The sequence below is a fragment of the Colwellia sp. E150_009 genome (assembly GCF_053543955.1).
In genome coordinates this window covers 1-115,343 of sequence record NZ_JBHFOM010000009.1, presented here as the reverse complement: position 1 = coordinate 115,343, position 115,343 = coordinate 1, and the positions used below count along the sequence as shown (strand labels likewise).

At 36.1% G+C, this 115,343-nt stretch carries 90 protein-coding genes (1 of these 90 running past the window's edge); 62 read left to right on the top strand and 28 right to left on the bottom strand.

Annotated elements, in window-relative coordinates:
* The 11 genes from ptsP to sohB all read left to right on the top strand — a co-directional run.
* A protein-coding gene (ptsP, locus tag ACE1OF_RS06545) for a phosphoenolpyruvate--protein phosphotransferase (RefSeq protein WP_448893448.1) crosses the window boundary here: on the top strand, positions 1–499 show its 3' end. The gene continues 1,781 nt to the left of window position 1, outside the view; 499 of the gene's 2,280 nt are visible here — the last part of the coding sequence; its start codon lies off the left edge, out of view; its stop codon occupies positions 497–499.
* Entirely contained in the window at positions 499–1,290 is a 792-nt protein-coding gene (locus ACE1OF_RS06540) for a sulfite exporter TauE/SafE family protein (RefSeq protein ID WP_448893447.1), read from the top strand. Before ptsP ends, ACE1OF_RS06540 begins: the two co-directional genes overlap by 1 nt.
* Before the next feature lie 65 nt (positions 1,291–1,355).
* A complete protein-coding gene (gene lgt / locus ACE1OF_RS06535; RefSeq protein ID WP_448893446.1) occupies positions 1,356–2,213 on the top strand; it encodes a prolipoprotein diacylglyceryl transferase in 858 nt (285 codons plus the stop codon).
* On the top strand, positions 2,213–3,064 hold the full coding sequence (locus ACE1OF_RS06530; protein ID WP_448893445.1) for a thymidylate synthase: 852 nt from the start codon (positions 2,213–2,215) through the stop codon (positions 3,062–3,064). Before lgt ends, ACE1OF_RS06530 begins: the two co-directional genes overlap by 1 nt.
* A gap of 132 nt (positions 3,065–3,196) precedes the next feature.
* Positions 3,197–3,874: a hypothetical protein gene (locus tag ACE1OF_RS06525; protein ID WP_448893444.1), complete on the top strand. Its 678-nt coding sequence runs from the start codon at positions 3,197–3,199 to the stop codon at positions 3,872–3,874.
* A 260-nt stretch (positions 3,875–4,134) separates the two neighbouring features.
* Positions 4,135–4,680 (top strand): hypothetical protein, encoded by a 546-nt coding sequence (locus ACE1OF_RS06520; RefSeq protein WP_448893443.1) that lies wholly within the window; start codon positions 4,135–4,137, stop codon positions 4,678–4,680.
* A complete protein-coding gene (locus ACE1OF_RS06515; protein ID WP_448893442.1) occupies positions 4,680–6,440 on the top strand; it encodes an OmpA family protein in 1,761 nt (586 codons plus the stop codon). The genes ACE1OF_RS06520 and ACE1OF_RS06515 overlap by 1 nt, the downstream gene beginning before the upstream one ends.
* A gap of 146 nt (positions 6,441–6,586) precedes the next feature.
* Positions 6,587–7,081 carry a Rab family GTPase gene (locus ACE1OF_RS06510; protein ID WP_448893441.1) on the top strand — a complete coding sequence of 165 codons (495 nt, stop codon included), beginning with the start codon at positions 6,587–6,589 and terminating at the stop codon, positions 7,079–7,081.
* A 5-nt stretch (positions 7,082–7,086) separates the two neighbouring features.
* Positions 7,087–9,264: a putative bifunctional diguanylate cyclase/phosphodiesterase gene (locus tag ACE1OF_RS06505; protein ID WP_448893440.1), complete on the top strand. Its 2,178-nt coding sequence runs from the start codon at positions 7,087–7,089 to the stop codon at positions 9,262–9,264.
* Positions 9,265–9,405: 141 nt separating this feature from the next.
* Complete coding sequence (locus ACE1OF_RS06500) at positions 9,406–11,943, top strand: acylase (protein ID WP_448893439.1); 2,538 nt, start codon at positions 9,406–9,408, stop codon at positions 11,941–11,943.
* Positions 11,944–12,075: 132 nt separating this feature from the next.
* On the top strand, positions 12,076–13,140 hold the full coding sequence (gene sohB / locus ACE1OF_RS06495; protein ID WP_448893438.1) for a protease SohB: 1,065 nt from the start codon (positions 12,076–12,078) through the stop codon (positions 13,138–13,140).
* A 106-nt stretch (positions 13,141–13,246) separates the two neighbouring features.
* On the opposite strand, the gene ACE1OF_RS06490 is transcribed toward sohB, so the two are convergent.
* Positions 13,247–14,584, bottom strand: a complete 1,338-nt coding sequence (locus ACE1OF_RS06490) for a dicarboxylate/amino acid:cation symporter (RefSeq protein WP_448893437.1) — start codon at positions 14,582–14,584, stop codon at positions 13,247–13,249.
* Positions 14,585–14,816: 232 nt separating this feature from the next.
* On the opposite strand from ACE1OF_RS06490, the gene ACE1OF_RS06485 reads away from it, so the two are divergent.
* Positions 14,817–16,793, top strand: coding sequence for an Ig-like domain-containing protein (locus tag ACE1OF_RS06485; protein WP_448893436.1), 1,977 nt, complete (start codon positions 14,817–14,819; stop codon positions 16,791–16,793).
* Positions 16,794–17,046: 253 nt separating this feature from the next.
* On the opposite strand, the gene ACE1OF_RS06480 is transcribed toward ACE1OF_RS06485, so the two are convergent.
* The gene (locus ACE1OF_RS06480; RefSeq protein WP_448893435.1) at positions 17,047–18,156 is read right to left on the bottom strand and encodes an arginase family protein; all 1,110 of its coding nucleotides are present in this window, start codon (positions 18,154–18,156) and stop codon (positions 17,047–17,049) included.
* Between the two features lie 415 nt (positions 18,157–18,571).
* Here ACE1OF_RS06480 and topA point away from each other — a divergent pair, with 415 nt between their 5' ends.
* Positions 18,572–21,253 (top strand): type I DNA topoisomerase, encoded by a 2,682-nt coding sequence (gene topA / locus ACE1OF_RS06475; protein ID WP_448893434.1) that lies wholly within the window; start codon positions 18,572–18,574, stop codon positions 21,251–21,253.
* A gap of 74 nt (positions 21,254–21,327) precedes the next feature.
* Here the strand turns inward: topA and ACE1OF_RS06470 are convergent, their stop codons facing one another.
* Both ACE1OF_RS06470 and ACE1OF_RS06465 read right to left on the bottom strand, forming a co-directional pair.
* A complete protein-coding gene (locus ACE1OF_RS06470; protein WP_448893433.1) occupies positions 21,328–21,696 on the bottom strand; it encodes a ribosome recycling factor family protein in 369 nt (122 codons plus the stop codon).
* A 124-nt stretch (positions 21,697–21,820) separates the two neighbouring features.
* Positions 21,821–22,588 (bottom strand): hypothetical protein, encoded by a 768-nt coding sequence (locus ACE1OF_RS06465; protein ID WP_448893432.1) that lies wholly within the window; start codon positions 22,586–22,588, stop codon positions 21,821–21,823.
* A 275-nt stretch (positions 22,589–22,863) separates the two neighbouring features.
* On the opposite strand from ACE1OF_RS06465, the gene cysB reads away from it, so the two are divergent.
* Entirely contained in the window at positions 22,864–23,838 is a 975-nt protein-coding gene (gene cysB, locus ACE1OF_RS06460; protein ID WP_448893431.1) for an HTH-type transcriptional regulator CysB, read from the top strand.
* A gap of 209 nt (positions 23,839–24,047) precedes the next feature.
* Here the strand turns inward: cysB and ACE1OF_RS06455 are convergent, their stop codons facing one another.
* From ACE1OF_RS06455 to pabB, 3 genes are all read right to left on the bottom strand, one after another.
* The gene (locus tag ACE1OF_RS06455; RefSeq protein WP_448893430.1) at positions 24,048–25,424 is read right to left on the bottom strand and encodes an L-serine ammonia-lyase; all 1,377 of its coding nucleotides are present in this window, start codon (positions 25,422–25,424) and stop codon (positions 24,048–24,050) included.
* A gap of 157 nt (positions 25,425–25,581) precedes the next feature.
* Positions 25,582–26,202, bottom strand: coding sequence for a CoA pyrophosphatase (locus ACE1OF_RS06450; RefSeq protein ID WP_448893429.1), 621 nt, complete (start codon positions 26,200–26,202; stop codon positions 25,582–25,584).
* On the bottom strand, positions 26,195–27,628 hold the full coding sequence (pabB, locus tag ACE1OF_RS06445; RefSeq protein ID WP_448893458.1) for an aminodeoxychorismate synthase component I: 1,434 nt from the start codon (positions 27,626–27,628) through the stop codon (positions 26,195–26,197). Before pabB ends, ACE1OF_RS06450 begins: the two co-directional genes overlap by 8 nt.
* 264 nt (positions 27,629–27,892) lie before the next feature.
* Between pabB and ACE1OF_RS06440 the strand changes: the two genes are divergently transcribed.
* Positions 27,893–29,422 carry a fumarate hydratase gene (locus ACE1OF_RS06440; RefSeq protein ID WP_448893428.1) on the top strand — a complete coding sequence of 510 codons (1,530 nt, stop codon included), beginning with the start codon at positions 27,893–27,895 and terminating at the stop codon, positions 29,420–29,422.
* A gap of 68 nt (positions 29,423–29,490) precedes the next feature.
* Here the strand turns inward: ACE1OF_RS06440 and ACE1OF_RS06435 are convergent, their stop codons facing one another.
* Both ACE1OF_RS06435 and ACE1OF_RS06430 read right to left on the bottom strand, forming a co-directional pair.
* Positions 29,491–30,309, bottom strand: coding sequence for a hypothetical protein (locus ACE1OF_RS06435; protein ID WP_448893427.1), 819 nt, complete (start codon positions 30,307–30,309; stop codon positions 29,491–29,493).
* A gap of 9 nt (positions 30,310–30,318) precedes the next feature.
* Positions 30,319–31,383: a S66 peptidase family protein gene (locus ACE1OF_RS06430; protein ID WP_448893426.1), complete on the bottom strand. Its 1,065-nt coding sequence runs from the start codon at positions 31,381–31,383 to the stop codon at positions 30,319–30,321.
* 175 nt (positions 31,384–31,558) lie between these two features.
* On the opposite strand from ACE1OF_RS06430, the gene ACE1OF_RS06425 reads away from it, so the two are divergent.
* The 9 genes from ACE1OF_RS06425 to murQ all read left to right on the top strand — a co-directional run bounded on the left by ACE1OF_RS06425 (position 31,559) and on the right by murQ (position 43,828).
* Complete coding sequence (locus tag ACE1OF_RS06425) at positions 31,559–32,551, top strand: D-cysteine desulfhydrase (RefSeq protein WP_448893425.1); 993 nt, start codon at positions 31,559–31,561, stop codon at positions 32,549–32,551.
* A gap of 125 nt (positions 32,552–32,676) precedes the next feature.
* The gene (locus ACE1OF_RS06420; protein ID WP_448893424.1) at positions 32,677–34,047 is read left to right on the top strand and encodes a Na+/H+ antiporter NhaC family protein; all 1,371 of its coding nucleotides are present in this window, start codon (positions 32,677–32,679) and stop codon (positions 34,045–34,047) included.
* 77 nt (positions 34,048–34,124) lie between these two features.
* Positions 34,125–35,720 (top strand): serine hydrolase, encoded by a 1,596-nt coding sequence (locus ACE1OF_RS06415; RefSeq protein WP_448893423.1) that lies wholly within the window; start codon positions 34,125–34,127, stop codon positions 35,718–35,720.
* Positions 35,721–35,783: 63 nt separating this feature from the next.
* Positions 35,784–37,676, top strand: coding sequence for a glycoside hydrolase family 3 protein (locus ACE1OF_RS06410; RefSeq protein ID WP_448893422.1), 1,893 nt, complete (start codon positions 35,784–35,786; stop codon positions 37,674–37,676).
* A 56-nt stretch (positions 37,677–37,732) separates the two neighbouring features.
* Entirely contained in the window at positions 37,733–39,136 is a 1,404-nt protein-coding gene (locus tag ACE1OF_RS06405; RefSeq protein ID WP_448893421.1) for a C40 family peptidase, read from the top strand.
* 40 nt (positions 39,137–39,176) lie between these two features.
* The gene (locus tag ACE1OF_RS06400) at positions 39,177–40,268 is read left to right on the top strand and encodes a dipeptide epimerase (protein ID WP_448893420.1); all 1,092 of its coding nucleotides are present in this window, start codon (positions 39,177–39,179) and stop codon (positions 40,266–40,268) included.
* 130 nt (positions 40,269–40,398) lie between these two features.
* Positions 40,399–41,988 (top strand): sodium:solute symporter, encoded by a 1,590-nt coding sequence (locus ACE1OF_RS06395; RefSeq protein ID WP_448893419.1) that lies wholly within the window; start codon positions 40,399–40,401, stop codon positions 41,986–41,988.
* A gap of 3 nt (positions 41,989–41,991) precedes the next feature.
* Positions 41,992–42,894: a BadF/BadG/BcrA/BcrD ATPase family protein gene (locus tag ACE1OF_RS06390; RefSeq protein WP_448893418.1), complete on the top strand. Its 903-nt coding sequence runs from the start codon at positions 41,992–41,994 to the stop codon at positions 42,892–42,894.
* Complete coding sequence (gene murQ / locus ACE1OF_RS06385) at positions 42,884–43,828, top strand: N-acetylmuramic acid 6-phosphate etherase (protein WP_448893417.1); 945 nt, start codon at positions 42,884–42,886, stop codon at positions 43,826–43,828. The genes ACE1OF_RS06390 and murQ overlap by 11 nt, the downstream gene beginning before the upstream one ends.
* Positions 43,829–43,864: 36 nt before the next feature.
* Here murQ and ACE1OF_RS06380 read toward each other — a convergent pair whose 3' ends face one another.
* Positions 43,865–44,710, bottom strand: coding sequence for a MurR/RpiR family transcriptional regulator (locus tag ACE1OF_RS06380; RefSeq protein WP_448893416.1), 846 nt, complete (start codon positions 44,708–44,710; stop codon positions 43,865–43,867).
* Positions 44,711–44,962: 252 nt separating this feature from the next.
* Between ACE1OF_RS06380 and ACE1OF_RS06375 the strand changes: the two genes are divergently transcribed.
* Together ACE1OF_RS06375 and pbp4b are read left to right on the top strand one after the other, a co-directional pair.
* Positions 44,963–47,890, top strand: coding sequence for a carboxypeptidase regulatory-like domain-containing protein (locus ACE1OF_RS06375; protein WP_448893415.1), 2,928 nt, complete (start codon positions 44,963–44,965; stop codon positions 47,888–47,890).
* 176 nt (positions 47,891–48,066) lie between these two features.
* Positions 48,067–50,535 (top strand): penicillin binding protein PBP4B, encoded by a 2,469-nt coding sequence (gene pbp4b / locus ACE1OF_RS06370; protein WP_448893457.1) that lies wholly within the window; start codon positions 48,067–48,069, stop codon positions 50,533–50,535.
* A 428-nt stretch (positions 50,536–50,963) separates the two neighbouring features.
* On the opposite strand, the gene ACE1OF_RS06365 is transcribed toward pbp4b, so the two are convergent.
* The 6 genes from ACE1OF_RS06365 to ACE1OF_RS06340 form a co-directional block, all read right to left on the bottom strand.
* On the bottom strand, positions 50,964–51,887 hold the full coding sequence (locus tag ACE1OF_RS06365; RefSeq protein WP_448893414.1) for a ribose-phosphate diphosphokinase: 924 nt from the start codon (positions 51,885–51,887) through the stop codon (positions 50,964–50,966).
* 57 nt (positions 51,888–51,944) lie between these two features.
* Positions 51,945–53,474, bottom strand: coding sequence for a thymidine phosphorylase family protein (locus tag ACE1OF_RS06360; RefSeq protein ID WP_448893413.1), 1,530 nt, complete (start codon positions 53,472–53,474; stop codon positions 51,945–51,947).
* A gap of 293 nt (positions 53,475–53,767) precedes the next feature.
* Positions 53,768–54,601: a 2,3,4,5-tetrahydropyridine-2,6-dicarboxylate N-succinyltransferase gene (dapD, locus tag ACE1OF_RS06355; RefSeq protein ID WP_448893412.1), complete on the bottom strand. Its 834-nt coding sequence runs from the start codon at positions 54,599–54,601 to the stop codon at positions 53,768–53,770.
* A gap of 32 nt (positions 54,602–54,633) precedes the next feature.
* Entirely contained in the window at positions 54,634–57,270 is a 2,637-nt protein-coding gene (gene glnD, locus ACE1OF_RS06350; RefSeq protein WP_448893411.1) for a [protein-PII] uridylyltransferase, read from the bottom strand.
* A gap of 40 nt (positions 57,271–57,310) precedes the next feature.
* On the bottom strand, positions 57,311–58,099 hold the full coding sequence (map, locus tag ACE1OF_RS06345; protein ID WP_448893410.1) for a type I methionyl aminopeptidase: 789 nt from the start codon (positions 58,097–58,099) through the stop codon (positions 57,311–57,313).
* Positions 58,100–58,125: 26 nt separating this feature from the next.
* The gene (locus tag ACE1OF_RS06340; protein WP_448893409.1) at positions 58,126–58,764 is read right to left on the bottom strand and encodes a DsbA family protein; all 639 of its coding nucleotides are present in this window, start codon (positions 58,762–58,764) and stop codon (positions 58,126–58,128) included.
* A gap of 382 nt (positions 58,765–59,146) precedes the next feature.
* On the opposite strand from ACE1OF_RS06340, the gene rpsB reads away from it, so the two are divergent.
* The 19 genes from rpsB (at position 59,147) to tilS (ending at position 81,030) form a co-directional block, all read left to right on the top strand.
* Positions 59,147–59,875, top strand: a complete 729-nt coding sequence (rpsB, locus tag ACE1OF_RS06335) for a 30S ribosomal protein S2 (RefSeq protein WP_448893408.1) — start codon at positions 59,147–59,149, stop codon at positions 59,873–59,875.
* A 186-nt stretch (positions 59,876–60,061) separates the two neighbouring features.
* Positions 60,062–60,910, top strand: a complete 849-nt coding sequence (gene tsf, locus ACE1OF_RS06330) for a translation elongation factor Ts (protein WP_448893407.1) — start codon at positions 60,062–60,064, stop codon at positions 60,908–60,910.
* Positions 60,911–61,212: 302 nt separating this feature from the next.
* Positions 61,213–61,941 (top strand): UMP kinase, encoded by a 729-nt coding sequence (gene pyrH, locus ACE1OF_RS06325; protein WP_448893406.1) that lies wholly within the window; start codon positions 61,213–61,215, stop codon positions 61,939–61,941.
* A 99-nt stretch (positions 61,942–62,040) separates the two neighbouring features.
* On the top strand, positions 62,041–62,598 hold the full coding sequence (frr, locus tag ACE1OF_RS06320; RefSeq protein WP_448893405.1) for a ribosome recycling factor: 558 nt from the start codon (positions 62,041–62,043) through the stop codon (positions 62,596–62,598).
* 86 nt (positions 62,599–62,684) lie between these two features.
* Positions 62,685–63,443, top strand: coding sequence for a polyprenyl diphosphate synthase (gene uppS / locus ACE1OF_RS06315; protein ID WP_448893404.1), 759 nt, complete (start codon positions 62,685–62,687; stop codon positions 63,441–63,443).
* A 169-nt stretch (positions 63,444–63,612) separates the two neighbouring features.
* A complete protein-coding gene (locus tag ACE1OF_RS06310; protein WP_448893403.1) occupies positions 63,613–64,479 on the top strand; it encodes a phosphatidate cytidylyltransferase in 867 nt (288 codons plus the stop codon).
* Positions 64,480–64,517: 38 nt separating this feature from the next.
* Positions 64,518–65,714: a 1-deoxy-D-xylulose-5-phosphate reductoisomerase gene (gene ispC / locus ACE1OF_RS06305; RefSeq protein WP_448893456.1), complete on the top strand. Its 1,197-nt coding sequence runs from the start codon at positions 64,518–64,520 to the stop codon at positions 65,712–65,714.
* 33 nt (positions 65,715–65,747) lie between these two features.
* Complete coding sequence (rseP, locus tag ACE1OF_RS06300) at positions 65,748–67,109, top strand: sigma E protease regulator RseP (RefSeq protein WP_448893402.1); 1,362 nt, start codon at positions 65,748–65,750, stop codon at positions 67,107–67,109.
* Between the two features lie 78 nt (positions 67,110–67,187).
* A complete protein-coding gene (locus ACE1OF_RS06295; protein ID WP_448893401.1) occupies positions 67,188–67,391 on the top strand; it encodes a hypothetical protein in 204 nt (67 codons plus the stop codon).
* 43 nt (positions 67,392–67,434) lie between these two features.
* Positions 67,435–69,909, top strand: a complete 2,475-nt coding sequence (bamA, locus tag ACE1OF_RS06290; RefSeq protein WP_448893400.1) for an outer membrane protein assembly factor BamA — start codon at positions 67,435–67,437, stop codon at positions 69,907–69,909.
* A gap of 127 nt (positions 69,910–70,036) precedes the next feature.
* Positions 70,037–70,555: an OmpH family outer membrane protein gene (locus tag ACE1OF_RS06285; RefSeq protein ID WP_448893399.1), complete on the top strand. Its 519-nt coding sequence runs from the start codon at positions 70,037–70,039 to the stop codon at positions 70,553–70,555.
* 3 nt (positions 70,556–70,558) lie between these two features.
* Positions 70,559–71,620 (top strand): UDP-3-O-(3-hydroxymyristoyl)glucosamine N-acyltransferase, encoded by a 1,062-nt coding sequence (gene lpxD / locus ACE1OF_RS06280; RefSeq protein WP_448893398.1) that lies wholly within the window; start codon positions 70,559–70,561, stop codon positions 71,618–71,620.
* Positions 71,621–71,741: 121 nt separating this feature from the next.
* Positions 71,742–72,185: a 3-hydroxyacyl-ACP dehydratase FabZ gene (gene fabZ / locus ACE1OF_RS06275; RefSeq protein WP_448893455.1), complete on the top strand. Its 444-nt coding sequence runs from the start codon at positions 71,742–71,744 to the stop codon at positions 72,183–72,185.
* 21 nt (positions 72,186–72,206) lie between these two features.
* A complete protein-coding gene (lpxA, locus tag ACE1OF_RS06270) occupies positions 72,207–72,977 on the top strand; it encodes an acyl-ACP--UDP-N-acetylglucosamine O-acyltransferase (RefSeq protein ID WP_448893397.1) in 771 nt (256 codons plus the stop codon).
* Positions 72,978–73,085: 108 nt separating this feature from the next.
* The gene (gene lpxB / locus ACE1OF_RS06265) at positions 73,086–74,252 is read left to right on the top strand and encodes a lipid-A-disaccharide synthase (RefSeq protein ID WP_448893396.1); all 1,167 of its coding nucleotides are present in this window, start codon (positions 73,086–73,088) and stop codon (positions 74,250–74,252) included.
* Between the two features lie 42 nt (positions 74,253–74,294).
* The gene (rnhB, locus tag ACE1OF_RS06260; protein ID WP_448893395.1) at positions 74,295–74,939 is read left to right on the top strand and encodes a ribonuclease HII; all 645 of its coding nucleotides are present in this window, start codon (positions 74,295–74,297) and stop codon (positions 74,937–74,939) included.
* The gene (gene dnaE, locus ACE1OF_RS06255) at positions 74,932–78,492 is read left to right on the top strand and encodes a DNA polymerase III subunit alpha (RefSeq protein ID WP_448893394.1); all 3,561 of its coding nucleotides are present in this window, start codon (positions 74,932–74,934) and stop codon (positions 78,490–78,492) included. The genes rnhB and dnaE overlap by 8 nt, the downstream gene beginning before the upstream one ends.
* 130 nt (positions 78,493–78,622) lie before the next feature.
* On the top strand, positions 78,623–79,579 hold the full coding sequence (accA, locus tag ACE1OF_RS06250) for an acetyl-CoA carboxylase carboxyl transferase subunit alpha (RefSeq protein WP_448893393.1): 957 nt from the start codon (positions 78,623–78,625) through the stop codon (positions 79,577–79,579).
* 104 nt (positions 79,580–79,683) lie between these two features.
* Positions 79,684–81,030, top strand: a complete 1,347-nt coding sequence (gene tilS / locus ACE1OF_RS06245; protein WP_448893392.1) for a tRNA lysidine(34) synthetase TilS — start codon at positions 79,684–79,686, stop codon at positions 81,028–81,030.
* Between the two features lie 49 nt (positions 81,031–81,079).
* On the opposite strand, the gene sstT is transcribed toward tilS, so the two are convergent.
* Together sstT and ACE1OF_RS06235 are read right to left on the bottom strand one after the other, a co-directional pair.
* A complete protein-coding gene (sstT, locus tag ACE1OF_RS06240; RefSeq protein ID WP_448893391.1) occupies positions 81,080–82,312 on the bottom strand; it encodes a serine/threonine transporter SstT in 1,233 nt (410 codons plus the stop codon).
* Between the two features lie 80 nt (positions 82,313–82,392).
* Entirely contained in the window at positions 82,393–83,298 is a 906-nt protein-coding gene (locus tag ACE1OF_RS06235) for a sensor domain-containing diguanylate cyclase (RefSeq protein ID WP_448893390.1), read from the bottom strand.
* Between the two features lie 184 nt (positions 83,299–83,482).
* Here ACE1OF_RS06235 and ACE1OF_RS06230 point away from each other — a divergent pair, with 184 nt between their 5' ends.
* Positions 83,483–84,052, top strand: coding sequence for a PhnA domain-containing protein (locus ACE1OF_RS06230; protein ID WP_448893389.1), 570 nt, complete (start codon positions 83,483–83,485; stop codon positions 84,050–84,052).
* 95 nt (positions 84,053–84,147) lie between these two features.
* Here the strand turns inward: ACE1OF_RS06230 and murI are convergent, their stop codons facing one another.
* The 7 genes from murI to ACE1OF_RS06195 form a co-directional block, all read right to left on the bottom strand.
* Entirely contained in the window at positions 84,148–84,954 is an 807-nt protein-coding gene (gene murI / locus ACE1OF_RS06225; RefSeq protein ID WP_448893388.1) for a glutamate racemase, read from the bottom strand.
* Between the two features lie 81 nt (positions 84,955–85,035).
* Positions 85,036–85,494 (bottom strand): methyltransferase family protein, encoded by a 459-nt coding sequence (locus tag ACE1OF_RS06220; protein ID WP_448893387.1) that lies wholly within the window; start codon positions 85,492–85,494, stop codon positions 85,036–85,038.
* Positions 85,495–85,531: 37 nt separating this feature from the next.
* Positions 85,532–85,975, bottom strand: a complete 444-nt coding sequence (fur, locus tag ACE1OF_RS06215; protein ID WP_448893386.1) for a ferric iron uptake transcriptional regulator — start codon at positions 85,973–85,975, stop codon at positions 85,532–85,534.
* Between the two features lie 245 nt (positions 85,976–86,220).
* Complete coding sequence (gene fldA / locus ACE1OF_RS06210) at positions 86,221–86,745, bottom strand: flavodoxin FldA (RefSeq protein WP_448893385.1); 525 nt, start codon at positions 86,743–86,745, stop codon at positions 86,221–86,223.
* A gap of 36 nt (positions 86,746–86,781) precedes the next feature.
* Entirely contained in the window at positions 86,782–87,063 is a 282-nt protein-coding gene (ybfE, locus tag ACE1OF_RS06205; protein WP_448893384.1) for a LexA regulated protein, read from the bottom strand.
* Positions 87,063–87,284, bottom strand: a complete 222-nt coding sequence (locus tag ACE1OF_RS06200; RefSeq protein ID WP_448893383.1) for a DUF2788 domain-containing protein — start codon at positions 87,282–87,284, stop codon at positions 87,063–87,065. Before ACE1OF_RS06200 ends, ybfE begins: the two co-directional genes overlap by 1 nt.
* A 157-nt stretch (positions 87,285–87,441) precedes the next feature.
* Positions 87,442–88,254, bottom strand: a complete 813-nt coding sequence (locus tag ACE1OF_RS06195) for an alpha/beta fold hydrolase (protein WP_448893382.1) — start codon at positions 88,252–88,254, stop codon at positions 87,442–87,444.
* Positions 88,255–88,442: 188 nt separating this feature from the next.
* On the opposite strand from ACE1OF_RS06195, the gene ACE1OF_RS06190 reads away from it, so the two are divergent.
* Together ACE1OF_RS06190 and astE are read left to right on the top strand one after the other, a co-directional pair.
* The gene (locus ACE1OF_RS06190) at positions 88,443–89,042 is read left to right on the top strand and encodes a replication initiation regulator SeqA (RefSeq protein WP_448893381.1); all 600 of its coding nucleotides are present in this window, start codon (positions 88,443–88,445) and stop codon (positions 89,040–89,042) included.
* 83 nt (positions 89,043–89,125) lie between these two features.
* Positions 89,126–90,229, top strand: a complete 1,104-nt coding sequence (gene astE, locus ACE1OF_RS06185) for a succinylglutamate desuccinylase (protein WP_448893380.1) — start codon at positions 89,126–89,128, stop codon at positions 90,227–90,229.
* A gap of 156 nt (positions 90,230–90,385) precedes the next feature.
* On the opposite strand, the gene ACE1OF_RS06180 is transcribed toward astE, so the two are convergent.
* Complete coding sequence (locus ACE1OF_RS06180) at positions 90,386–91,729, bottom strand: DUF3422 family protein (protein ID WP_448893379.1); 1,344 nt, start codon at positions 91,727–91,729, stop codon at positions 90,386–90,388.
* Positions 91,730–91,973: 244 nt separating this feature from the next.
* Entirely contained in the window at positions 91,974–93,803 is a 1,830-nt protein-coding gene (locus ACE1OF_RS06175) for an SLC13 family permease (protein WP_448893378.1), read from the bottom strand.
* A gap of 305 nt (positions 93,804–94,108) precedes the next feature.
* Here ACE1OF_RS06175 and guaD point away from each other — a divergent pair, with 305 nt between their 5' ends.
* Both guaD and ACE1OF_RS06165 read left to right on the top strand, forming a co-directional pair.
* Entirely contained in the window at positions 94,109–95,395 is a 1,287-nt protein-coding gene (guaD, locus tag ACE1OF_RS06170; protein ID WP_448893377.1) for a guanine deaminase, read from the top strand.
* A gap of 165 nt (positions 95,396–95,560) precedes the next feature.
* Entirely contained in the window at positions 95,561–96,187 is a 627-nt protein-coding gene (locus ACE1OF_RS06165; protein WP_448893376.1) for a TetR family transcriptional regulator C-terminal domain-containing protein, read from the top strand.
* Positions 96,188–96,208: 21 nt separating this feature from the next.
* Here ACE1OF_RS06165 and ACE1OF_RS06160 read toward each other — a convergent pair whose 3' ends face one another.
* Positions 96,209–97,837, bottom strand: a complete 1,629-nt coding sequence (locus ACE1OF_RS06160) for a SulP family inorganic anion transporter (RefSeq protein WP_448893375.1) — start codon at positions 97,835–97,837, stop codon at positions 96,209–96,211.
* Between the two features lie 343 nt (positions 97,838–98,180).
* On the opposite strand from ACE1OF_RS06160, the gene ACE1OF_RS06155 reads away from it, so the two are divergent.
* From ACE1OF_RS06155 to ACE1OF_RS06100, 12 genes are all read left to right on the top strand, one after another.
* Positions 98,181–99,617, top strand: coding sequence for an NCS2 family permease (locus ACE1OF_RS06155; protein WP_448893374.1), 1,437 nt, complete (start codon positions 98,181–98,183; stop codon positions 99,615–99,617).
* A 130-nt stretch (positions 99,618–99,747) separates the two neighbouring features.
* On the top strand, positions 99,748–100,584 hold the full coding sequence (locus ACE1OF_RS06150; protein ID WP_448893373.1) for a hypothetical protein: 837 nt from the start codon (positions 99,748–99,750) through the stop codon (positions 100,582–100,584).
* A 135-nt stretch (positions 100,585–100,719) separates the two neighbouring features.
* Entirely contained in the window at positions 100,720–101,610 is an 891-nt protein-coding gene (locus ACE1OF_RS06145) for a prenyltransferase (protein WP_448893372.1), read from the top strand.
* Between the two features lie 198 nt (positions 101,611–101,808).
* The gene (tagH, locus tag ACE1OF_RS06140; RefSeq protein WP_448893371.1) at positions 101,809–103,383 is read left to right on the top strand and encodes a type VI secretion system-associated FHA domain protein TagH; all 1,575 of its coding nucleotides are present in this window, start codon (positions 101,809–101,811) and stop codon (positions 103,381–103,383) included.
* Between the two features lie 9 nt (positions 103,384–103,392).
* Positions 103,393–103,863, top strand: a complete 471-nt coding sequence (gene tssJ, locus ACE1OF_RS06135; protein ID WP_448893370.1) for a type VI secretion system lipoprotein TssJ — start codon at positions 103,393–103,395, stop codon at positions 103,861–103,863.
* Positions 103,864–103,941: 78 nt separating this feature from the next.
* Entirely contained in the window at positions 103,942–105,273 is a 1,332-nt protein-coding gene (tssK, locus tag ACE1OF_RS06130) for a type VI secretion system baseplate subunit TssK (protein WP_448893369.1), read from the top strand.
* Positions 105,274–105,275: 2 nt separating this feature from the next.
* Entirely contained in the window at positions 105,276–106,607 is a 1,332-nt protein-coding gene (gene icmH, locus ACE1OF_RS06125) for a type IVB secretion system protein IcmH/DotU (protein ID WP_448893368.1), read from the top strand.
* Positions 106,608–106,613: 6 nt separating this feature from the next.
* Entirely contained in the window at positions 106,614–110,045 is a 3,432-nt protein-coding gene (gene tssM, locus ACE1OF_RS06120) for a type VI secretion system membrane subunit TssM (RefSeq protein ID WP_448893367.1), read from the top strand.
* Positions 110,046–110,049: 4 nt separating this feature from the next.
* Complete coding sequence (tagF, locus tag ACE1OF_RS06115) at positions 110,050–110,742, top strand: type VI secretion system-associated protein TagF (RefSeq protein WP_448893366.1); 693 nt, start codon at positions 110,050–110,052, stop codon at positions 110,740–110,742.
* On the top strand, positions 110,735–111,808 hold the full coding sequence (locus ACE1OF_RS06110; RefSeq protein ID WP_448893365.1) for a PP2C family protein-serine/threonine phosphatase: 1,074 nt from the start codon (positions 110,735–110,737) through the stop codon (positions 111,806–111,808). The genes tagF and ACE1OF_RS06110 overlap by 8 nt, the downstream gene beginning before the upstream one ends.
* Positions 111,809–112,041: 233 nt before the next feature.
* Positions 112,042–112,593, top strand: coding sequence for a PEP-CTERM sorting domain-containing protein (locus ACE1OF_RS06105; protein WP_448893364.1), 552 nt, complete (start codon positions 112,042–112,044; stop codon positions 112,591–112,593).
* 369 nt (positions 112,594–112,962) lie between these two features.
* A partial coding sequence (locus ACE1OF_RS06100) for a retention module-containing protein (RefSeq protein WP_448893363.1) occupies positions 112,963–115,343 on the top strand: 2,381 nt, incomplete at its 3' end.

Below are 115,343 nucleotides of genomic sequence, written 5' to 3'. Positions count from 1 at the left end.
TAAAGGTAAGCTTCCTCGACCTAAAATAGGTATAATGTTGGAAGTGCCATCAGTAATTTTTCAGTTAGAAGAGTTAGCTCAACGCGTCGATTTTTTTTCAGTAGGTAGTAATGACTTAACCCAGTATTTATTAGCGGTTGATCGTAATAATGCACAAGTCGCTAGTTTACATGATGCTTATCACCCTGCGGTGCTTAGAGCGCTAAATACTATTGCAAAACAGTCAACCAAGTACTCTGTACCATTAAGTTTATGTGGTGAATTAGCTGGTGAACCAGCGGGTGCGTTATTATTATTAGCAATGGGTTTTGATAAACTCAGTATGAATGGGCATAATATAGCGCGAATAAAATGGGTTATTCGCCATGTAAACTATGAAAGGGCAAAAATTATTTTGTCTGATACTTTAAAACTTACCACGGCTAAGCAAGTGCACAGTTATTTAAACGAGCAACTTGAACAATTAGATTTGGGTGGTTTTATTCGTGCTGGAATGTAATGTTATTAATATTTATTAGTTGTATATTACTGGGAGCATTTACAGGGTTCTTGGCTGGATTGCTTGGTATTGGTGGCGGTTTGGTTGTTGTACCTGCTTTAGTGTATCTATTACCTCAAATGGGTATCAGTCATGATGTTATCATGCCCATGGCACTGGCAACCTCATTAGCTGCTATTGTAATGACGTCATCAAGTGCTGCTATTGCTCACCATAAGAATAAAAATATCCCTTGGGACATTACTAGACCACTCATGTTTATAGTCGCTTTTGGCGCCTTGGTTGGTGCTTTTATTGCGGATCAATTATCAGCGCAAGCATTAAAAAATTTGTTTGCGGGTGCCGTTATCGTGTTAGCGTCATATTTGCTAGCGTCTATTCGGGCCAATCGTGCTACTCAAATGCCTTCAAAAATTACTCTACAGTTTATTAGTTGGTTTACAGGTGTGATAGCGAGCTTAATGGGGATGGCTGGCGGAGCAATTTTAGTACCTGTATTAACTTATTTTGGTATGCCATTAAGGCACTGTATTGGTATTGCAACGGTATGTGGCGTAATGGTGGCATTGTTTGGATCATTAGGTTATATCCTTTCAGGGCTTGATAATGAGTTATTACCTGCATGGAGCTTAGGGTATGTATATTTACCCGCTTTATTGGGTATTGTATTAACATCCTCATTATTTGCACCCGTTGGTGTTAAATTTGCGGTAAACTTACCCGTACAAACCTTAAAAAAGTGTTTTGCCATTTTTCTTATTTTAGTGGCAATAAAAATGATATTTACATAATTTTCTCTTACGCAGATAGATACTAAATATTAAGATAACTACGTAAAACTTTAGATGGATAAAAAATGACAGAACAGTTTTTACAATTTCCAGTAATTGACCCTATTATTTTCAGCATAGGGCCTGTTGCGCTTCGCTGGTATGGCATGATGTACCTAGTGGGCTTTATCGGAGCAATGTTTATTGCCAATAAAGCAGCGGATAAAAGTCAGGGGGTTTGGACTCGTGAGCAAGTCAGTGATTTATTATTTTATGGGTTTCTGGGGGTAGTTTTAGGGGGGCGTATTGGTTACGTGCTGTTTTATCAGTGGGAATATTTTTTATCCGATCCACTCTACCTTTTCCAAATTTGGGAAGGCGGTATGTCATTTCATGGTGGTTTATTAGGTGTGACTACGGCCGTGTATCTTTTTGCTCGGAAAACCCAAAAATCATTTTTATCGGTAGGCGATTTTGTTGTACCTCTTGTACCTATTGGTTTAGGAATGGGACGTTTAGGTAACTTTATTAACGCGGAGTTATGGGGCAGACAAACAGATGTTCCGTGGGCAATGGTGTTTCCAACTGATTCACTGCAATTACCTCGACACCCTTCGCAATTATATGAGTTCTTTTTAGAAGGGGTTGTGCTATTTATTATTATGTATTTTGTTACTCGTAAACCAAGAAGTCTTGGCTTGGCCTCGGGAGTCTTTCTAATAGGTTATGGCGTATTTAGGTCAATCGTTGAGTTTTATCGAGAGCCTGATGCACATTTAGGGTTATATTTTTCCTTTATGTCGAAAGGGCAAATATTAAGTATCCCAATGATTTTAGCAGGTATGCTAATTATATATCTAGGTTGCTTAACTCAAGCAAAAACTGAGATTTCAAATAAAAAAACGACTAAAGATAAAACGATGAATAAAAAAGGAAAAGCATAATGCGCGCTTATTTAGATTTATGTCAACGCATTGTTGAACAAGGCTCTTGGGTTGAAAATAGCCGTACAGGTAAACGCTGCTTAACCGTGATTAACGCTGATTTAGAGTATAATGTTGCCGCGAATGAATTCCCCATGATCACCACACGCAAGAGTTTTTTTAAATCGGCGATAGCTGAGTTCATTGGCTATATTCGTGGATATGATAATGCAGCAGATTTTCGGAAACTTGGTACAAAAACATGGGATGCCAATGCCAATTTAAATGATGCTTGGCTCAATAATGCTTACCGTAAAGGTGAGGACGATATGGGGCGAGTGTATGGCGTACAAGGTAGAACTTGGGCGAAACCTGATGGTGGTAGCCTTGATCAATTGCAAAAAATAGTGGATAACTTAAGCCAAGGGGTAGATGACCGTGCGGAAATTTTGACCTTTTACAACCCCGGTGAGTTTCACATGGGGTGTTTAAGGCCTTGTATGCATACCCATAATTTTTCAATTTTGGATGGCACACTTTATTTAACTAGTTATCAGCGCTCTTGCGATGTACCACTGGGTTTGAATTTCAATCAAGTGCAGGTGTTTTTCTTTTTAGCTATTATGGCGCAAATCACGGGGCTTAAACCAGGTGTTGCCTATCATAAAATTGTGAATGCGCACATTTACGAAGACCAATTAGCACTGATGAAAGACGTACAACTAAAACGTGAACCGTTACCTTTACCTAAGTTAATTATAAATCCTGACATTAAATCACTTAAAGACCTTGAGACTTGGGTGACCATGGATGATTTTTCGGTTGAAGGCTACCAATGTCATGAGGCTATAAAATACCCGTTTGCTGTATAAATAATTGTTAATGGATCGTGATACGAAAACAACATTTTAATTCGTTTATTTAAATGTAATGATTTTTTTGGGACATGCTAGGATTGTGAAAATCAGCGTGTTTATATACCTAATCAAAGGCCTGAGATGAATATGACTTTTAAATTTAGAGTATTATTACTTTTAATCAGCTTATTACAAGGGTGCTCTTCAACAGGCAGTGATAACAAGATCGACACGAGCATTGATAATATTATTAACGTTAGTATTTTTTATCACCCATCGAGAAAAGCTGATGCTATCGCTTTACAAGATACACTGATCAGTAAAGGTTACTTAGCAAGTGTTAGAAAAAATAAGCCGTTATTAACTAACCATGCCAGTTATATGTATGTGGCTAAAGAAGATCATAAATCGGCAGTAATACTAAATGCTATTGTGCATGAAACGTTAAAACATCATTTAAATACAAATTTTTTTAAAGAACAAGGTCGTTCTGGCACAGCAAAAGTGATTTTAACCAATACCGCTTCTACTAGTACAGAAAATGAAGATCGCCCACATATTTATATACCCCAGTTATGGTCACATCATAAACAATTAGACATATCACCAGAACAATGCGCGACAAATGGAGTTGACATATTGAACACTCTTGGTTTTAGCTCTGTGGTTAAAAATGGTAATTATGTTTATGGTAATTTTAACTATAACCGAGCGACGATCAAATGCGTAAATGTTGCCGATCGTACGTTTGTTTATACTGCAGTAGCAGGAAAAAATGTGACTCAAGTTGAGCAATTACGTAATCAGATTGCATGGAAACTTTAAGCGCACAAAAATAGTGAATTTAGGGTTATTGTCTTTTTTCAATAAATTATTTTCTTAACGTATGATTTTATGGCGAAGTATTATGCGTAATAAAGTCATTTAAACCCCAACTTAACATAAGTTGTTTTTGAATAGTCTATAGTAGATTATGAATGAAACTGTTGATTTTAAGTACAAAAAACTACTCAAAAAAAAAGCATTTTCCAAATTTACTGTTACACTCAATATAAAGAGTTTTTTTATTGAGAATGGATGTAAGTATGTCAAATAAGAAAAATAATGATAAAACCCAACCAGATTCTACTGATTCCTCCCCTGAAATAGGAGAGCTAGATCAACTCCGACAAATAGTATTCGGAGATGCGCAACAGCAGTTGCTTACAAAAATAACCACATTACGTAATGATTTAGAGCAAACTTTAAATGCTCAAGATAAGAAATTTTCACAACATTTAGACAAAATGCAAGAAAGTTTTACGCAACAATTAGATGATTTGGATAAGCGATTACATTTTGTTGATAAAATGCATGATGATGTTGAAGTAACCATTCAAAAAGAACATGCTAGTTTGGTTTCAGAGCATGAAATGTTTGCTGCAGCTACACAACAAGATTTAAAAAATATTGAACAAACGCTTGATAAAGAAAGTGTATCGTTATCGAATACTTTTAATGAACAACTTGAGCAACTCAAAACCCACCTAGAAGAGGTTTCAAAAGAGCTAAGCTCATCTAAAACTGATCGTAAAACGCTTGCTAAACTGTTAGCGACAATGGCAACAAACCTGGAAGATGACCAGTTATAATGCAAAAGCCGACGTCAACTGGGCAAGTTGAATCTAAACAACAACTTGAACAAATAAGAGCGCTAATACTGGGTAAGAATAATCGAATTATTCTTGAGAGTATAAAAAAAGATGCGCGTAATATTGTGGGTAACGTACTTACTGAGGCGTTGCATGATAGACAAAAAAAAGATGGCTCAGTTAATAAAGTTTTGCTACCGCTAATCGAAGATTCAGTTGCGCATTCGGTGATGCATCATAGTGATAAATTAGTTAATTCTCTTTACCCATTAATGGGAAGTTTAGTGAGAAAATCAGTCACATCGTTTTTGGCTGACTTTATGGAAAAAACCAATCAGTTAATTGATAGTAGCTTTACCATTAAGGGGTTAAAGTGGCGGATTGAAGCTTGGCAAGCGGGTGTAAATTTTTCTCAATATGTTGCTTCACAAACTTTTTCTTATCGGGTAGAGCATGTTCTGCTTATTCACCGTGAAACAGGCTTGTTACTTAATTTTGTTGATTTAGGTAAAGCGAGTAAAGGTGACGCTGACTTAATATCTTCTATGCTAACAGCAATTAATGATTTTGTAGGCGATTCTTTTTTAGATAATGACAACGGTTTAAAAGAACAATTACAAACAGTAACGACTGATAATTTTAATTTACTCATAAAGCCTGGGCCTAGTGCCTTGATAGCAGCAGCCGTTATGGGCAATCCACCGCATGCTATCAGTGAACAATTGCAGGTTACTCTAGAAGAAATTCATCGGTTATATAATGATGAGCTAAATCAGTTTGACGGAGATAACCAAAGTTTTGCTAACTCTGAAGCGTTATTATTAGACTGTTTATTATCAGAACAAAAAAAAACAGAGTCTTCGACTGAAAAAAAACCATGGTTTGCGTGGATTTTAGTATCCATCATTACTGTCATTATTTGCCTTAAAACATTTCAATGGTGGGAAAATGAAAGGTTAACAGAGAGGTTAATGATGCTTGATAACCAACCTGGAATTATTGTTAACAAAATTTATGTGCATAATGACAAGCAAGTTGAGCTTGATATATTACGTGATCCAAATGCTATTGGGGTGAGTGAGTGGTTACAAAAACAGGATTTAACCATTGAATCGCTTGCATTGGTTGAACGCCAATATTACTCATTGTCACCTGAAATTTTACTTGTTCGCGCACAACAAATATTAGCTCAATACTCCCAAATACAAAGCAATTGGCAAAATGAAGTATTAAACTTGTCGGGCACTATAGACTTACTGCAACTTGAGAAATTGTTGAACGCACTTGCAACAGTTGGGTTTAGCGAAGGCAATAATCTCAATATTCAGGATATAAAATTGCCGTCATCAAATATAATGGCAACAGACCAAAAAGTTACGCAACAAATTTTTAATGAACTTGTTGCTAGAATATCAATTATACAGCTCGATTTCTCTGTTAAAAGTGACAAAATAACACCAACGATGACGGTTACCTTACAGCAGCTATATCAATATTTACAACAGCTAGAGCAACTGGCAGATGAACTTGAATTAAATATTGGCTTATTAGTGATTGGCTGTAGTGATAATTCGGGCAACAGAGTAAATAATGCGCAATTAAGCTTACAACGCGCTAAAAATTCAAGAAATGTGCTGAGAAAATTAGGCTTTAGTGAACAGAAAATGTTTATAACTGGGCTAGGGCAAATAGATATCGAAAAAGTTAATAATCAGGCAAGAAAAGTGATGTTCAATGTTTTATTTGCGAAAAAAGAATAATGCGAGTGATAAAACTTTTCACGTTAATTATTGAATATTATGATGTCTTTGAGCTATAAATAAGTATATCGTTAAAAAAATTCAAAGGAAAAGCCATACATAAAGTGGCATTTGAAAGAAGATATTCCATAGATTGGAGATGGCTTTTGTATCAACATAAAATTTGTCTGTTAGGTGCATCTAACGTAGGAAAAACAAGTTTAGTTAAACAATTTGTTGAAGGTATTTTTAGTGAAAAATATCTGACAACTATTGGTGTGAAAATTGACAAAAAGGTGATTGAAACCGAGAACAATAAAGTTCAATTGATGCTTTGGGATATTGAAGGAAATGATCGTTATAATGTTTTTCAAGAACGTTATTTACGTGGTGCTTCAGCTTTTATTATTGTGGTAGATCAAACGCGTATATCGTCATTGATGAAAGGTTTAAATATTCACTCCCTCGCCCGAAAAGTGTCTAGTTGTCCTGCAATTTTGGCAATAAATAAATGTGATCTTGAACCCAATTGGCATTGGGAGGATAAAGGATTGGAAGAATATAAAGATCTATTTGATTTACAATTTTGTACCAGCGCGAAAACAGGGGAGAATGTTGAAAATATGTTTTCCTCGTTGGCCTACTTATTGTTAAAGGACTAAATAAAATGACCTCACCGCTCAGCAATGATCCAAGTAAAGTACTCAGTAGTGTACTTAATGCGATGGAACAAGTTGTGCTTGAAGTGGTTGATGAGGAAGCGGGTACAGTTCGTGTTATTGAAGGAGATAGCCAATGGGTTCGAGATTTATTTCCTGACTCAAAAGGTAAAAATGCTTTTACTATAGACGAAAATATCCCTTTTCTGCTGGATTTTCTGATTGATGGCAGGCTTATTTGGCGTGGTAAGGAAAATACGAGAATACGCTCAGGTTTTTGGACTGAAATTGTTCGTAATAAGGCATTGCACTTAGAAGCTATAGCGATCAAACACGACTTACATAATTTATTAATAATTAGCAATCAAGCCGAGGAATTTACCTTTCGTCAAACTACATTGCAATCGGCGAGAGAGCTTTTACAGCATAATGACCGCTTAGTTGAACAGAATGAATATTTGCATGAGCGTTTGCTGGCAATCCTAAAAAAACCAACTCAGCAAAATGATATTCTTACTGCGTTAACTAAAGCAATAGAAAATGCTGGTTTTGCCGTATTGATTACCGACAATGACTTTGTCACTATTATTGCAAATTCTGCAGCAATTAATTTGTTTGAACAAGAGAGTCTTTCAGGAGATTTACCAGATAATATCGCTAGAAAAAATCAATCTAAGCCCATGAATGTTATTTTACATTTACTAAAAAATCAATTACCAGAATATGAACGAATAATTGCTACCAAATCAACTTGGGACGGTGAACTTTGCTGGATGTCTCCACCTGCAACATTAAAGTGGCTTAAAGTGGCTTTATATCCTGTTGTTGATGAATATAACCAAGTTAAAAATTGGATTGTTTTTGCTAATGACATTAGTAATTTGAAATATTTAGTACAACGTAATGAGCAACTTGCGTTGCAAGATATGCTAACGGAGTTACCGAACCGAATTGCCTTTTGGCAAACCCTTGAAAAACAAATTGCAACCAACACCCCCTTTTATTTACTTTATGTTGATATAAATGATTTTAGGCGTCATAACGAATTTTATGGTCATGATGAAGGCGATAAATTACTTATAGAACTGAGTGGCCGAATAAAACGCACTATTAAAGAATCTGACTTTATTGCAAGGGTAGGCGGTGATGAGTTTGCTATAATTTTAACCCATATTGATAACCAAGAATGGTGTGAAGACGTTGTTAAAAGAATTATTCATTGCACAAAAAAAAGCTTTGAAACAAGTAAGTCAGGCAGTTTTAATATCACTATAAGTATTGGCGCTGCAAACTTTCCCCGAGATGCGCAAACTGTAGAAGAGTTAATGAGGTTTGTTGATTTAAGTGCCTACAATGGCAAAAAAATGAAAGCAAATTCATTACAGTTTTACTCTCAGTCGATGAAGGACGCTTCACATCAATTAATAGAAATAGAAAATGAATTAAGGCAAGCCATCAAAAATAATGAATTTGAATTGTACTTGCAACCCATTATTGATTTAGAGCGAAATCTGATAGTAAAAGCTGAGGCGTTAATACGCTGGAATCACCCCAAAAAAGGAATTCTTTATCCTGACGTATTTATCCCTGTTGCTGAAAAAAGTGGTTTAATTATTACCATTGGAAAATGGGTAATTAATACTGCTTGTCACATAGCTGAAAAAATAAATAGTTTAGGCTATCAAGTTAAAATATCAATGAACCTTTCCCCCTCTCAGGTATTTGATGAAAATCTTTTTTCGCATTTACATGCTTGTGTTAAGCATTATAAAGTTGATCCAGGTTTACTCGAATTAGAAATAACAGAAGGTGTGTTAATTGATGATTATGCTATTACTGAAAAATTGCTTAATAAAGTAAGGGCTATTGGTATGAGTGTCGCAATAGATGATTTTGGCACAGGTTATAGTTCATTGTCTTACTTAAAGCAATTACCGTTAGATTTCTTGAAAATTGATCGTTCGTTTGTCAGAGATATAGTCAGTGATGATAATGACAAAGCAATTGTAAGAGCTGTTATCGCAATGGCACATAATTTAAACTTAGGTGTTATTGCAGAAGGTGTCGAAAACCAAGCACAATTAGATTTTCTTTCAGAAAATTTGTGTAATTCAGTACAAGGCTATTTTTTTAGTAAACCCATTCAATTTGATGCATTTGTAGCATTGCTCAAAAATCAAAAGTAAAGCATCACTAATTTTCATATTTAAATATATTAGTACAACAGGCAGACCTTAATCATTAAATCTAAGAGCATCTTTAATTTTGGTCTTTTTTATAAAATCTATCTAACGGAAAAAAACAAATAATAAAAGAAGGAAAGATAAATGAAGAATAAAAATAAATACATATTAACTATGGTGTTACTTATGGGATTAACCGCTTGCGGAAGTGACGACTCGAAGCAAGTTGACACCACACCTGACATTATTGCGCCCATGCCAAGTTTAGTTGCCTTTGATACTGACGGTACTCTTAATGCTAACATTAGACGTACTAGTTATGGTGTGCCTCATATTACAGGCGATAATTTACAAAGTGTTTCTTTTGGCTCAGGGTATGCCTATGCACAAGACAATCTTTGTATCTTAGCCGATCAGATTTTGAAAGTACGTAGTGAACGTGCTAAATATTTTGGTCCAGATAAAGTGTTAGGATCGGGTGATTCAGGTAATGTTATTTCTGATTTTGGGCACCATGCCCTCGGCGTTATGACGTCTGCAGCAAAACTATATCCAAGTTTGTCAGATAATACCCGAGCAGTTATTGAAGGTTATGTTGCGGGTTATAATAAATATTTGAAAGAGACTGGTATTGAAAATTTAGCGCCACTTTGTGTTAATCAACCTTGGGTAAAACCAATAACTCCAATAGAATTAACCGCGTATTTATTTGCTACATCACAATATGCTAGTGGCGCAAATGCGACTTTTATGCAGCTTGCTTTTTTGGCTAATCCTGGTGATGGCACTGAATATTTACCTTATGTAGGTGCAAGAACTAAAAGTGCATCTAATAATAAAGCTAAAAATATCCTTGCAAATATTGAATCTGTAGCTGCCACATTTAAACAGACAGATATAGATTTAGGAGACTTAGGTTCAAATGGGTGGGGAATAGGTAAGGATAAAACTGAAAATGGCAAAGGGATTGTTCTTGCCAATCCGCACTTTCCTCATACAGGACATTTAAGATTTTATCAATCACATATTACAATCCCAGGTGTAATGGATGTTATGGGAGGGGCTCTACAGGGCTTTCCTGTACAGAATATTGGTTTTAATCAACATTTAGGATGGACTCATACAGTTTCTAAATCACGTCGATTTGTGGTTTATCAATTAAGTTTAGAAGCTGAAAATAAACAGCACTATGTAGTTGATGGAGAAAATCATGATATTGAAAAGAAAACATATTTTATTGAGGTAAATGCAGGTAATGGACAATCTGTTATTTTATCAAAAGATTATTTTTACTCACACCATGGCTTAGTTATTGAAACTCCGCCAAGTAATGGTATGGAGTGGTCTACTAGTCATGCTTTTACGCTTCGTGATGCCGCGGCAGAAAATACAGATATGGTTGACCATTGGTTAGCGATGAATTTAGCCAGTAACCTTGATGAATTTCAACAAGCATTTAAAGATTTTGATGGTATTCCTTGGGTGAACACTATGTTTGCAGATGACCAAGGTAATGCTTTTTATATAGATAAATCTCGCGTTTTAAATCTAAATGATACCGCTTTAGGCTTAATGAGAACTGATCCTGTTTTAGTTGGAACACGTCAATCTGTTGGCTTTGATATCTTACCTAATGATACAGCACTATTTGAGCCTAACGGTTTAAATAGCTATGAACAAGCACCTAAATTATTAAATAATGACTATGTTCAAAATTCCAATGACTCTTATTGGTTTACTAATCCGTCGTCACCTTTGGATAGTTATTCTATTTTATATGGTGATGATTTTAGCGCATTGTCATTAAGAACCAGAATGGGTTTAAAAATGCTGTCTGACAGTGCTGGTGAAGATGAAAAATTTTCAGCAACAGAGGTTGAATCTGCTTTATTAAGTAACCGAGCCTATTTAGCTGAAGCCGTTCTTGATGATTTGGTAGCACAATGTCAAGCTCAAGGTAATACAGAAGTTACCTTAGATAATGGTTTAAATGTTGATATTTCTCAGGGATGCACAGTGCTTGCTAACTGGGATAGGCGCTTTAATAAAGTTAGTCAAGGGGCTCATTTATTCAGAGAATTTGCTTTTAAATTTAATAGTAAAAGTCAATTTGCTGTCAGTTTTGATCCCGATATGGCGGCGCTAACACCTAATACATTAGTGAGTGATGGTTCAGTATTAAGGACATTGGCAGCGGCAATTAAAAATGTTGAGGCATCAGGCTTTATGCTTGATGCTAGTATTGCTGATATTCAATTCACTGAAAAATCAACATTTGATGGCCATGCCAGTGGCATTAAATTTCCGTGGGCGGGAGGAAATCATCGAGAAGGTGGTTTTAATATATTTTCATCTGCAAAAACTGATGACACATTATTCCCTATACACCAATATCCCCCAGTACTTGATGTGGAAACTGCAATGCCTTTGTCATCAGGTTTAACAACCCAAGGGTATCATCTTAATTATGGTTCGAGTTGGATGTTCGTGGTTAATTTTACCGATAATGGCCCACTTGCACGCGGCTTGTTGAGTTATTCACAGTCATCTAATGTAAACTCAGAGCACATTGATGATCAAAATCGTTTATATTCAGAAACAACGGCTTTAAGGCCTTTGCTATTTAGTGAGGCAGACATTAGTGCAAATATTATTAGTGAGCTTGATATTAGTTCAAACTAGGCATTGTTGATCTTTCATATTTAAATAAAACAAGCCTTTAAATAACACTAAAGGCTTTTTTTTGTTTTTTTTATCCCCATATAGCATCGTATTAGAGAAGTTATAATAGCGTGAAGCGCTCAGGAGTGAAGCTTGGAATTTTTATACGAATATGGTTTGTTTTTAGCTAAAACAGTTACTTTTGTCATTGCGATTATTGCTATCGTAGCCGTAGCTACAGCGTCAGCTATTAAGCATAAACATAAAAAAGGTGAGTTAGATATTACAGATTTGTCAGAGCAGTTTGAAGAAGTAGAGCAAGAAATTGCTCATGCTTTGTTGAGCAAGGAAGAATTAAAACTCAAAGAGAAAAATGACAAAAAATTAGCAAAAGAACAAGCTAAAGCAGATAAGGCCTCAGCCAAGAAAAAAGAAAAATCAGGCATTGATGCTATAGCAGAAGGTAAATCGAAAGTTTTTGTTATTGATTTTAAAGGTAGTATTGACGCTAAGGAAGTTAGCTCTCTTCGAGAGGAAGTGTCGGCTATTTTATCTGTTGCTTCTAAAGATGATGAAGTCTTTGTTCGCTTAGAAAGTGGTGGAGGAATGGTGCACGGTTATGGTTTAGCTTCATCACAACTTGACCGAATCCGCCAGCATGACATCCCGCTAACAGTCTCAGTTGATAAAGTTGCGGCATCAGGTGGTTATATGATGGCTTGTGTGGCTAATAATATTATAGCAGCCCCTTTTGCTATTCTTGGTTCTATTGGCGTAATTGCGCAATTACCTAATTTTAATAAATTATTAAAGAAGAATAATATAGATTTTGAACAGTTTACCGCAGGTGAGTTCAAACGTACTGTTACCATGTTTGGTGAAAATACTGAGAAAGGTAAAGAAAAATTTATTGAAGAACTTGAAGAAACGCATATTTTATTTAAAAACTTTGTTAATGAACACAGACCCAGTTTAGATTTAGAAAAAGTAGCCACAGGCGAGCATTGGTTTGGTACAAAAGCACTAGAACTTGGACTTATTGATACAATACAAACCAGTGACGAGTATTTACAAAAGCGTAGTAAAAGTCATAAAGTTGTGGCTATTAAGTATGAAGTTAAAAAAGGCTTAGCAGAGAAGTTAGGAAAAGCAGCGTCTCTTTCTGTAGACAGTGTGTTGGGCAAATTAATGCAAAAGAATCGTATTTTTCCAAGTTAACAATAGTTATTTATTAGCGGTTTTATGCTGATTATTAGTAACAAAAAAACAAGCGTAGTTTAAATAAAGGCTGTAGGTAGAATACTTACAGCCTTTATTATTGTTGTTAATCTTTCAAATGATGAAAATCTATTTCTTCTATTTTATTGCCTGCATCAGCATTGATATACATATCGTTGTCAAATTGCCCTTCGGATTTTGCTACGATAATGCCAACCATACTATCGCCCGTTACATTAACTGCCGTGCGGGTCATATCAAGTAATCTGTCAACACCAATAATTAATGCTATTCCTTCAACGGGCAAGCCAACTTGTTCTAATACCATGGCTAGCATAATTAAACCAACACCTGGAACACCAGCGGTACCAATTGAAGCAAGGGTTGCTGTTAAAACGACAGTGACATAATCGGCTAAGGTTAAATCTTGACTAAATACTTGAGCAATAAAAACAGTGGCTACCCCTTGCATGATTGCTGTTCCATCCATATTGATGGTTGCACCTAGTGGTACTGTAAATGAGGCGATTGAATTTTTAACGCCCATTTTCCTTGTGGCTGTTTCTAATGTGACTGGAATAGTGGCGTTGGAGCTTGCTGTAGAAAAGGCAAAAATTGCCGCATCTCGCATTTTCTTTAAGAAAATAAGAGGGTTTAATCCTGTGAGTAATTTTAGTATTAATGGGTAGGTGATCAGTGCATGACCAATCAATACAAAGAATACAACAAAAAAGTAACTAATTAAATTACTGATGGTTTCTATTGAAACCGTGGTAAATAATGTTGCGAGTAATGCAAATACACCATATGGCGCAATATTCATCAAAATAGCAACCAAGCGCATAATAATTTCACTTAAATCTTCAAAAAGTGCAGCCACTCGTTCACCCGCTTTACCTGATAAAGCAATAGCTATACCAAATAAAAGAGCAAAAACAATTATTTGTAACATCTTTCCTTGCGCAAAAGCATCAAAAGGGTTGGTAGGAAACATTTGAATAATTACCTGTGCCAAAGAGGGGGCTTCTCTTGAACTGAAACTGGTGCTTGCCGTCATTCCTACGCCTTCACCCGGGCTAATGATAATAGCAACGAAAATTGCCATGCTGATAGCAATTGCCGTGGTAACTAAATAAAGGCCAATAGCTTTACCGCCTATACGGCCAAGCTTTGTTGTATCTTGAAGCGAGCATACACCGCAAACAAGCGATACAAATACCAAAGGTACAACAAGCATACGCAAGCTTGCCATAAATACTTGGCCCATAATTTCAAGTACGCCATTAACAAGGACGTTTTGCAGTGAAAATTCAAAGAAGAATAAATTTAGAACTACATCATTGCCATTAGGCATTAGCCACTGTAATAATGAACCGAGGAGTATTCCTGCTATCATGCCGATAACAATGCGAGTTGTTAAACTGTATTTTTGGGGAGTGGTCATAATATATAGATATGTTATTTATATTGTTAGACTTGATAGGTTAGCAACAATTTAAAAGATTAAAAACAATTTTACACATTTAACCCGAGGATAATTTTATTTTTTAGTTAACTTGCTGGATGTTTACGCTTTTTTTATTTTTTGAGGATTAAATTGTACTTTTTTGTTATTTATCAGTTAATATGTTTAAAGTTGGAAATTTAGTTTAATCATAAGAAATAGGGATACCTTTATGGAGTTACTTCGACGATTTAGTTTTACTCTGTTATTAATGACGTTAACCATATTAACAGCGTGTGGAGGCGGTGATGGAGGGCTCTCAACTGATAATGGGGGAACAGTACCCCCTCCCGATACAGGGCCTGTGGCTAGTAGTATTACTTTATTAGCTAGTTCGAAGCAACTTGCTTCAAGCGGTGCTGAAGTTATTCTTTTAACTGCCATCGCTAAAGATAGTAATAATAATTTACTTGAAGGTGTTTCTATTAATTTCAGTTCCTCCTCTGGTGATATAGGTTTTGCCGTTGATGAACTGGGGCAAAATATTACCTCAGATATCACAGGTTCTGACGGTAAAGTGATTAGAAATTTAGCAACAGAAACAGACAGCAATAACCGGGTAATAACAGTAGAAGTTACAAGCGGTAATGTCAGTGATAGTATTGATATATACGTTGTTGGTACTACAGTATCACTATCAGGCTCTTCAGTATTAGCAATTAATGATGTTAATAATTATACCATTAAGGTCTTAAATTCTGATGGTATTGGCCTTGCTGGTGCTTTAGTTGAACTGTCACTTTCGGGGGAAGCTACCCAGGTTGGTGGTGCCGTTGCTAATATTACGTTACCTACGGAAGAAGTGAGAACTGATGCTAACGGTCAAGTTAAATTAGATATTGTAGGAACTTCAGAAGGTACGAATAGTATTGTTGCAAGTGCTTTTGGTGCAACAACCGTAGTCCCTATCAGTGTGCAAGCAGATACTTTCTTGTTTACTGGCTTCAGTGACGGCACGAATACAGTTGATTTATCAAATGAAGAAATTCCTGATGTTTTATTATCTAAAACTGCAACAGCTACGCTAACTTGGTTACGTTCTGGGGAGCCTGTTCCTGATGGAACAGTGGTTAATTTTACTACCACGAGAGGGAGTTTAGGTAGTGCTTCAACAACAACGGTTGCTGGTAAAGCCACAGCCACAATCACATCAACCAATGCTGGTAAAGCCATTTTAACCTTCACTGGTACTACGACAGTTAATGACAAAACAATTGAATTAAATAATCAATTAGAATTTGAATTTATTGCTGATAGTGCGTACCGATTAATAGCGCAAGCATTCCCTGTTTCAATAGGGCCTAATGGCCAAACGTCCACAATTTCTGTCACTGTTAGAGATTCAGAAGGAAATTTAGTTAAAAATAAAACGATTGATTTTGATCTAGATGATGTCAGTAATGGGAGCATTTATCCTGCTTCTGCTGTCACTGACAGTAATGGTAGTGCGTCAACAGTTTACACGTCAAACAATACTTCTTCATTTGAAGGTATATCAGTTAAGGCAACGGTTAGAGGGGCGTCAACAGAAATATCTGACACAGTAAATATGACGGTTGCTGACCGTGAAGTGTTTATTGCTTTGGGTACGGGTAACAGTATTTTGCAATCAGATATAAACACATATAATAAACAATATTCTGTGTTTGTAACCGATATAGACTCAACACCTATTCCTAATGTTGATTTAACCGTATCGGCTATCCCTAAAGAATACTTCAAAGGAACTTGGGGAGTTGTGTTAAATGATGAAGGTAAATTTGACCATTATGCTCCGTTTTATTCAACAGTATGTGCAAATGAAGATATAAATAAAAATGGTATATTAGACGACCTTGATAATGAAGAAGACACCAATGGTAATGGTATATTAACACCTGGAAATATTGTAAATGCCCAAGGTACTGTTACTACTGATGAGCAAGGGAGAGCTTTGATTGATATCGAGTATGCCGAAGTTTTTGGTGGTTGGGCTAATGTAGAATTAATTGTTTCAACAAAAGTTAAAGGGACAGAAAGTTTTGCTAAAGTCTTATTTAGACTAGATATATTGTCTGAAGATGTAGTACAAGAAAATGTCGCCCCCGCTGCGTTCATTTGGCCAAATGGTCCTTTTGGTAGCTCAAATTCATGTGGGGATGCTGATTAGTTTGGGCTGCGCATATTGGTGAACATAAATGGCTCTTTTAAGAGCCATTTTTATTTATTCAATTTAATAATTTCCAAAAATCATACCAGTTTCATTAATTAGGTGATCTACTTTATGCGCAGGAAAAACAGCCAAATACAAGGCAGTTTTTTAATAACTAGTGTTCTAATTATTAAATAAATAACGCAGTAGTTGGTTGTTTTAACCAGTAGAAATGATCACATAGTTAGTGAGATTGGTATTAGTTGCCAAATTAGTGCTTATTCATTTCACCAATTAAAAAGGCAGAAATTTCACCAGCTACCTTTAATGTTTTTTCTTGGCTAATTACCCCTAAACCTGAACTGTCTGTAAAGGGGGCAATTTCCATCATATCTGCACCCGTTATGGGGTATTTTGTGGCAATAGCGCGAAGTATTTGCATTGCTTCTTCTGGCATTAAACCATTTGGTTCTGGAGTGCCCGTAGCTGATGCAAAGCTGTCATCAATCGCGTCAATATCAAAGCTAACATAAAGCTCATCAATATTTTGCTGTGCTAGTTGTTGTAGAATATTGTTGATGACCTTTTCTATTCCTTTATCCTTAATTTCATGTGCCCAATGTTGTTTAACACCAAAGGTACTTTCCCAATGTGATTTAGGTTTTCCACTTGAACGTATACCAATTTGAATTAAATGTTCTGGTGCAGGTAAATCATTTAATATATGAGTACACCAAGAGCCAAAACATAAATCAATACCTAGGCGCTCAGTTAGTAGATCTGTGTGGGCATCAAAGTGGATAATGCTAGTACGTTTACCTTGTTGTTGTTTTGCTTGTAAATACGCTTTGGTTAGTGGATAGCTAACACTGTGATCTCCACCTAGCCCAAAAATACCTTTGTCAGGAAATGCAGCATAAAAATCATGTAAAACATCTTCAGTAATACTGAGGGGACTAACACAATATTCACTTTGCGAATTTTGATATAAAGCTTTTCGGCAATTGGTTATTGTCGCATCATTTAAATATTTGTCTGACAATAAGTGCGGAATGATGCGAACATCTCCCAAATCATAGAAGTTTAGAGCAGGGTAATTTTCAAGTAATGTGCTGCGAATAAATAAGGGACCCCAATTAGCACCTCGAAGGATACCACCTCCACAATCTGATGCTACACCTAAAATAACGGCATTAGAGCTATCTGGAAGCTTGTCTAAAGCACTTTTCCATAAATTATCTATGCCACTGACTTGGCCAAAAATTGTTTGATGTAATTGCTCTTTACGCTCCTTCGCAGTATTGACGGTAAAAACTCCATTTCCTGGAGGGCATAAGCAGTGAATTAGTTTGTTTTTTAGTTGTGCGGTTAATTGCGACATTGTTGCCTCAGTATTAGATCTGAATAATTAAAAATACCTGCTTAATTGAGTTTTTTAGACGTTAGCCCTTATTTTTTTCAGCAAAGTCGATTATGATTGCGCTGAAATAGCGTTAATTATTTTTAATAAGCGTTGGTATTAGTACATGGGCATTATAGTCAAAAGCAGCAAAGAGTAATAGGTAGGCGTGCTTGCTTAAAAAATAAATGCTTGTTAATTTGCATAATTATAGATATATGTATAAATAGGTATGCAATCATGTTTTTAAAAAGATACCCTTAATTAGCCTTGTTTGAGTGATATTAAAGAGCATGCTCGCACTTTTTACCTCAAATAGTGAATGAATAATAAAACAGAAATTAATTTAGCTTCACCTGTAGATAAACGGTTGAAGTAAGTAGGATTACAAACTTTTATGGCAAAATCACTTGTTATTGTCGAATCGCCAGCCAAAGCGAAAACAATTAATAAATACTTAGGAAAAGACTTTATTGTAAAGTCGAGTGTTGGGCATGTACGTGACTTACCCCACAGCAGTACAGGGAAGAAAGTTGCCACTAAATCACCTGCAGAAGTACGTAAAATGGCACCTGAAGCGAAGGCTAAGTACAAGGCCAAACGTGACAAGCTAGCGTTAGTTAACCGAATGGGAATTGATCCTGAAAAAAACTGGGCGGCTAATTATCAAATTCTTCCAGGAAAAGAGAAAGTTGTCACAGAGTTACAAAAACTAGCTGAAAAAGCAGACATCGTTTATCTCGCAACCGATTTGGATCGCGAGGGAGAAGCGATTGCTTGGCATTTAAAAGAGCTCATTGGTGGTGATGACGATAAATTTCGCCGAGTTGTCTTCAATGAAATAACGGAAAGTTCGATAAAACAAGCCTTTGCTACGCCAGGTGAATTAAGTATGCCTGGTGTTAATGCACAACAAGCTCGTCGTTTTCTTGACCGTGTTGTGGGCTTTATGGTTAGCCCGTTACTGTGGAAAAAAGTTGCCCGAGGTTTGTCTGCGGGCCGAGTTCAATCAGTTGCGGTAAAGTTAGTTGTTGAGAAAGAACGTGAGATAAAAGCGTTTGACCCTCAAGAGTTTTGGGAAGTAGTTGCTGATACACATGCGAGTTCAGGTGAATCGTTAACGTTGGATGTAACACATGAAAATGGCAAAGCGTTTAAACCCACTAACAAAACTGATACTGACAAAGCATTAGCAGTATTAAAACCAGCAGAATATGTGGTGAGTAAACGTGAAGATAGACCTTCAAAAAGTACACCTTCAGCACCTTTTATTACGTCAACATTGCAACAAGCTGCCAGCACTAAATTAGGGTACGGCGTGAAACGTACCATGGGTTTAGCACAACGTTTATATGAAGCAGGTCATATAACGTATATGCGTACTGATTCAACCAATCTAAGTAAAGATGCGGTTGATATGTGCCGAAACTACATTAGTGAAAGTTTTGGTGAAAATTACCTGCCTGAAAAACCTAAAGTATACGGTTCAAAAGCTGGTGCACAAGAGGCGCATGAAGCCATTCGTCCGTCAAATGTAAAAGTTGAATCTGCTTTTATGGAAGGCATTGAGGCCGATGCTAAAAAACTTTACGATTTAATTTGGCGACAATTTGTTGCCTGTCAAATGACAGCAGCACGTTATACTGTAAGTACGTTAACAATCAGCGCTGCTGGTTTTGAGTTAAAAGCGAAAGGTAGGGTAATGCAATTTGATGGTTGGACTCGTGTTCATCCACAATTGACCAAGGGCGATGACAAACACTTACCTGATTTAACGGTAGGTGAGGTATTAGCGCTAGACAACTTAGAGGCTGCGCAGCATTTTACTAAGCCACCTGCACGTTATGGTGAAGCATCTTTAGTGAAAGAGTTAGAGAAACGCTCTATTGGTCGTCCTTCCACTTACGCTTCTATCATTTCAACTATTCAAGATAGGGGTTATGTTCGTTTAGATAAAAAGCGTTTCTATGCTGAAAAAATGGGTGAAATAATTACAGATAGCCTTTCAATTAGCTTTGAAAAGCTAATGAGTTATGATTTTACCGCGAATATGGAGCAGGAGCTTGATGCGATTGCTGTTGGCGAGCTTGATTGGAAAGCAGTGTTAGATAAATTTTATGATAACTTTAGTAAAAAGTTAGCACTTGCTAATCTTGAAGCTGAAGAAGGTGGAATGCCGAATAATAATCCTGTACTAACGGATATTGATTGTCCAACGTGTGGGCGTAAAATGGGTATTAGAACCGCTTCAACAGGAGTGTTCTTAGGTTGTTCGGGTTATGCTTTACCACCTAAAGAGCGTTGTACAACCACCATGAACTTAACGCCAGGCGAAGAAGCTATCAGTGTATTAGCAGAAGATCAAGAAACTGAAGCCTTACGCGCTATGCACCGTTGTAAAAAATGCAATACAGCCATGGATAGCTATCTTATTGATGAAACCCGTAAACTGCACGTGTGTGGTAATAATCCTATTTGTGATGGTATTGAAGTAGAAAAAGGGACTTTTAAAATTAAAGGGTATGATGGCCCTGTTTTAGAGTGTGATCGATGCCAAGCCGATATGGAATTGAAATCTGGTCGTTTTGGTAAATATTTTGATTGTACTAATGCGGAATGTAAAAACACCCGTAAGTTATTAGCTAATGGTGAAGCTGCGCCACCAAAGGAAGATCCTGTTCAATTACCTGAGCTTGCTTGTGAAAAATCTGAGGCACACTTTGTTTTGCGTGATGGGGCTGCTGGCATCTTCTTGGCTGCTAACACTTTTCCTCGTTCACGTGAAACTAGAGCACCAAAAGTTGAAGAATTAAAGCGTTTCAGAGACAGAATTTCGTCTAAGTTTTATTATTTAGCTGATGCTCCAGCGCAAGATAATAAGGGCAATCCTAGTATTGTTCGTTATAGTCGTAAAACAAAAGAACAGTATGTTATGACAGAGGTTGAAGGTAAAGCGACAGGCTGGACGGCAAAATATATTGATGGTAAGTGGGTTGAGGATATACCTAAACCTAAGAAAAAGGTCACTAAAAAGAAAGTGGCTGTAAAGAAAAAAACAGCCGAGAAAGAAGAAAGTTAGTGTTGAATGAGTGACAAGTTACGAAGACAATTTGTAACTTGTCACTGGTCAATATATGTCACTGATTATTAGCTTTAATCTAACCCCTCTAATTCATCAATTACTTGCCTTGCTTGGGCTATTGTACAATCAGTTCTTGCTATCAAGGCACTGATAGTTACTTTGTCAATTGTTGCTGCAGTTCTTAATAGTTCATCATGAGTTAAATGCTTATATTCATTTTTTAGTTGTTTAGCTAACCACAACCAGCTTGGTTCATTTGATGACTCTATGAAAGTGATAATAGCCTGTAACTGTTCAAAATTTGCTTTAAGTAACCAATGACGAGATCGGCCAATACGTTTTAACTCACAGCCTTGTAGTCTTATGTATGCCTTTAATGCATAAGCTTTCATTGTTCTTCGTAAAAAGGAATTCAGGGTAATAGAATTGACTTTTTCCACGCTATAATCTCAATTATTCATAAGAAAAAGCCAGCATTAGCTGGCTTAGTTATATAGACTGAATGACACGGTTATATTAATTGCATTTTTATGTACGAACCAGTCATGGCCTACCAGTAAAAATTTACCATTTCTTTTTAGGTTGAAATAAAATATCTAATTCATCTTCTTCATTTTTTGCTTTTCTCGCCGCATCTGAAGCATTAGTAATTTTTAATGCTTCAGTAATTTCTGCTAATAAAGAGGTAATTTCAGTCTGTTTAGCTACTGTGTACTCTGTTTTTTTCGCATGACTATCTAAAGTTTGTAATGCTTTTTCAAAGTATTGTCGAGCAGAGCCATACATCTCTTTACCTTGCGCTTGACAACCTCGTTTGATTAAACTTTCGATATTTATTTTTAATTGCATGGCATCTAAGCGCAGATCTTCTTGTGCAAAGATGGTTGGATCCAGTGCACCTTTTGATTGCTCTGATTTTAATATGGTACGTAGTTTTTTTATGCACTGTAATGTTGCTAATATCTGTTTTTCATTATCAGGTAATATGAAATTTGCTTCGTTGCTTTGGTTGGAAGCTGCATCTTCTGCCACTTCTAAGCGAGATTTAAGCTCATCTATTTTCTTCTTAAGGCCATTAACATCAGGCATTAACCTTTGTACTTCTTTAGCTGCATTTAAACACCTTCTATTTAAAATTTTAGCAAGATTTGGACTAGAAGGAATTTGAGCCAAGTTAAAAATAAGTTCTTCGCTTTCATCTATAATAGCTTTCTGTTTTGCCACTTTAACTCTTCTTTCTGCATCTTGTTTTTCTTTATGTTGTTGTATCGCACTAACCACGACAACAAAGATGATTAAGGTAATGAGTAAACCTATAATAATAGTGACCATGTTATAGCTCTTATATTTTAATAATGTGAATAACTATCCACCTTGATAGTAGCAGTCTACAAAAAATGTCATGCTTAGCAAAGCCTAACTTACAATTTATTATTTAATTTAGTTATTTAGCTCTTAGATTAGAGATTTGTAAGCTAAATTATTCCATATTAAATTTTAATTTATAAAAATTTAAATTTAATATGGAATAAATCCTTAATTAAGTATATTATTTTGGTCTAAAAAAAGATCCTACACTCGATGCTTGAGGCAGCTTAGGTATACATATGAAATTGCAACAATTGCGCTATATAGTAGAAGTACTAAACAATAACCTAAATGTTTCTGCTACAGCAGAGGTTCTTTTTACTTCTCAGCCAGGTATTTCTAAGCAAGTTAGAATGCTTGAAGATGAATTGGGAATTCAAATATTTGGTCGTAGTGGTAAACACCTGACCCATGTTACGCCTGCAGGGCAAGAAGTCATTAATATTGCTCAGCAAATTCTTTCAAAAGTTGAAGGAATAAAAGCGGTTGCGCGTGAACATACGCAGCCTGACGAAGGTAAGCTACGCATTGCGACAACTCATACCCAAGCCCGTTACGCTTTACCTGAAGTAATACAAGGTTTTATCAAAAAATACAGTAAAGTCTCTCTGCAAATGTCTCAAGGTACACCAGCACAAATTAGTGATGCTGCAGCGAAAGGTGAAGCAGATTTTGCCATTGCAACAGAATCTTTACATTTGTATAACGATTTGGTTATGTTGCCTTGTTATCACTGGAATAGAAGTGTTATTGTGCGAAAAGATCACCCTTTAGCACGAAAACAAAACCTAACTATTCAAGATATTGCTAAATATTCTCTTGTAACTTATGTTTTCGGTTTTACAGGGCGTTCTGAATTAGATGCTGCGTTTGAAAAAGCGGGAGCAGAGCCCAAAATTGCTTTTACAGCAACAGATGCTGATGTTATTAAAACTTATGTGCGTTTAGGTGTTGGTGTTGGTGTTATTGCCTCAATGGCAATTGATCCTACCATTGATAACGATTTGGTAAGTATTGATGCTAGCCATCTATTTAAAGCGAGTACAACAAAAATTGGCTTTAGACGAGGGAGTTTCTTACGAGGATATATGTTTGATTTTATTGAGCGTTTTGCCCCACATTTAAATAAACATGTAGTTACACAAGCCATGCTGTTAAAAAATAATGCGGAAGTTGATGAAATGTTTGCTGACGTGACGCTACCAATACGATAATAAGAAGTAAGATACCCCTTTTGTATAGGCGTGATTATCACATTACTCTGTTACTCACATTGGTATCAATTGCTACAAAGCTCAAACCTTTGGTAAATAAAATTTAAATTACTAAAATTACTAAGTTATATAGACAGAAATTGATTGCCCTATTTTACTTTAGTAGGGCAAGGTTAATTGTTTACTTCTTGCTGGTTAATTATACCTGTTTAACATTCAGTAATATTTACTGCTAAGCCGCCTCGCGAAGTTTCTTTATATTTAGTTTTCATATCATTACCTGTGTCCCACATAGTTTTAATAACTTTATCTAGCGAAACTTTGGAGGTACCTGTACCGCGCAGTGCTAATCTTGACGCATTAATTGCTTTTACTGAGCCCATGGCATTTCGTTCAATACAGGGAACTTGAACTAAGCCACCAACAGGGTCACAAGTTAAACCTAAATTATGTTCCATACCTATTTCAGCGGCATTTTCAACTTGAATTGGTGTACCACCCATTATTTCTGTTAAGGCAGCTGCTGCCATTGAACAGGCAACACCTACTTCTCCTTGACAGCCTACTTCAGCGCCAGAAATAGATGCGTTGGTTTTGTATAAAATGCCAATAGCTGCAGCGGTAAGTAAATAACGAATACAGTCGTCTTCAGACACGGGGTTTACAAATTTGTCGTAATAACAAAGCACCGCAGGAATAATACCCGCAGCACCATTGGTAGGCGCTGTTACTACTCGGCTTCCTGCGGCATTTTCTTCATTAACAGCCAAAGCAAATAAATTTACCCAGTCCATTGCGGTAAGCGGATCATTAGACTTTTCTACCATTAAAGAGCGGTATAATGCTGGCGCACGGCGATTAACTTTTAAACCACCAGGCAATATTCCTTCAGTAAGTATGCCCCGATCGACACTACCTCGCATTGCTTGCCAAATAGCAATTAACTTAGTACGTATGGTTGCCTCATCATTTAAGCACTTTTCATTGTGCATCATAATAGTACTGATACTTAAACCTTTTTCTTGTGCTATAGTCAGCAGCTGTGCGGCGTTTGTAAATTTATGCGGTCGGTCGATATTCTCATGTAGAGATAGTGCTTTATCCTTCTCTTTCTCAAAGTCACAATCTAGCACGATAAACCCACCACCTATAGAATAATAAGTTTGTTCTAACAGGATTTTTTCGCCTTGGTAGGCAAAAAGTGTTAATGCATTGGCGTGTGCTGGTAATCTTTTTCTATGATGATAAATAATGGCATTATTTTTTGGAAAATTTACCAAATGGCTACCATCGAGTTGTATTTTTTGACGTGTCACCACTCCAGCAAGAATAGTTTCAATGGTGTCTACAGGAATCGTTTCTGGGGTTTCGCCAGATAAGCCTAAAATAATGGCTTTACCTGTACCGTGGCCAATACCTGTTTGACCCAAAGAACCAAAAAGTTCACATTTAACGCGATTCGTTTTTATGAGTAAAGTTTGTTTTTTTAGTTCTTCAACAAAAAGTTTTGCTGCTTTCATTGGGCCAACAGTATGAGAGCTTGATGGGCCAATGCCTATAGAAAACATATCAAATACGCTAATCATGTTTAATTCCGAATAAAATTTTAATATTTTATGTTTTGTTTGGTGTTAATATGGTTAATGATAGCTGAAAGATATAATTTTTGACAATAAATATTCGATTTTGTTAGCATGAAGTTGTTAGTATAAAATTAAATATGTTGGTACTAGGCTAATAACGTTATTTTATTCGGTTAACTAAGTCTTTCATCATTGCAGCTGTTGCCCCCCAAATATTATAGTGCTTATAAGGGTAAAAGTGCACATTGTGATGGCGGCCATGACGATAAGAGTCGACTATAAGATGGTTTTCGTCTTGCAAAAAGTGTTGTAGTGGCACGTGAAATATTTCATCCACTTCATTTTTATCTTTAATGTAACTCTGAACGGAGTCAATCATGGCAATAATAGGTGTAACTTGATAGCCACTGATAATTTCATAACTTGGAAGTTGGCCAATAACAGTGACGTTTTCGGGATTCAGTCCTATTTCTTCTTGCGCTTCTCTTAATGCTGTGTGGGTAAGGTCTATATCTGTTTGTTCAACTTTGCCTCCAGGAAAGCTGATTTGTGAAGGGTGATGCTTTAAATGGCTGGCTCGTTTTGTTAATAACACCTGCAAACCATTTGTGGAAAATGTGTTTTGGTTATTGTCTTCTATATAATTATCTGCTGTGTTTAGGTTATCACATAAAGCGATTAGTACCGCTGCTGATCTAAGAGGCGCATGGTGTTGGTAATTATGACAGGAATCATATTGTTGTTTTAGGTGGAATCTAAATAAAAACTCGTCTTTATTCATGGTTTTTATTTTCCTTCTTATTCAGTTTAGCTAATACAGGTAAAATACGATTTACCTTATCAAAGGTTTCTTGAAACTCACTTGTTGCCGTTGAATCTGCAACTAAACCACCACCAGCCCAACAATATATTTGATTAACTTTTGAGGGAGAAATATTATGTTCATTTTTAATAGCAATCAAAGTTCGAATAGTGATACTGGTATCCATGGTGCCACAGCTTGAAATATAACCTATGCTGCCACAATATACACTGCGTCTATGAGGTTCAAGTTGTTCAATAATTTCCATGGCACGAATTTTGGGAGCGCCTGTGATAGAGCCGCCAGGAAAGGCACCACGCAGTAAATCATGAGCATTACAATGCTCTGCAAGTTCACCTTCCACGGTACTCACTAAATGATGAACCGCAGGAAAGCTTTCAATAGCAAACAATTTAGGCACTATTACCGTGTTCGGTTTACAAACTTTTGATAGATCATTACGCAACAAATCAACAATCATTAAATTTTCAGCACGGTCTTTAGTTGAGTTCAGTAATTTTTCTGCGTTGGTAATATCTTGTTTTTTGTTAATATTCCTTGGCATAGTGCCTTTAATGGGTTTACTTTGCACCTTGCTTTGTTGACATCGCAAAAAACGCTCTGGTGAAACACTTAAAATACTTGCGTTGTCTAATCGCATAAAAGCAGAAAAAGGTGCTTTGTTTGCAGCCCTTAGTGCACAGTATGCTTGAAATTCATCACCTTGATATTGAGCATTAAAGCGTTGGGCTAAATTGATTTGATAACAATCACCCGATGATAAATATTGCAGAACTTGTTCAAATTTCTCCGTATAAGTGGCTTTATCCATGTTGCTGTGCCAAGGGGAAGTTAAAGTAAAGTTTTGTGTATTATCGTTATTATTGTTTGGCGTTGTTATTAATGAATGTAAAAAATTTTCTAAACTCTCACGCTTATCTTCTGGACAAACCAAAAAATATTGTGCTGATTTATGCTCATAAATAACTGCTTGAGAATAGATACCCATCGCCATTTCAGGTAGTGTTATGTCCTGTTTTGCTTTTGTAGGTAATTTCTCAAAACGGCGGCCTAAATCATAGGATAAATAGCCTAATGCCCCTCCTACAAATGGTAAATTATGCAGAGGTGATTTTACTGGTGAGATAACTTGATTTTGAATTTTTTCTAGTAAAGTTAAAGGGTCATCTTCACTTATTGTCGTATTAGCGGCTGTTAAATTATTTTTATAATAAATATGGGTTTTATTGCCATAAGTACTTAATGTGACTTCAGGTTGCCACACTAAAATATCAAAACACGCATCAATATGTTCGCTTTCTCCAGAATCGAGCCAGACTGCCCAAGGTTGTTGTGCTAAGGGCGTAAATAAATCTAATGGGGTAACTGATGTTGCCAAGGTCAATTTTTCAACAGACAGGTTTAGCGGTTTATATGACAATAAAGTTTTGGAATGCAAGACGGTGGTTACTCAAGTTATTGATGAATCAGTGTATCTTAAAATTACTGGATAATTATCCAATAATTGTTCATATTCTACTATTAGCTACTAGCTGTAGTTTTAATAGAAAGGTATTATAATAGAAACAAATTATATACCCAAATGAATTGAAATTGCAGGTTTTAGTGTACTTGGGTATTCACACCGTTAAAGAGAGTTGAGAGCAAAATGTCCCATAAAATTATCAAACAACAAGACTTAATCGACAGTGTTGAAGATGCACTGCAGTATATTTCTTATTATCATCCACTTGATTTTATTCAAGCATTAGAAAAAGCCTATCACAGAGAACAAAATACAGCAGCAAAAGATGCCATTGCACAAATTCTTATTAACTCTCGTATGTCAGCTACAGGTAAACGTCCTATCTGCCAAGATACAGGCATTGTTACCTGTTTTGTAAAAGTAGGTATGGCCGTACAGTGGGATAAAACGGATATGACAGTTCAGCAAATGGTTGATGAAGGAACACGCCGTGCTTATATGAATCCTGATAATCCTTTACGTGCATCAATTGTTGCAGATCCTGCTGGCGCACGTAAAAATACAAAAGATAATACGCCGTCAGTAGTACACATTGACCTTGTTGAAGGTGATGAAATTGAAGTGATGATAGCGGCTAAAGGTGGCGGTAGCGAAAATAAAACTAAAATGGCGATGTTAAATCCATCAGACTCTATTGCTGATTGGGTAGTAGCAACTTTACCTTCAATGGGGGCTGGTTGGTGTCCGCCAGGAATGTTGGGCATAGGTATTGGTGGTACAGCAGAGAAAGCAGGTGTATTAGCTAAGGAAAGTTTAATGGAACCTGTTAATATTCAAGAATTAATGGACAGAGGACCTCAAAATGCTGAAGAAGAACTGCGCCTAGAGATTTTTGACCGTGTAAATAAATTAGGTATTGGTGCCCAAGGTTTGGGTGGTTTAACCACCGTTGTTGATGTAAAAATTAATACTGTGCCGACTCATGCTGCCTCTAAACCTGTAGTGATGATTCCCAATTGCGCTGCCACCCGACATGTACACTTTCATTTAGATGGTTCTGGTCCTGCAGATTTAACACCACCAAAATTAGAAGAATGGCCAGACATTACTTGGGAAGTTGGTGAAAATGTTCGTCGTGTCAATGTGAATGGGTTAACGAAAGCTGATATTGCACAATGGAAAACAGGTGAAACGGTATTGTTAAGTGGTACTATTTTAACGGGTCGTGATGCTGCCCATAAACGTATTCAGGATATGTTAGCAGCAGGGGAAAAACTACCTGTAGATTTCACTGATAAGTTTATTTATTACGTTGGCCCCGTTGATGCTGTTGGTGATGAAGCGGTTGGCCCTGCGGGTCCAACGACTGCGACAAGAATGGATAAGTTTTCAGATATGATGCTTGCTCAAACAGGGCTTTTAGGATCTATTGGTAAATCTGAGCGTGGTGCTGCCACATGTGAAAGTATTAAAAATCATAACTCGGTGTATTTAATGGCTGTTGGTGGTGCTGCTTATTTAGTATCAAAAGCGATTAAAAAAGCAAAAGTGGTTGCTTTTGAAGAGTTAGGAATGGAAGCTATTTATGAGTTTGAAGTTGAAGACATGCCTGTGACAGTGGCTGTTGATAGCTCAGGCGAATCAGCCCATGTGACAGGCCCTGCAATTTGGAAAGCTAAAATAGAAGAGTTAGATCAAAAATTAAAAGTGTAAAATTTATTCTAGCCCCCGCATTGAATGCTATGCGGGGGGATTTACTTGTTCATAAAGGGTTAATTGCTTTATTGGGTTTTGCCTTCTAATAATGAAAAAATGAAATCAACCATTTGAGTTTGTACTGTAAAATGATCTTCTCCAAAGCCATTATAGGTTCTTTCAGCTTCTATATTAATGTAACGGTAGCCTTTCATTTCTGCATAAACTGATAAAGAACCATCGTCTTCATCTGGCTCATAAGCGACTTCAGGATTTTGTAGCACAGCATTCCAACCGTATTGTTTGGTAATTTCAAAATCGTTTTTATTTGTTAGAAAATATAAATCATCTTCATCATAAGTGCCATTTGATACATCTATTAAGTATTTAGCACCACTGTTGAGTTTTGTTTGGTAGCGAATAATTGAAACATCGCCTGTACCTTTTTTATTATCACCTTCAAAACCATTAGTATTATTATGCATAGCTACTAAGGCTGTTAGTTGACTAGCATTTAAGGCGGTTAGTATAAATTGGCTTAATGATTCAGCTAGCTGTTCGGTTTTACTTACAAATAACGGTTGCTTGCTTATTGTTGGGTTTAATTTTTTTATCGTTGCTATTCTGCCATGTTCAGTAAAGATACGATTAGGATCGATTTTTACTTTTTTACCGTCAATGTTAAGGGTAACTAGGCGTTTTCCATTTTGTCTTAAAACAGCGAATATTCCACCTTTTTCAATTATCTTTTTAGCAACATATTGGTTAGCAACAAACTCATCTTCGTGTGGTGCAAAAAAAGCCCATTTATTATTTGTATCGTTATTGCCGACTATTTCTAAATAGATATTAGATTGCTGTGGAAAAACTAAAGCATGAGATAATACTAAAAGTAAATTATGCATAAACTGTCTCTACTTAACGGCTGTTTCAGTTAATGTTAACTTCTTATTGTTTGCATCGAGAGTTGACATAGCGCCAATAGGAATAGTTGAAATATCGTCAATGTGGCCAATCATTAACCCCTTTAACACAGGGATATTCAAATCACCCAATCGATCTTTTATCACTTCTTCAATACTTAGCGAGTTGCCAGTAGCCGAGCAATCAGTACATTTACCAAACACTATGCCAGAAAGTTTACTTAATCTGCCAGAAATTTTTAAATGCGTTAGCATACCATCGATTCGATAAGGCGCCTCTTCAACATCCTCTAAAAATAGAATTTTATTGGTATAATCAGGTTCAAAGGGAGTGCCTATTAATTTTACCATCAACGAAAGATTACCACCAATAAGCTGACCATGGGCGAGGCCTTTATTAATTAAAGTCACTCTATTGTCTTTTTCTGCTTGGCCTTCCTTTGCTTCGAAAATCGGAGGACTGCCAAGATCTACATTTGCTTGTGGTGTAAATAAAATTTTCTTAAAACTTTGTAGGGTATATTCAGTAAAGTTTTGTTTGGCGATAGGACCATGAAATGTAATTAAACCAGTGCGGGCATAAATGGCATTTAATAGTGCTGTAATATCACTATAACCTATAAGTACTTTAGGGTTTTTAGCGATAAGTTCGTAATCTAAATAGGGTAATATTCTCGGCGAGCCATAGCCACCTCGTAAACAAAAGATACCGTCAATGTCTTTGTTCTGGAACATATCGTTAATATCCCAAGCACGATCTTTGTCTTTTCCAGCCAAATAACCGTTTCGCTCAAAAATATACTTACCTTTTTTCACTTTAAAACCAAAAGATTTTAAGACATCTGCAGCAAAATGAATTTCTTCATCTTCCCAGGTGTTACTACTGGGTGTAATTAAACCAATAGTGTCTCCTGCTTTTAAACGCTTAGGTTTTATTTGAGGATCAGTCTTCAAACCAACTTTATTTACTGTAGCTGCGTTGGTAATGTTGGGAAGAAAGCTTGCTGCAATGGCAGAACTGATCATTGCTTTTATAAAGGTTCTTCTTGGCGTCATTTTTATTCCTATTTTCATTTTAGAATAGTAAATTAGGAGTATACAGTAAAATTTTTTTATTACAAAAAAAACCAATATTAAGAATTTTATAGTATTTTTAACTTATGTGTTCACAATAGTTAAATGCTATAATTTATCTTTTTAAACTTTAAGTTAAGGTTGAACATTAATGTCAATGTCGCGATTAAACGTTATCCCTCGTGTGAGCCTGTCTCATAGTCCTACTCCGCTTGAAGCGATGCCTAAATTATCAAAATTATTAAATCGTAATATTTTTGTTAAGCGTGATGATTGCACTGGTTTATCTGGTGGTGGTAATAAAACACGTAAATTAGAATATTTGGTTGCAGATGCGTTAGCTGCGAATGCAGATACCTTAGTCACTGTTGGGGGAATTCAATCAAATCATGCGCGACAAACGGCAGCTGCAGCAGCTAAATTTGGTTTAAAGTGTGAGTTGGTATTAGAGGATGTTAAGGGTACGCCAAAGTTTGATTACTACCATAATGGCAATATACTTTTAAATAATTTATTGGGTGCAACGGTGCATCGTTTATCTGAAGAAGAAAATTGCACTGATTACGCCGATGAACTAATGAATGAGCTACAAGCAAAAGGAAAAAATCCTTATTTTATTCCTATGGGGGGGTCCAATGAAATTGGCAGTTTAGGCTATATACAATGCGCACAAGAAATAATTAGCCAAATAAATGAGCAAAAAATAGCACTTGACCATATTGTACTCGCTACAGGTAGCGCTGGTACGCAAGCAGGGCTATTAGCGGGGTTAATTTTAGCAGGTGTTGATATTCCTGTCTTGGGTGTGTGTGTGAGTCGTCCAGAGAATGAGCAGGTTGACATAGTAACGGCTTTATTGAAAAAAACATTAACCTTGATTGGTTTAGATCCTAAGTTAGTAAAAAATCGAGTGTTTGCAAATGGCAATTATTATGGCGATGGATACGGTATACCTACAGATAAAATGATTGAGGCTGTTAGGCTTTGTGCACAAAATGAAGGGTTGATTCTAGATCCTGTGTATACGGGGAAAGGAATGTCAGGTTTAATTGACTTATGTAGAACAGATGTGTTTGACGAGAAAGATAATATTTTATTTATCCACACTGGTGGTAGCCAAGGGATATATGCTTATCAAGAAATATTTTAATTAATATTGTTTTTGTAGTGGAATATGGTTTTTAATAAAAAATTACATTTGTTAGTTATTTCTTGAATAATCTATTCTTATTTGTCAGTATGCTCTATTGATGACTTTTATGTAAAGGCTTAAATATGGAATGGTATTCATTGTTACCGCCGCTCGTTGCTGTTGCAATCGTATTGTGGAAAAAGGAAGTTATATTGGCATTATTGCTAGCTATTATGACTTCTGAAATATTACTTGTAGAAACTAGCGCAACAATGCTGTTTCATGGAGGTATTGGAACATTTGAACGTATCGTTTCTATTTTTGGCTCAGATGGAAATACACGAATTATTCTTTTTAGTTTAATTATTGGCGCGGTTTTGGCCTTTATGCGTCATTCTGGTGGCGTAACAGCAATGGTTGAATATGTTATTGCTAAAGGGATAGGTAAAAACAGGCGTCAAGCAGCCTTCATGGCAAATTTTACAGGCATGGCAATTTTTATTGAAAGTAACCTTTCTGTGTTAACCGCAGGGATAGTTTCCCGAGGGTTATTTGACCGTTATAAAATGAGCAGAGCCACACTCGCCTTTATTATTGACAGCAGTGCCGCACCTATTTGTATTTTAGTATTGCTTAATGGTTGGGGGGCTTTTGTTTTAGGCTTATTGAGTAATTATGATTTTCAGCAAAGTGCAGCAGAAGTGATGTGGGGAACCATTGCACTCAATTTTTATCCTATTATTGCGCTAATGATGGTTTGGTATACTGCATATACTGGAAATTTACATGGCCCACTGGCACGTTCAAAATCAATAGTTGAGCATGATGAAGAGCGTCATCATGAATTTAAACCGACAAAAGCAAGGTTTATGTTTTTGCCATTACTCACCATGGTTTTTGGCATGATCGCTTTTATGTTCTGGACTGGTGATGGCACTTTAGCTAATGGCAGTGGTTCAAAGTCAGTATTGTATGCCACCATTAGTGCCTGTTTGGTTGCTTATATCATGATGTTATCAACTAAAAAATTTACACACCATCAACTTGTTAAAATTGGCTTTGATGGAATGAGTGAATTATTGCCTTTAGTGACTATTGTTTTATTATCATTAACCTTGGGTGCCAGTTTAAAAGAATTAGGAACAGGTATTTATGTCTCACAAATCATTGGAGATTCTTTACCATTATTTATGATTGCGCCTATGTTATTTTTAGCTGGTGCCTTTATAGCTTTTTCTACAGGTACCTCATGGGGAACCTTTGCAATACTTATTCCTATTGGCGTTCCACTTATTCAAACACTAGGTCTACCACCTTCATTTATTATTGCAGCTATTTTAGGAGGTGGTGTTTTTGGTGATCATTGTTCACCTATTTCCGACACCACAGCTGTTTCAGCTATCGCCTCTGGTTGTGAATTATTGGAGCATGTTAAAACTCAATTACCTTATGCATTATTTGGTGGTGCGTTAACGCTTATTTTATATACCTTATATGGCATAGCTTTTTTATAAGAAGCGTAGTTCATTATCGCTAGGGCTAATTTATTTTTAATATAGCTTGGCTTTATTCATTAACACGAGACTTTTTAATGATGAAAAATTATTTAATTTCATTAACTTTCATTTGTACCTTGGTAGGGGTGCCATTGTGTGCTCAAGCAAATTCTGCCCATAATGATGTGTTTGATGCGGAAAAGGTAGATACGTTAGTTAATAATGTTTTGACCACTTTTAAAGTGCCTGGAGCAGCAATAGGCGTGATAAAAGATGGTGAGGTTTTATTAAGTAAAGGTTACGGGCTACAAGATATTAATCAGTCACTACCGATTGATCAAAATACAGTTTTTAAAATTGCATCGACAACAAAAGCTTTCACGGCGGCGGCGTTAGCTATATTGATAGATCAAAAAAAGATTACTTGGGAAACTAAAGTAGTTGACATTATTCCAAACTTTGCACTTTATGATGAATGGGTAAGTAAGGAGTTTACCATTGCTGATTTATTAACGCATCGCAGTGGTCTGGCTCGTTTTGCAGGTGATTTAATGTTATGGCCTGAGCCTGCAGGTTTTAGCCGTAATGAAATTATTAATAACTTGAAATATTTGAAGCCAGCTTCAGGTTTTCGCAGTAAATATGCTTATGATAATTTACTGTATATAGTTGCAGGAGAGATTGTTGCAAAAATATCAGGTGTCTCTTGGGAAATATTTGTAGAAGAAAATATTTTTTTACCCCTTCAAATGAAACGTTGTTTTGCAGGGCCAGTTCCAGCAAAACAGATGAAAAACATTGCTCAGCCGCATGGGTTAATCAATAACAAGCCCACCATTATTAAGCGTAACCAAACGTATCATAAAGAGAGCGTTATGGCGGCTGCAGGTGGCATAAAATGCAGTGTTAATGATTTACTTATTTGGGTTGAAACTCAGTTAAATAGAGGTGTATCTCCATCGGGTATTAGTATTTTCAATGAAGAACAAAGTGAAGTGATGTGGCAACCACACACTATTTTGCCCGTTAGTGAATATGACAAGCAATTTGATAATACTCATTTTAAATCTTACGGTTTGGGGTGGCATTTAGCTGATATGCATGGCTTTAAACGTGTTTCTCATACTGGCACATTATCAGGTAATTTATCTTACATTACTTTAATACCAGAGCTTGATTTAGGTGTGATTGTACTGATTAATCAAAACTCATATTACGCAAGAAATGCAATAATGAGCAGTATTGTTCAATCATTTATGGATATTGAGCAAAAAGATTGGTTGGCCATACAATTAAAACTCCAGCAAGAAAAACTTGCCAAAAAACATGCAACAGATTTTGATACTAGCCTTTCACTAAACGTAATACCTATTCGTAAACAGGTTGATTTACCTTTAAATGCTTATACTGGCCTTTATCAAGATCCTTGGTTTGGCCAAGTGAAAATTTCATTAAAAAATAAACAGCTTTACTTTCAATCATTGAAGTCAACAAGAATGAAGGGGCAAATGATTGAAAATCAAGATAATGAATTTATTGTTTGGTATGACGATAGAAGTCTAGAAGCAGATGCTTTTGCTCGATTTATTGTTGATGAGAACAACAACGTTATCTCATTAAAAATGGATAGATATTCTGATGATGTAGATGCCAGTTTTGATTATGTTGATTTAAATTTCACTCGTCTGTGAGAAAAGCCCATTGTCATTATTAATTAGCACCTATTTAAAGAATATATAGGGATAAGAGGAATTATGTTTGATCGTATAGGTCTGAAAACGACGTTTAGCTTAGTTGGAGTTATATTTATAACCGTTATTTTGTTTTTTAATTATCAAACTGAAAGGACGGAAATAGCACAAAAAATTGCTCAGAAAATTATGTTGGATATTCGGTATTATTGTCCTGAAATAACCGAGCATGTTGTTTTTACTGAAGACAACCAATGTGTGTCACCCGTAACGACACTTCCAAATGATCTATCCAAGTTGATTACAGATACATCGCTTGGTTCCATTATTTTATTTGCCGAAAACTTTACTGATATTGAGCAAGCTATTAACTTAACTCAAGATTTACAAAAAGCATCACGGTTATCAAAAAGTGGCAAGCCTTTATTCATTTCAATTGATCAAGAAGGTGGGCGGGTTGTTCGTTTACCAAGATCTATTGCGACTTCATTTACTGGTAATATGGCGATTGGTGCCACTTATCAAAATAACGGTGATTATTATGCAAGAAAAGTTGGAGAAGTTATTGGTGCTGAATTATTTGTCTTAGGCATTAACGTCAACCATTCTCCTGATGTCGACGTAAATATCAACCCTAACAATCCAGTTATTAATGTTCGTTCTTTTGGCGAAACACCTGAAATTGTTGCTGAATTAGGCCTTGCTATGCTTGAAGGGTTGCAGTCTAGAGGTGTTATTGGAACACTCAAACACTTCCCTGGTCATGGAGATACTAATACCGATAGTCACACTGGCTTACCCCGTGTTGAGCATATATATGACGTTGTTAAAGCGGTGGATTTATTACCATTTCAAAAAGCAATAGAACACGGTAATGCTCACATGATTATGACTGCCCATATTCAATATCCAGCGCTTGATAATAGCGTGGTGATTAATAAATTTGGTGACTCTATGGTAAAGCCCGCAACCCTGTCTAAAGAAATCTTAACGTCCTTGTTAAGAGATAAAATGGGCTTTGACGGTGTTGTTATTACGGATGCATTAGATATGGCAGGAATTTCCCAGTTTTTTTCTGAAGATGAAGCGGTTGTTCATACCTTTAATGCGGGGGCTGATATTGCCATGATGCCGATGAGTATTAGACAACCTTCGGATATACCTCGTTTTAAAGCATTTATTGACTTATTGGTAGACAAAGTATTATCGGGAGAATTATCTATTGATGAATTGAATAATTCAGTTGATAGAATTGTCACATTAAAGAAAAAGTTAATGGCTACTCCAAGCAGTAATGTGAACACACTCGTGACGAGAGCTAAAAAAATATTGGGTAGTAACAAACACAAAGATCTAGAACAAGCATTGGTTCAAGAGTCTGTAGTTGAGCTTAAGTCTAATGTCCAAATAGCAAAACATTTACCAAATATTAACAGAATTCACCTTGTCTTTCCTAAAAAAATACAGTCAGAGGCCATGGCATTGGCACTTAACAGTTATTCTTTAAGTATTGCAGGAAAACCTTGGGAAATTTCACTCTCCAATTTAGAAGATCTGGATGCTAATTTGATGCATCAAAGAATTGATAATAGTGAGCTGGTTATTGTGGCTAATGATAGTCAAAAAACAGCCGTCGAAACAGGACAAGCCAGCGATTTAATTAACGCTAAAATTATAAGTAATATGAAAAGTGCTGATCAAGCATTGAGTATTTTATCCTATGCTAAAGAAAAGGATCTAGCGACCATTTACATTTCACTTAACGCACCATATCAATTAGAAAAGTTTACTGATATTGCCGATTGGGTTTTAGCTTCTTTTGATGGAAATGCTTATCAAGAACCTGAAACACATAAATACACAGGGCCTGTTTTTAATGCTTTAGCACAAATAATAACAGGTCAAATTGCCACCATGGGGCATTTACCTATTACCGTAACACAATCGTTGCCATAAATGGGTTGTATAAAGTCAATAAAGAATGTTTGTGGGAATTCACTTGAGGGTTTTAAATGAAAATTAAGCGTTTTATTTTATTTGTATTTCTTATAAAGATAAATTTTTATGCTTGGGCGGCATCTGAATATTTTGAAAAAGGATCAGACGTGATCAATGTAAGCGAAGCACAATTAACAAGTGATTATTGGATTGATTTAAACCAAAAGCAGTTAAATGGTCAAAGTACTTTGATTGACTATGATAAAATCAATGAATTTAATCAACAAGTTATGAATAGTAGTGTTCATGTTATTGAACCGCTATTTATGAAGGAAATGTTAAATAAAGTCGAATTAATTACGTTAATTAATAAAATTAGCTCTGTACCTAAGGGCGCTCGATTTTATGATGATGGTCATAAATTAGGAGAAAAAGAGTTTAGCGGTTATAGAGATAATGTAAATATATCGGGCGTATTTGCTAATAATAAAGTGAAATGGGGATTAGTGGTTAAACGTTCTCCATTGCGAACATTTCCTACAAAAGACAGAGTTTACAATAAAGGAATGGATAAAGACCTTGATAGATTTCAAGAAACGGCCGTTTTTCCTGGTGAAGCTGTTGCTGTGTTGCATGAAAGTAAAGATAAACAATGGTACCTAGTACGTGCATACAATTACTTGGCTTGGGTTTCACAAAAAGACATTGCCGTTGGTAGCAAAGAAACAATTAATAACTTTATACAATCCAAACACTTTTTAGTAGTAACTGGCAGTAAAGTCTTTACTACTTTTGTGCCTAATAAGCCTGAGATCTCGCAAGTTCAGTTAGATATGGGAGTAAAGTTGCCGTTAATTAATAACGAAGAACATGTTGGGAATCTTTATGGGCAAAACCCCTATACCTCACACATAGTACAATTTCCTGTTCGAAATAAACAAGGAGAATTAGTTTTTTTACCTGCGATGATAGCAAAAAGTGAAGACACTAATATTGGATATTTAGCTTTTACAAAACAGAACATTATTAATCAAGCCTTTAAATTTTTAGGTGAGCGTTATGGCTGGGGTCATGATTATAATGCTCGAGACTGCACTGGTTTTGTTGGAGATATTTACAAAAGCTTCGGTTTATTAATGCCAAGAAACTCAGGTCAACAGGGTAGAGCGACTTATGGTAAAAACGTTCATTTTACGTCACAGTCGAATAAACAAGATAAATTAGCTGCGATAAGTCAATTAGAGGTTGGGGACTTACTCTATATTCCTGGTCATGTTGTGATGTATATAGGCACTTATAATAATCAACCCTATATTATTCATGATGTTAAAGGTTTGTCTTATTATCTAGAAAACAAACAATTTTATAAAGGAACATTAAATGGTGTCTCAGTTACCCCTTTACTGCCTTTACAGCTATCTAAGACGAAAAGTTATATTGATACTCTTTATAATATTAAAAAGATCAGACTCAATTAAAGCTTGTTGATAAATATAGAGAAACCATTAAGGCAGTAAAATGAAAATTACAAATATCCGTTTCGCCAAGTTAGTCGTACCGTTGCTAACCCCGTTTAAAACATCAATGAGGACAGTAGAAAATATTGAAGATTTAGTTGTTATTGTTGAGACTGATGCGGGTCAAATTGGTTATGGTTCAGCCCCCGCAACTCCTGTTATTACTGGTGATACGCATGGTTCAATTATAGCGGCAATAAATACGGTTATGCTGCCTAAGTTGCAGGGAATGGATATTGAAAACTTAAATGACATCATTAATGTGATTCAACGCTCGCTAGTAAATAATACCAGCGCGAAAGCAGCAGTAGAATTAGCAATATATGATTTGTGGGGAAAGCTTCATCAAGCTCCCCTCTATAAGTTACTGGGTGGAGGAAAAAACACCTTAAAAACCGATGTCACCATTAGTGTTGATAATATAGAAAAGATGATAAGTGACTCAATTAAAGCAATAGACGACGGCTTTGATATATTAAAAATTAAAATTGGCACGGATATCGAAGCAGATATTGACAGGGTAAAAGCTATTTATAATGCCATAGATAAAAATGTACAACTAAGATTAGATGTTAACCAAGGGTGGAGTGCTAAACAAACAGTTTATGCAGCCAATTATTTTGAACGTATTGGAATACAATTGGAGTTGATTGAACAGCCTGTGAGAGCAGATGATATTGCGGGTTTGAAATATATTTCTGATCGCGTACACACGCCTATTATGGCAGATGAAAGTGCGTTTTCACCTAAGCAAGTTATCGAACTGATCACAAGCCATTCAGTTGATATTATCAATATAAAACTAATGAAAACAGGTGGTATTTCAAATGCTATTAAAATTGCAGATATTGCTAAAATATATCAAGTGGAATGCATGATTGGTTGTATGCTTGAAGGAAGTATAGGTGTTTCTGCTGCGGCACATTTAGCGGTAGCAAAAGCTGATGTTATTACTAAAATTGATCTTGATGGCCCTGCATTGGGAATGTTTGATCCTATTTCTGGAGGTGTTTCCTTTAATAAATCAGTCATTACGTTAAATAATTCCCCCGGTTTGGGTATAGATTCAATCAATGGTTTGGTTGAATTATAAACAACGGTTGTATTCTCATTTAATTATATTTTGTTATATTTAATTATTAAAGTGTGGTAATGTTTGAATAAATTATTCCACTGATTATGTTAATTACCATATTATGGTGGTGTGAAATTTTGAGGATCATATGAACACACTCTATTCTGGGTTGGATTGGCTGGTTTTTGGTTTATACGGAATCTTATTATTAGCTTCTGGTTTCTACTTTAATCGCAAAAAATCTACTAATACTCAAGATTTTTTTCTTGGTGGAAACAAAATTCCAACGTGGATGGTCGCTATTTCTATTTTAGCAACATCACAATCTGCGGCCACTTTTTTAGGTGGGCCAGATCAAGGCTATCAAGGCGATTTATCTTATTTAGTGACTAATATTGGAGCGATCATAGCCGCGGTTTTAGTGACCATTTTTTTAGTGCCTAAATTTTATCAACAGAAAGTTTTTACTGTCTATGAACTGTTAGAAAAGCGAATGGGGAGTTCAGCAAAAAAGCAAGCAGGGATGATGTATTTGTTTGGAAGAGTTTTTGCTAGTGGGGCAAGGTTATACATGGCCGCTTTGGCTGTCGCTATGATTCTCTTTGGTAATATAGCAGCAGAAAATGTTATTATTGCTACGATTCTGTTAACTTTTGTTGGATTAATTTATACCGTATTCAGTGGTATAAAAACTGTTATATACAGCGATGTTATTCAGTGTGCAATTTATGTTAGTGCGGCTCTTTTTGTTATCTATTTTCTTTATACGGCAATACCCGCAAGCTTTACTCAAATTATCGATGCATTACAACATCCTGCTCCAAATCAGTCTTCAAAATTAGCACTTTTTAAGTTTGACTGGGATTTTTCTTCTGCAGGTGTGTTTAACTTTTGGTCAGCAATTACCGGTTTTATGTTGTTAAATTTTGCGGCATTTGGATTAGATCAAGACATGACACAACGTATTTTAACGTGTAAAAATGCCAAAGAAGCGAATAAAGCAATGCTGCTTTCGGTGCTATTGGTTATTCCTGTCATGTTGTTGTTCATTATTATTGGGCTATTGCTTTTTATCTTGTATCAACGCCCAGACATTATGCAGATGTTACCTACCAATGAACTTATTCAAGATTTTCAAGGTGAAAAAATTACTATTTTTATGTATTACGTACTTAATGAAATACCATCAGGCGTACGGGGTTTAGTTACTATTGGTATTATTGCTGCGGCCTTGTCTACGTTAAATTCAGGGTTAAATTCAATGTCATCAGTCGTGGTTAATGATTTATATCGTCCGTTTAAAGAAAAGAACAACATAGCGCTATCAGAGTCACATTATGTAAAAGCAGGGCAAGTTGGAATGATCGTTGTCGCTGTTGCATTATGTTTAATGGCAATATTATGCTTTTATTGGCAGCGGTATACGGATATGCCCCTATTAAAATTTGCATTAAGCGTTATGGTTTTTTCTTATAGTGGTTTATTAGGCGTGTATTTCACCGCATTATTTACCGAAAGAGGTAATCAACGCTCTGTTTTTTGGGCATTAACAATAGGTTTTTTGGTTACTTTGTTTTTTCAACCTTATGTTATGTCAGTTATTTTACCCGCACAGTGGATGTTTGATTTAGGTTTTACTTGGCAGTTATGTATTGGTGCTATTATCTCCTTTTGTGTTTGTATATTAGGCTCTAATAAAGTGAATGAAAAAAGCGTAGCTGCTTGTGAGAGTATATAACCTATGGATAATATTATTAATAACCGAAATTTTATCTTGGGTGTTGATGGAGGCGGAACTAAAACCATTGCTCGGCTTGAAAATTTAGACACAGCACAAAAATGGCAAGCGATAAGCGGACCAGCTTCACTCACTAATGATTATAATGCTGCACTAGATAACTGTAAAATGTTACTCAGTGAATTATGTGCCAAAGCTGATTGTAAGCCTAGTGAAGTGACCGTTGTTTTTGGATTAGCGGGAGCGAGTAATAAGGAAAAAGCGCATCAATTTGAAGTGTCTATTTCAATCGGATATAAAGCCGTAAAAGTATATACTGATGCAAAAACGTCTCTTTATGGTGCTAATTTGGGTAAGCCTATAGCAATTGTATCGTTAGGTACGGGATCTGTTGGCGCGGTATTAACCGCCGAAGGAAAGGAGTTTCAAATTGGAGGTTGGGGGTTTAATGTTGGAGATGAAGGGAGTGGAGCAAAATTGGGAGTATTGATTGTTAAATCTGTATTATCAGAGATAGAAGATTCGGGTAATGTACATAGCCTATTGGCTCGAATTATTGTTAAAAGGTTTGGAGGAGTGTTAGATAATGTTTTAACTTGGTCAACGTCAGCGACACCTTCTGACTTTGCAAGTTTAGCACCGTTAGTTTTTGAATATCAAGACAGGTGTCATTTAGCTAAAAACATTTTAATTGAGCATGTTAATCACGTAGAAAACTTAATTAAAAAAACGCGCTCTAACCTACAGTTACCAGTTATTTTGCTTGGGGGGCTCTCTGTACCAACAATTCCATTTTTAAGTCCAGAATTACGATCTATGCTGACTAATGCAAAAGGTAACTCTTTAGACGGTGCATGTTTTTTAGCTAAACAGTTAAAATATAAGGTATCAGTAAATGAAGACTAAATTAAATGTTCAACAATCCCAATTAATTAATGACTTACAGCAGATGTCGTCTGAAGGGCGTAATCCTGCAACGATGGATTTAGATTTATTAGACACAACAAGTTTATTAGTTGCACTTAATAAAGAAGATCAGAAAGTTGCTCAAGTCGTTCATAGTGCAATTCCAGATATTGCTTCAGCCGTAGAAAGCATCGTCTCTGCTTTTAGTCAGGGAGGAAGATTAATTTATGTGGGGGCAGGTACCAGCGGCCGTTTAGGGGTATTAGACGCCGTAGAATGCCCACCAACATTCAGTGTTTCAGATCAGCAAATTATTGCATTGATTGCTGGCGGAAAAAGCGCAATGTATAAGGCTGTTGAAGGCGCTGAAGATGATCCTTTGCTGGCAATATCCGAGCTGAAAGAATGTCATGCGTGTCAAAACGATGTTGTGGTAGGTATAGCTGCTAGTGGACGAACCCCTTACACTATTTCAGCCTTACAATATGCTAAAAAAGTTGGTGCTGTTGCTATTGGGGTTGCTTGTAATTCAGGTTCTGAATTACTAAAAGAAGCTGATATTGCCATTTGTGCTGAAGTAGGGCCGGAGGCACTTACTGGTTCAACACGACTGAAGTCAGGAACAGCTCAAAAGTTTATTCTCAATATGCTGACCACAGCAAGTATGATTAAATCAGGTAAAAGCTATGAAAATTTAATGGTAGACGTTTATGCAAGTAATGAAAAACTGAAAGCAAGAGCCGTTCACATTGTTATGCAGGCAAGCACTTGTGACATTGAAACGGCCACTGCAGCTTTAGCCAAGGCTGGTAATAATGCTAAACTTGCTATTTTACTTGTTTTAACTGGTTTACCCATAAATAAGGCTAAAGAGCTATTAGAAAATAATCATGGTTTTTTAAGAGCTGCAGTTAACGAATGTGCCCACATATAGTAAAAACACTTAGCTTTTTATTAAGCTAAGTTTTTATTATTGCTCACGAAACTCTTTGACCGCATTATTACTCTTTTCTAATAGTTTTCTTCCCTGACTAGAAGATTGTGTAATAGCAATAAATAATATATCAATCACAAACTCTTGCGAGGTTCTTGCTAGGATAGATGATAAGCGTATAGATTCTTGTTCTGCAACTGAATAGAGTTTCACATCAGCATTTTCTGATACAGGAGTAGAGCCATATTTGGTTAAAGATATTACAGAGCTTTTATTTGCTTTTGCTTGTTCAGTTACCGATTTTATTTCTCTTGTTTGCCCTGATTCACTAATAGCAAAGACTAAATCACCTTTTTTAAATGTTGACACATAAGCTAGTTGTGCATGACCATCAGGCTCTGCATAGGCAGAAAGTCCTAATTTTTGTAATTTATACGAAAAATCTTTACCAACTAATGCTGAACCACCAAGTCCGCAAATTAAAATACGCTTGGCTGAGGTGATTAACTTAACGGCTTCTTCAAACGATTTTAGTTCATTCAATATTTTTGTTTCAGAAAGTACAGCCATTTTGCTGCTGAGCAATATATCAGCAATCTGAGTTAAATTTGAACTTAAGGTAATTTCGCCGTGTAATTTGGGATCACTAGTGTCATTGTTTAGTGCGTCAACTACAGCCATTTTAAACGCTGGATAACCTTTGTAACCTAATTTTTGCGTGAATTTAACCACACTAGATTGGCTTATGCCAATGACATTAGCTAATTCTTGCGATGATAATTCTCTTATTGCGTTGGATGATTTCAAAACAAAGTTAGCGAGTTTAAGTTCACTAACAGAGAGTGTTTTTTGAATCGCTTTAATTTTAACAAGTGCTGACATTGTTACCTACAGTAATAAATTATTTTTGAGTTTATATCATTATTTAATTAATCATTGCTAGCAATAAATAGTAACAGCGCTATATTTTAGTTAGTAAATAATAAAAACAATCGTTAAAAATAATAATATATTTATATTAATTGATAAAGTTGTAATAAAATATTTACTTTAATGTGTATTGTGATAAGTTAATAGAATAAAAAACATACATCAAAAACATCTAAAATAATAATTAACTTGGAGAAGCTAAACATGAAATTAACGAAAATAGCACTTTTCATTGCAATAGGGCTAGGTGTATCTACATTTGCACAGTCTGCTAGCATAAAAGGGAAGGTAACCGCAGAAGGCTCAGGCCTTGCTATTGGTGGTATTACGGTAACAGCCTCAAGTGAAAACATGCCAAAGCCACGTACCGCGGTAACAAACACTGATGGTAGTTACAATCTCCCAGCATTAATTCCTGGCACATATGAACTCACATTTGCTTCTGCTGATGGCACAACACGCAGAATGAGTGTTGAAGTTTTCTTAGACCAATCAACAAAAGTAAATTTATTACTTGAACCTGTTGATAAGAAAATCGAAGTAATTACAGTCACTGGGTCATCCATTGTTCGTGAAGGTAATTCTTCATTAACTAACTCTATCGGTGCAGATGTTGTTGAAAGTGTACCAACAGGTACAAACTACCGTGATTTGATGAAACTTATTCCAGGTGTTCAATATTCTGAAAACTCAGTTTTAGGACCGTCTGCTGGTGGTTCTGGCCGAGATAATAAGTATGGCTTTGATGGCGTTGATGTATCGTTACCTATGTTTGGTACGTTAGCGTCTGAGCCCTCTACTCATGATGTTCAAAGTGTTACTGTTGACCGAGGTGGAGCGAAAGCAATAGGTTTCAATCGTTCAGGTGGTTTTTCAATTGATACCATTTCTAAATCAGGTACGAATGAATTTCATGGTAGTTTAGAGTACAAAATTCAGAATAAGAACCTTGTTTCAGAAAAAGATGATGCTAATGGCGAATCATACGAATTAGATCAAAGTTGGTTAATCGGTAGCTTAAGTGGTCCTATCATAACGGATCAATTGTTTTTCTATGGTTCATTTTATCAACCAGAAGAAAATGAAGGTAATAAGTCTAATGCTACTGGTCCGGTAAAAGATTACGACAGTAAGCGTAAAGAATATTTTGGTAAATTAACTTATGCACCCATAGATGATTTATTATTAAACTTTAGTTACCGTACCTCTGATAAAAAAAATACAGGTGAATCGATTGAACCATTTAATGCCGATAGTACGTCAGAAGGTTCAAAAGCAGATCAAGACATTTTAACGTTTGAAGGTTCATATATTATTAGTGATTATACTACGTTAAATTTTCAATACAGTGAATTTACACTTGAAACCTCTGGTGGCCCTGATAGATTATTACCTGATGTTACACCTGTTTCAGGCGCTGATCTCGATTTAAGTAACCTAGATAACCTAGGTCTCTTTTCTGTACCCAACCTTCAACTCGACAATGATGAATTTGATAGTGCGGGTGCACAAGCGTTAATTGATCAATATGGTTATATTGGTGATGCAGGTGTGAAAACTGGTGGTGGTGGTATTGGTGCCGCTTCAACTATTAACCAAAACAACTTTTATCGTGACAGCTTTGAAATATCTTTAGAACATGAGTTAGATTTAGGGTCAACATTTCATAATATTCATGTTGGTTTTAAATGGGCTGAAGGTACAGAGACACTTAGTCGATACTCAAATGGTTGGGGTAGTTTAGAATATATTGGCGGTGAAGAAACTGCGTCTGATGGAACCCCTATTTATTATCGAACAATCACTCAACAAATGAGTTTGCAAGATGCGTCAGGCGCGACAGTACCTGAAATTGAGTCTTCAAGCGAAAGTTATAATATAGAAATCAATGATTCAATTGAATATGAAAACTTTATTTTCGAAGTGGGTGTACTCGTAAGTAAAGATGTTCTTTATGGCCAAGGTCTTAGAACCAATTCATCTAATGTGTCAGGGTATGAATTAGCACCAGGTGAAAAATATAAAATGTACACGGTTGATTTTAAAGATATGATTCAACCGCGTTTAGGGGCAACTTGGAATTACCAAGAAGATGCGTCAGTGTTCATTAATTATGCTCGTTATAATCCAGAAGCAACGTCATTAGCTCGTGCTGCTTCTTGGGCAAGAAATACGCGTTCTGCATTAGATGTTGATTTTGACAAAGACGGTAACTATATTGAATCAGAACCAAGAGATGGTTCATCAGGTAAGTTTTTTCAAGATGATATGACACCTCGAAGTATTGATGAGTTTACTATTGGTGCAACTAAGTCAATGTCTAATAATCTGTATTTACGTGGTCATGTACGTCATCGTAAAGGCGACCATTTCTGGGAAGATACACCGAATACTTCACGTCTTGATGATTATGAAAGTCCATTTGGTGGTGTGCCAGCGCATATTGCTGAAAAAGGGCTTTATATTGAAAACTTAGACGCAATGCGTGATGAAGTGGGTGGTTCATCATATGTTATTGCTGAGTTAGATGATGCCTTTACTAAGTATTGGGAAGTAAGTTTAGAAGCTGAATATCAGGGGGATCGTACTTACCTTAATGTTTCTTATGTATGGAGTCATTACTACGGAAGTTATGATCAAGATAATACGGGTGAGGATAGTGATACTAATTTATTTATTGGTTCATCAAACCTTGGTGATGGTGAAGGTCGACAAGTTTGGGATGGAAAATACGGAACATTAAATGGCGATAAACCTCATGTATTTAAAGCATTTGGTTACTATACTACCGATTGGGAAGCCAATGTTGGCGCATACTTTATCTATCAATCAGGTGATGTTTGGGAGAAATGGGACGGCTCTGTATATGGTTATGCTAGTTCAACCATTCGTTATGCGGAACATGCAGGTAGCCGCCGTGAAAGCAGCCATTGGCAATTGGATTTAAACTACAACCAAAACTTCACTTTTTATGATGATTATGTTGTTGAGTTTAAAGCTGATTTATTTAATGTTTTTGATAATCAAACTGGTTATGATTATGACCCATATGCATCACATACAACCTTTGGTGAAGCTCGTGAATTGATTAGTCCTCGTCGATTACAGTTATCGGTTAAAGTGGAATTTTGATCAGTGAATAAATAGTTAAATTTCAGCGTATTATTTAGAGTTATTATTTAAATCCCCGTCACTAGATGGGGATTTTTATTACTTCTATTAATGGTTATTAATACGTCTATTTTATAAGTTAATGAAAAGGTATAACGATGGGAAGGTTTGTTTTATTTGATGTTAAAAATAAAAAAATGTTTTTAACATGCCAACTCTTTATTTGCGGCTTGTTGCTATCCAGTTGTAGTTCATTGCCAATAAAGTCTATACCCTCCAACAATTTTAATGAACGAATCAAGTTTTTGGTAATGCATCACACAGCTATTGATTATGAAAAATCGGTTCATGCTCTGGTGGATAAAGGTGGCTTAAGTGCACATTACCTTATTCCAGAAACCAATGATGAAAGTTATAATGAAAATGAATTAAATATTTATCAATTAGTACCTGAATCTCAGCGTGCATGGCATGCTGGAAAAAGTTACTGGCAAGGCCGAACAGAATTGAACGACCAGTCTATTGGTATTGAAGTGGTTAATGTACCTGAATGTCGAAAATTAGATGATGCTATAGGAGAATATGTTAACGATAAGCAAGAAAATGGTGATAATAAATTGTGTATTTTTCCTGACTTTGATCCCAAGCAGGTTGAATTAATTATTAAGTTGTCACAAGATATTCTTAAACGTAATCCCGATATCTCGCCAACGCAAGTTATCGGACACTCTGATATAACCCCAACCCGAAAAAATGATCCAGGCCCAAGATTTCCGTGGCAACAATTATATCAAGCTGGTATTGGTGCTTGGTATGATACAGATACTGTTGATAAATACTGGCAAATGTTCGATAAAACAAAGCCTAACATTGGGCTTATTCAACACGCGCTAAGAAATTATGGCTATGGTGTTATTGAAACGGGCAAGTTAGATAGCCAAACACTTGATACGCTTTCTGCATTTCAAATGCATTTTATTCCTTGGAAAGTAACGGGAAACCCTGATACGAAATCTATTGCTATTTTGTTTGCTTTATTAGACAAGTACTTTCCAAATAAATTAGCAGCTTTATTGAACCGTTTTAATCATGAAATAACCAAAGAGCCTGTTGTATCTTTTATTAAAAAACGCGGACAAATAGACCAAAAATTCCCTGAAATAGAAAGAAGCACGCGTGAGTTGGTTAATGACCGAGCTATTTTTAAAAGCTATAAGGGAGGCGGCGAAATAATTATTGATAATAATGATGCTGCATCTGCTGATATTTATATCAATGGACAAAAGCTTAATATTGAACAGCAAATGGTTGCTGGTCAGCGTTATCAATATAGCTTGAAACGAAGAACCAGAAATGGTGTTAATACCCTAAAGGTTGAGAATATTTTGCCTGAAGGGGCATCACTACATATTACCATTCCATACCCTGAGCTTAAATTAACCAAAACAACTGGAGTTAGCGCTACATCTGGCCGTAGTCGACAAGATAAGCGTTTCATTAACGTTGACAAGCAAATTGAGTCAGATATTGAACAGGGCTTTCCTGGTGCGGTATTGTTGGTTATAAAAGACGGCGAAGTAATTAAAAACACTGCGTATGGTTACGCCAAAAAATATGCGGATGGCGGTGAACTATTAGCTTCGCCTGTGCCGATGACCACAGATAAAATTTTTGATATTGCCTCAAATACCAAAATGTTTGCGACCAATTTTGCTTTAATGAAGTTGGTCAGTGAAGGTAGATTAGATATCAATAAACCGTTAGCATTTTATTTACCTGATTATAAAGGTTCAGGCCGAGAAACACGATTAGTTAAAGACTTACTTACTCATAATGCAGGGTATGCTCCGCAAGTACGTTTTTTTGACAAAGCTAATAAACTTGGAGAGACTTTTTATTCTCAAAATAGTGAACATACTAAGCAATTAATTCTAACCAAAGTGCCATTTTCTATCGGCAGGGCAACTAAGCACATATATAGTGATACTGACTTTATGCTGTTAGGTATGTTAGTGGAGCGTATTACGGGTAAAATGCTAGATCAATATTGTGAGTATGATATTTATCAAACGCTTGGTTTAAAAAACACCCTGTTTACCCCGTTAAATAAAGGTAAAAGCAAACAGCAAATAGTGGCAACTGAAATTCACGGTACAACAAGGGGCGGAAGAGTTGATTTCGATAATGTTCGTCGTTATGTTTTACAAGGCGAGGTACATGACGAAAAAGCATTTCATTCATTTTCTGGCGTGGCTGGACATGCTGGGCTATTTTCAACAACCACTGATCTTGCGGTGTTAATGCAGACACTCTTGAACAGAGGAGGCTATGGAAGCACTCAGGTTTTTGAGCAAAATGTATTAGATCAATTCATAAAGCCAGCAGATACCGATGGTAGTTATGGTTTAGGCTGGCGTCGAAATAATAATGGTGCATTAAAATGGCATTTTGGGCCTTATGCAAGCCCTCTAGCATACGGGCACACAGGATGGACGGGAACAGTAACTGTTATTGATCCTGAGCACGATTTAGCTATTGTACTGTTAACGAATGCTCGGCATAGTATGATTGAAGGGGATGAAATCGATTACAACTTTAAAGGAAAAACCTTTGAAACAGGTAAATATGGCAGCATTATATCATTGGTTTATGAGGCTGTTTTATAGCTAAACTACTTCAAGAGACAGGATTCAGACGTCCTAAAATGAGAGTTTTTTTGGGCTTGGCGTTATACCAATTTGATTAAATTTCTTCCCAACTCAGCGCTTCATTAGCGAGCTTAGAACAAGGAAAATTGATTAAACATAGTTACTCTATATTTCTTCAATTTTGCGATGTTATCAGTTTGCTAATGAGCTCCCAAAGGGCGAGTTTAAAAGGCTTATATGCGGCGTTATTGATTTTGACAAGGGAATGACCATTCTCTTCAATCAATGCCTTGCCTCTAAGCCTTTTAATTCTCGCTGAGTGGGAAAGAACTTAATCAACTTGGTATTGTTAAACTATAATAAATAACCGCGTGTAAAGTGGGCATAAAGCATGATTTTAATTTATACCCACTTTACTGCTAATTTATCTTTACTCGTTAAGGGGGTTAACTTCCCTTTTGGGACGCATTCTCTTTTAGGTGAGCTGCAACAGTATCAATAATGCTAAAGGCGTTGGTAGCATGAGGAATACTATCAGAGCTCCATATATTCTTAACGCCTAAATCATTTAATTGCTTTATCGCACTATCAACAAAAAATGCATGTGTCACTATAATTGAAATACTCTTTGGTTTTTGTTGCTGAAGCTGTATTACTGCCTGTATCAGCGTTTTTCCTGTACTGGCTATATCATCAACAATAATAATGTCCTGCCCAGTTAGGTTAAGTGCTGGGTTTTCATCACACTCGTTTTCTTTTTCTGAAAAACTAACGGCTACATGTGTATCGCTATAACGTTGTTTCGTAGCTATGGTATATTGCCATTGATGTGGGGTAGCAATGGCTTTAACCCATTGTTGAGACTCTCCGTCAGGGCCAATAATGACAGGATGAGTGAACTTTTGCTTTAAAAAATCTGTTATTGCCTGTGTTGCATGTAAGGATATGGCTTCTTTATTTGGTATAGCCTCAGCTAAATTGTTGATACGATGTAAATGTGGATCTATGGTGATAACCCGATCAAAATATTCACTAAGTAATTTACCAATAATTTTTTGACTAATGGCTTCCCCTGCGTGGAAGGCCATGTCTTGTCGCATATAGCATAAATACGGAGTGACTAAGGTAATATGCTCAACGCCTTGGTTTTTTGCAGCAGCGGCAGTTATTATCAATTCAATTAGTTTTTCGTTAGGTTGGTATAGACTACGACAAATTATTATTTTACGTGGTAGCTCTGTGGGTAAGGTGACCTTTGTTTCACCGTCTGGAAATTGATGTAGATGAACTTGTTTCATAGGAAGAGTTAAAGAAAGCGCAAGTTTTTTTGCTTGCGGTAAATAGTCGTCAAAACCAAGTAGTAATGTCATTCTAGTTTCCGTGTTTTGTTATACGCTAAATCAATTAAGCCGTGTGAATTTAGTCAGTTAGATAAAATATTGTTCTGTTTTAGTCGAAGGTTTTGCTTTTATCGTATATACGTTTCCTTCGTCAGCAAGTTTTTTAGCAAACTCAAGCTCACTTTTAAAACAAGCATAGATAGTAAACAATGTATCACCTTTATTAACTTTTTCTCCTACCTTTTTAGATAAATCAATACCTGCTAATTTATCTATAGGGGCACCAGCTAAGCTGGCTATATTGGCAATTTTAAAATTATCTATCGTGTGTATATAGCCACTGTTTTGCGCTAATACGGTGTACTGTAATGGCGCTTGTTGATCATGATCATCTTGCTTACCTTGTGCCATAATAATAGCCTGCATTTTATCAAAAGCACGGCCAGACTCTAAAATATCGCGGGCAATAGCATAACCTTGCCCGCCTCTAACATCTGGATCAAACTCTAGTATACGTGCCGCTAAGCGTAATGATTTTTCGCGTAAATCAGCAGGAGCCTCTTTTTGGTTACTTAATACGCGTAGTACATCTCTAGCTTCTAATGCTGGACCTATACCATTGCCTATTGGCTGTGAACCATCAGTAAATACAACTTCAATATGCAAAGCAAATAAATCGCCAATATATTCAAATAGTTTTCTTAATTGTAATGCTTCTTGATTATCATGAATTTTAGCTGAGGCGCCAACAGGAATATCAATTAACAAGTGTGTTGAACCTGCAGCTATTTTTTTTGATAATATCGAAGCAACTAATTGGCCCGTAGAGTCCATTGATAAAGGACGTTCAACTGAAATTAATATATCGTCAACAGGTGCTAATTTTGCTGTGCCACCCCAAGCAAGCATCCCGCGGTGAGACTGTACAATCTTTTTCATTTTTTCTAGCGACAATTCAACTTTTGCTAACACCTCCATCGTGTCTGCAGTGCCCGCGGGGGAAGTAATTGCCCGACTAGAGGTTTTAGGCATTAACATACCATGTGCCGCTATAATAGGCATTACAATCATGGTGGTGCGGTTACCAGGAATACCACCAATGCAATGTTTATCAACTACAATAGACTCCCCCCAATTTAGGGTTTTCCCAGAGTTAACCATGGCTTTTGTTAAAAAGAATATTTCTTCTCGCTCTAAGCCATTATGACTACACGCAACTAAAAATGCTGCAATTTCCATTTTTGAATAACGGTTTTCTAAAATATCTTGGCAGATTAGGTGATACTCTTTTTCAGTGAGATTTTCACCTGCAATTTTTTTATGAACAGATTTTAGTGAAATAGGGGGTTTGGCTGGAGCAATGCAAACTTTAATGCCTTGTGGTTTGTTTAATTGTTTGAATGCTTGAGTACTTAACCCCAGTTCATCAATATCAACAATACTATTATCATCAACAATATTTAATACAGCCAATACAGGGTTGTCATATCCCTTAATGTAAATTTCTATTTTCATTAAGGCTTGAAAACCTTCTGTTCGATAAAGAGGACAATTTCGGTGTAAATACACCACATTTTCTTTAAACGTATCAATGGCAACAGACTTTAATTTAAGCATAGGTTTTCAACCTCAATTAATGGTTCATTAGGTTATTTTGGGAAAATACTTTACGCGTGTGCAAAGGCACGTTTTTCATAGTGTATACTAAAAATTTATCACAAAGTTAATGTAGATCATATGCTTGGATGAATCTAAATTTTTTAATAAAAAAGCCAATAGTGCAGGGTGCTATTGGCTTGTTAGTTAGGTTTGTCGTTATACGTATTTAATGTGATAAGTAGGTCGTAGGGGAATTACTTATCACTTTGTTTGTTGACATTGTTTGCATGAATCGTTTACTTAAAACTTTATTATTCAGCTAAACGAAGTAACTCATTAATACCTGTTTTAGCACGTGTTTTCGCGTCAACTTTTTTAACTATAATCGCTGCATATAAACTGTACTTACCGCATTTTGATGGCAAGTTACCTGGAACAACGACAGACCCAGCAGGTACACGGCCATAATGTATTTCACCTGTTTCACGGTCATAAATACGTGTACTTTGACCAATGTATACGCCCATTGAAATGACTGCGCCTTCTTCAATGACAACACCTTCTACTATTTCTGAGCGCGCGCCAATAAAGCAATTATCTTCTATGATCGTAGGGCCAGCTTGCAATGGCTCCAATACACCACCAATACCAACGCCACCTGATAAATGTACATTTTTGCCTATTTGAGCACACGAACCAACGGTCGCCCAACCATCAATCATGCATCCTTCATCAACGAATGCTCCTATATTTACAAAGCTAGGCATAACCACAACATTTTTACCTATAAAGCTACCCGTACGCACTGAGGCGCCAGGAACAACACGCACACCGTCAGCTTCAAACATTTCTTGAGTATAATCGCTGTATTTCATGGGGACTTTATCAAAAAAGGTACTTTCTGCACCATCAATCACTTGGTTGTCCCAAATGCGAAATGATAATAAGACAGCTTTTTTAAGCCATTGATGTACATGCCATTGACCAGCTATTTTTTCAGCAACGCGCGCTGAACCGTTGTTTAGTGCAGCTAATGATGCTAATACTGCTGTTTTTACTTCATCAGAAACGGTGGCAGGGCTAATGTTAGCTCTGTCTTCAAAAGCTTGTTCAATTGTACTTTCTAAGGCTGTTAAATCAGTCATTTATAAATTCCTATTACTTATTTCAATTTGTTTTAATCTATTTCTTGGGTTAATTTATCAGCTAATTGCTGTTTTTGTTGTTCGGTTAAAGCTGTGTTTTCATTGGTTGAAATAGTGAAAACATCATCGGCTTTCTCACCAAAGGTGGTGATTTTAGCTGAATGAATACTAATTTTGAGTTGTTGAAATACCTGAGCTATATTGCCGAGTAAACCTGGCCTGTCTAACGCTATGATTTCAATCATCGTTTTGGTTTTAGAGCTGATTTTAATGAAACTGGCTCTTAGTGGAAATTTAAATTGTTTTACTTCTCTACGAGCTGGTTGGAGTGGAATATCACACAGATTGTTTTGTTTAAGTTTTGTGCTTAAAGCACTAGCAATTTCACTTGTTTGATAACTCTCTTTAAGCGCTTTGCCACGAGAGTCTAGAATAATAAAAGTGTTAACGGTATAACCTGTTTTTGTGGTGATTATTTTCGCATCGTGAATAGATAGTTTTTTACTACCTAATAATTCAACAATAGTTGCAAAAGTGTTGATTTTTTCTTTTGCAAAAACAAAAACCTCTGTGCCGCCTCTGTATGGTTTAGGGCTTATTATTACCAGTGGCTCTTCTCTATTGTGCCCCACTATACGTTGGCAATGTCTGGCAATTTGCTCGGGAGAGTAGCGTAAAAAATAATCTGCTCTAAATTCTTTCCATAAGGAGTTTAAGGCGCTTTCATTAACGTGAGTCTCAACTAAAATATCTCTTGCTTGTTGTTGATTTTCACGAATTTTAGAGCGAGTTTCTACTGGTTTTGATAATCCACGGCGTAGTGCTCTTAAGGTGTTAAAGTATAAATCATGTAATAAGTTTGCTTTCCAGCTATTCCATAAACTTTCGTTAGTGGCGCGCATGTCGGCAACGGTTAAACAGTATAAGTAATCTAAATGGGCTTCATCGCGTACAATACCGCTAAAAGTACGAATAACATTCTCATCATTTATGTCGCGTCGTTGTGCGGTTACTGACATCAGCAAATGTTTTTCTACTAGCCAAGACACCATTTTGCTGTCGTGATTGCTCATTTTATGTGATTGACAAAAAAACAAGGCGTCTACAGCGCCGAGTTTTGCATGGTCTCCACCTCGACCTTTACCAATGTCATGAAAGATGCCTGCTAGATATAAAACCTCAGGTTTACGGATTTTTTGGACAATTTTGCTACATAAAGGGAATTTGTGGTTGTGTTCTTTTTGACTGAATTGATAAAGATTTTTTACTACGCGGTAACTATGCTCATCCACTGAATAGGCATGAAATAAATCAAATTGCATTTGACCAACAATATTACGCCATAGAGGTAAATAGGAACCGATGATTCCGTGGCGATGCATTAAGTTAAATGCTAAACCTAATCCACGAGGATGCTTAATAATGGTCATAAATATTTGCCGACATTGCTCGTAGTCTATTAACCCTGATATTAATCGTCGTCTTGCGTTTCTCATTAACCTGAGAGTATGTGAATGAATCCCTTTTATTTCTGGTTCTTGTGCAATAATCAAAAACATTTCAAGCATTTTTACAGGTCGCATAAAAATTCTATCGTTGGTCGTGTTAATTAGCGTATCGACTAACTCAAAGTCTTGATTGATTGTTTTGCTATTTGCTTGCTCTGGATCTTGAATTATTTCTTGTTTAAAGCGTTGTAATAAAATAGTATTTAACTCACCTACACGGGCAATAATACGGAAAAAACGCTTCATCATACGTTCGACGGGAGCTTTGCCTTCATCCCCAAACCCCATCATTTTGGCAACGTCAGTTTGATAGTCAAATAACAAACGGTTTTCGCTTCGTTTAGCGACAAGGTGCAAGGCAAAACGCATACGCCATAAATAGTCTTGTGCTTCAATAAGCTCAGCTAATTCATTTGGGTAGAGATAATTATGCTCTACAAGCTCTTCTAGTGAGTCAGCGAGAAAATGGCGTTTTGCAACCCAAGCAATAGTTTGAATATCACGCAACCCACCAGGGCTGGCCTTTAGATTAGGCTCTAATGTATAAGCCGCTCCATGATATTGTAAATGTCTTTTTTTCTGTTCTTTTCGTTTAGCGATAAAGAACTTTTCTGAAGTCCAAAATACATCCTCATTTACCAAAGGGAGCAATTGTTGCGTTAATATTTCATTACCTGTTATTTGTCTTAGTTCCATTAGATTGGTGGCAACGGTTACATCATTAATTGCCTGTTTAATACATTCTTTAATTGAACGTACACTGTGGCCAATATCAAGCTTGATATCCCAAAGTTGCGTGATAAAGCTAGAAATTTTTTCTTCTAATTCTAAATTAATATCAGTTTGGGTTAGTATTAAAATATCTATATCTGAAAAAGGGTGAAGCTCGCCACGCCCATAACCACCAACCGCAACTAAGCCAATTTGAAACTCATCTAGGTGATGTTGGCACCATAATTTTGTTAAGATAGCATCAACAAAGACGGCACGAGCAATTAATAGTTCTTTCACATCATAATCAGCAAAGGCTCCTGTAAGCCATTCATGAAAGCCTGAGGTTAATTGGCAAATATCTTTGCTGGATAAAATGTCAGTGGTAATCGCTAAGCTATCAATAAATGCTTCTGGGATTATGTCACTTTGTATAGGGTGATTATTCACGTATGTACCTATGTCGTTGCTTTGATGAATTTAGGTCGGCTTAATTGTGAAGAATTCGACTTATGGTTTCTTCTTTACGCAAGGTTAAAATTTCACAGCCTGTTTTTGTAACAACTAAGGTATGTTCCCACTGCGCTGATTTTTTACCATCACTAGTGTATACGGTCCAGTTATCTTCTTTGTCTAAAATAGTACCCGCTTTACCTAAGTTGATCATAGGTTCTATGGTAAAACACATGCCTTCTACCATTTTAGTTTTATCGTGGTTTTTATAATGAACAATTTGAGGTTCTTCATGAAATTCAACACCAATGCCGTGACCACAATAGTCTTTAACGATGGAATATCGGCCTTTACTTTTGATGAACTTTTGAATGGCTGAGCCAATTTCTCCAAATGCTGCGCCAGGTTTTACTTTTTTTAATCCAACGTACAATGATTCTTGTGCCAAACGACACAGGCGATTATCTTCAGCTGAAATATCACCAATAAGAAACATTTTACTAGTATCGCCGTGGTAGCCGTCTTTAATTACGGTAATATCTATGTTAATTATGTCACCATCTTTTAACACCGTGTCGTCAGGAATACCATGGCAAACAACATGGTTAACTGAGGTGCAAATAGATTTTGGAAAATGATGATAATTTAAGGGGGCAGAAATTGCCTCTTGCACATTTTCTGTGTAATCAGCACATAAGGTGTTTAACTCGTCTGTGGTGACTCCTGCTTTTACGTAAGGAGCAATCATTTCTAAAACATCACAAGCTAGTTGTCCTGCTATGCGCATTTTGGCTATTTCGTCTGGGCTTTTAATTTGTATGGACATACTGTTCTCTTACTAGTTTTTAGTATTTAAGTGTATTTATTCAATTCTAACTGAACTGCTTCAACAATCGCCTTGGGCTGTGATAAATAGAAGTTGTGATTCAAAAGTATTAATTGATCATCAATGGCTAACAGCAGTGCAGGTATTGCTTCTGTATTCATTAGCTCTTGCAAAGCATAAATTTCTTCTAATTGTATCAATGCATCTTTGCTGAGTTTATCACTTTTAAATACTTTTGCTGGTGGCGATAACTTTAACTCAGATATAATTGCCGCTAACTCTGTTTGATGCGCTAGTGGTTTTCCTTGTTCAAAATGAACTTTTTGTAGAGCATTGAGTAATGGTAATGCTAAATGTGGCGTTTTATGCTGTGCCCAAGTCATTAAATTAGCGGCTAAAATAGAGTTTTTATTTTGCTCAAGTAATTTCTTGTATGTATTTGAAAAATGGATGTTTGCTTGTTTTTCAACCGAGTTTATTTCATTTAACTTAATACTGCTTGCTTCGTCGTGTTTACCATCGAAAAAAGCAGTATGCCATAAATTGAGTGTTATATCAGGAAAGGCATTGTGTATTTCATTTATAAGTTTTGTCGCTACATAACTCCAAGGGCAGTGACTATCGTATAAAAAAAACAGTTGTACGGGTACTTTTTGTGTCGTCATTTCTTACCTAAAATTGTTTGTTTGAGCATGTTAGCTAGCTCAATAGTATGTGATTTTACCGTGATAAGTTGAATTATCCCAGTGAAATTTTTTCTGGTTAAAATTGTCGTTTTATGGTATAAAATGCCGCGCTGAAATCTTAGTGGTTGTTAAACTATTCAACAACGCTTGTTTTAGCGTCAATTAAACAGATCAATGCTTGCTTAGCTGCAACATGATTATATTATAAACTCACATACATCTATCAAAGGTATACTGGGGTGCTCCGCTGATAATTCATCTTGATGCTTTATATTAAGTAGCTCAAGATTACAGCATAAAGAGTCGTGTATATTGGGTGTATGAACGCTTAACCCCGTCAACCGTAAGGAAAGAAAATATAATGTCAAACGTTTCAATGCGCGATATGCTTAAAGCTGGTGTTCATTTTGGTCATAAAACTCGTTACTGGAATCCAAAAATGAAACCGTTCATTTTTGGTGCTCGTGATAAAGTTCATATCATCAACCTTGAACAAACTGTGCCTATGTTTAATGAAGCACTTGCTTTTATTAACAATGTTTCTTCTAAAAAAGGTAAAGTTTTATTTGTTGGTACTAAACGTGCCGCAAGCGATGCTATTAAAGAAGCAGCCATTAAATCTGATCAGTTTTTTGTTAATCACCGCTGGTTAGGTGGTATGTTGACTAACTGGAAAACAGTACGTCAATCAATCAAACGTTTAAAAGATCTTGAGTCACAAAGCACAGACGGTACTTTTGAAGCACTAACTAAAAAAGAAGCGTTAATGCGTACTCGTGAAATGGAAAAGCTTGATAAAAGCTTAGGTGGTATTAAGAACATGGGTGGTTTACCTGATGCAATTTTTATCATTGATGCAGATCACGAACATATTGCGATTAAAGAAGCAAACAACCTTGGTATCCCAGTAATTTCTGTTGTTGATACTAACTCAAACCCAGATAACATTGATTATATTGTTCCTGGTAATGATGACGCGATCCGTGCAGTAACTTTATACTGTGACGCTGTTGCTAACGCAGTAGTTGCTGGTCGTGAAAAAAACATCGTAGTACAAGCTGAAAAAGACGGTTTTGTTGAAACTGAATAATTACTTTTAGTAAAAATTGTAATTAAGAAAAACATTTCGTTTATCATAAAAGCATTGAAAAATAATTTTCTGTATTCTTTGCTTTTATGACACCTAATTTACTATTTATGCCCATAATTATGCTGTTGACTATATGCAATGTTTCAACAGGTGAGTGGGGATAACTGAAAACAGAGGAATTAACTCATGGCAATTACTGCTGCAATGGTTAAAGAACTTCGTGAACGCACAGCTGCGGGCATGATGGATTGTAAAAAAGCGTTACAAGAAGCTGACGGCGATATGGAACTTGCGATTGAAAATATGCGCAAGAGCGGTCAAGCAAAAGCGGCTAAAAAAGCGGGTAATATTGCTGCTGAAGGTACTATTTTAATTAAAGATGAAAACGGTGTTGCCGCTTTAGTTGAAGTAAACTGTCAAACTGATTTTGTTGCAAAAGATGCTAATTTCTTAGCGTTTGCTAACGAAGTGTTAGATGCTGCGGTTGCGTCAAAATCTACAATTGAAGAACTTCAAGCACAATTTGAAGAAAAACGTATCGCGTTAGTCACTAAAATTGGTGAAAACATCAATGTACGTCGTGTTGAGTATGTTGAAGGAGCTGCGTTAGCTTCTTACCGTCATGGCGCAACTATTGGTGTTGTAGTTGCTGGTGAAGGTGATGCTGAATCACTTAAGCATATTGCAATGCACGTAGCAGCAAGTAAGCCTGAATATCTTTCTCCAGAAGATGTGCCTGCTGAAGTGGTTGAAAAAGAAAAAGCGATTCAAATTGATATCGCCATGAATGAAGGCAAACCACAAGAAATTGCAGAGAAAATGGTAACTGGTCGTATGCGTAAGTTTACGGGTGAAGTTTCATTAACAGGCCAAGCTTTCATCATGGAACCTAAGAAAACTGTAGGTGAAGTATTGAAAGAGAAAGGCATTACTGTTTCTTCTTTTGTTCGCTTAGAAGTTGGTGAAGGTATTGAGAAAAAAGATGAAGATTTTGCTGCTGAAGTAGAAGCACAAATAGCTGCTGCTAAAGCCTAATTTTTTATTTGACCAAATAATATTGTTGCATTTACATATTGACTTAGTTAAATATTGTTATATGGGCTCAAGATAAAAAGGCGCTAGCACTTTGTTATTGGCTTAACTCATTAGAAGTACTCTAAAACGTCTACCTTGGTAGGCGTTTTTTTATGCGTTTTTTTTAGGTTGTATTGAAAATTGGCATAAAAAATGAGGCTTTTTTCAGTTAAGGCTTTCTTGAATAAGCTAAACGTATTAAAATGTTCGCGGTCTTTTTGACCCTAGCCTTTTTTCAGCGAGCCAAATAGGAATTTTCTCACATGACTACTAATTCAAAACCATCTTATCGTCGTATTCTTCTTAAACTTAGTGGTGAAGCGCTGATGGGGGAAGAAGGCTTTGGTATTGACCCAAAAATTCTTGACCGTATGGCACAAGAAATTAAAGAATTAGTTGAAATGGATATTCAAGTTGGATTAGTTATCGGTGGCGGTAATTTATTTCGCGGTGCAGGCCTAGCACAAGCAGGCATGAACCGTGTTGTTGGTGACCAAATGGGTATGTTAGCCACGGTAATGAATGGTTTAGCAATGCGCGATGCATTGCATCGCGCTTTTGTTAACACACGTTTAATGTCTGCTATCGATTTAGCGGGTGTTTGTGAGCGTTATAATTGGGCCAATGCAATTAGTTTATTAAAATCTGGCCGTGTTGTTATCTTTTCTGCGGGAACAGGCAATCCATTTTTTACTACTGACTCTGCTGCATGTTTACGTGGCATTGAAATTGAAGCTGATGTGGTATTAAAAGCAACAAAAGTTGATGGTATTTATTCTGAGGATCCAGTGAAAAACCCAGCAGCCGAACTATACAGTAAGTTAACGTTTGATGAAGTATTAGAGAAAGAACTAAAAGTTATGGACCTAGCTGCTTTTACTTTAGCGCGTGACCATAATATGCCTATACGAGTATTTAATATGAATAAACCAGGCGCACTGAAAGCTGTTATTATGGGACAAGAAGAAGGTACCGTTATCAGAAAGTTGTAAACCGACTTTCTTTAAATACACCGCATACATGCTATCGTTTGCGGAATTGTATAATATTTTGAATTTAACATTATTGAAATAATTGTAGGAAGAAATACTGTGATAGACGAAATTATTGAAGATGCGCAAGAACGCATGGCAAAAAGCATAGAATCTCTCAAGAGCAGCTTAAATAAGATTAGAACAGGACGTGCGCACGCTTCACTATTAGATAATATTAGTGTTGAGTACTATGGTATGGAAACACCGTTAAACCAAGTTGGTAATATTTCAGTGCCTGATGCACGTAACCTTTCAATTACCGTATTTGATAAAGGCATGATTTCAGCCGTAGAAAAAGCGATTATGAAATCAGACCTTGGTTTGAACCCACAATCGAACGGTACCCTTATTCGTATTCCTTTACCACCATTAACAGAAGAGCGCCGTAAAGATTTAGTTAAAGTTGTTCGTGGTGAAGCAGAAGGCGGAAAAGTTGCCATTCGTAATATTCGTCGCGATGCGAATTCAGACTTTAAAAGCTTACTAAAAGATAAAGAAATTAGTGAAGATGAACATCACCAAGCAGAAGATAGCATTCAAAAAGTAACCGATTCTTTTGTTAAACAAGTTGATGACGTATTAGCTAAAAAAGAAGCAGAATTAATGGAAATTTAATTTATTTCTTTGAACAGGCGCCAGTGTATTGTTGATACGAACTGGCGTTTTTGTATATTTAGTAAAATTTCACGAAAGGATAGTTAGTGGCTAATCAAATAGCATCACTAGATAACGAGCAAAAGATTCCTGCACATATTGCTATTATTATGGATGGCAATGGGCGTTGGGCTCAAGCTCAGGGAAAAAGGCGCGTTACCGGACATAAAGCAGGTGTTGAATCTGTACGTGCGGTTGTTAAAGGAGCGCGTAAGGCTGGAGTGAAAGCATTAACATTATTTGCTTTTAGCAGTGAAAATTGGCAAAGACCTGAAAAAGAAGTTAGTGTATTGATGGATTTATTTATGTATGTGCTAATGAGGGAAGTGAAGCGTTTACATAAGCATAATATTTGCTTTCAAGTGATTGGTGATATAAGTCGATTTTCTGATAAATTACAAAATAGTATTAAAAAATCAGAACAATTAACTGCAGGTAACAACGGATTGATTTTATCAATAGCAGCAAATTATGGTGGTCGCTGGGATATTACAAATGCAGCAAAAATATTGGCAAGACGAGTAAAAAATAATGAGATTTTGTTAGACGATATTGATGAAGAATTATTGCATTCGCATACCTGTTTAGCCGAATTACCCGCATTAGATTTGTTAATTCGTACTGGTGGCGATTACCGTATTAGTAACTTTTTATTATGGCAAGCAGCTTATGCAGAATTTTATTTTACAGAAACTCTTTGGCCAGACTTTAACGAAGAAGAGTTTGAAAAGGCATTGAACGTTTTTGATCAACGAGAACGTCGTTATGGTCAAACAGGCGAACAAATTAAACAGCTTCAAGTTTAAATATTAGAATATAGAATGGACTTTAGTCCGATGGAAGGAGAATCCCCTCTAGGTAAAGGATGTAAAAATACTTCTAAGAATAATACATGAGTATGTAAAAATAAGTATCTAAGTCAGTCAAACTATAAAAATTAAGACTTGAATATTACTAAAATAAAAAGGATATACCTTGCTTAAATTACGAATTATTACAGCATTGATTTTAGCACCTGCTGCAATTTCTGCAATTTTCTATTTACCCCTACTTTATTTTGCGGCCTTGTTGGCCGTGATCATTGGTATTGGCGCATGGGAGTGGGGACCGTTAATGGGGTTTGGTACAAAAACTCGTAGAATAGGTTTTGCGGCAACAACTATTATACTAATTGGTGGTATATGGTTTGTCATGTCTCCTGCTCATTTATGGATTACTTCAACGCAGCTACATGAATATGCGCTGGCCTTGTTATGGTTAGCGGTTGCTTGGTGGGTGTTTTCTGCTTTCTTAATGCTTTCTTACCCAAATGCCAGTAATTTTTGGTCAAAACATCGTTCCATTCGAGGAGTATTTGGCTGGCTAACGCTTGTGCCAACATGGCTTGCTTTTATGGTAATTCGCACAAACGACTATCAAGCTGATACTTACCATGGCGCGCAATTACTTATGTTTTTATTTTTAATGGTATGGAGTGCAGATATTGGGGCATATTTTGTGGGGAAAGCCTTCGGCAAAAATAAGTTGATGCCTAATGTAAGTCCAGGAAAAACCTTTGAAGGTTTTCTCGGTGGCGTTGTTTTTGCTTGTGTCTTGGTGGCAATAGCTGCCTACCAACTAGCTTGGAATAATGATCAAATTATGACAATACTATTAGTGACAGTATTAATTACTACTGTTTCTGTTTTAGGTGATCTCAATGAAAGTATGTTTAAGCGTCAAGCGGGAGTGAAAGACAGTGGCTCTATTTTACCAGGTCACGGTGGTATTTTAGATAGAATTGACAGCTTAACCGCTACTGCGCCTATTTTTGCGCTTTGCTACGTATTTTTTGGTTGGTAAATTAAGTGATAAAAACAAGCATATCCAACCCTACAAGAGTGCGCAATCTATGTATATTAGGCTCTACAGGTTCTATAGGAAAAAGTACATTAGAGGTCGTTCGTTTACACCCTGAAAAATTTAATATTGTCAGTTTGTCTGCTAATAGCAGTATAGATAAAGTTGTTGAGCAGTGTATTGAATTTACCCCGCAAATTGTCGTGATGGGAACCGTTCATTATGCTGAATTATTGACCTCACGTTTAATCGAGGAAAACTTAGGCGAAATTCAGGTGAAGCATGGTAGTGAAGCCCTGATAGATATTGCTCATGATTCTGCGTCAGATACTGTTATGGCAGCGATTGTTGGCGCAGCAGGGCTTATGCCAACACTCGCGGCGGTTAAAGCAGGTAAACGTGTTTTATTAGCAAATAAAGAAGCTTTGGTGACCTCTGGAGCTATATTTATTGATGCAGTCAAACAATCGGGAGCAGAGTTGCTTCCTATTGATAGTGAACATAATGCAATATTTCAAAGTTTACCATGGCAAGAACAAGCACGTGTTGGGCATTGTGAATTAAGTCAAAACGGTATTAGTAAAATACTCTTAACAGGGTCGGGTGGCCCTTTCCGCACTTGGCAATTGAGTGAGCTGGAAAGCGTTACACCAACGCAAGCATGTGCTCACCCAAATTGGGATATGGGCAGAAAAATATCTGTTGATTCAGCCACTATGATGAATAAAGGGTTAGAGTTAATTGAAGCAAAATGGTTATTTAATGTAGATGTTGAAGATATTCAAGTAGTATTACACCCACAAAGTACTATTCATTCTATGGTGCAATATTTAGATGGTTCAGTTATTGCTCAAATGGGTAATCCTGATATGCGCACACCTATTGCACATGCATTGGCTTATCCAGAACGGATTGATTCAGGTGTTGCATCACTTGATTTCTTTAATACTGCAGCTTTTGAATTTCAAGCAGTAGATTTTAGAAAATATCCTAACTTGAAATTGGCGATAGAAGCTTGTAAAAAAGGGCAGGCAGCCTGTACTGCATTGAATGCCGCAAACGAAATAGCTGTTGAAGCTTTTTTAGATGAAAAAATTAAATTTAATGATATTTACAAAATAAATGAAACTTCTGTGAAAAAATTTGTCTCAGAACAGGTAAGTAATATTAATGAGGTTATTTCCTTAGATGCGCGTGCTAGAGAATTTGCTCAACAATTATTGGTAAAATTTAAATGATTTCAATGAGCACCTATAGGGAACGAAAGAAGAATGTTTGAGTTTATTTGGAATGCCATCTCGTTTGTTGTAGCGCTGGGTATATTAGTCACAGTCCATGAATATGGACATTTTTGGGTAGCGCGCAAAAATGGTGTAAAGGTTGAACGTTTTTCTGTTGGGTTTGGTAAAGCTATATGGCGTAAAACTGCGACTGATGGCACTGAATATGTTATTGCCATGATCCCCTTGGGTGGTTATGTTAAAATGCTTGACGAGCGTGTTGATACCGTTAGCGAACAAGATAAAGATAAAACATTCAACTCAAAGTCAGTTTATCAACGTATAGCTATTATTGCAGCAGGCCCTTTTGCGAATTTTGCGTTTGCAATTTTTGCCTTTTATTTAATGTTTTTAATTGGTGTACCAAGTATTAAACCAATTGTTGCTGATATTGTTCCAGGCTCGATTGCGGCTGTTGCTCAAGTTCCTGATGATGTAGAAATTGTTGAGGTGGCAGGTAAAGAAACTCGCAATTGGCAAGATGTTAACTTAGCTTTAGTTGGTGAGATAGGTGCAGACTCAATCATAATAAAAGCCAAAGGTATTGATAGCCAATATGCCAAGAGTTATACCTTAACAACAGAAGATTGGCAATTTTCACCAGAAAAGCAGTCATCGTTGGCAAGCTTAGGTATTACGCCTTATCAACCAAAGGTATATAATGAACTTGCGCGTGTTGGTAAAGATAGCCCCGCAGCTGCAGGTGGTTTACAGGTAGGAGATAAACTTATCTCACTAAATAATGCCTCTTTAGCTGAAGGCTGGCTTGATTTTTCAACCAAAATAAAAGATTTTCCGAACACTAAAGTTGATATAACTCTTGAGCGCGCTGGGAATATAAAAACGATTGCCGTAACGCCTAAAGGTGTTGAGAAAAATGGTAAACTTATTGGTTATTTAGGTGTTTCTCCTAAGTCAGATGGTTGGCCTGAAGAGTATAAAATTGAAATTAGCTATGGTTTCTTTCCTGCCATAGGAGAAAGTGTTCATAGAACATGGAATTTAGTTGTATTGAGCTTTGATATGATCGGTAAATTAATTACGGGTGATGTCTCAGTAAAAAATTTGAGTGGACCAATAGCGATAGCGCAAGGAGCGGGTGATAGTGCAGGGTATGGTTTTGTTTATTTTTTAGGCTTTTTGGCATTAATTAGCATTAATTTAGGAATAATTAACCTTTTACCGTTACCAGTACTTGATGGCGGACACTTACTCTATTATCTTATAGAGCTTTTGACAGGAAAGCCTGTACCTGAAAATATTCAAGAGGCTGGGTTTAAGTTTGGGGCTTTGGCATTATTAGCATTAATGAGCATTGCCTTGTTTAATGATTTTAGTAGAGTGCTGGGTTAAATAGGTTTAAAGGTAGGAATAATTAACCTTTTACGCTTTGCCCAATTGAACCAGTACTTGATGGTGGACACTACTCTCTTGTCTTTATATAGGCTTATAGAGCTTTGGACAGGAAAGCCTGTACCAGAAAATATTCAAGAGGCTGGGTTTAAGTTTGGGGCTTTGGCATTATTAGCATTAATGAGCATTGCCTTGTTTAATGATTTTAGCCGAGTGCTGAGTCAAAGCATATTGAAATTAAATAAGAACCAATTAATCGTAGGCTTTAGGTTTTCAATCTAGCTCCTAAGTGTAGAAATTAAAAGAAGTAATAAAGTAAGCATTTATGATAATTAAAAAATTAGCCTTTGCCGTATTTTTAGGCGCTTTAGGTACAACAACACAAGCAGCCGAAGAATTTCAGGTTGAAGATATCGAAGTCAAAGGCTTACAACGTGTTGCTTTAGGTGCCGCATTAACGCATATTCCTTTTAATGTAGGGGATAATTTAAATAAATTTAGAATTTCTCAATCAATTAAGTCTCTGTATAAATCAGGTCATTTTAATGATATTCGTGTTTATCGTGATGGTAACCGTATTATTTACCGTGTTAGAGAACGTGAGACTATCAGTGAAATTACTTTTGATGGTAATAGTGATTTAAAAGACGAACAACTAACTGAAAGTTTAGATGGTAGTAATATTCGCGTAGGTGAAACATTAGACCGAACTGTTATTTCAGGCATTGAAATGGGTCTAGAAGACTTCTATCACAGTGTAGGAAAATACAACGCTGATGTAACCACCACGGTAACTCATTTACCTCGTAATAGAGTGAATTTAGAATTCAAATTTTCTGAAGGCGATGCCGCTGCACTTAAACAAATTAATTTGATTGGTAACGAAGTTTTTACCGATGCCCAAGTACTTGAGAATATAGAACTTACGTTTGATTCGCCATGGTGGAATTTTATGGCGCAAGATAGGTATCAAAAACAGACGTTACAAGGTGATATGGAAACCATCAGTAGCTATTATCTTGATCGAGGTTATCTTCGTTTCAAAGTTGATTCAACTCAAGTATCAATGACGCCAGACAAGCAATCAGTATATATTGCATTAAATGTTACCGAGGGCGAAACTTATACCATTAGTGGCGTTGATTTTATTGGTGATATGGCAGGTTTTGAGCAAACAATTAAAGCGATAAACCCATTGCAAGCAGATAAGCTTTATAATGGTGCTGAAGTCACTTATACCGAAGAAGTTATTAGTAAGTTTCTCGGTCGCTTTGGTTATGCTTATCCTAAAGTAACTACTATCCCAGAAATTAATGATGAAGATCACACGGTTAAATTATCTATTTCAATAGATCCTGGTAAACGTATTTATGTAAATAAAGTTAATTTCAGCGGTAATCATGTTACTGCTGACAAAGTATTACGCCGTGAATTAAGACAAATGGAAGGGGCTTGGTTATCTAACAGTATGGTTGAGCACTCTAAAGCGCGTTTATCTCGATTACCTTACATGGAAACGGTTGATTTTGAAACAAATCAAATTGCAGGTGAAGAAGATTTAGTGAATGTAGACTTTACCGTAAAAGAACAAGCTTCAGGCTCTTTCACTGCGGGTATTGGTTATGGTGATTCAACTAAATTAAGTTTAAATGCGGGTATACAGCAAAATAACTTTTTAGGTACAGGTAATCGTTTAGGTTTTAATATTAATACCAATACTTATTCAAAAAGTGCCACTTTTTCTTTTACCGACCCCTATTTTACTGTTGATGCTGTATCACTAGGTGGGCAAATATTCTATCAAGCGTTTGATGCAGGGCAAGCTAACCTAGAACAATACAATAATAAAACCTATGGTGTTGGTCTTAACTGGGGATTCCCAATTAACGAGTATGTTCGACTTGGTTTTGGTGTTGGCTTTAAAAGTAATAGCATTACGTCATTAGAAACCTATGAACAGATCCAAACCTTTTATGATTTACATGCAGAACCTGATAAGCCTGATTCTTTAAAAACGCTTAATAATTATGATGTTAATGCTACTATTTCTCGCTCAACATTAAATCGAGGAACTTTTCCATCAGCAGGTTCATCACAACAGTTGTCATTAAAAATGACGACTCCTAACATATCTGATGTTCAATATTTTAAAGTTAACTTTGATAGTAAATTTTATTTTCCACTCACACGCGATCAACGTTGGACCGTGTTAACACGTTTGCAGTTAGGTTACGGTAATGGTTATGGCGAAGTTAATGGTAATGATCAATTGTTACCATTTTGGGAAAACTTTAGAGCAGGTGGTTCAGATACCCTACGTGGCTTTGAAAATAATACTGTTGGCCCGCGAGCAATATATCGTTTTCCAACCACCATTGGGGGAACGCCTGATGTAACGGGGGGAGTTGCTTGTTGTTTAGGTCCAGATCATGATTCTATTCAAGTTTCAACACGAAGTGTAGGGGGAAATGCGGTTGCAGTCGGTGGCATTGAGTTAATTGTTCCTACACCATTTTTAGATGAAGGATATTCTAACAGTGTTCGTACCAGCTTTTTTGTAGATGTTGGTAATGTTTGGGATACTGAATTTGATATTAAAGATTATCAAGATTTAACAGAGATCGATATTGACCGAATTGGTGATTATTCAGCAATAGGGCGTTACCGAGCATCAGGCGGGTTATCAATTCAATGGTTATCCCCAATGGGGCCAATGATATTTAACTTTGCTAAAACAATAAAAAAAGAAACGGATGATGATACATCGTTCTTTAGCTTTAATATTGGTAAAACATTTTAAATGTTTACATAGTTTTACGACCTAGTAAACTCTATCAAGTAAATAATGGTTCTTAGTTGTTAATTATATTAACCTAAGTGCAATAAAGATATTTCAATTCAATATAAAATGAGAAGAGGAAAAAACATTGAACAAGTTTATTAAATCTATGGTTATTAGCGCAACGGCATCAACCATGTTATTAGCAAGTAGTGCAATGGCTTTTGAACAAAAAATAGCTGTTGTTAACGTACAAGAAGCCATGAGTCAAATTCCTCAAGCAGCTGTATTAATGCAAACTTTAGAGGCAGAATTTAAAGATGAAAAAGGCGTAATAGAGCAGCTTCAAAAAGACTTAACTTTTGAAGATGAAAATTTAAAGCGCAATGGTTCTTTAATGAGCGAAAAGGAAAAAACTGATCTGCAAAATAAAATGGCTGATTTGTATCAACAATATCAAGTTAAAGTTAAAGAATTTCAACAAAAAGTTTCTCTTCGTAAGAATGAAGAAACCAATAAATTGTTAGCTTTAGTTACTCAAGCCGTTGATAATATTTCAGCTAAAGATAAGTATGATCTCGTACTTTCAAAACAAGCAGTTGTTTTTTCAAAACCAGCAATAGATATTACCGTTAAAGTGGTTGAGCAAGTAAGCAAGTTAAAATAATTTATGACTTACACACTTGCTGACATCGCAGAATATATACAGGCCGAGTTAATTATAAAGCGCGAGGCTATGTGTTCTGCCGATTGTACTATTAACGGTTTAGCAACGCTGGTAAATGCTAAGCAGGGCAATGTTGCTTTTCTAGCAAATAAAAAATATATTTCACAACTTGGTAACACTCAAGCAAGTGCGGTGATTATTTCTCCTGACATGCTAGCACAATGTCCTGTGAATGCATTAGTTATGGATAACCCTTATATGGGTTATGCCATATTGGCTAACTTACTTGATACAACACCAACAATTGCAGAGGGTATTCATGCAAGTGCTGTAATAGCTGATGAAGTAACGCTAGGCAAAAATGTTAGCATTGGTGCTAATGCGGTTATTGAGTCAGGTGTTAAGCTGAAAGATAATGTTAGCATTGGAGCAGGTTGTTTTATTGGAAAGAACACTTCAATTGGTAAAGGCACACGCCTTTGGGCAAATACCAGTATCTATCATAATGTCATTGTTGGTGATGATTGCTTAATTCAAGCTAATACAGTTATTGGCTCAGATGGCTTTGGTTATGCTCCCGTAAATGCGCAATATAAATGGCATAAAATTCCCCAATTGGGACGTGTAGTTATTGGTAATCGTGTGGAAATTGGGGCAAGTACTACAATTGATAGAGGGGCGCTTGAAGACACTATAATCAAAGATGGTGTCATACTCGATAACCAAATTCAAATAGCGCACAATGTCATTATTGGTGAAAATACAGCGATGGCAGCTTGTAGTGTTATTGCTGGCAGCACAGTGATTGGAAAAAATTGTACCATTGCAGGGCTTGTTGGTATCAACGGACATATACATATTGCCGATAATTGTACCTTTACGGGTATGGCTATGGTGACAAAGGATGTTAATGCTTCAGGTGTTTATTCTTCAGGTATGCCCGCGGTACTCAACAAAGAATGGAACAAAACTAATGCTCGGGTAAAACGATTAGATAGTTTAACCCAGCGCGTAAAAATGTTAGAAAAACAACTGCAAAACAGCCCGGAAAGCATACAGAAATAAAGATAACTCAATTATAATAATAGCCGCAAAGGCCAGACTAAATAACGTAAACATATGTGCTAACTAACTAGCACAAGCCACAGAAAGGAACAATCAATTGGACACTCTTGATTTAAATAGAATAGCAAAACCCATATCATTAAATGAAATAAAAGAGTTGATTCCACATCGGTATCCTATGTTACTTGTCGATAAAGTTATTGACCACGAACCTTATAAAAGCTTGCATGCAATCAAGAATGTAACGATTAACGAGCCTATTTTTACAGGACATTTTCCTGATGCGGCAATTTTTCCAGGTGTGTTAATTTTAGAAGCATTAGCACAAGCAACTGGAATACTTGGATTTAAAAGTAGTGAAGGTCGTGAAGGAAATGAAATGTACCTTTTTGCCTCAATCGATAAAGCGCGTTTTAAACAACCTGTTATACCAGGTGATACTATGCATCTTCATGTGGAATTTATTAAAGAACGACGTGGAATGTGGAAGTTTTATGGTGAAGCAAAAGTAGATGGTAAAGTTGTTTGTTCAGCAGATCTAATGTGTGCTAAAAGAAAACTTTAAACTATAGGTCAAGAAATATCTATGATTCATCCTCAAGCGATTATTGAACCTGGTGCCATTATTGGAGAAAATGTTACTATTGGTCCTTGGACCCATATAGCTAAAAATGTTGTTATTGGTGATAATTGCCATATTAGCTCTCATGTTGTCATTAATGGCCCAACAATTATTGGAAAAGGAAACCGAATTTTTCAATTTGCCAGCATAGGAGAAGATTGCCAAGATTTGAAATATGCGGGAGAACCAACAGAACTCATTATTGGCGATAATAATATTTTCCGTGAGTGTTGTACTATTCACCGTGGTACATTGCAAGATAACAGTTTAACACAAATTGGTAACAATAATTTATTTATGGCATACACTCATGTGGCACACGACTGCATGGTAGGTAGCCACTGTATTATGGCTAACAATGCCTCTATAGCTGGCCACGTTCATGTTGGTGATCATGTTATTATTGGCGGTATGTCGGGCGTACACCAATTTTGTCACATTGGTGCGCACAGCTTTATAGCGGCAAATGCATTGGTATTAAAAGATGTGCCTGCATACGTTATGGCGTCAGGGCACCCAGCCAAACCTTTTGGTTTAAATAGTGAAGGATTAAAACGCCGCGGTTTTGATAGTAATATTATTTTATCAATTAAGCGTGCATATAAAGAAATTTACCGTAAAAAGCAATCGGTTGAAGAGGCATTGAATGCTATCTCTGCACAAGGGAACTCTTCCCCAGAATTGGATCTTTTTACGTATTCAATTGAAAAATCTACACGTGGTATTATTAGGTAAGCTCGTTTTATAGAGTAAAATCGTTAGGTTTTATCACTTGTAAACTTACGTTAAGTAGCGCAGGTATAAAAATACACAGATAAAAAGATAAATCTAGGGACTAAATTGGTGTCATCAATATTAACGGTTAATACTACTTCACCTATATTTGCTATTGTTGTGGGTGAACATTCTGGTGATACGCTCGGTGCTGGTTTAATGCAAGCATTACAACACCAATATCCGCAAGCTAAGTTTGTGGGTATTGGGGGAGCTAAAATGCAGAAACTGGGTTTTGATAGCCTATTTGCCATGGAAGAATTAGCCGTTATGGGCATTGTTGAAGTCCTTGGTCGACTCAGACGGTTATTACAAGTAAGAAAGCAACTCGTTGAATATTTCACTCACAATAAGCCCGATGTTTTTATTGGTATCGATGCGCCAGATTTTAATATTGGTTTAGAGCTTCGCTTAAAAAAACACGATATAAAAACAGTTCATTACGTTAGCCCTTCAGTTTGGGCATGGCGCGAAAAACGTATTTTTAAAATAGCAAAAGCAACGGATATGGTGCTGTCGTTATTGCCTTTTGAAAAGAAATTTTATGATAAACATAATGTCCCTTGTACTTTTGTAGGTCATCCGTTAGCAGATGATATCCCCATGGTAAATGATAAAATACAAGCCAGAGCCGAACTTGATTTACCCATTGAAAATAAAATTCTAGCCTTAATGCCTGGCAGCCGAGGGGGCGAATTATCTCGTTTACTTGAACCTTTTTTTCAAAGTGCTACACAATTACAAAAAGAAGATGAAAACCTACTTTTAGTTGCACCAATGGTTAGCGAAAAACGTGCTGAGCAGTTTAAAACATTAAAAAATAAGTTTGCACCTGATTTGAAAGTACTCGTTATTATCGATAAAACACAAACCGTGATGGCAGCAAGTGATTGTTTATTAATGGCATCAGGGACGGTTACGTTGGAAGCAGCCTTAATTAAAAGACCTATGGTGATATGTTATAAGTTTACAACGCTGACTTATTTATTAGCTAAATGGTTAGTAAAGCTACAATGGTTTTCATTGCCTAATTTATTGGCTAATAAAACCTTGGTACCTGAGTTATTGCAAGATGACGTATGCCCCGAAAAAATAATTCCTTTAGTGAGGGCGCGTCTATACCAAGATCAAACTCAATTAAATGAGAGTTTTAATTTAATACATCAACAATTAAAGTGTAATGCTAGTAAGCAAGCAGCTAAAGCTGTGATTGATTTACTTGATACGCCTAATTAAATCCTTTCACCCCAATGCAGCTTAAACTAAATTAGAATAGATATGGCTAAAACTACACCTAAAAAGAATGTTTTTCCCACATTTGAGTACCCTATTGCTTATTGTATTGCGGGAGTTGATGAAGTGGGGAGGGGACCGCTCGTTGGTGATGTAGTGACTGCTGCGGTTATTTTGGATCCAGACAACCCCATTGACGGTTTAAGAGATTCTAAAAAACTGTCTGAAAAAAAACGTATTTTATTGAGTGAAGAAATCAAAGAGAAATCCATTGCGTGGTCAATTGGAAGAGCAAGTCCAGAAGAGATTGACACATTAAATATTTTGCATGCAACCATGCTCGCTATGCAACGCGCAGTGCAAGGTTTATCAGTTACCCCTGATTATGTGCTAGTTGATGGTAACCGAACTCCAACCTTTACTAGCGTACAAGGACGTATTGACAGTCAAGCAGTGATTAAAGGGGATGATCGCGTTGATGAAATAAGTGCCGCATCAATAATAGCAAAGGTTGCCCGGGATAATGAAATGATAGCACTTGATAAATTATACCCAGAATATGGCTTTGCTAAACACAAAGGTTATCCAACAAAACTGCATTTGGAAAAAATTATTGAGTATGGCGTGTTAGATTGCTACCGGCAGAGTTTTAAACCTGTTGCTCGTGTATTAGGGCACTTTCATGAGTGAAGAAATGAGTGAGCAAGTGGCTGAAGAAGCCGTATTTATTGAGCCGAAGTTTATTCACTTGCGTATTCACAGTGATTATTCAATGTGTGATGGCTTAAATAAAGTAAAACCTATTGTTGCCAAAGCTGCCGCCTTAAAGATGCCTGCGCTTGCCTTAACAGACCAGACTAACCTATGTGGTCTCGTTAAATATTATCATGCTGCTCATGGTGCAGGTATTAAACCTATCATTGGTTGTGATTTTTGGATGCGAAGTGAAGAGCTTGGCGATGAGTTTTCACGTATTGTGGTACTCGCCACAGATAATGTGGGTTATAAAAATCTTACTGAATTAATTTCAAAAGCCTATATGCGTGGACATTTGCAAAACAAAGCCGTGATTGACAAACAATGGTTAGTTGAATTCAAGCAAGGTTTGTTGCTTTTGTCGGGCGGTAGGGAAGGCGATATAGGTAAAGCGTTAATAAAAGGCAATATCGCATTAGTTGAACAAATGGTTGCTTTTTATCAGCTGCATTTTAAGAATTTTTTCTATCTTGAGTTGATTCGAACAGGTCGTGCTGATGAGGAAAATTATTTACATTTAGCCATAGATTTAGCAACACAATTTGAACTACCCATTGTCGCAACCAATGAGGTTATGTTTCTTTCACCAGATGATTTTGATGCCCATGAAATTCGCGTTGCTATTCATGATGGTTATACTTTAGATGATAAACGTCGCCCAAAACGTTACAGCGAACAGCAATATTTACGTAGCGAAGAGGAAATGTGTGAATTATTCAGTGACATTCCAGAAGCGCTAGCGAACAGTGTTGAAATCGCAAAACGTTGTAATGTTACGGTGACTTTAGGTGAGTATGTTCTGCCTGATTTTCCAACTGATGGTTTGGAAATTAATGATTACTTTATTAAAGTGTCTGAAAAAGGATTAGAAAAACGACTTGATCAACTTTTTGATCGTCAAGCTGATAATTTTTCCGAAATAAGAGCGCCTTACGACGAACGTTTAAAAATAGAATTGGCAGTTGTTAATAACATGGGCTTTCCAGGTTACTTTCTGATTGTTATGGAGTTTATTCAGTGGAGTAAAGATAACAATATTCCTGTTGGTCCTGGTCGTGGTTCAGGAGCAGGCTCTTTAATTGCTTATGCCCTAGATATTACGGATCTCGACCCATTAGAATTTGATTTGCTTTTTGAGCGTTTTTTAAATCCAGAACGTGTCTCCATGCCTGATTTTGATATTGATTTTTGTATGGACAGGCGTGATGAAGTTATTGACCATGTAGCTGAACTCTATGGTCGTGATGCCGTTTCACAAATTATTACCTTTGGAACCATGGCAGCAAAAGCTGTTATTCGAGATGTTGGCCGAGTATTAGGGCACCCTTATGGCTTTGTAGATAGAATTTCAAAACTTATTCCAACAACACCAGGAATGACCTTAGCAAAAGCATTTGAAGAAGAACCCAAGTTGCCTGAAATATACGCACAAGATAGTGATGTAAAAGATCTTATAGATATGTGTCGTATACTAGAAGGAACCACTAGAAATGCTGGTAAACATGCTGGTGGGGTGGTTATATCTCCTACTACCATTACTGACTTTGCACCACTTTATTGTGACGATGAAGGTAAAAACCCTGTTACACAGTTTGACAAAAATGATGTAGAAGATGCGGGATTAGTTAAATTTGATTTTCTAGGGCTAAGAACACTGACTATTTTGCAGTGGGCCATAGAAATGGCGGATGAAAAGCTGCTAAAAGCGGGTAAGGAGCCTATTGATATCTCTACTATCCCACTTGATGATCAGGCTAGTTTTGATGTGCTATTAGCCTCGAAAACAACGGCTGTATTTCAGTTAGAATCAAGTGGTATGAAGTCGCTGATTGATAAACTGAAACCAGATTGCTTTGAAGATATTATCGCATTAGTTGCTTTATTTCGCCCTGGGCCTTTACAGTCAGGGATGGTTGATAACTTTATAGAGCGAAAGCATGGTCGAGAAGCGATCAGTTATCCTGATGCAACTTGGCAGCATGAAGATCTTAAACCTGTACTTGAGCCAACGTACGGTATTATTCTTTATCAAGAACAGGTAATGCAAATTGCGCAAGTGCTAGCTGGCTATTCATTGGGTGGCGCAGATATGCTACGCAGGGCTATGGGTAAGAAAAAGCCAGAAGAAATGGCCAAGCAACGCGCAGGCTTTGAACAAGGCGCTAAAGATCGTGGCGTTGATGGCGAATTGGCAATTAAGATTTTTGACTTGGTAGAAAAATTTGCTGGTTATGGTTTTAATAAATCTCATTCAGCAGCGTATGCACTCGTTTCTTATCAAACGTTGTGGATGAAAACACATTTTCCTGCACCTTTTATGGCTGCTGTTATGTCTGCTGATATGGATAACACTGAGAAAATTGTTACCCTTGTAGATGAATGTAGCAATATGGGCATTGATTTATTACCACCTGACGTAAATGCTGGACAGTATAAGTTTACCGTTAACGATAATAACCAAATTGTGTATGGTATTGGTGCAGTAAAAGGGGTTGGTGAAGGGCCTATAGAAGCCATTATTGCTGCGCGACAAGCAGGAGGCCCCTTTGTTGATTTATTTGACTTTTGCGCACGTTTAGATTTAAAGAAAACAAATAAACGTGTATTAGAAAAGTTGGTTAAATCAGGCGCGATGGATGCTCTTGGTCCCACGTATAAATTAACTAGTGACGGTAAAAATTTACCTAATAGAGCTGTATTGTTTGCCACGTTACCCGAAGCGATAAAAGCGGCAGAACAACACGCGAAAGCCGAATCATTAGGGCAAAATGACCTGTTTGGTTTGATTAATGATGAACAAACTGATTCACGTCAAAGCTTTAAAGATGTAAAAAAATGGCCTGAAGAAGTTTGGCTTGATGGTGAGAAGGAAACCTTAGGTTTATATCTTACAGGGCACCCTATTAATCGTTATTTAACCGAAATTAAAAAATACTCTACTAGCCGTTTAGTGGGTATGCAGCCAACAGGGCGTGATAAACAAGCGGTTGCCGTTGGTTTAGTTATTGGTGTACGAGTTATGGTAAATAAACGAGGGCGTCGTTGGGCATTAGTGACCTTGGATGATAAAAGTGCTCGCATGGATGTACGTTTGTTTCCTGATGATTACGATAGGTTTTCAGAACTGCTTGAAACCGATGCCATATTGGTGTGTAGCGGACAGGTCAGCTTTGATGATTACTCGGGAGGGAATACAATGACCGCCCGAGATATCATGACCATTACAGACGCGAGAGAAAATTACGTTACCTCATTAGATCTTCAAGTAAATAAAGGTATAATTGACAATAATTTTGTTGAGCAGTTTACGCAAGTTTTAACGCCTTATAAAGAAGGGACTTGTCCGGTTAGAGTTTTTTATCAACGAGAAGAAGCTCGCGGCATGTTAGAACTTGGAGTACAATGGCGTGTATCGCCAACTGATATGTTATTGTATGATTTAAAAGAATTATTAGGTGATGAAAGTGTCACTTTACAATTTAAATAACGCGGTTATTAATAAACATATACAATATTTTAACTATATCAACAATAATAAGAATTAAAAATTAAGCATTATCGATTATAATATTGGTAATAAGAGAATATTAATACCATTTTTAGGTGCAAAGCAGCATATGTCATTAAATTTTTTAGATTTCGAACAACCTATTGCCGAGCTTGATGCAAAAATTGAAGAGCTTCAACTTGTAAATACAGGTCAAGAGTTAGATCTTGATTTGGAAGAGCAAATTACACAGTTGCGCGAAAAAAATAAAGAGCAAACCAAGAAGATTTTTGCCAATTTAGACCCATGGCAAACGGCACGCGTTGCTCGACACCCACAACGTCCTTATACATTAGATTATTTACCACGCATTTTTACTGAGTTTGACGAATTAGCTGGTGATAGAGCCTATGCTGATGATAACGCTATTGTTGGTGGTACTGCTCGTTTAGATGGCAGAGCTGTGATGGTTATTGGTCATCAAAAGGGACGTTCTACAAATGAAAAAGTAAAACGTAACTTTGGTATGCCTCGCCCTGAGGGTTATCGAAAAGCATTGCGTTTAATGAGAATGGCAGAGCGTTTTAATATGCCAATTATCACCTTTATTGACACTCCAGGCGCATACCCAGGTATTGGTGCAGAAGAGCGTGGTCAAAGTGAAGCTATCGCGACTAATTTAAAAGTGATGGCACGTTTAACTGTACCAGTTATTTGTACCGTTATTGGTGAAGGTGGTTCAGGTGGGGCACTGGCTATTGGGGTTGGTGATCGCGTGAACATGTTGCAATATTCAACTTATTCGGTAATTTCACCAGAAGGTTGTGCTTCAATTTTGTGGAAAACGGCAGAAAAAGCTCCAACAGCTGCAGAAGCAATGGGAATTACAGCAAAGCGCATTAAAGAATTAGAATTAATTGACAGCATTGTTGAAGAGCCATTAGGTGGTGCACATCGTGATGTTGATCAAATGGCTGCTATGTTAAAACAAGCACTTAAAAGCGATTTGGCTGAGTTAGATTTATTAGAAAAAGAGCAATTGATTGAAAAGCGTTATGACAAACTAATGGGTTTTGGCTATTGTTAACTAATTGTAGTGATGAGTGACACAGTTAATTTAGTTTTGAAATACGTTGATCTCTAAAAGTATTACTTAACTCATCATTAGTCAATTTACGTGTAATTAATGCTATGCACCTTATCGAATCGACACTATTCAACTCTGTCAGTCAATACCCTGATATGCCACTGGTTATTGCATACAGTGGTGGTGTTGATTCGCAAGTGTTACTACACGCATTGGCAATATTGAATAAAAAAAAACGAGTTTTAAATCCTATTGTTGTATGCCACGTTAACCATGGTATAAGTCAAAATTCTGCTGCTTGGCAGGCTTTTGCTGAGCAAGCCTGTTCAAAGCTCAAATTAAGCTTGAAGATATGTCAAGTTAATGTTCAAGCCCAACCGCAACAATCATTAGAAGCACTGGCTCGTGATGCTAGGTATCAAGCATTACAGGCTATTAATACTGGGCCTTCATTAATAATTACAGGGCATCATAGCGACGACCAAGCTGAAACTTTTTTATTGGCACTCAAACGCGGATCAGGCTTAAAAGGCTTATCCGCAATGAGTAGTCAAACTAGGCAAGGAAAAGACGTATTACTTCGTCCCCTTCTAAATATTACACGTGCACAGATTCTTGAATATGCTCAACAGTTACAATTAAGCTGGGTTGAAGATGAGTCAAACATCGATACCTGTTTTGATCGAAACTTTTTGCGTAATGACATTATTCCGTTATTAATTAACCGTTGGCCTAGTATTGTTAATACCATTAATCGAAGCAGTGATCATTGTCGAGAAGGTCAGTTGTTACTTGATGAATTGGCTGCTGACGATCTAAACCATTGTCAATATGATAGCAAGAGCTTGTCTGTTGAACCTTTAAAGCAATTGTCTCAAAGTCGCTTTAATAACCTAATTCGCTATTTTTTAGCACAGCATCAGTGTTTAATGCCAAATACAGAACAATTAGCCCAGTCGCACCTGCAGCTTAACGCAGCCAATGATAAAACTCCCACGGTGAAAGTAGGTGAGCACTATTTACGACGGTATAAAGGTGTTTTATATTTAACTACGCAATTTGAAGATGTTAGTAACTGGTTGGTAGAGCTTGATTTATCGGATAATGAAAGCTTTATAGAATTACCTGATCATTTAGGCAAATTGCATTTTGTAAAAGCAGTATTTGATAACGTTCAAAAAGCGACACAGCGTATTGTATTACCAACTAAAGCGCAAAAGGTGACTTTGCGCTTTTCTCATAATAATCCAAGTTGTTTACCTGACTACCGAAATCATTCACGTAGTTTAAAAAAGGTACTTCAAGAACTTAATATTCCTACATGGCAACGTAAACGCATTCCTTTTTTATATTACGATGATGAATTTGTTGCTGCCATTGGTTTTTTTGTTTGCCAATCATATGTAGTTAAAGAAAGTCAGCCCAGTTTACATATTAGCTGGGATTCTTAAGTGACGCGTATTAAGTTACAAGAAGTAAAAATAGCGCGAAGTTTAATAACTATTTTTGTGATGTGATGTGATGTGAGGCTGCAGCAGAAAATACCACATCGGTAGAGCTGTTCAGTGCCGTTTCTGCCGAGTCTTGAATAACACCAATAATAAACCCTATAGCCACCACTTGCATTGCTATGTCATTTTCAATACCAAATAAGCTACAGGCTAAGGGTATTAATAATAATGAACCACCAGCAACTCCTGACGCCCCACAGGCAGATATTGAAGCAACAACTGATAATAGTATCGCTGTACCAAAATCTACTTCAATGTTTAAGCTATTGGCTGCTGCTAATGATAATACTGTTATCGTTATGGCTGCTCCAGCCATATTGATTGTTGCACCTAATGGAATTGAGATTGAATAAGTGTCTTCGTGTAAATGTAATTTTTTACACAGCGCCATATTTACAGGGATATTGGCTGCAGAGCTACGGGTGAAAAATGCGGTTATCCCTGACTCACGTAAACAGATAAAAATTAACGGGTAGGGGTTTTTCTTCATGATCAGAGATACAATTAAAGGATTGACTACAAGTGCAATAATTAACATAGCACTTAACAGTACAAAGACAAGATGGCTATATTCAGCAAGTGCAACAAAACCAGTTGTTGCTATTGTATTAGCAACTAATCCAAAAATTCCAATAGGCGCGAAGCGTATAACAAGTCGAACAATGCTTGAAATTGCCTCACTGAAATCATGAACGGTTTTTTTTGTTTGTTCATTTGCGTGTTTAAGTGAAAAACCTAAACCAAGTCCCCAAGCTAATAAGGCAATAAAGTTTCCATTTGCAATAGCAGTAATAGGGTTTTCTACTACTTTAAAAGCTAAAGTTGAAAGTACTTCGCTTAACCCTTGCGGTGGGTTGGCATTAGCACTGGCTATATCTAATGTTAATGATGTAGGGAATATAAAACTTAAAACAACGGCTACAAAAGCGGCACATAGTGTGCCCAATAAATATAACCCAATTATTGGTTTTAATTCGGCATCACTGTTTGTTTTTTGATTAGCAATACTTGAAGCGACTAACACTAACACTAACACTGGTGCTACTGCTTTAAGAGCGCTAACAAATAAATCACCTAAAATTGAAAATGATTTGGCTACCTCGGGGGTAATTACTGCAAAAATAGTTGCTAATATAATGGCAATAATAATTTGCGATACTAAGCCTATGGACTTAAGTCGATTAATAAGCGAGCTGTTAAATATTGATGTATCAGAGGTCATATTAAGCCTTCATATTATATTATAGGCAGCGTTTTTATCATTGACGTGAATGTTTGTCTAGTGATGAATGGCAACAAAGACTATTCTTGTGTATTAATTTTAACATTGTTTCGACCAGTATTTTTTGCTTGATATAATGCTTTATCTGCATCAGAGATAGCGTCTTTAATGGTTTTACTAATGTTAAATGAAGCTATGCCAAATGAGCATGTAAGTGTAATAAACCTATCATCATCGATCTGGATATGCTTTTGTTGGATTAAATTTCGTAATTTTTCCGCTATTGTATAAGTTGCTTTACAATTAATATTAGCAAAATAAATAATAAATTCTTCGCCGCCATAACGCGCAACAAAATCGCAATTGCGTATATTGGATGATAATAAATCAGAAAATGTTTTCAATACTTCATCGCCAATGCTATGGCCATATTGATCATTAATTAATTTGAAATTGTCCAGATCAAGCATCGCAATACTACTTTGCTTTTTTTCACGTTTAATACGGTTATATTCTTGCTTTAAAAACATGTCGAGAGCATGCCGGTTAGGTAATTCTGTTAAATGATCCGTATCTCTAAAGGCGGCAAGGTTGGTATATAAAAAGCTTTTAATTTCATCTAAAAATAACTTTTCAAGTTGTTTGAACTCTAAATAGGTTGTTTTGTTGGGCCTTCCAAGATCCCTAAACTCCTCAACTAAATTACAAGTAGCATAGTGTAAATTTTTATGCTTCTTTCCTAAATTAATAAAATCAATATTGGTTAAAATAGCGGGGTTGATAACGTTGTAGTACCACAGACCAAACTTACAAAGTCGATGAGGTTTTTTATTGCAGCAGAATTTAGGTAACTTGTCTGGCTGACACACCATTGCAAAATTGAAATCACTGAGCCATTGTAAATGATTATCAAAGGCCATTTTTAGAGCTTGGGTAAGCTCATCAAAATCTTTTTGGCAAAGTGTCATTTGTAATGCAGTTTTCACAATTCAATCCAAAGTACAATTCGTTATTTATTCTATAATAACAATGATTAGCGTAAATAATAAGACCAATAAGTGAAATATTACTATTTAATTTTTTGGTAAAATATTCTCATATTTACTCAGATTTAAGGTATAATTGCGCCACTGAATTTGTACTCAAATAAGATTAATTTTAGGAATCAATATGCCTAGTAAACAAGCGCTAATACAGCGTAGTAATAACAGCTGTGAACTTTGTACTTCAACTGAGCATTTAGTTGTTTATCCCGTACCACCAACAAGTGATTTAAGCGCTCAACAATGTGTTTATATTTGCCAAACTTGCCAAAGCCAAATTGATGGTGAAAATGAATTAGATATGAATCATTGGCGGTGTCTTAACGATAGTATGTGGAATCAAGAGCCTGCGGTACAGGTAATGTCTTACCGTATGTTACATAAACTTTCATCAGAAAGTTGGGCACAAGACGCGCTTGATATGATTTATATGGAAGATGATGTAAAAACGTGGGCAGAGCAGGGGATTGCAGCTGAGCACAAAGAAGGTCCAACACGTGATAGTAACGGTGCAGAGTTGCAAGATGGTGATGATGTTACTTTGATCAAGGATTTAAAAGTTAAAGGAGCTAATTTTACTGCTAAGCAAGGCACTTTAGTTCGAGGTATTACCTTAACTGATAATCCTGAGCATATTGAAGGTAAAGTCAATGGCACACGTATAGTGCTTGTTGCTGCTTATTTGAAAAAGGCTTAGTGATTTAGCCAAAGAACATTAACATCAATTTATATTATGAGTATGGAATGAAACTAATGGTATAGCTGAATAAGCTTGGTATAAATTGATGTTCTTTAAGTTGGTGTTATTTGTTGAATAGATGACACCTTTACATCTTTCTCCCATAATTCATTTATAGATTCAGAGGCTTGTGCCGAATTTCCGCTAACCCAGAACTCAACAATGCCCTTTGTGTTTTCTGTATTTTCTAAATTATTGCTCTGTAGCTTATTCTTTACTTCTTTTGCGACAGGAACTGCTGTGTCAATAATATTAACGTTAAGACCTACAATATTTTCAATCGTAGTTTTCAGAAATGAAAAATGAGTACAGCCGAGCACTATTTGGTCACAATTTTGCGATAATAGTGGTTGGATATATTGTTCAGCCGTTGTGCGAGCTTGCTCACTATTGTGATTCAGGCTCTCTACTAAAGTGACAAATTTAGGGCAAGCTTTAGTTTTTATGCTCACTTTTTCACTATATTTATCACGAAGGTTTTGAAAAGACCTACTTGCTATTGTTTGTTTAGTGGCTAATACGCCAATAATGCCCGTTTTGCTTTGTAAAGCCGCAGGCTTTATCGCTGGTTCAACTCCTATAATAGGAATGGAGGTTTCAGCCCGTAAATTACTTATTGAATTAACGGTAGCCGTATTGCAAGCAACAACAACAAGCTTGCAATTCTGACTAATAAGAAATTTTACAATTTCTTTTGAGCGTTTTTTGATTATTTTTGTGGATTTATTTCCATATGGAGAAAACCCAATATCCGCAAAATAAACTAAATTTTCTTCAGGAAGCAGTTCATTGATTGCCTCGGCAATAGAAAGTCCTCCTACGCCAGAATCAAATATGCCTATTGATTTATGTCTTTCCATCTTAGGGGGGATGTTGCTAACTTGTATGGTTTAAGTTTATATTCTAAAAAATGTTTAGTTTTTTAAAGTACACATTTTAATTTATAACCAACGCCTTACTTTTTGACAGTATGCTTGATAATCATTTGTAAAAAGTTTATCAAGCATTTTTTCTTCTGGAATGATTTGGAAACGTGTTATATACCAAATAAAAAAAGGCATGATCAAAAAACAGCTATAGTTTTGTAAATAAAGGCCAAATGCGAATAACGCTATTGCTAATGCTATATACATAGGGTTTCGAGAATAAGCAAAAATACCACTATCAACTACTGTTCTGGTTTTTTCTGGCGTATGTGGATGAAAGGTTGTTTGGTGCTTATGAAAATCATAAAGCGCTAAGCTTCCAATGAAACTTGCAATAATAATTAACACCGTAATAACTAAAAATATTTTAGAAAACTCAAAGCTATATTGGGGAAAGTTAATGGCTAGAGTATACATCAAACCAGAAGAGATAATTAGTTGAACGGGTGGAATAATCTTCAGCTCTAAGTTCATATTACTCCACTCGTATTTTTACTCTATCTTAATTTACTTACAGATTAGCTTTTCTAAAGTCTTCACAAGCAACTTTGTCTTCACATTCCCCATATAAATATAAACTGTGGTTTGTTAATGTGATTTTGTGAGACTGAGCAATATCATTTTGTCTTTGCTCTATCACATCGTCTTCAAATTCAACTACCTTGCCACATTTTAAGCAAACCAAGTGGTCATGGTGTTTTTTATGTGACAATTCAAATACAGATTTACCGCCTTCAAAATGATGGCGGCTAACAATACCTGCATCATCAAATTGGTTAAGTACACGGTATACTGTCGCTAAGCCAATTTCCTCATGCTGCTCAAGTAAAATTTTATAAACATCTTCTGCGCTAATATGTTGATTATTTGGATCTTGCAAGATGGTTAAAATCTTAATACGTGGCAGGGTTATTTTTAGTCCGGCTCTTTTTAGTTCTTCATTTTGATCTGCCATGTAATTACTTTCTCTCAAAGGTTGATACTAAATTGATTTAATTATACTCCATTTAGAAAGAATAAAAATCAATCAATTGAGTATTAGGATAAAAATAAAAGTATAGGGGGTAATTAAGTTTGGTGAAAGGGTTAGTTTGACTAATTGCTAATTTTTTTGCCTTAAAACGACAAAAACTCAATAAATGAGCTTTTGTTGTAGTTAAATAACCTTGATAAATATAAGGTTTAAGCTGTACATATACACTATGCGAGATCAGCTAGATACATTTCATCACTAAGTTGATTAACCCATTTGGTTACTCGTTCTTCAGTTAACTCAGATTGTCTGTCTTCATCAATACATAGGCCGATAAAAGTATTTTCATCAATCAATGCTTTAGATGCTTCAAATTCATAACCGTCGGTCGGCCAATTACCAACAACAATTGCTCCTTTGCTTTCAACTATATCACGTAATGGTTCCATTGCATCACAGAAGTATTCTGCATAGTCTTCTTGATCACCTAAACCAAAAATAGCAACGAGTTTGTCAGTAAAGTCGATTTCTTCAAGTTCAGGTAAAAAATCATCCCAATCACATTGATTTTCACCGTAATACCATGTTGGAATACCTAAAATTAGTAAATCAAATTCAGCTATTTCTTCTTTTGTACTTTTAGCGATGTCTTTAACATCAATCATTTTTTTGCCCAGTTTTTTCTGGATCATTTTACTTACAGCTTCAGTATTACCAGTATCACTACCAAAAAATAAACCTACGATTGCCATGGGAATTTACCTTATTACTTCAAATTAGTATTAAAATTAATTGTTTTCTTTTGCTAAAGAGTCAATCAATAGTTTTTCTATCAATTCACTGCGACTAATATTTTTAGTCTTAGCTAACTTTTCTAACTGCTCAAATATGCTGTGATGAATTTTAAATTCAACGCGTTTTAAACCATTGTTTTTGTCTCGTTTAACCTGGTTCCGCTTATTTATTCGTATTTGAACATTGCGAGGGTGCGGACTTGTTTTTGGTCTTCCAGGGCGTTTTTCATCACTAAATAAATCAATAGTGGTTAAGTCTGATATTTCTTTTGCCACTAACCAACCCCTTGACTTTCCCAAATGAATTGAATAATACCTTTAGCAATAAAGCCTGCACACCCTAAAAATAACACAAAATATACGACTATTCTGCCTGTTTTAGGAACATCATTTTTGTTCATTACATCATGGATGGATAAGCCAATAAAACCAAAAATAAAAAGGAAAAATAAATTCAATCCAATGGTTTCTATCAACTCTAAATGTTCAGCTAGCATATTCGTTAGTGCGTCAGTCTAAAAATTGGCAGCACTATAGCATAGTGTCAATAAAATCTCATTTCTTTTCGTGGCTTTAGTGGGGCTTTAACTCCCCGATTTTAGTTTATTTAACGACTATAATTGTTGATCTCTATCAAAAGGCCTTATATAAAAATTAGCTTGATAAGAAGTCGATGAGGATTTTATTAAATGACGTTGTTTTTTCAGCATGTAGCCAATGACCTGCCCCTTGAATTATTTTCGCTTTAGCTTCAGGAAAAAGTGCTTTTATGGCGTTTTGATGTTCAGGTAAAATATAATCAGAATCACCACCTTTAATAAATAGAGTATCACCTTTAAATGATCTAATTGGTTGTTGAGGAGTGTTTTCAATACCTTGCATTATTTGTTGATAACCTTGGGCAATATAATCTAGGTTACATTTAAAGTGAAATTCTCCTTGCTCATTTTGTGTAAGGTTACGTAATAAAAACTGCCTAACACCTACATTTTCTACATAGGGGGTTAATTGGATACTCGCATCTTTTCGTGTTTTTATTTTGGTTAAATCAATTGCTTGTAAGCCTTCAATAATTGTTAAATGGTGAGCAGAGTATTTAACCGGGGCAATATCAGCAACAGCTAGCTTATTTACTCTTTCTGGATTAGAAAGTGCAATTTGCATTGCAATTTTTCCGCCCATTGAATGTCCTAAAACATGACAAGACTCAATGGCTAAATCGTTCATTAAAGTGATGACATCTTGTGCTAGCACAGCATAACTCATGCCTTCTTGATGAAATGAATTTCCATGATTCCTAACATCTACACTTGTAACGCAATAATACTGGCTCAAGGTTTTTGCCACCATATTTAAGTTTTCTAAACTACCAAATAAGCCATGAATGAGGATAAGGTGCTCTCCTTGCCCACGTTGTCGGTAGTTAAGTTGCTGTGAGTTTAATTGAGGTGATTTGTTATGTGTCATTTAGTCGTGTGTATCATTTAATTATTAAGTAATTTAAAACTATTTTATCATGAAATATAAAGTTGTTTGGTGTTAATACTTGTCAAGTGTTTGCTTATTGAACATTTATTCTCATTGAACCCTGTACCCTTAATTAATTTAATTGGTATAATCTTGCGGCAATTAAAAATTATAGAAGTTAGTGATAAATGAAAAATATTGAAATAGATGATGAATTATATCTTCATATTGTAGCCAATACACAGTCTATTGGTGAAAATGCTTCAAGTATTTTACGCCGTTTGCTTAAACTTGATAACGAAAGTAACAGAACCGTTTTATTAAATAACAGTTCAGAAGAAGCATTGACACAAACACCATTATCAGATGACCATGATGGTGAAGAAGTGGCTCAAGGTGAATTAACAGAGACGAGTGATGACGAACATGGCTCAGGAAGTGTTTTCGACTTTATAAATAAAGAAGAACTTGCGATGCAACGAGGTGCCGTAGGACGATTTTTACTTATTCTTGCCGCGTTATATCGAGCACACCCTAATAAATTTAGTGTTGTATCAAACATAGGGCCAAAAGTGAGCGCTAGAAAAACTAAGCGTTTATATTTTGCTTTAAGTGAAGCGTTATTATCAGCAAGTGGTAGCAGTACCAAACCCAAACAGATTCCACAAAGTCCTTATTGGGTGATTACTAACTCAAACACAACACGAAAAAAAATGATGCTAACGGAAGCCGCGACTTTGCTAGGTTATGATGAAAGTGATGTAATTAAAATACGTGAATTGCTTTAGCATTAAGGGCGTTGATACTGCAAGGTGTTAAAACGACTTATATAAAATAAATTACAAATAAATCAATAAACATAAAGGTTATAATGCCCTATCCACAAGAAAACTTATCCGCAACACAATTAAAAGCGCAATTATTGGCTAATGGCGATTTTTTACATTTAACTCGTAGTCATCAATTTTCGATGCCTGCATTTAGTTTTGAAGTGGTTTGTGCTAACGGTTCGGCTAAAACAAAAGTATCAGTGCTTGATACAGGGATTATTTGTTTTGAGCCACTTAATCATGAATCAAATAAAGATATTGTGTTGTCTAGTGCTGTACACGGTAATGAAACTGCACCGATTGAAATTTGTAGTGAATTGATAAAAAAACTTGTGCTAGGACAGTTACATTTAGCACACAGAACTTTGTTTTTATTTGGTAACCCCGTATCGATAAATATTGGTAAACGTTTTGTGGAAGAAAATCTAAATCGTTTATTTTCAAATGGTCACTCTATAGATCAAGGCCAGGGCGCAGGGCTAATTAATAAAGAGCGTCATCGTGCTTTGTTATTAGAAAATACAGTTCGTGATTTTTTTTACGCTACACCGTCAAAACAGAGCAAAAGCGAACGATTCCACTATGACTTACATACAGCAATTCGTGGCTCGAAAAATGATAAGTTTGCAGTGTACCCCTTTAGGCACAATAAACCTTGGGTTAAGGAGCAGCTACAATTTATGCTAGCATGTGGTGTGAAGACTATTTTGTTTTCTAACTCTCCAACAACTACCTTTAGTTATTATTCTTCCAATGAATTTGGTGCTCATGCATTTACTGTTGAGCTAGGGAAAGTGCAACCCTTTGGTGAGAATGACATGGCCAACTTCTCTGATGTTCAAGCAAGTTTAACTGCATTGGTTTCAGGTCAGTCATTAGGGTTAAAGGATTATAATAAAGACGATTTTAGTTTTTTTGAAATTGACCAAATTATAGATAGAAAAAATGAGGATTTTAGATTTTATTTTGCTGACAATGTTGAAAATTTCACCGATTTTCCTATTGGCACAGTGATAGCGACAGATGGCGAACATGAGATTAAAATCTTAAAGCAAGGGGAGGCTATTATTTTCCCCAATGCTAATGTCGCCATTGGTCAGCGTGCTTTGTTGACTGTGATACCTGTGGAAGTTAATCCGATATAATTCACGGTATAAAGAACTTTTATTTAGAGTTACTATTGTTTGTATTGATACTCATTACCTTTAATTAGTACTCATAAGTGCTAGTTAAAGTATTTTTTGGCTACATTACAATTGTCGCTAGACAAGCATTTATGAAGTTAACTTTGGGAACATAGATTAACTGTCTACATTCTTCATTAACCTGTGATGAATAATTCGGGTGCTTACAAAGACTAAACCGATAACAACAGGTACCGCAAAACCACTGACTAGTTCATGATTATACTCAATGCCTAAAGAAGGTAAGGATGAAAGCATTGTTTCAAAAAGTTGCATGCCATAGTAACTAATAGCAGCAACGGATAGACCTTCTACGGTTTGTTGTAAACGCATTTGTATAAAAGCTCGACGATTCATTGATTTAAGCAATTTCTGATTTTGTTCTTGTAATAGCATTTCAACTCTTGTGCGTAATAAATCACTGGCTCGATTGACACGCCGAGAAATATCTTCTAAATGATTAGCCGCTGTTTGGCAGGTTTTAACCGCTGGAGTTATCCGCCGCATTAAAAATTCTTGTAAGGTCATATGGCCATTAATTTCATCTTCTTTTAGTTCTTCCATACGCTGTAATACCACATCATAATAGGCGTTGGTCGCGGAAAAACGGTAATTGCTTTGACTACGATAATCTTCAATTTTTGCTGCAATTGCAGAAACTTGTGTTAATAACTCGCGATCATCACTGTCTTTACCTAATGCAATGCAAGTAGTTACCTGTTGTAATTGTAAGTCTAGTTGGTTCAACTCAGTATTAATTGCTTGAGCCAAAGGCAATCCTAAAGTAGCCATTAATCGATAAGTATCAAGTTGTAATAACTGTTGCACTAATCGTCCAAGTTGTTCTGGTGATAATGCTTGCTCGAATACTAAAAATCGGCCAAAACCATCATCATGGAGTTTGTATGAAGTCCAAACTTTGGCTAGCCCATTATAAGGCGCGCTGGCCGTAAGACGCATATTGTCAAAATATTGGTCAATCGTAGTTTCTGATGTCATGTTTTTGGGTTCAATAACCAAGTGTAATGCGGCAATAACATTACCTGGCATATGCTCAAGCCAGTCACTAGGAACATAATCAATAGCATTCTTTATAAATGGTAGGTTAGTTAAAGGGGCTTCATGAATGATGGTATAGGTTGAGTACTCCATATGTCGTTCCCAACGCAAGCTGAACAAGCCAAAGTTTTGGTAAAAACAGGGCATAGTTTTAGCGGGTAAGCTGACTTGAAAGCGGTTGCATAATAGCGATATGAAATCATGCTCTTTTTGTTTCAATTTACCTTCATGTTGAATAGCAATATGTGTTATTTGTGCTGGGTTGCTGATAGACCTAAAGGGACGATTATGCAGCTCGTTGTATAGTTTTTCACGTAATGGATGAATTGTCATGTTACTTAAGGCAGTTACGACTGGGGTGGAGGTGTTTACGATGTTTTCAGAAGCATTGCTTGTTAACATTTTTTATTCACTTAATTACTTTTTAAAGGAGTTATCATAAAATATTTATTTTTAACATGCCTATTTAGACTGTGAATAAACAGTATCGAATAAACAGTATTCCTCAATGTTGTCTCTAAAATGTCTGCCTGTAAACAAAACTTTAGTATGAAATACCAATCAGTTGTGATTATATTATTTGTATTCTATTTACTCATCATGGGTGACATTTTAGGAATTAGTTTTGCTTTAGAATTATGTACAACTATAGGTATAACCAATTTAAAAGAAATGAAAGTGTTATCCACATGAGTAGAATTAGTGGAATACCAACACGCACAAAATCAGAAAATTGATAACCTCCAGCATTCATTACTAATAAATTTGTTTTGTAGGCCATTGGCGTTGCATAACTTAAATTAGCCCCAAACAAAACAGCTAAAATAAAAGGTTCTGCTGGAAGGTTAAGTTGGTCAGCAACTGAAATAGCAATAGGTGTGCCAATAACTGCGGCAGCATTATTGGAAACAATATTGGTTAGAATGGCTAACAGCAACATCAATGCCGATAATACGCCGCCAGGTGGTAGACCAAAAGATAAAGCGACAAAAACATGAGCGATATATTCTGCACCTCCTGTTACCATCATCGCCGACCCCAAGGCGAGGGATGCGGCGACAATTAAAATAACTTGGGTACTTAGCGCTGAGGAAGCCTCTTCCCAATCTAAGCATTTAGTGACTAATAAAACAAGTACACCGCATATTGAGCTAATTTCAATTGGTAAAATCCCTAAGGCTGATGATATCACTACAGCCAATAATGTTATTAAAGCTAAGGGGGCTTTACTTGTTTGTGGTAAGGGTTCTGCACCATCAATAATTAACAGGCCTTGTTTAGATTTTAATAGATCTATTTGTTCCGTTTCACCTTGTACAAGTAACACATCGCCAATTTTCAAGCGAGTATTGCCTATACTGCTTCGACCTATCTCCATGGCTTTACCTGCTCGGTGCAATGCAACAACAGAAATAGCATATTTACTGATAAAGTTAGCTTGCTGTAAGGTTCTTCCTTCAATTCCTGAACCTGCAATAATAACAATTTCTGCCAATGTTTGTTTCTCTGCTTTTAAAGGATGTTCATCATCAACTTTCTGTAATCCAGAAAATAATGTTGCGCCTAATACTGTTTCATACTCCTTTAGGCGATCTGGATAATCATGCACTTTTAATCTATCGCCTACAGTCAGTACAGTATCAGGTAAAGGCATAATATTTCGGTAATTAGTACCTCGTTGAATACTTTCTATTTTCAGTTGGCCATCGGTTAATTTAATGATTTCAGCAATAGTTTTTTCATTCGCTTCACTTTCTTCATTTATATTAAGATAAGCGCTAAATAAACGTGGTGAGGTGTCAGGCATTGATGGCATTCTATTGGGCAATAACCTGGGTGCAATTAGCCATAAATAAAGTATGGCAACAACGGAAGCAATAAGCGCCGGTTGAATAAAGTCAAACAAACCAAATTCAACGGCCCCCATATTTTTTGCAATACTGACGACTAAAAGGTTGGTTGAAGTACCTATAGTGGTTGCCATTCCGCCTACTAAAGTTGCTAACCCCATTGGTAATAACATACCCGATGAGTCAGTTTTATTGCGTAATGAAACACTAATCAAAATTGGCAATAATAAAACAACAACGGGAGTATTGTTTATAAAAGCGCTTAACCCTCCAGCAAGAATAAGTGTTAATAATAAAGATAATGCGGGACTGATTTTCCATAATTTGGCTAAGTATCGACCAATAGGTTCTAAAGCTCCTGTTCTTACAATACCTTGCCCAAGGATCATTAGTGCACAAACAGTGATTAATGCCTCGTGAGCAAAACCAAAAAATAAAGCACTTGGCTCAAAGTGTACGCCTTCACTGTAAAAAGGAAATACGGTAAACATGACACATAAGATTGTAATTACTGCAAGCGAAGATGTTTCTAATGGTGTATTTTCACGGCGAAATAAATAGAGTGCAAGAACAGTAATTAATAAAACCACTAATGCATGATGATTAGGTAAGTCAGGAATATTCAAAAGTGATACCGAGCTGATTAAGTTATTTATCTTATATGGTCAGTATATACCTAACATCCATATAATTGGTACTAGTCAACTATTATATATTGATGACAATATTAAATAATACTGAGATAGCAATTCATTTTTATTGTGTTAATTGTTTGAACGGACTTAAAAGTAAGTTGTTTAAAGAGGTAGATTTTAAATTGACAGTAGTGTCAGTTTTTTGTTCTGATACATTAAATCAGCATGAATTAAGTCAATATTTGTTCCTAATTAACAATGCAAATGGGCTAATAAATAAGAATAGGTAAGATAAAATGTTAAAAGTATACCGTGGTGAGCTATTACACTTTTTAGCGAACCCAGCGAAAGTTGGTGAACAGGACAGCTACCAGTACATAGAAGATGGCTTATTGATCATTAAAAATGGTCTGATAGAACAAATTGGCAGCGCCGAGGAACTATTAGCAACATTAGATAAAAACATTAAGATTATTCACTATGAAAATGCTTTAATAATGCCAGGTTTTATTGACACCCATGTTCATTATCCTCAAACAGAAATGATTGCTTCTTATGGTGAGCAATTGCTTGAGTGGCTTGAGAATTATACCTTTCCTTTTGAGCGTAAGTTTACTGATATAGAATACGGTAAAAATGTTGCCGAATTTTTTTTAAGTCAGTTACTAGATGCTGGCACTACAACGGCTTTGGTTTTTGGTACGGTTCATAAAGAATCTGTTGAGGCCTTTTTCACAGTAGCGCAGCAGAAAAAACTACGCATGATATGTGGCAAAGTATTAATGGACCAAAATTGCCCCAGCTATCTGTCAGACACTCCACAAAGTGGTTATGATGAGAGCAAAGCTTTAATTGAGAAATGGCATAACGTTGACCGTTTACAATACGCAATAACCCCCCGTTTTGCTCCCACTTGTTCAGGTGAACAACTTAGTAAAGCAGGGCAGTTGTTGAGTGAATACCCTAGTGTTTATTTACATACTCATTTAAGTGAAAACAAAGCTGAAGTTACTTGGGTAAACGAATTGTTTCCTGATAATAATGGGTATTTAGATGTGTATGACCAACGTAAGTTACTAGGACGTCGTAGTATCTTTGCCCATGGCGTACATCTGCATGATAGTGAATGTCAGCGGTTAGGTGAAACTGACTCGGCCATTGCTTTTTGTCCAAGCTCAAATTTGTTTTTGGGCAGTGGCTTGTTTAATCTAACCCAAGCACAGAAGTTTAATATTAATGTAGGTCTAGGCTCAGATATTGGTGCAGGTACTACGTTTTCTATGCTAAGTACGATTAATGAAGGCTATAAAACGCAACAACTTCGTCATGATAAATTTAGCCCTTTTCAATCGTTTTATTTGGCTACATTAGGGGGGGCAATTTCGTTAGATCTTGAGGGCACTATTGGTAATTTTACTCGCGGAGCTGAAGCAGATTTTATTGTACTTGATTATAATGCGACACCATTAATGAAAAGGCGCATGCAACATTGTAAAAACTTATCTGAAAAACTTTTTATTTTAAGTATGTTGGGGGATGAACGTCATGTGAAGGCGACGCATATCATGGGAGAGCGTGTTTAGTGTATTATTAAAAAAGTGATAAAATTAACAGAATACTGAAAATTAACAATATGCTCATAGTATATGGTAAGAGTAATTTATTACTGCTTTACTGGGGAAAACCATACTAACAGCGTGAATATTTAGCTATGTATGTTGTTTATTGTAACTTTAATAGGATTGTTTGTGGTAAAGAATAAAGTGTTAGAAGGTAATATTCGACTAAAAAATAAAGCATTAATCTTAAATGCGGCCAAAGAAGAGTTTGTTACTTATGGTTTTAAAGGAGCGTCAATTAAACGTATTGCTGAACGAGCGAAGATTCCTCGGTCGAATATTCATTATTATTTCCAAGACAAAACTGATTTGTATCAGCAACTTTTAAGTAACATTATTGCGGTCTGGAATACTGATTATGACACGCTAAATTATGGACAAGATCCTAAAACCGCACTAAGTGCTTACATACGTGCCAAAGTTATGCACTCAAAAAATGATCCTTATTCATCACGAATTTTTGCGAGTGAATTAATTCATGGTGCACCGATATTGCATGATTACCTTAATACTGATTTTAAAGTATGGCTACAAAGTAAAGTGGCAGTAATAAATGTATGGGTTGAGCAAGGCTTGATTGATCAAATAAATCCGCACCATTTATTGTTCTTGATATGGAGTTCAACGCAGCACTATGCAGACTTTAATGTACAAGTGTTAGCCGCTTTAGAACAAAAAGAAATGCATGATAGTGACTTTGAAGCCGTTGTTGTTTCTTTAACGCAAATAATTCTCAAAGGGTGTGGTTTAGAATAACACTTTTAACGCGGTATTACTTTAGGGGCGAATTAGGGGCGAAGTTGAAAGCTGTTGTTTCCAATATTTAAGAGCATTAAGCCGAGTTTTAAAAATATGTTCTTCTGGAATTCTATTTAATATTTTCAATTTGTTAAGTTCATGATGTATTTGATTGTTAATCGTTGATAAAAGTACTTCTCTATTCTGGTTTTGATAGCTGACAATAATTTCTTCGATGGCTAAAAGACTTGTCACACCAACCAAATGGGCGTCAGTTAAATCAATAAGCAAAGCTTTATGTTGCTCGGCTTTTGATACCATTTGTTTTAGTCCTCGAGCAACCCCAAACCCTATTGAACCAGATATATTCAGTAAGATGATGTCATCAGGCATAGATGCTAATAGTTGCTTTTCAGTAAGAGAAAGCGATAGTTGATCGGTGTCTTTAGCCGTTAATAAATGAATATTATTTAGTTGAATGTCTGATAACCGACGAATGGTAACTAAATTAGCGATGAATACGCCAATTAAAACTGCTGTAACTAAGTCAAAAATAACAGACATAATCATTGTTGAGAGCATTAAGCAAACACTGAAGAGAGGAATTTGATGAATGCGTTTTAGAAAATTCCAATCAATGATATTAATACCAATGTGAACTAATATTGCGGCAAGAACAACTTCTGGGATGTAAGCCATATATTTACCGCCCCAAAATACAATAACTAGAATAAAAAATGCATGTAAAATACCAGATATTGGCGTTGTTCCTCCTGCCTTTAAATTAGTCACTGTACGCATGGTTGCTCCGCCACCAGGTAAGGATCCAAAAAGACCTGCGACAATATTCCCAATACCTTGGCCAACCAATTCTTGATCAGAGTTATGTAAATCTTTGCTGATACTGTCAACGGTTAATGATGTCATTAATGAATCTAGTGTACTTAAGGTGGCAATAAGAAAGGCAGACTTTAACATGTTACCAGTTAAATTAGCGTCCCACACTGGCATGTTAAAAGAGGGGAATGCACTCGAAATAGCACCGACCACTGGTATGTTTATACCTGAAAATACAAAAAAAACTGTTGCTGAAGTTATGGCAATAATACTTGCGGGTATTATTCTAGCAAATTTTTGTGGCCATAAAAAAAGAATCAATAGACAGAAAAAACCAAGTAAGACAGTTGAATTTCTTAGGTTTTTTAGTGATATATCTGTTATGGATGAACCAAATAAAGGTTCAATTTGTGACACGATAATTAAAATACCGATACCTGAAGTAAAGCCAGATATCACAGGATAAGACACCAGAATAAAATATTTTCCTAACTTGAATAACCCAAATACCACTTGAAATAAACCAGCTAAGCTCACTACAGTAAATGCTGCTGCAATACCATGTTCAGGTGACTGTGCGACAAAACTGGTTAATATAGCGGCCATAGCAACGGTTAAACCCGTATTAGGTCCTGATATTTGCTGATTTGTTCCGCCAAATAAAGAAGCAAAAAAACCTGTAATAATCGCGCAATAAATGCCTGCACTAGCACCTGCACCTGAGATTACACCAAAGGCTAATGCAAAAGGCAGAGCAACAATAGTTGATGTGAGTGCACCAAATATATCCCCCTTAAGGGTTGCTTTATTAAAGTGAGATAAAGAAAGCATGACTACCTAGCTTTACGCGTTTAGTTTTGAAAATATGGTTACTGAAACAAGTACTTAGTGATATAATCGCTATTCTTTCCTATTAATATTGAATAGGGCGTGATCAAGTATATCAAAAAATAGAATACTTGACACTACTGACAGCTTTTTGTTGTCTATTTAGGCAGTCAATAGTGTGTAAGCAACATACTAAAAACGTAAAACGCAATATTAAGAAGTATTCAATTAAAACAGAGTCTTGTGATAAAAGGTTTATTATTTAAAAGGAAGCAAAGCCTTTTGAACACTACACCTTTAACAAAAAATTAACCGCTTTTATTCAAGCGCAGAGGGCCGTGTAGCTATGGAACAGGTGAGCAAAAACAATGAGAATAGAATAAAAAAAATTGGCTTAATAGAGCGTTTTTTTAAACTGTCAGAACATGAAACAAATATAAAAACTGAGGTTATGGCGGGCTTAACTACCTTTGTCACAATGTCGTACATTATGTTTTTAAACCCTATTATTATGTCTAAAACAGGTATGCCTTTTGATGGTTTATTTTTAGCTACCTGCCTTGGTGCTGCTATTGCAACCATATTAATGGGGCTTTATGCCAATTGGCCAGTAGGGCTAGCACCAGGAATGGGATTAAATGCTTTTTTTACTTTTTCTGTAGTAGGAGCAATGGGTTACAGTTGGCAAATTGCACTAGGTGCTGTATTTCTTTCCGGTGTTATCTTTGTTTTAATGAGTGTTACTCGGTTACGAGAATGGATGCTTGATAGTATTCCTATGAGTTTACGTTTAGCAATGACTGCTGGTGTCGGTTTGTTTCTTGGTTTTATTGGCTTACGTTTCACAGGCATTGTTGTTCCTAACGCTGATAATGTTGTAGCTATAGCTGACTTAACGCATTTTGGTTTTGGTATGTTTGGTCCAGAAGCCCCTGCTTTAGGTTTTCTCAGTTTTTTACTTATTTCAGTACTTAGTTACCGTAATGTTTTTGGTGCTGTGTTGATTGGCATTGCTACGACCACCTTTATTGCTTTTGCAATGACATGGGTTTTACCAACAGATTTTTTTGTCATTGCAGAGGGGGCGAAAAGTTTTGCTCCAGAATCAGGCTTTGTTGCCTATAAAGGTCTATTAGCAATTCCTGAATTTTCAGCGCTGGAACCTATTTTATGGAAGGCAGATATTGTTGGTGCTTTTGAGGTGGCTTTAATTCCCGTCATTGTTACCTTTTTATTTGTTAATATTTTTGATACTGCTGGCACATTAGTAGGCGTAGCAGAACGAGCTAATTTGCAAGACCAACATGGTAAAATTCAGGGGTTAAATAAGTCATTAAAGGCTGATTCTATATCATCTGTTATTGGTACTGCTTTTGGTTGCCCTCCTGTTACTTCCTATGTTGAATCTGCTGCGGGCGTAGCTGTTGGCGGTAGAACAGGGTTAACAGCGATTACAATTGGTTTGTTATTTATTGTGGGTATGTTTTTCTTGCCGTTAGCACAAATGCTACCAGGTTTTGCGGTTGATGGCGCACTGATTTACGTTTCCATGTTAATGATGAGTTCTTTAAAAGGACTAGACTGGGACGACTTAACTGAATATGCCCCAGCAGTATGCACTACGGTTATGATGGCGTTCACTTTTTCTATTGCCAATGGTATAGCGTTTGGCTTTATTACGTACACAGTATTGAAAGCAGGTGCTGGAAAGTCTAGTGAAATATCAGCTGGCGTTTGGGCTCTGACCGTTTTGTTTATTGCTAAGTTTATCTTCTTAACTTAAACCTGTTTTAACCAAATTAATGCATTGTTTTTGACTATTAACTGATGTTTTATTTAGTTAGAAATTAGATTTAACTATGGCAAAAAGCAAAAAGCAAAAATTATTTATTAGAATTTATTGAGGATAAAAAATGACAGTTGTAAATTTATTAAAGGCTTCTGTAACGGCTTTTGCGGTTGCAGTATTAACGGTTAATTCAGTTTCTGCAGAAACTTGGAGTAATACCGAAGTACAATTACAAGCATTTGGTGAGCTAGAGCGAGTAGGTACTGGCGGCACTGCGGATACAACCATTATTACTTTGCAACATGCGGGTGGCTGGGAGTATGGAGATAATTTTTTCTTTATAGATCACTCGCGTTATAACGTGAATAATGATGCTAATTTTCCAGTAGAAGATAGTAGTGAGTTTTATGGTGAGTGGTATTCAAATTTTAGTATAGGTGCTATTACAGGTAAAAAATTAGCGTTTGGCCCAGTAAAAGATGTTGGTATTGTTGCTGGAGCCAACTTTGCACCAGAAATTGACAGTATGTGGTTATTGCCAGGTGTTAGGTTTGCATTAGACTTACCAGGCTTTGCTTTTGCTCAAGTTGATATTACTGGCTATACCCATCAAGGTGGTGGCAGTGCATCATCACCTGTTTTCACTGTTATAGATGAAGACTCAAGTTTTATGGTTGATTTTGCATGGGCCTATCCCTTTAAAATTGGAGCAACGAGTTGGAGTATTGAAGGCCACTTGGAATATATTGATGGCCGCCAACAAATTAATAATTTTGGTACTGTTGAACTTGAATCATGGGTGTTATTTCAACCCCAAATCCGTTTAGATTTAGGCGAAGTTTTAGGTAATACCCCAGGCAAGATTTTTGTTGGTATCGAATATCAATATTGGAAAAATAAACTAGGCGAGAAAGGTACCAATGATAATTCAGCACAATTCTTAGCTGTTTGGCGATTTTGATATCAGTTCAATTCAATGTAATTGAAAGTAGTCATGTTACTTAGACTACTTTCAAGTTAAATAAAGCGCTTTTATCTATTAAGATTACTAGATACTTAATAATATTTACTCCAATCATTACTATAGGAAACCGATATGGCAATAAATATGTCAATTGTACAGTCAATGCGTTTACCTTTTTTAGTGTTAACGCCTGTTTGTGTATTTTTGGCTGTGGCGATCGCATTATCTCAGCATATGAATATTTCACTTTTACATGTGTTAGTTTCTTTGGTAGGCGCATTAGCAGCGCATATTGCGGTTAATACAATTAATGAATATCAAGATTTTAAAAGTGGTTTAGACTTTAAAACCAAACAAACGCCTTTTAGTGGTGGTAGTGGCTTATTACCCGCTAATCCTAATTTAGCTAAAAAGGTTTATTCACTTAGCATTCTTTCTGTTTTAGTCACTATTGCTGTTGGACTTTATTTTATCTTTTTATATGGTTATTCAATAATACCCTTGGGAATTATTGGCTTACTTATCATAGTTACTTATACAAAATGGATTAATAAAGCCGCATTTTTATGTTTGATAGCGCCAGGATTAGGTTTTGGTACCTTGATAATTGGCGGTACATATTTTTGTATCACAGGCCATTTCGATAATAGTATGTGGCTGATCACTGTAATTCCTTTTCTACTCATTAACAATTTACTTTTGTTGAATCAGTTTCCTGATATTGAGGCTGACAAAAGTTCTGGCAGAAAGCATTTCCCGATAAAATATGGGATAAAAGCAAGTATTGTTGTATATGCTTTTTTCGCCGTGAGTGCTCAATTGATGCTTGTATACTTAATTAAAACTGAGAACTTACCAGCCTATGCTATAGTGTCAATAATACCTATGTTATTAGGTTATGTTTCTATTACGGGAATGATTAAGTTAGGACAAAATATTGCATCGCAGCCAAAATTTATGGCTGCTAATGTGGCTTGTAGTATTTTAACACCGTTGGTTTTGGCTGTTACATTATTGTTTTAAAAGCTTCGACATGTTGTTTTTAGATGTGTATTTCTTTTTTCAATATTGATATTAATTCGGTTAAATAATTTTAGTTAAGAATACCTGTCATTACTTAATTGAACTATTATTATTGTTATGCTTGTAAAAGCACACTAATTAATTTAGATTTTGTACAGTTACATATTTATAAATAATAATAAGGACTGGTTGGTATTTATGCCTTTTTTGCAATTAAAACTTGTATCAAAAATTGAGATAGGTCAAAACAGTACATGTAGTTTTTCTCACCAAGGTGGTTCCATTGGACGGTCTAACGATTGTGATTGGACGCTAGTCGATGTAGATCGATATATTTCTAATAAACATGCTCTAATTAGCTATCAAAATGAACAGTTTTTAATAACTGACACTAGTAGTAATGGCGTGTTTATTAATAATGCTAGAACTCCTTTAGGTAAAAATAATACTCATGTTATAACTCAATCAGATCATATCAAGATAGGTCGTTATGAAATTGAAGTTGATAGTTTACAAATTCTTGATACGCCAATACAAGTTGAAAACCAATCAGCCCAAGTGGGTGATGGAGATTTATTAGGTTTAGTGATGGGCGATGCTGCAAACCATACCAGTGAAAACGAAGCAGATTATTTGAATATTTCTAAGGATAATAATTTTGACCTAGAAACATCATCTGATGAAAGTTTGGGGTTGAATGATATTTTGTCTGGTGCCTCAAATTACCCACCTTCTCATAAAAGCGAAGAATCAATTCCATCGGTTGAACATCAAGCTGAATACCAACCAGAACAAAAGTCAGAATATTTTGAGCCCAAAAAGCCGCCTGTCAGTAATCAACATTCTGTTTCAAATGATGCGAGTATTCCTGAAGATTGGGAACTATCGGGCATATTACCCGCTATTCAAGATTACGAGCCACCTAAAGCAAGCCCTCCCATAACACAAGAAAGCACAGAATCCTCCTTCAATGTTCAACCTTCTCCCGTACAAGTTGACCCCGTAACACCAGTTGAACGCGTAACTCCAGTTCAGCCCATAGCTCCAGTTGACCCCGTAACGCCAGTTGCCTCCATAACTCCTGTTGAGCCTGTATCGCCAATTGAACACGTAGCTCCAGTTGTGCCATCTGAACCAGAAAAATCGAATGATTCAATTGTATCTCAACCCACAGAAAATGGATCAAATGAATTTTTATCTACTTTGTACAATAAATTAGGTTTACCTAAAGAGTATTTAGCGTCGATTGATGAAGAGCAGTTTGCTGAGGATATAGCAACGGTGATGTTATCGACAACTAAAGGTTTAATGTCACTTTTAAATAGCCGAACTGTATTTAAACAAGAATCAAGATTATCGTTAACCTCAGTGCAGCCAAGATCAAATAATCCCATTAAATTTTCAATTGATCCTGTTGATACTCTAGAAATGTTATTACTGAAAAAGAAAAAAGGCTACCTTACTGCAAAAGAATCATATGATGAAGCAGTTAGTGATATTCAATTACACCAAATGGCATTTTTATCTGGATTACAAGCAACGGTTACAGGTGTGTTAAATCAAATTTCACCTGAGTCGATAGAAAATCAAATAAATGAAAAAGGTCGAAGTTTTATGGGGTTGAAAGCTAGTTCCCAATATTGGCAACTTTATAAAGACAAGCAAGAGTTACTCGCCAAAAGTGTAACGGAAAATCTTAATGAAGTATTAAGTACTTATTTTTCCGAAGCGTATCAAGCGCAAATTAATAATTTTAAAAATGATAAAAAATAAGGAAAAAGCATGTTAAATTTCTTTAAAAAAGTGTGTGTTGTTTGCTTGTGTGTATTTTTAACTGCATGTAGTTCAACCTCTGAGAATAATGTTGATTTTAGATATTTGATAAGTGCGGCATCAGATATTAATCCAGATATAGAAGGGCGACCCTCTTCTGTTATTGTTCGTGTGTACCAATTAACTAACAAAATTAATTTTGAAAATGCGAACTATAATGAACTTTTTGAAAGTGAACATAATGCACTAGGGACTGAGTTTATTACACTGAATGAATATTTTATTGATCCGAATAGCAAAAAAGACATGGATTTGAAAATTTCTGAGCATGCTAAATATATTGGTGTAGTTGTTGGGTATCGTAGTGTTGATATGGTTACATGGCGTACGGTAATGGCAGTGCCTGAAGGAAGTTTTTGGCACGGTTCAGGCTTAGAGATAAAAGTTGAAAAACTATCAGTTCGTGTGATCGAAATTTAAAATTAATCATCAGTAAGTTACTAACCAGTAAGTTACTAACCAGTAAGCTACTAACCCGTAAATAAAGGAAAAGTCTATATGGCATGGGAAAAGCGAGTCGTTTGGTCTGAAGGCATGATGTTGCAACCGCAACATTTTCAGCAGCAATCTAGATTCCATGAATCTCAACTCCAAAGCAGTATTGGCTTATGCCAACCACATTTTTGGGGGATCTCATCTATTGAGATAGATAAATCTCATTTGAGAAATGGGAAGCTTTGTTTATCTTCGGCTCAAGGTATTTTACCCGATGGTAGTTATTTTAATTTTCCTGATATTGATAACATGCCGCCAGCAATTGATATTGACGAGAGTTTCTTAAATTCTACTGTTTATTTAGCGGTTACTATTAGACGTTATGGTAATACTGAAACGTATAGAGATAACGCAACTCAAAGTCGCTATGGCCTTGTTGAGCATGAAGCTAGAGATGTTTCTGGTACTTCATCAATGTCGCAATGCTTAGAAGTTGCAGGGTTAAGTTTTTCACTTAGAACAGACAAAGACGATAATAACGAATTTAGTTGTATTGCTATTGCTGTTATTGAAGATGTAAGTTTAACTGGCGAAATTACGCTTAAAGAAAATTTTATTGCTCCATGTTTGAATATTAAAGTTAACGGTTATGTTTCTGGCTTTATAAGTGAATTAGTTAAATTAGCCCAACATCGTATCAGTGCACTAGCAGCACGCGTGTCAGTTGCTGGTAAAGCAACTACAACGGAAGTTACCGACTTCCTAATGTTACAATCTCTGAATAGACATTATCCATCGTTAGTTAATTTAGATAGCCAAGAACGAATTACCCCCTATGATTTGTATGAAAAGTTTATTGGTTTAATCGGTGATATGAGCACTTTTGTTAAGCATGATAAGTTAGTGCCTGATTTACCTATTTACCAACAAAATAATTTAACTGAAATATTTTCTGTATTAATTGATGAGTTAAGGCAAGTATTTAGTGTTGTTTTAGAACAAAATTCAATTAATATTCCGTTAATTGAGAAAAAATATGGTATTAGAATAGGGACAATTTCTGACAGTAGTTTATTTACCTCCGCTTCTTTTATACTTGCAGTTACTGCAGATATTTCAACTGAGGAAATACGTCAATACTTTCCGCCACAGGTTAAAATAGGTGCGGTTGAACAGATTAAAGAGTTGGTTAATGTTCAGTTACCTGGAATTCAATTGAATAATTTAGCCGTAGCACCACGAGAAATTCCGTATCAACGTAATTATGTTTATTTTGAATTGATTCAAAATGGCGAATATTGGAATGCTTTAGTTGGTTCTGGTGGCATTGCATTTCATATAGGCACAAATTTTCCAAATTTAAACATGGAACTTTGGGCTATAAGGAGTAGTTAAGAGTGAGCAATGATGATTTGTCAAAAACGTTAATTATTCCTAATCCGGGGGGGAGAAGAAAAGCGACTAATACTGCTGTTAATCCTTCTATCCCTTCAAATCCTGAACCAGCAGCGCCTCAAGTGCCGCAAGCCCGAATTAACCCAAATCAATTTGATCTCAGTGTAGCAGTAAGCACGGGTGAGAATATTATCCTTTCTTATGCTAGTAATATACTTATGCTAGCAAGCAATATTCGTTCTTTAGAACCAAGCAATAGCATTGAGCAGTTACGTTTAGATATTGAAAAGCTGGTTGTTAAATTTGATCAACAAATGCAAGATTCAGGACTCAATAAAGAAGTTGTGCTAACTGCCCGCTATTTGCTCTGTTGTTTAGTTGATGAGTTAGTGCTTTCAACACCTTGGGGATCTGATAGTGTTTGGAGCCACCAAACGTTATTAGGGAAATTTCATAATGAAACTTCTGGTGGCGAAAAATTTTTTCTTATTGTTAATAAATTATTAGAACAACCCCAACGTAACCTTGACTTAATTGAATTGTGCTATGTTTGTATTTCTACTGGATTTTGTGGCAAGTATAGAGTGGTCAATCAGGGGGAAGGGGAGTTATTACAAATTAGTCAAAAACTCTATCAACCCATAGAAAAATATCGCCCAATTGACCGTGACTTATCCCCTAATTGGCAAGGTATTGGTAAAGCGGAAAAAAGTTTTGGCCGTAGATTACCCGCATTTTTTATATATATACTTTTGGGTTTTGTTCTAATCGCTTTATATATAGGGCTTTTAACAAGCTTAAAAACTAAGGTTGAACCTATTTATCAAAAAATTGAATCTGTTGGATGGAATGATTTTGTACTTCAGATTAATGAAAGCCAACCGAAATCAATTGACGTGGACGCCATAGCCGATTCATTAAAACTGACCTTGAAAAAGTCGGTTGATAATAAAATTGTTGCTATTGATGTACGAGATAATATGCTAATTATCCGTCTGATCAGTACTAGTTTGTTTAAATCGGGCAGTAGTCAGGTGAATGAAGATGCATTGCCTGACGTTAACTTGTTGGTTAATTCCATAAAAGACTATGCAGATCGGGTTTTAGTTATTGGTCATACTGACTCCACAGGAAAAGCTGATTCTAATTGGGTTATTTCGCGTAAAAGAGCAGAGGCTGTCGCTAAATGGCTAGACAAAAGTAACAATAAATTAACGAATATTATCACTCGTGGTGTGGCAGACACAGAGCCTTTTGTTAAAGACACTGATAATGACTATAACCAAAGTCTTAATCGACGTGTTGAATTAATACTTGTTTTGAAAGGATTATAACTAGCAATGGACAAAATAAAAAAAATAGTCACTAGCGCATGGTTTATTCCAACCATTTCATTAATTTTAATCTTTTTGGTTATTTGGTTTGCAGGTCCATATTTTGCCTTTGCAGATTATTATCCTCTTGAAGCGTTAAGTAATCGAATTATCTTAATAATTACGATCTTACTAGTATATTTCTTAATTCAATTAATAAAGTATCACCGCAGAGTTAAGAATCAACAAGACATGGTTGCCGATATTACTGAAGATAATAGCGTTAATGAAGCTATTAATGCTGAGTCGGCAGAATTGAAAGACAAATTTAATCAAGCATTTAGTCTGTTAAAAAATAATAAAGCAGGGCCTAGCTCTCTTACTGAACTGCCTTGGTATATGATTATTGGGTCCCCTGGAAGCGGAAAAACAACACTACTTTCAAACTCAGGTTTGAAATTTCCCTTGTTCAATGAATTTTCAAATCAAGCTATTCAAGGGGTTGGTGGCACAAAAAACTGTGACTGGTGGATAACACAAGATGCAGTTTTATTGGACACTGCAGGAAGATATACTTCTCAAGATAGCCACCAAGAAGCGGATAAGTCTGGTTGGACAAACTTTTTAGGGTTGATTAAAAAATACCGAAAAAAACCTGTTAGCGGTTTGCTGGTAAGTTTTAGTATGTCTGATTTAATGACATTAAGTGAATATGATCTTAACCAGCAAATTATGCAAATGAAACAGCGTATTGCAGAAGTTAATGATTTTTTCTCAACTAAATTTCCTATTTACATCATCATTACCAAATCAGACATGGTAGCTGGTTTTAGTCAATTCTATGAAACGTTTTCACATAAAGAAAGAGAACAAACCTTTGGGATAACCCTTGATCGTAATGAAAGTCTTAGTGGCGATTTGCTTCCATCGTTTACACAAAAATTTAATGCATTAATGCAGTCAATTACCCGAAGACAATGGCAACGTATTTCGTTAGAGCGAGATGCTAGTCGTAAGTCTTTAATTTACAGTTTTAGTGATCAGTTTTCTGAATTGCAACCTGCACTGGCAAATGTTATTGAAAATTTATCTAAACAAGATGATGGTTTAACAACGGGTATTGTACGAGGGTTGTATTTTACAAGTGGTACACAATATGGCGCTCCTATTGATAGAATGATTGCCAAAGTATCTCAAAATTTTGGTTTGAAAAGTACAGCTAAAGCGTTATGGAACAATGATCAACGAAGTTACTTTATTAAAGAATTATTGAAAGATGTTGTGTTCCCTGAATCTGACCAATTTGGCGTTTTAACGGGGTATGAAAATCGAAAAAGTACCATTAAAAAAGTTTCTATGGCGGTAGCTGGGGTTTTTACTTTAGCTGTTTCTATCGGTTTATTTATTAGTTATAGCAACAATGACCATTATATTTCGTTAAGTGAAAAATCTGTAGATAGTTGGAGTGAACAGTATGAAAACCCAAATAATAGCGGTGATATCAGAAGCTATATTCCTGCCCTAAATGACTTTTCAAATAATATATCTGCATTGATTGAGCTAGATAATGCACAATTCTCAGGTTTAGGATTAGCACAATCTGATGCTTTACAGGGAGCATTAACAGCCAGCTATGGACGTTTACTTAACACGGTGCTTTTACCTTATGTAAAGAGCGAAGTGGAATTACAATTGAGTAACACTCAAGAGGCGAGTGAACATTATCAGGCATTGAAGGCTTACTTAATGTTATCAAGTACGGATAAACGAGATGATAATTTTTTAATTTTTTGGTTACAAAGAAACTTAAACAATAATGAATATTTTTCAGCAGCAGAATTTGTGCAATTGTCTGCACATATTGAGAATTTAATTCAAAACAAAATGGTTTTTGAATCGATAAATGAACAACTTGTTGCTAAAGCAAGACAAGACTTACGTTCTCAACCGATTGCAGATATTTATTACAAACAGTTTAGACTGAATTATCTTAACGATAGCGATATGTTGTCTATGGCACAATTAGCTGGAACTGATTGGCGGACAGTTATGTCGACAGAAAAGGATGGCATATTAACTATCGCAAAATTATATACTCCTGAATTATTTACACAAATAACATCAAAAGATATTAAAAATTATTTGAAAAAGATCGACAATGAGTCATGGATTTTAGGGGAAGGTAATATCATAAACAAAGGGGCATTAGCTGTTCAATTAGAAAAGATATATGCTCTTGATTATGTCAATAATTGGCAGTCATTATTAAATTCAATATCAATGAATAAAATTGATAATATGGATGCATTAAACTCTGCGCTTATGCTTTTAAGTCGAGTGGATTCACCGTTGTTCTTATTATTAGATTCAGCTTCGCAGGCAACCAAGTTAGTTGAAAATGTAGCAACATCATCTTTAGCTAATTTATCCGCAAGAGGGGGCGCTGTACTTGATAAATCGAAAAAGATTAATGCACTACGTAATAATGATACCTCTGAATATTTCATAACGTCACAATTTATTAAATTGCATGAACTGATGAGCGATGAGAGAAAAACCGTCGTACAGCAGAAAATGTCGGCGGTAATTTCAGAAATTTCTGTGGCGTTGTCTTTTGGAATGAAAAAGGAAGAAGCAAAAATTGATGAGGGTACTTTTAGCTCGTTGGATGCTTTTGGCTATGTCCAAATTGAACCGTTCAATCTATGGATTAGTCAGTTGTCTAGTAATATCAAAAATATGCGCAACCAACTTCTCAAAAATAAAATTGCAAAAATTTGGCAACAAGATGTATTAGCACAATGTAATGATATTATTTCATTTAAATACCCATTTGAAAAATCATCTAAAACAGATGCGAGTTTAGTCGATTTACAAACGCTTTTTGGTACATCAGGAGCTATACATCAGTTTTTTGTTGAACATTTACAACCGTTAATTAAGAGTAAAGCTTATCCGTGGCAGTGGAAGGATAATGTAGCTGAAACTCATGGTTTTAGTCCTGAAGTACTTCCTTTTTTTGAACAACAAAGTAGAGTGAGAGATAGTTTATTTGTTATTGATGGCAATAGAGCACAACTTGATTTTTCTCTCAAACCCATATTTTTAGATTCTCGTTTAGCTAAGTTTAAAATGTCTATTCATGGGCAAAATATGAGTTATCAATTTGGTCGTCCAATTACAACCAATGTTTCATGGCCTCCTGAAAATTTCAGTGCAAATAGCCAATTCAACTTTATTCGTCGTGATGGTAGTGAGGTGGTGGAAATAAGAAATGGTTTATTTGCTTTTTTCAGGTTGTTAGATGCTTCTGATATAAATCAAGTTAATCGTAACAAAGTAGAAGTAACTTTTTCTAAAAATAATTTTAAAGCGATATATGAATTGTCAGGAAAAGGTAAAGTCAATCCAGTTATTTTTTCTCAACTGGCTAATTTTAAATGTCTTGCAGCGCTATAAATTGATGATGAAAATAGGATATTTTGGGAAGTTACCAGGTTACGGCGATTTTATTCAACGAAATGTTTCGCCTGATTTTGTGAAACAATGGGATAACTGGTTATTAAAATCAATTGAAAGCTCACGATTGCAGCTTGGTGAACAATGGCGAGAGAGGTACTTTAATAGTCCTATATGGCGCTTTGTTATCTCGCAAAAAGGCTTGATTGATGCGCCAATTACTGGATTTATGATGCCAAGTATTGATAAGAGTGGAAGAAGTTATCCCTTTACAATTATTTGTCAGCCAGATTGCCATGTTAATCCTTTTGTTCTTGCTAGAGAAACAGAAGTTTTTCATGGATTAGCTGAAGATTTTGCTTTAAGTTTACTAGAAAAAGAACGACCAGATCTTGATGAAATTTCAACAGTGCTTGATGAAATATATAAAGATGTAGTTGCTTTAACTTTTAATGGTGCTGATGTGATTGCCACTTCATCTGTAATGGAGATTGCTGCAATGTCAGGTATAAATAAGCTTGATTTTAGTTTAAGTAATGACACACTGTTAGAGAAGCTATTAATGATGCAAAATATAAATATTTCTATTTGGTCAATGGATGGAGTTTCTGGCGTTGGTGCACAAAAACGGTATTTTTCAGGGATGCCCCCTACGGATAATTATTATTCGTTTTTAATTGGAGCAATAAATGAGTAACGCTTGGTATAGCTTTTCTGTTTCAGATGTTGGCAAAAAACGCTCCGTCAATCAAGATTCTATCTATGTTGATAATGACCAAAAGGTATGGGTTGTTGCTGACGGAATGGGGGGACACAGAGACGGGGATAAAGCGAGTCAGGCTATTGTAAGTGCCTTTGAAAAATTAACGTTCAGTAACGTTATGTCTGAACGACTAATCCAAATTGAAAAAAGTTTACGTGCACTAAATGTTGAATTACAAAACTATTCGACTAATACACTCAATGGTCAATTAATTGGCTCTACTGTTATTGCTTTAACTGTTTGCCAAGGGATTTGTGCTGTAATTTGGGCAGGTGATTCAAGGTGTTATAAGCTTAGTAATGGGCAGATTGATCAGATAAGTTGGGATCATAGCTATGTTGATGAATTATTGCGGTCTGGACATATGGTTGAGGAAGAAGCCGCGACGAGTAAATTGTCTAATGTGATCACCCGAGCGTTAGGAGCACACGAAGAAGTGTTTTTTGACCATGTAATTTTTCCCTATTCAGATGAAGATACTTTTTTACTTTGCAGTGATGGGTTAACCAATGAGTTAACCGATAAAAAAGTGAGCGAGCTTGTGAGCCATAAAGGTTGTTCTCAAGATGATATTGATCGATTGCTAACTGAAACCTTAGATCATGGCGCTAAAGATAATGTTTCTATTATACTTATATCAACTCGTCAGCGTCGACCGCATAACAGTCATGAAAGTAAGCTTGTCGCGTCTCATAGTCAAAAATTAAATGAGCTGTCGAATGCCCTGTTTAATCGTGAAATTGAGTTAGATCATTATTACTATAAAATGGCGGAAATTATTGACCATTCTATATCGTCACATAATAGCTTTATAGGGCAAGAAACACAGGAAATACCATCAATAAAGATAGATGATGAACAGATAGAATCAAGCACAGCCGAGTTTCCTAAATTATCCAAATCAGCACCAGCAAGGTCTCAGCTGGATACTCGGTATTACTTTTTATTGACTGTCATTGTTACTTTATTGTTAGTGCTGATTTACTTAGTCGTAAGTTAGTTTTATGCTCTGTTGTTTACTTTAAAATATAGTAATGTTTGAAATGTAGATAACCCTTTTTAATTGTCCGTTTTTTTTACAGTGACATATTAATTATATAGCTGTTTTTTGTTTTTATCTTGATTTTTAAAGGTTTTTTATTTTTGGTCTTTATCTTGCATTCATTATAAGTATAAAGAGTGTATGTAGTTATTCAGAAAATTATTGACCCGTTAAGGGCTTAAGGAAGTAGTATGAGTTCTAAAATATTAAATGCTGTATTATTCTGTTTGTTATCGCTTTGTCTTATGGGGAAAGCTAATGCAACCTTAATTGTTGGTACAATATATGAAGATCAAGCTGGAGTAGAATGGGAATATGTTGGTAGCTTTGACTTGGCAGCAGGCCCTCATTGGGATGGTGCTACACCGTATAATGGTCTTGAAGCTGCTGAATTTATATTTGGCTCTCCTATTGCTTATCAATATGCATTAAGCTCATTTTTATCTGTTGATATTGAAACTAATGTACATGGTTTTGGTGTGAATCATATGGCTTGGTATGATTCGTATAATTTAACTACTGGCGTACATGAAGCAAGTGAATCTGCAGTTGCTAATGTTTCGGGTGCATCAACATATGATGCCGATGGTGATATTTCTGCATATATTAATGATCGCGCTTGGTCAGGTGAAAACATTTCCCATGTGTTTAAATCTGTTACTACTTCAGTACCTGAACCTTCTACGCTTGCTATTTTTGCTATAGCCTTAGTTGGTTTAGCAAGTCGTCGTATAAAAAGATAAGATATTTATATTCTTTAAATCTGGCGGTGTTCATTAATACCGCCATTTATAGTTGGCTATCATCGTAGTTGTTTACTCACCAGTTTAGTGTTATTGAAAGCTTTAGATTTAATAACAATCCTCATTTAGTTAAAACTAAATAGCCTTACTTAGATTTTGTTATTAGTATAAAGTTCTAAGGTCACTTTTCTAGCGAATGAAATTAATGCTCTTTATTGACTTTTTTCACTAATTAGCCCATAAAGGGTAGTTAAAATAAACAATATGATGTGATAAATATATTTATTGTTGTATTTAACAATTACCAGTCAACTTCAGTTTTTTAGATAATCTTAAATATCTGGTAAACCAATTATAGGAATGTTGTTCATGGAAACTTATACCAACCCTCAAAATGCACAAGTCATTGATATTAGCGGTGATGTTCGCTCAAGTTTAGCTACCAATTTATTACAAGTTGGTGATACCGTCGAATCAGGTGCCGTCTTAATGCTAGCAAAAAATAGTGAAATTACGGTTGTTTTAGCTGATGGTAGTCATCAACGTGTTTATAGCTCTGGTGACGAATTATCGAATGAAATTCTTGTTGAAAATGTATCTGTTGCAGGAAGTGAAAAAGTTCTTGAAAACTCCAGCGTTGAAGATGCTGACATGAACAATATACAGAACGAAATTGAGGCTATTCAGGATTTAATTGCGTCAGAAGATGATGTAGAACTTCCAGATACAGCTGCAGGTGTAACCAGCAATGAAGGAACAAGCTTTGTTACCGTTGACAGAACGGGTGACGAGACGTTAGCCGAAGCGGGTTATGATACAAGTGAGCAGCAAAATAGTTTACCTGAAATCGGTGAACTTGATGTTATATCCCTTACCTCTATTGTTGATGACGATGAGGCTGTTTCGACGGATGAAGACACTCTTATCACAGGTAATACTTTAAACAGTGCGCAAAATTCTGACTTGGCCGTTACAGGATTCGAAGTCAATGGTGTCACTTACGCTGTTGGCTCTACAGCTTCTTTAGTAGAGGGTGAGTTAACGCTAAACAGCGATGGTAGTTATACGTTTTTACCAAGTGATAATTACAACGGTGATGTTCCTGTTGCAACTTACACAGTAGAAAATAGTACGGGTGATAGAGATATATCAACGTTATCTATTGTTGTTGAACCTGTAATAGATTTAGCAGATGATGAGGAAATCGTTAGTAATAATGAAGACACAACGATAACAGGTGATGTACTCATAAATGCTTCAAGTCCTGATGATCCGTTAAGCGTCACTGGTTTTGAAGTTGGGGGTGAGACATATGAGATTGGTGATACAGCTAATTTAGAAGAAGGTGATTTAACATTAAATGAAGATGGTAGTTATACCTTTGTTCCCACCGAAAATTATAATGGTCCCGTTCCCGTGGCTACCTATACGGTATTAGATGGTGCAGGGGATCAAGTTACCTCGACATTAACTATCGTAATTGATCCTGTTAGCGATTTAATAGATGAAGATGAAGTTGTTAGTATTGAAGAAGATACGACGTTAACGGGGAATGTATTAAATAACGCTTCAAGTCCTGATAATCCATTAAGCGTAAATGGTTTTGAGATTGGTGGCGAAACTTATAATATTGGTGATACAGCTATTCTAGACGAAGGCGAATTAACAATAAATTCTGATGGTAGTTACACCTTTGTTCCAGCCGATGATTATCATGGTGATGTACCCGTTGCAACCTATACAGTTGAAGATGGTGCAGGTGATACTGATATATCGACTTTAACAATTACAGTTCAGTCAGTGAAAGATTTAACCGATGATGATGAAGTTGTCAGCATAGATGAAGACACCACTGTAACAGGTAATGTATTAAACAATGCTTCAAGCCCAGATGAACCGTTAACGGTAACAGATTTTGAAATTGGCGGCGTTACTTATGCTATAGGAGCAACTGTTTCTATAGTCGAAGGTGATTTAACCATTAATGCTGACGGAAGTTATAGTTTTGTGCCTAGTGAAAACTATAATGGTGATGTGCCTGTCGCAACTTATACAGTTGAAGATGGCGCAGGTGATACCGATATATCGACTTTGACAATTACCGTTAATCCAGTAAGCGACTTAACTGATGGTGATGAAGCGGTAAGAATAAATGAAAATACTAGTGCAATAGGTAATGTGTTAAACAATGCCTCAACTCCTGATAATCCTTTATCAGTAACTGATTTCACCGTTGGTGGCACTCAATATGCGATCGGTTCAACGGCAGTGCTGTCTGAAGGCAACTTAACCATCAATGCTAATGGTAGTTATGTCTTTGTTCCTAGTAATGATTATGTTGGTGTTGTTCCTGTTGCAACTTATACTGTAACTGATGGTGCGGGTGATACTGATTTATCTTCATTAAGAATCACGGTTGATGGGGGAGGAAATATTCCACCTGTTGCCGCAGATGATAGCTTTAGTGTTGATCAAGGCGAAACCGTGTCAGGTAATGTCATTACACATAATGATGGTGACGGCGTGGTTGATACAGACGGCGGTGATGGTGCTACCTTAACGGTTACACATGTTAATGGTAATGCCTTAGTGTTTGACGCTTCAACAGGTTATGCAACCATTACTTTAACTGATGGAACGTTACGAATTAATGCTCAAGGTGGATTTGATTATACCGATACCAGTAATGATGGTAGCAATGCTAGCTTTAATTACACCTTAAGTGATGGCACGGATAGTGATACAGCCGA

What these genes read in the sequence shown, in the direction of transcription:
- ACE1OF_RS06485 (WP_448893436.1), top strand. Translation starts at nt 14,817, where the DNA reads ATGGAGTTACTTCGACGATTTAGTTTTACTCTGTTATTAATGACGTTA.
- ACE1OF_RS06505 (WP_448893440.1), top strand. Translation starts at nt 7,087, where the DNA reads ATGACCTCACCGCTCAGCAATGATCCAAGTAAAGTACTCAGTAGTGTA.
- sstT (WP_448893391.1), bottom strand. Translation starts at nt 82,312, where the DNA reads ATGACCTCTGATACATCAATATTTAACAGCTCGCTTATTAATCGACTT.
- tssJ (WP_448893370.1), top strand. Translation starts at nt 103,393, where the DNA reads ATGTTAAATTTCTTTAAAAAAGTGTGTGTTGTTTGCTTGTGTGTATTT.
- ACE1OF_RS06410 (WP_448893422.1), top strand. Translation starts at nt 35,784, where the DNA reads ATGTTTGATCGTATAGGTCTGAAAACGACGTTTAGCTTAGTTGGAGTT.
- rpsB (WP_448893408.1), top strand. Translation starts at nt 59,147, where the DNA reads ATGTCAAACGTTTCAATGCGCGATATGCTTAAAGCTGGTGTTCATTTT.
- ACE1OF_RS06425 (WP_448893425.1), top strand. Translation starts at nt 31,559, where the DNA reads ATGTCGCGATTAAACGTTATCCCTCGTGTGAGCCTGTCTCATAGTCCT.
- tagH (WP_448893371.1), top strand. Translation starts at nt 101,809, where the DNA reads ATGCCTTTTTTGCAATTAAAACTTGTATCAAAAATTGAGATAGGTCAA.
- bamA (WP_448893400.1), top strand. Translation starts at nt 67,435, where the DNA reads ATGATAATTAAAAAATTAGCCTTTGCCGTATTTTTAGGCGCTTTAGGT.
- tilS (WP_448893392.1), top strand. Translation starts at nt 79,684, where the DNA reads ATGCACCTTATCGAATCGACACTATTCAACTCTGTCAGTCAATACCCT.
- lgt (WP_448893446.1), top strand. Translation starts at nt 1,356, where the DNA reads ATGACAGAACAGTTTTTACAATTTCCAGTAATTGACCCTATTATTTTC.
- ACE1OF_RS06525 (WP_448893444.1), top strand. Translation starts at nt 3,197, where the DNA reads ATGACTTTTAAATTTAGAGTATTATTACTTTTAATCAGCTTATTACAA.
- ACE1OF_RS06490 (WP_448893437.1), bottom strand. Translation starts at nt 14,584, where the DNA reads ATGACCACTCCCCAAAAATACAGTTTAACAACTCGCATTGTTATCGGC.
- ACE1OF_RS06430 (WP_448893426.1), bottom strand. Translation starts at nt 31,383, where the DNA reads ATGACGCCAAGAAGAACCTTTATAAAAGCAATGATCAGTTCTGCCATT.
- ACE1OF_RS06515 (WP_448893442.1), top strand. Translation starts at nt 4,680, where the DNA reads ATGCAAAAGCCGACGTCAACTGGGCAAGTTGAATCTAAACAACAACTT.
- dapD (WP_448893412.1), bottom strand. Translation starts at nt 54,601, where the DNA reads ATGACTGATTTAACAGCCTTAGAAAGTACAATTGAACAAGCTTTTGAA.
- astE (WP_448893380.1), top strand. Translation starts at nt 89,126, where the DNA reads ATGCCCTATCCACAAGAAAACTTATCCGCAACACAATTAAAAGCGCAA.
- ACE1OF_RS06540 (WP_448893447.1), top strand. Translation starts at nt 499, where the DNA reads ATGTTATTAATATTTATTAGTTGTATATTACTGGGAGCATTTACAGGG.
- ACE1OF_RS06375 (WP_448893415.1), top strand. Translation starts at nt 44,963, where the DNA reads ATGAAATTAACGAAAATAGCACTTTTCATTGCAATAGGGCTAGGTGTA.
- rseP (WP_448893402.1), top strand. Translation starts at nt 65,748, where the DNA reads ATGTTTGAGTTTATTTGGAATGCCATCTCGTTTGTTGTAGCGCTGGGT.
- ACE1OF_RS06365 (WP_448893414.1), bottom strand. Translation starts at nt 51,887, where the DNA reads ATGACATTACTACTTGGTTTTGACGACTATTTACCGCAAGCAAAAAAA.
- ACE1OF_RS06500 (WP_448893439.1), top strand. Translation starts at nt 9,406, where the DNA reads ATGAAGAATAAAAATAAATACATATTAACTATGGTGTTACTTATGGGA.
- map (WP_448893410.1), bottom strand. Translation starts at nt 58,099, where the DNA reads ATGTCCATACAAATTAAAAGCCCAGACGAAATAGCCAAAATGCGCATA.
- ACE1OF_RS06230 (WP_448893389.1), top strand. Translation starts at nt 83,483, where the DNA reads ATGCCTAGTAAACAAGCGCTAATACAGCGTAGTAATAACAGCTGTGAA.
- pyrH (WP_448893406.1), top strand. Translation starts at nt 61,213, where the DNA reads ATGACTACTAATTCAAAACCATCTTATCGTCGTATTCTTCTTAAACTT.
- ACE1OF_RS06105 (WP_448893364.1), top strand. Translation starts at nt 112,042, where the DNA reads ATGAGTTCTAAAATATTAAATGCTGTATTATTCTGTTTGTTATCGCTT.
- ACE1OF_RS06380 (WP_448893416.1), bottom strand. Translation starts at nt 44,710, where the DNA reads ATGTCAGCACTTGTTAAAATTAAAGCGATTCAAAAAACACTCTCTGTT.
- ACE1OF_RS06530 (WP_448893445.1), top strand. Translation starts at nt 2,213, where the DNA reads ATGCGCGCTTATTTAGATTTATGTCAACGCATTGTTGAACAAGGCTCT.
- ACE1OF_RS06440 (WP_448893428.1), top strand. Translation starts at nt 27,893, where the DNA reads ATGTCCCATAAAATTATCAAACAACAAGACTTAATCGACAGTGTTGAA.
- ACE1OF_RS06435 (WP_448893427.1), bottom strand. Translation starts at nt 30,309, where the DNA reads ATGCATAATTTACTTTTAGTATTATCTCATGCTTTAGTTTTTCCACAG.
- fldA (WP_448893385.1), bottom strand. Translation starts at nt 86,745, where the DNA reads ATGGCAATCGTAGGTTTATTTTTTGGTAGTGATACTGGTAATACTGAA.
- fur (WP_448893386.1), bottom strand. Translation starts at nt 85,975, where the DNA reads ATGGCAGATCAAAATGAAGAACTAAAAAGAGCCGGACTAAAAATAACC.
- ACE1OF_RS06145 (WP_448893372.1), top strand. Translation starts at nt 100,720, where the DNA reads ATGGCAATAAATATGTCAATTGTACAGTCAATGCGTTTACCTTTTTTA.
- ACE1OF_RS06150 (WP_448893373.1), top strand. Translation starts at nt 99,748, where the DNA reads ATGACAGTTGTAAATTTATTAAAGGCTTCTGTAACGGCTTTTGCGGTT.
- ACE1OF_RS06340 (WP_448893409.1), bottom strand. Translation starts at nt 58,764, where the DNA reads ATGACGACACAAAAAGTACCCGTACAACTGTTTTTTTTATACGATAGT.
- ACE1OF_RS06220 (WP_448893387.1), bottom strand. Translation starts at nt 85,494, where the DNA reads ATGAACTTAGAGCTGAAGATTATTCCACCCGTTCAACTAATTATCTCT.
- ACE1OF_RS06520 (WP_448893443.1), top strand. Translation starts at nt 4,135, where the DNA reads ATGTCAAATAAGAAAAATAATGATAAAACCCAACCAGATTCTACTGAT.
- tssK (WP_448893369.1), top strand. Translation starts at nt 103,942, where the DNA reads ATGGCATGGGAAAAGCGAGTCGTTTGGTCTGAAGGCATGATGTTGCAA.
- ACE1OF_RS06455 (WP_448893430.1), bottom strand. Translation starts at nt 25,424, where the DNA reads ATGATTAGCGTATTTGATATGTTTTCTATAGGCATTGGCCCATCAAGC.
- pbp4b (WP_448893457.1), top strand. Translation starts at nt 48,067, where the DNA reads ATGTTTTTAACATGCCAACTCTTTATTTGCGGCTTGTTGCTATCCAGT.
- guaD (WP_448893377.1), top strand. Translation starts at nt 94,109, where the DNA reads ATGTTAAAAGTATACCGTGGTGAGCTATTACACTTTTTAGCGAACCCA.
- ACE1OF_RS06405 (WP_448893421.1), top strand. Translation starts at nt 37,733, where the DNA reads ATGAAAATTAAGCGTTTTATTTTATTTGTATTTCTTATAAAGATAAAT.
- lpxA (WP_448893397.1), top strand. Translation starts at nt 72,207, where the DNA reads ATGATTCATCCTCAAGCGATTATTGAACCTGGTGCCATTATTGGAGAA.
- dnaE (WP_448893394.1), top strand. Translation starts at nt 74,932, where the DNA reads ATGAGTGAAGAAATGAGTGAGCAAGTGGCTGAAGAAGCCGTATTTATT.
- tsf (WP_448893407.1), top strand. Translation starts at nt 60,062, where the DNA reads ATGGCAATTACTGCTGCAATGGTTAAAGAACTTCGTGAACGCACAGCT.
- topA (WP_448893434.1), top strand. Translation starts at nt 18,572, where the DNA reads ATGGCAAAATCACTTGTTATTGTCGAATCGCCAGCCAAAGCGAAAACA.
- ACE1OF_RS06450 (WP_448893429.1), bottom strand. Translation starts at nt 26,202, where the DNA reads ATGAATAAAGACGAGTTTTTATTTAGATTCCACCTAAAACAACAATAT.
- rnhB (WP_448893395.1), top strand. Translation starts at nt 74,295, where the DNA reads ATGGCTAAAACTACACCTAAAAAGAATGTTTTTCCCACATTTGAGTAC.
- ACE1OF_RS06200 (WP_448893383.1), bottom strand. Translation starts at nt 87,284, where the DNA reads ATGCTAGCTGAACATTTAGAGTTGATAGAAACCATTGGATTGAATTTA.
- murQ (WP_448893417.1), top strand. Translation starts at nt 42,884, where the DNA reads ATGAAGACTAAATTAAATGTTCAACAATCCCAATTAATTAATGACTTA.
- ACE1OF_RS06195 (WP_448893382.1), bottom strand. Translation starts at nt 88,254, where the DNA reads ATGACACATAACAAATCACCTCAATTAAACTCACAGCAACTTAACTAC.
- tssM (WP_448893367.1), top strand. Translation starts at nt 106,614, where the DNA reads ATGGACAAAATAAAAAAAATAGTCACTAGCGCATGGTTTATTCCAACC.
- ACE1OF_RS06360 (WP_448893413.1), bottom strand. Translation starts at nt 53,474, where the DNA reads ATGCTTAAATTAAAGTCTGTTGCCATTGATACGTTTAAAGAAAATGTG.
- ACE1OF_RS06390 (WP_448893418.1), top strand. Translation starts at nt 41,992, where the DNA reads ATGGATAATATTATTAATAACCGAAATTTTATCTTGGGTGTTGATGGA.
- ACE1OF_RS06180 (WP_448893379.1), bottom strand. Translation starts at nt 91,729, where the DNA reads ATGTTAACAAGCAATGCTTCTGAAAACATCGTAAACACCTCCACCCCA.
- lpxD (WP_448893398.1), top strand. Translation starts at nt 70,559, where the DNA reads ATGACTTACACACTTGCTGACATCGCAGAATATATACAGGCCGAGTTA.
- accA (WP_448893393.1), top strand. Translation starts at nt 78,623, where the DNA reads ATGTCATTAAATTTTTTAGATTTCGAACAACCTATTGCCGAGCTTGAT.
- ACE1OF_RS06480 (WP_448893435.1), bottom strand. Translation starts at nt 18,156, where the DNA reads ATGTCGCAATTAACCGCACAACTAAAAAACAAACTAATTCACTGCTTA.
- cysB (WP_448893431.1), top strand. Translation starts at nt 22,864, where the DNA reads ATGAAATTGCAACAATTGCGCTATATAGTAGAAGTACTAAACAATAAC.
- ACE1OF_RS06155 (WP_448893374.1), top strand. Translation starts at nt 98,181, where the DNA reads ATGGAACAGGTGAGCAAAAACAATGAGAATAGAATAAAAAAAATTGGC.
- ACE1OF_RS06465 (WP_448893432.1), bottom strand. Translation starts at nt 22,588, where the DNA reads ATGGTCACTATTATTATAGGTTTACTCATTACCTTAATCATCTTTGTT.
- ACE1OF_RS06415 (WP_448893423.1), top strand. Translation starts at nt 34,125, where the DNA reads ATGATGAAAAATTATTTAATTTCATTAACTTTCATTTGTACCTTGGTA.
- murI (WP_448893388.1), bottom strand. Translation starts at nt 84,954, where the DNA reads ATGGAAAGACATAAATCAATAGGCATATTTGATTCTGGCGTAGGAGGA.
- ACE1OF_RS06190 (WP_448893381.1), top strand. Translation starts at nt 88,443, where the DNA reads ATGAAAAATATTGAAATAGATGATGAATTATATCTTCATATTGTAGCC.
- ACE1OF_RS06395 (WP_448893419.1), top strand. Translation starts at nt 40,399, where the DNA reads ATGAACACACTCTATTCTGGGTTGGATTGGCTGGTTTTTGGTTTATAC.
- ACE1OF_RS06110 (WP_448893365.1), top strand. Translation starts at nt 110,735, where the DNA reads ATGAGTAACGCTTGGTATAGCTTTTCTGTTTCAGATGTTGGCAAAAAA.
- ACE1OF_RS06420 (WP_448893424.1), top strand. Translation starts at nt 32,677, where the DNA reads ATGGAATGGTATTCATTGTTACCGCCGCTCGTTGCTGTTGCAATCGTA.
- tagF (WP_448893366.1), top strand. Translation starts at nt 110,050, where the DNA reads ATGATGAAAATAGGATATTTTGGGAAGTTACCAGGTTACGGCGATTTT.
- ACE1OF_RS06160 (WP_448893375.1), bottom strand. Translation starts at nt 97,837, where the DNA reads ATGCTTTCTTTATCTCACTTTAATAAAGCAACCCTTAAGGGGGATATA.
- ACE1OF_RS06400 (WP_448893420.1), top strand. Translation starts at nt 39,177, where the DNA reads ATGAAAATTACAAATATCCGTTTCGCCAAGTTAGTCGTACCGTTGCTA.